This window comes from Oscillibacter acetigenes (assembly GCF_025567605.1).
Classification (GTDB): Bacteria; Bacillota; Clostridia; order Oscillospirales; family Oscillospiraceae; genus Oscillibacter; species Oscillibacter welbionis.
The window spans coordinates 1-80,767 of the sequence record NZ_JAOQKG010000002.1 but is presented as its reverse complement, the minus strand read 5'-3'; the positions used below and the strand labels follow the sequence as shown (position 1 = coordinate 80,767).

At 61.7% G+C, this 80,767-nt stretch carries 82 protein-coding genes, 5 tRNA genes and 2 riboswitches; of the genes, 23 read left to right on the top strand and 64 right to left on the bottom strand.

Going from position 1 to position 80,767, the window contains the following annotated elements:
- From OCV80_RS04230 to OCV80_RS04155, 16 genes are all read right to left on the bottom strand, one after another.
- A partial coding sequence (locus OCV80_RS04230) for a type II secretion system F family protein (protein ID WP_394802908.1) occupies positions 1-516 on the bottom strand: 516 nt, incomplete at its 3' end.
- The gene (locus OCV80_RS04225; protein WP_267288233.1) at positions 513-2,024 is read right to left on the bottom strand and encodes an ATPase, T2SS/T4P/T4SS family; all 1,512 of its coding nucleotides are present in this window, start codon (positions 2,022-2,024) and stop codon (positions 513-515) included. The genes OCV80_RS04225 and OCV80_RS04230, both read right to left, overlap by 4 nt.
- 144 nt (positions 2,025-2,168) lie before the next feature.
- The gene (locus tag OCV80_RS04220; RefSeq protein ID WP_110440140.1) at positions 2,169-2,966 is read right to left on the bottom strand and encodes a P-loop NTPase family protein; all 798 of its coding nucleotides are present in this window, start codon (positions 2,964-2,966) and stop codon (positions 2,169-2,171) included.
- Entirely contained in the window at positions 2,963-3,766 is an 804-nt protein-coding gene (cpaB, locus tag OCV80_RS04215) for a Flp pilus assembly protein CpaB (protein ID WP_110440139.1), read from the bottom strand. The genes OCV80_RS04220 and cpaB overlap by 4 nt, the downstream gene beginning before the upstream one ends.
- Positions 3,767-3,786: 20 nt before the next feature.
- The gene (locus OCV80_RS04210; protein ID WP_110440138.1) at positions 3,787-4,197 is read right to left on the bottom strand and encodes an A24 family peptidase; all 411 of its coding nucleotides are present in this window, start codon (positions 4,195-4,197) and stop codon (positions 3,787-3,789) included.
- Positions 4,198-4,200: 3 nt separating this feature from the next.
- Positions 4,201-4,437: a DUF6133 family protein gene (locus tag OCV80_RS04205; protein WP_110440137.1), complete on the bottom strand. Its 237-nt coding sequence runs from the start codon at positions 4,435-4,437 to the stop codon at positions 4,201-4,203.
- Between the two features lie 43 nt (positions 4,438-4,480).
- Positions 4,481-4,840, bottom strand: coding sequence for a SpoVG family protein (locus tag OCV80_RS04200; RefSeq protein WP_162598946.1), 360 nt, complete (start codon positions 4,838-4,840; stop codon positions 4,481-4,483).
- Positions 4,841-4,898: 58 nt separating this feature from the next.
- The gene (locus OCV80_RS04195) at positions 4,899-5,447 is read right to left on the bottom strand and encodes a YodL domain-containing protein (RefSeq protein WP_256151921.1); all 549 of its coding nucleotides are present in this window, start codon (positions 5,445-5,447) and stop codon (positions 4,899-4,901) included.
- Positions 5,448-5,462: 15 nt separating this feature from the next.
- Entirely contained in the window at positions 5,463-6,191 is a 729-nt protein-coding gene (locus tag OCV80_RS04190) for a DUF3849 domain-containing protein (protein WP_110440135.1), read from the bottom strand.
- A gap of 41 nt (positions 6,192-6,232) precedes the next feature.
- Positions 6,233-6,754 carry a hypothetical protein gene (locus tag OCV80_RS04185; protein ID WP_110440134.1) on the bottom strand — a complete coding sequence of 174 codons (522 nt, stop codon included), beginning with the start codon at positions 6,752-6,754 and terminating at the stop codon, positions 6,233-6,235.
- A gap of 20 nt (positions 6,755-6,774) precedes the next feature.
- Positions 6,775-7,734 carry a DNA adenine methylase gene (locus OCV80_RS04180; protein WP_267288232.1) on the bottom strand — a complete coding sequence of 320 codons (960 nt, stop codon included), beginning with the start codon at positions 7,732-7,734 and terminating at the stop codon, positions 6,775-6,777.
- Positions 7,731-8,069: a hypothetical protein gene (locus OCV80_RS04175; protein ID WP_178627455.1), complete on the bottom strand. Its 339-nt coding sequence runs from the start codon at positions 8,067-8,069 to the stop codon at positions 7,731-7,733. The genes OCV80_RS04180 and OCV80_RS04175 overlap by 4 nt, the downstream gene beginning before the upstream one ends.
- 142 nt (positions 8,070-8,211) lie before the next feature.
- Positions 8,212-8,607, bottom strand: a complete 396-nt coding sequence (locus OCV80_RS04170; protein WP_110440132.1) for a hypothetical protein — start codon at positions 8,605-8,607, stop codon at positions 8,212-8,214.
- Positions 8,604-9,806: an antirestriction protein ArdA gene (locus OCV80_RS04165; RefSeq protein WP_110440131.1), complete on the bottom strand. Its 1,203-nt coding sequence runs from the start codon at positions 9,804-9,806 to the stop codon at positions 8,604-8,606. Before OCV80_RS04165 ends, OCV80_RS04170 begins: the two co-directional genes overlap by 4 nt.
- Positions 9,799-11,139, bottom strand: coding sequence for a DUF4314 domain-containing protein (locus tag OCV80_RS04160; RefSeq protein ID WP_256151920.1), 1,341 nt, complete (start codon positions 11,137-11,139; stop codon positions 9,799-9,801). The genes OCV80_RS04165 and OCV80_RS04160 overlap by 8 nt, the downstream gene beginning before the upstream one ends.
- Positions 11,139-11,840, bottom strand: coding sequence for a hypothetical protein (locus OCV80_RS04155; RefSeq protein WP_110440130.1), 702 nt, complete (start codon positions 11,838-11,840; stop codon positions 11,139-11,141). The genes OCV80_RS04160 and OCV80_RS04155 overlap by 1 nt, the downstream gene beginning before the upstream one ends.
- A gap of 101 nt (positions 11,841-11,941) precedes the next feature.
- Between OCV80_RS04155 and OCV80_RS04150 the strand changes: the two genes are divergently transcribed.
- The gene (locus tag OCV80_RS04150; protein WP_267288231.1) at positions 11,942-12,139 is read left to right on the top strand and encodes a hypothetical protein; all 198 of its coding nucleotides are present in this window, start codon (positions 11,942-11,944) and stop codon (positions 12,137-12,139) included.
- 255 nt (positions 12,140-12,394) lie between these two features.
- Here the strand turns inward: OCV80_RS04150 and OCV80_RS04145 are convergent, their stop codons facing one another.
- The 13 genes from OCV80_RS04145 to OCV80_RS04085 all read right to left on the bottom strand — a co-directional run bounded on the left by OCV80_RS04145 (position 12,395) and on the right by OCV80_RS04085 (position 18,963).
- Positions 12,395-13,315 carry a DUF6329 domain-containing protein gene (locus OCV80_RS04145; RefSeq protein WP_110440128.1) on the bottom strand — a complete coding sequence of 307 codons (921 nt, stop codon included), beginning with the start codon at positions 13,313-13,315 and terminating at the stop codon, positions 12,395-12,397.
- The gene (locus tag OCV80_RS04140) at positions 13,312-14,499 is read right to left on the bottom strand and encodes an antirestriction protein ArdA (protein WP_110440127.1); all 1,188 of its coding nucleotides are present in this window, start codon (positions 14,497-14,499) and stop codon (positions 13,312-13,314) included. Before OCV80_RS04140 ends, OCV80_RS04145 begins: the two co-directional genes overlap by 4 nt.
- A complete protein-coding gene (locus OCV80_RS04135; protein WP_110440126.1) occupies positions 14,496-15,191 on the bottom strand; it encodes a hypothetical protein in 696 nt (231 codons plus the stop codon). Before OCV80_RS04135 ends, OCV80_RS04140 begins: the two co-directional genes overlap by 4 nt.
- A gap of 77 nt (positions 15,192-15,268) precedes the next feature.
- Entirely contained in the window at positions 15,269-15,961 is a 693-nt protein-coding gene (locus tag OCV80_RS04130) for a hypothetical protein (RefSeq protein WP_021932551.1), read from the bottom strand.
- Positions 15,962-16,073: 112 nt separating this feature from the next.
- On the bottom strand, positions 16,074-16,199 hold the full coding sequence (locus OCV80_RS04125; protein ID WP_256137409.1) for a hypothetical protein: 126 nt from the start codon (positions 16,197-16,199) through the stop codon (positions 16,074-16,076).
- A gap of 147 nt (positions 16,200-16,346) precedes the next feature.
- Positions 16,347-16,421: transfer RNA gene (locus OCV80_RS04120), tRNA-Cys, on the bottom strand.
- Positions 16,422-16,527: 106 nt separating this feature from the next.
- Positions 16,528-16,603: transfer RNA gene (locus tag OCV80_RS04115), tRNA-Gly, on the bottom strand.
- A 3-nt stretch (positions 16,604-16,606) separates the two neighbouring features.
- A tRNA-Phe gene (locus OCV80_RS04110) sits at positions 16,607-16,682 on the bottom strand.
- A gap of 83 nt (positions 16,683-16,765) precedes the next feature.
- Positions 16,766-16,842, bottom strand: a tRNA-Asp gene (locus OCV80_RS04105).
- An 11-nt stretch (positions 16,843-16,853) separates the two neighbouring features.
- Positions 16,854-16,930: transfer RNA gene (locus tag OCV80_RS04100), tRNA-Val, on the bottom strand.
- Between the two features lie 77 nt (positions 16,931-17,007).
- Positions 17,008-17,898 (bottom strand): Hsp33 family molecular chaperone HslO, encoded by an 891-nt coding sequence (gene hslO / locus OCV80_RS04095; RefSeq protein ID WP_025544444.1) that lies wholly within the window; start codon positions 17,896-17,898, stop codon positions 17,008-17,010.
- Between the two features lie 16 nt (positions 17,899-17,914).
- Complete coding sequence (locus OCV80_RS04090) at positions 17,915-18,670, bottom strand: class I SAM-dependent DNA methyltransferase (RefSeq protein WP_119310566.1); 756 nt, start codon at positions 18,668-18,670, stop codon at positions 17,915-17,917.
- Complete coding sequence (locus OCV80_RS04085) at positions 18,667-18,963, bottom strand: YerC/YecD family TrpR-related protein (RefSeq protein ID WP_025544442.1); 297 nt, start codon at positions 18,961-18,963, stop codon at positions 18,667-18,669. The genes OCV80_RS04090 and OCV80_RS04085 overlap by 4 nt, the downstream gene beginning before the upstream one ends.
- Positions 18,964-19,161: 198 nt before the next feature.
- Between OCV80_RS04085 and OCV80_RS04080 the strand changes: the two genes are divergently transcribed.
- Positions 19,162-19,851, top strand: coding sequence for a DUF3298 and DUF4163 domain-containing protein (locus tag OCV80_RS04080; protein ID WP_021749072.1), 690 nt, complete (start codon positions 19,162-19,164; stop codon positions 19,849-19,851).
- Positions 19,852-19,904: 53 nt separating this feature from the next.
- On the opposite strand, the gene OCV80_RS04075 is transcribed toward OCV80_RS04080, so the two are convergent.
- The 4 genes from OCV80_RS04075 to OCV80_RS04060 form a co-directional block, all read right to left on the bottom strand.
- A complete protein-coding gene (locus tag OCV80_RS04075; protein WP_036630181.1) occupies positions 19,905-21,275 on the bottom strand; it encodes an alanine/glycine:cation symporter family protein in 1,371 nt (456 codons plus the stop codon).
- Positions 21,276-21,374: 99 nt separating this feature from the next.
- A riboswitch (glycine riboswitch) is annotated at positions 21,375-21,466 on the bottom strand.
- 190 nt (positions 21,467-21,656) lie between these two features.
- A complete protein-coding gene (locus tag OCV80_RS04070; protein ID WP_256264853.1) occupies positions 21,657-22,538 on the bottom strand; it encodes a PfkB family carbohydrate kinase in 882 nt (293 codons plus the stop codon).
- 34 nt (positions 22,539-22,572) lie between these two features.
- Positions 22,573-23,265 (bottom strand): MgtC/SapB family protein, encoded by a 693-nt coding sequence (locus tag OCV80_RS04065; RefSeq protein WP_021749067.1) that lies wholly within the window; start codon positions 23,263-23,265, stop codon positions 22,573-22,575.
- Between the two features lie 14 nt (positions 23,266-23,279).
- Entirely contained in the window at positions 23,280-24,005 is a 726-nt protein-coding gene (locus OCV80_RS04060) for an MgtC/SapB family protein (protein ID WP_025544438.1), read from the bottom strand.
- Positions 24,006-24,639: 634 nt separating this feature from the next.
- On the opposite strand from OCV80_RS04060, the gene OCV80_RS04055 reads away from it, so the two are divergent.
- The 3 genes from OCV80_RS04055 (at position 24,640) to OCV80_RS04045 (ending at position 28,671) form a co-directional block, all read left to right on the top strand.
- Positions 24,640-25,716, top strand: coding sequence for an ABC transporter substrate-binding protein (locus OCV80_RS04055; protein WP_203005769.1), 1,077 nt, complete (start codon positions 24,640-24,642; stop codon positions 25,714-25,716).
- A 94-nt stretch (positions 25,717-25,810) separates the two neighbouring features.
- Positions 25,811-27,556 (top strand): ABC transporter permease, encoded by a 1,746-nt coding sequence (locus OCV80_RS04050; RefSeq protein WP_021749062.1) that lies wholly within the window; start codon positions 25,811-25,813, stop codon positions 27,554-27,556.
- On the top strand, positions 27,553-28,671 hold the full coding sequence (locus OCV80_RS04045) for an ABC transporter ATP-binding protein (RefSeq protein WP_021749061.1): 1,119 nt from the start codon (positions 27,553-27,555) through the stop codon (positions 28,669-28,671). Before OCV80_RS04050 ends, OCV80_RS04045 begins: the two co-directional genes overlap by 4 nt.
- An 87-nt stretch (positions 28,672-28,758) precedes the next feature.
- Here OCV80_RS04045 and OCV80_RS04040 read toward each other — a convergent pair whose 3' ends face one another.
- From OCV80_RS04040 to OCV80_RS04030, 3 genes are all read right to left on the bottom strand, one after another.
- Positions 28,759-29,040, bottom strand: a complete 282-nt coding sequence (locus OCV80_RS04040) for a hypothetical protein (protein ID WP_021749060.1) — start codon at positions 29,038-29,040, stop codon at positions 28,759-28,761.
- 179 nt (positions 29,041-29,219) lie between these two features.
- Positions 29,220-30,614: an asparagine--tRNA ligase gene (gene asnS / locus OCV80_RS04035; RefSeq protein ID WP_036630172.1), complete on the bottom strand. Its 1,395-nt coding sequence runs from the start codon at positions 30,612-30,614 to the stop codon at positions 29,220-29,222.
- 106 nt (positions 30,615-30,720) lie between these two features.
- Positions 30,721-31,620, bottom strand: a complete 900-nt coding sequence (locus OCV80_RS04030; protein WP_119310564.1) for a hypothetical protein — start codon at positions 31,618-31,620, stop codon at positions 30,721-30,723.
- A 261-nt stretch (positions 31,621-31,881) separates the two neighbouring features.
- Here OCV80_RS04030 and OCV80_RS04025 point away from each other — a divergent pair, with 261 nt between their 5' ends.
- From OCV80_RS04025 to OCV80_RS04015, 3 genes are all read left to right on the top strand, one after another.
- Positions 31,882-32,964, top strand: coding sequence for a PfkB family carbohydrate kinase (locus OCV80_RS04025; protein WP_021749056.1), 1,083 nt, complete (start codon positions 31,882-31,884; stop codon positions 32,962-32,964).
- A gap of 81 nt (positions 32,965-33,045) precedes the next feature.
- A complete protein-coding gene (locus OCV80_RS04020; protein ID WP_021749055.1) occupies positions 33,046-33,975 on the top strand; it encodes a pseudouridine-5'-phosphate glycosidase in 930 nt (309 codons plus the stop codon).
- A 68-nt stretch (positions 33,976-34,043) separates the two neighbouring features.
- Positions 34,044-34,397: a DUF1294 domain-containing protein gene (locus tag OCV80_RS04015; RefSeq protein ID WP_119310563.1), complete on the top strand. Its 354-nt coding sequence runs from the start codon at positions 34,044-34,046 to the stop codon at positions 34,395-34,397.
- A gap of 52 nt (positions 34,398-34,449) precedes the next feature.
- Here the strand turns inward: OCV80_RS04015 and OCV80_RS04010 are convergent, their stop codons facing one another.
- Positions 34,450-35,382: a sugar phosphate isomerase/epimerase family protein gene (locus OCV80_RS04010; protein ID WP_119310562.1), complete on the bottom strand. Its 933-nt coding sequence runs from the start codon at positions 35,380-35,382 to the stop codon at positions 34,450-34,452.
- 155 nt (positions 35,383-35,537) lie between these two features.
- Between OCV80_RS04010 and OCV80_RS04005 the strand changes: the two genes are divergently transcribed.
- Together OCV80_RS04005 and pyk are read left to right on the top strand one after the other, a co-directional pair.
- Entirely contained in the window at positions 35,538-35,960 is a 423-nt protein-coding gene (locus OCV80_RS04005; protein WP_119310561.1) for an HIT family protein, read from the top strand.
- Between the two features lie 135 nt (positions 35,961-36,095).
- Positions 36,096-37,838 carry a pyruvate kinase gene (gene pyk, locus OCV80_RS04000; protein ID WP_021749051.1) on the top strand — a complete coding sequence of 581 codons (1,743 nt, stop codon included), beginning with the start codon at positions 36,096-36,098 and terminating at the stop codon, positions 37,836-37,838.
- A gap of 137 nt (positions 37,839-37,975) precedes the next feature.
- Here pyk and OCV80_RS03995 read toward each other — a convergent pair whose 3' ends face one another.
- The 5 genes from OCV80_RS03995 to OCV80_RS03975 form a co-directional block, all read right to left on the bottom strand.
- Positions 37,976-39,049, bottom strand: coding sequence for a glycosyltransferase family 4 protein (locus OCV80_RS03995; protein WP_025544929.1), 1,074 nt, complete (start codon positions 39,047-39,049; stop codon positions 37,976-37,978).
- Positions 39,050-39,088: 39 nt separating this feature from the next.
- Positions 39,089-39,685, bottom strand: coding sequence for a TVP38/TMEM64 family protein (locus OCV80_RS03990; RefSeq protein ID WP_021749049.1), 597 nt, complete (start codon positions 39,683-39,685; stop codon positions 39,089-39,091).
- Positions 39,682-40,863 carry a glycosyltransferase family 4 protein gene (locus OCV80_RS03985; protein WP_119310559.1) on the bottom strand — a complete coding sequence of 394 codons (1,182 nt, stop codon included), beginning with the start codon at positions 40,861-40,863 and terminating at the stop codon, positions 39,682-39,684. The genes OCV80_RS03990 and OCV80_RS03985 overlap by 4 nt, the downstream gene beginning before the upstream one ends.
- Before the next feature lie 452 nt (positions 40,864-41,315).
- Entirely contained in the window at positions 41,316-41,738 is a 423-nt protein-coding gene (locus OCV80_RS03980; protein WP_021749047.1) for a signal peptidase II, read from the bottom strand.
- Positions 41,735-44,410, bottom strand: coding sequence for a translation factor GTPase family protein (locus OCV80_RS03975; protein WP_119310558.1), 2,676 nt, complete (start codon positions 44,408-44,410; stop codon positions 41,735-41,737). The genes OCV80_RS03980 and OCV80_RS03975 overlap by 4 nt, the downstream gene beginning before the upstream one ends.
- 165 nt (positions 44,411-44,575) lie before the next feature.
- Here OCV80_RS03975 and OCV80_RS03970 point away from each other — a divergent pair, with 165 nt between their 5' ends.
- The 7 genes from OCV80_RS03970 to OCV80_RS03940 all read left to right on the top strand — a co-directional run bounded on the left by OCV80_RS03970 (position 44,576) and on the right by OCV80_RS03940 (position 53,006).
- Positions 44,576-45,994, top strand: a complete 1,419-nt coding sequence (locus OCV80_RS03970; RefSeq protein WP_021749045.1) for a vWA domain-containing protein — start codon at positions 44,576-44,578, stop codon at positions 45,992-45,994.
- A 3-nt stretch (positions 45,995-45,997) separates the two neighbouring features.
- The gene (locus tag OCV80_RS03965; protein WP_021749044.1) at positions 45,998-46,924 is read left to right on the top strand and encodes a hypothetical protein; all 927 of its coding nucleotides are present in this window, start codon (positions 45,998-46,000) and stop codon (positions 46,922-46,924) included.
- Positions 46,925-46,955: 31 nt separating this feature from the next.
- The gene (locus OCV80_RS03960; protein WP_353866953.1) at positions 46,956-48,470 is read left to right on the top strand and encodes an ATP-binding protein; all 1,515 of its coding nucleotides are present in this window, start codon (positions 46,956-46,958) and stop codon (positions 48,468-48,470) included.
- Between the two features lie 23 nt (positions 48,471-48,493).
- Complete coding sequence (locus tag OCV80_RS03955; RefSeq protein ID WP_119310556.1) at positions 48,494-49,168, top strand: response regulator transcription factor; 675 nt, start codon at positions 48,494-48,496, stop codon at positions 49,166-49,168.
- A 4-nt stretch (positions 49,169-49,172) separates the two neighbouring features.
- Complete coding sequence (locus tag OCV80_RS03950) at positions 49,173-50,156, top strand: sensor histidine kinase (RefSeq protein WP_021749041.1); 984 nt, start codon at positions 49,173-49,175, stop codon at positions 50,154-50,156.
- 113 nt (positions 50,157-50,269) lie between these two features.
- The gene (locus OCV80_RS03945; protein ID WP_021749040.1) at positions 50,270-51,037 is read left to right on the top strand and encodes an ABC transporter ATP-binding protein; all 768 of its coding nucleotides are present in this window, start codon (positions 50,270-50,272) and stop codon (positions 51,035-51,037) included.
- Positions 51,030-53,006 (top strand): ABC transporter permease, encoded by a 1,977-nt coding sequence (locus OCV80_RS03940; RefSeq protein ID WP_021749039.1) that lies wholly within the window; start codon positions 51,030-51,032, stop codon positions 53,004-53,006. Before OCV80_RS03945 ends, OCV80_RS03940 begins: the two co-directional genes overlap by 8 nt.
- Before the next feature lie 101 nt (positions 53,007-53,107).
- On the opposite strand, the gene OCV80_RS03935 is transcribed toward OCV80_RS03940, so the two are convergent.
- From OCV80_RS03935 to OCV80_RS03920, 4 genes are all read right to left on the bottom strand, one after another.
- Entirely contained in the window at positions 53,108-53,875 is a 768-nt protein-coding gene (locus OCV80_RS03935; protein WP_267288230.1) for a hypothetical protein, read from the bottom strand.
- A complete protein-coding gene (locus OCV80_RS03930) occupies positions 53,872-54,726 on the bottom strand; it encodes an ABC transporter ATP-binding protein (RefSeq protein ID WP_256264857.1) in 855 nt (284 codons plus the stop codon). The genes OCV80_RS03935 and OCV80_RS03930 overlap by 4 nt, the downstream gene beginning before the upstream one ends.
- Positions 54,716-55,087 (bottom strand): GntR family transcriptional regulator, encoded by a 372-nt coding sequence (locus tag OCV80_RS03925; RefSeq protein ID WP_021749036.1) that lies wholly within the window; start codon positions 55,085-55,087, stop codon positions 54,716-54,718. The genes OCV80_RS03930 and OCV80_RS03925 overlap by 11 nt, the downstream gene beginning before the upstream one ends.
- 182 nt (positions 55,088-55,269) lie before the next feature.
- Positions 55,270-55,908: a CatA-like O-acetyltransferase gene (locus tag OCV80_RS03920; RefSeq protein WP_267288229.1), complete on the bottom strand. Its 639-nt coding sequence runs from the start codon at positions 55,906-55,908 to the stop codon at positions 55,270-55,272.
- 467 nt (positions 55,909-56,375) lie between these two features.
- On the opposite strand from OCV80_RS03920, the gene OCV80_RS03915 reads away from it, so the two are divergent.
- From OCV80_RS03915 to OCV80_RS03905, 3 genes are all read left to right on the top strand, one after another.
- Entirely contained in the window at positions 56,376-57,662 is a 1,287-nt protein-coding gene (locus OCV80_RS03915) for an O-acetylhomoserine aminocarboxypropyltransferase/cysteine synthase family protein (protein WP_267288228.1), read from the top strand.
- A gap of 1 nt (position 57,663) precedes the next feature.
- Positions 57,664-58,602 (top strand): homoserine O-acetyltransferase MetA, encoded by a 939-nt coding sequence (gene metA / locus OCV80_RS03910; protein ID WP_025545037.1) that lies wholly within the window; start codon positions 57,664-57,666, stop codon positions 58,600-58,602.
- A gap of 143 nt (positions 58,603-58,745) precedes the next feature.
- Entirely contained in the window at positions 58,746-59,564 is an 819-nt protein-coding gene (locus OCV80_RS03905) for a MerR family transcriptional regulator (protein ID WP_021749031.1), read from the top strand.
- Between the two features lie 37 nt (positions 59,565-59,601).
- Here the strand turns inward: OCV80_RS03905 and OCV80_RS03900 are convergent, their stop codons facing one another.
- The 12 genes from OCV80_RS03900 to era all read right to left on the bottom strand — a co-directional run bounded on the left by OCV80_RS03900 (position 59,602) and on the right by era (position 68,657).
- A complete protein-coding gene (locus OCV80_RS03900) occupies positions 59,602-59,910 on the bottom strand; it encodes a DUF6442 family protein (protein WP_267288227.1) in 309 nt (102 codons plus the stop codon).
- Positions 59,911-60,032: 122 nt separating this feature from the next.
- The gene (locus tag OCV80_RS03895) at positions 60,033-60,242 is read right to left on the bottom strand and encodes a helix-turn-helix transcriptional regulator (protein WP_021749029.1); all 210 of its coding nucleotides are present in this window, start codon (positions 60,240-60,242) and stop codon (positions 60,033-60,035) included.
- Between the two features lie 5 nt (positions 60,243-60,247).
- Entirely contained in the window at positions 60,248-60,556 is a 309-nt protein-coding gene (locus tag OCV80_RS03890) for a DUF6442 family protein (RefSeq protein WP_119310552.1), read from the bottom strand.
- 13 nt (positions 60,557-60,569) lie between these two features.
- A complete protein-coding gene (locus tag OCV80_RS03885) occupies positions 60,570-60,881 on the bottom strand; it encodes a DUF6442 family protein (protein ID WP_119310551.1) in 312 nt (103 codons plus the stop codon).
- 317 nt (positions 60,882-61,198) lie between these two features.
- Positions 61,199-61,972, bottom strand: coding sequence for a uridine phosphorylase (gene udp, locus OCV80_RS03880; RefSeq protein ID WP_025545035.1), 774 nt, complete (start codon positions 61,970-61,972; stop codon positions 61,199-61,201).
- A 56-nt stretch (positions 61,973-62,028) separates the two neighbouring features.
- A complete protein-coding gene (locus OCV80_RS03875; RefSeq protein ID WP_036628294.1) occupies positions 62,029-62,535 on the bottom strand; it encodes a GNAT family N-acetyltransferase in 507 nt (168 codons plus the stop codon).
- 158 nt (positions 62,536-62,693) lie between these two features.
- Entirely contained in the window at positions 62,694-65,087 is a 2,394-nt protein-coding gene (locus tag OCV80_RS03870) for an endonuclease MutS2 (protein ID WP_021749024.1), read from the bottom strand.
- Complete coding sequence (locus OCV80_RS03865) at positions 65,084-65,566, bottom strand: hypothetical protein (RefSeq protein ID WP_021749023.1); 483 nt, start codon at positions 65,564-65,566, stop codon at positions 65,084-65,086. The genes OCV80_RS03870 and OCV80_RS03865 overlap by 4 nt, the downstream gene beginning before the upstream one ends.
- A 48-nt stretch (positions 65,567-65,614) precedes the next feature.
- Positions 65,615-66,391 carry a DNA repair protein RecO gene (recO, locus tag OCV80_RS03860; RefSeq protein ID WP_021749022.1) on the bottom strand — a complete coding sequence of 259 codons (777 nt, stop codon included), beginning with the start codon at positions 66,389-66,391 and terminating at the stop codon, positions 65,615-65,617.
- A gap of 214 nt (positions 66,392-66,605) precedes the next feature.
- Complete coding sequence (locus tag OCV80_RS03855) at positions 66,606-67,202, bottom strand: hypothetical protein (RefSeq protein ID WP_021749021.1); 597 nt, start codon at positions 67,200-67,202, stop codon at positions 66,606-66,608.
- On the bottom strand, positions 67,187-67,702 hold the full coding sequence (locus OCV80_RS03850; RefSeq protein ID WP_021749020.1) for an NAD(P)H-dependent oxidoreductase: 516 nt from the start codon (positions 67,700-67,702) through the stop codon (positions 67,187-67,189). The genes OCV80_RS03855 and OCV80_RS03850 overlap by 16 nt, the downstream gene beginning before the upstream one ends.
- Positions 67,703-67,757: 55 nt before the next feature.
- A complete protein-coding gene (gene era, locus OCV80_RS03845; protein WP_021749019.1) occupies positions 67,758-68,657 on the bottom strand; it encodes a GTPase Era in 900 nt (299 codons plus the stop codon).
- A 218-nt stretch (positions 68,658-68,875) separates the two neighbouring features.
- On the opposite strand from era, the gene OCV80_RS03840 reads away from it, so the two are divergent.
- Positions 68,876-69,700, top strand: a complete 825-nt coding sequence (locus tag OCV80_RS03840; RefSeq protein WP_119310550.1) for a sulfite exporter TauE/SafE family protein — start codon at positions 68,876-68,878, stop codon at positions 69,698-69,700.
- Positions 69,701-69,959: 259 nt separating this feature from the next.
- Here OCV80_RS03840 and uvrA read toward each other — a convergent pair whose 3' ends face one another.
- Together uvrA and OCV80_RS03830 are read right to left on the bottom strand one after the other, a co-directional pair.
- Positions 69,960-72,788: an excinuclease ABC subunit UvrA gene (uvrA, locus tag OCV80_RS03835; protein ID WP_021749016.1), complete on the bottom strand. Its 2,829-nt coding sequence runs from the start codon at positions 72,786-72,788 to the stop codon at positions 69,960-69,962.
- 863 nt (positions 72,789-73,651) lie between these two features.
- Positions 73,652-73,873 carry a helix-turn-helix domain-containing protein gene (locus tag OCV80_RS03830; RefSeq protein WP_036630140.1) on the bottom strand — a complete coding sequence of 74 codons (222 nt, stop codon included), beginning with the start codon at positions 73,871-73,873 and terminating at the stop codon, positions 73,652-73,654.
- Between the two features lie 74 nt (positions 73,874-73,947).
- Between OCV80_RS03830 and OCV80_RS03825 the strand changes: the two genes are divergently transcribed.
- Positions 73,948-74,202 (top strand): hypothetical protein, encoded by a 255-nt coding sequence (locus OCV80_RS03825; RefSeq protein WP_036630139.1) that lies wholly within the window; start codon positions 73,948-73,950, stop codon positions 74,200-74,202.
- Here OCV80_RS03825 and ybaK read toward each other — a convergent pair.
- From ybaK to OCV80_RS03805, 4 genes are all read right to left on the bottom strand, one after another.
- On the bottom strand, positions 74,152-74,658 hold the full coding sequence (ybaK, locus tag OCV80_RS03820; protein ID WP_021749012.1) for a Cys-tRNA(Pro) deacylase: 507 nt from the start codon (positions 74,656-74,658) through the stop codon (positions 74,152-74,154). The two genes, OCV80_RS03825 and ybaK, sit on opposite strands and share 51 nt — an antisense overlap.
- Positions 74,659-74,668: 10 nt before the next feature.
- Positions 74,669-75,058, bottom strand: a complete 390-nt coding sequence (locus OCV80_RS03815; RefSeq protein WP_119310549.1) for an MmcQ/YjbR family DNA-binding protein — start codon at positions 75,056-75,058, stop codon at positions 74,669-74,671.
- Positions 75,059-75,474: 416 nt separating this feature from the next.
- Entirely contained in the window at positions 75,475-77,445 is a 1,971-nt protein-coding gene (gene uvrB / locus OCV80_RS03810) for an excinuclease ABC subunit UvrB (protein WP_119310548.1), read from the bottom strand.
- Positions 77,446-77,987: 542 nt separating this feature from the next.
- The gene (locus tag OCV80_RS03805) at positions 77,988-78,665 is read right to left on the bottom strand and encodes a JAB domain-containing protein (protein ID WP_021747980.1); all 678 of its coding nucleotides are present in this window, start codon (positions 78,663-78,665) and stop codon (positions 77,988-77,990) included.
- 216 nt (positions 78,666-78,881) lie between these two features.
- A riboswitch (M-box (ykoK) riboswitch) is annotated at positions 78,882-79,044 on the top strand.
- Positions 79,045-79,152: 108 nt separating this feature from the next.
- On the opposite strand from OCV80_RS03805, the gene mgtE reads away from it, so the two are divergent.
- Positions 79,153-80,535 (top strand): magnesium transporter, encoded by a 1,383-nt coding sequence (gene mgtE / locus OCV80_RS03800; protein WP_136891465.1) that lies wholly within the window; start codon positions 79,153-79,155, stop codon positions 80,533-80,535.
- Positions 80,536-80,767: the final 232 nt, after the last annotated feature.

Genomic DNA, 80,767 nt, shown 5'->3' with positions numbered 1-80,767 from the left:
GCGGAACACGCCTTGCACGGGTGGGTTCAGATAATTGATGTTCTCCTCCACGGCGGTCTGCAGATCCTCACTGCGGAGGTAGGCCGTGGTGATGATGGAGAGTGCTGTTTCCAACTCGGCGGTAATAGCTTTCCTGTAGTGTCCGGCCGTGAGCTTGATGTACCAAAAGGGCAGGAACATCATGCCGGCCGCCAGCACCGGCACCAGCAAGAGGTTATTCATGATGATGGCGATGCCCGCACCCACGGCAAAGAGCAGCAGGGATGCCGCGCAAAGCACGGGAAAGCGTTCCTCCTTGCCGGTGGCTTGCAGGACCGTCTGCGCTTCCGATATCTCACGGCGGAAGAGGCCGGGCTTTTTGCGATGGGTGGTCTCGTTGATCTCATCCCGGATGCTTTTGGGCCCGACGGTCAACCGGCGGAACACGCCCAGCGTAAAGTCCATGGGCGAGATGCGAAAGATAAGAAATGCGCCGGAGATCATGCCGACGCACGCAGTCAGCAGCAGGGCTGTCAAGTGACGTTCACCTCCTTCTCGGGGTTCAAAAGAGCCTGCAGCTCCTCATTAGGCATACCGTTTTCCAGCAGGCGTTTGCGTAGGCTGGCGGAGATCTCGTTTATCTGCGCGTGGTGGCCCTCAATGATAAATTTGTCATTCTCCATGTGATTCTCTGTGATGACATAGCGGAACAGCGTGTTGTAGCGGCGATCCCCATTGGGCAGGATCTCGCACTCCATGATCTCCATCATGCGGCGCTGCTTATTTTCCAACTGCTTGCAGAAGACCACGATGGGGTATGCCTCCGTCACATAGCTGAGAAGCGTTTCATCGGACATATCCACAGCTCGTTTGCACAGGGACACCATGCGGCGGTAGGTCGCCTCGCAGGAGTTGGAGTGGATGGTGGTCAGCACCGCCACGCCCACGCGGGCGGCCTCCTGCGCGGCATTGGCCTCGGCGCCGCGCATCTCACCCACCACAAGGATGTCCGGGTTGAAGCGCAGGCAGATATCCACCAGCGCGATCTGATCGATCCGCTGACGCTCATTTTCGCTGTCGCGGGTCAGGGTGTGGACCACCGAGTTGACCACCTTACCGTTTTCCTCCCGCACCAGCTCCAGCTCACGGGAGCCGTTCTCGATGGTGAAGATGCGTTTGCTGTCGGGTATGGTAGTCAGCAGCCAGCCTGCCGCCGTGGTCTTACCGGAGGAGGTGGCGCCAGCCACGCAGATGGAGATCCCATAGCGCAAAAATACGGAAAGCCAGTCCAGCATTTTCTCTGTGGCTGTGCCGCTGCGCAGCAGATCCTCACGGCTGAGATTGTGGCGGTTGACGATTCGGATGGAGGCGGCAACGCCCACATCCTCATCCACCACGGGGGACTTCATAGCGGCAATACGGGTGTTGCGGGTCAGATGCCCTGTGACCAGAGGACTGGCGTTGTCCAGCACCATGCCGGAGGCGTGGAGCATTCGCCGGATGACAGCAAGCGCGTGTTCCGGCGAGTCGAAGTGTTCCGTGAGCTTTTCACTTCGACCGTCCGAATACTGCACCTCGATATCCCGCCACGAGTTGATGTTGATCTCCTCAATGCCGTCGGCGTAGATATAGCGGGTCAGGAAGCCGAACTCCGCCATCTCGGAATAGATGGCGTCCACCAGCTCTGTCTGCGTCATGCCTGCTACGGCGATACGCCGGTCCTGCAGGTACTTGGTGATGTAGCGCATGAGCTGTTCCTTGGAGTCCTCGCCGCCCCCGGTGATGAGTGCGGCGTAGGCGCCGGAGATGTACTCCTGCACCTCCTGCAGCACGGAATTGAAGTCCCTGCCCTCTGCCGACGGGGTAAAGAACAGGTTGTGCGCCCGTCCGAGTGTGCCAATGTCGGTGTTCAAGGTCCGCTGCGGCGTGTCGTCCACCACTACGGGGACGACCTCCGGCTCCGAGGTGACCTGATATTCCGCCGCGTCCCGCCGCTGTGCAGCTGTGGCAAAGACCGAGCCGTTTCGCTTTTCACCAAGAGCCATATTAAAACACCTCCCCAGGCGCACACATTTTCTGCGGAAAATGCCTGCTCACTTCGTTCGCGGTGCGCCTCCAAAGGGGGACCGGTCCCCCTTTGGGGAACCCCCTGCTCTCCGAGGGGGACGATAAGTTTTCCTTTCTCATTTTCAAAACACCTCTGCAATGATACGCTCTAACTCCTTGCGGAAGGGTCGGCTGTCCTTGAGGACGAGGTCGGCAAGCAGATTGCCCGCCAGATACTGATCCTCCAGCTCCTGCGAATAGGGCAGCACGAAGGCCGTGTCGCCCAGCACCTTGCCGATGTGGTCCGCTGCCTGGTAGGGCTTCACATTGGATGCCACCTTATACTGCTTGTCCATGTCCCACTCGGGCCCGTCCAGCAGAGGGAGCTGACTTGCAAAGTAGTTGACGCTTTTGGGGTCACAGTTGGCAAGGCGCAGGATACTGTCCGCTTCCATCAGCGCTACAGCGGAGAGGATGTCGTTGGCAATGTAGCTGCCGCAGTCCACGATGACATAGGGTGCGATCTGACGCAGTCCGTCCAGCAGCTCTACCACCTGCTTCTGCGTAAAGGGCGGAGTGCTGTACTCGTTCTGCCGTTCGAGCAGCCCCAATACCGCAAGGCAGCTGTTGCGCTTAAAGGTGACAAGGTTATGCTTGATGAGGTTTTCGCTGATACGGGCGGCTGCCAGGACGCCGGCAAGAGAGCCATTGCTCTCCAGAGCGTCCGCGGGACAGATGCACGGCAGCATAGGAGCGGCCATGTCACAGAGCAAAAGGATGACATTTTTCTTTCTGGCGGAGAGCATTTTTGCGATCTTCACCGCCGTTACCGTCTTTCCGCTGCCGGGACTGCCCCAGACCGCCAGCATACCGCCGCTGTCATTCTGCTCCTCCGGCTTCTCTGTGTCGCGCTGAAAGATGCTGGCCTTTCTGAAATTCATCCTGTCACCTCACTCTCCGGCATTTCTGCGGTAGGATCGGCGGCTTCGCCCTCCTCAATGGGATCTTCCTCCGGCTCTGCGTACGACTCCTGAATGAGCGCGTCCTGCGCCTCGATGAACTGCCTTGCGCCATCTGTTGTGCCGCGGTAGACGAGCGCCAGATGGAGCTTGGCGACCTGCTCCAGCTCCGCCAGCACCTTGGCCTGCTCCGGCAGAACGAGGAAGGTCACGGTAGAGGGCAGCTCCTTCTCATCACCCTTCGCTTCACCGGTATTGGCGTCATAGCCGGTGCTGGCGGTAACGCTGATGATCTCCACGTACTGCAGCTCGGCGGGGATGGTGGTTTCGCCGTCCTCCGGGTAGTCTGCCACAATGACTGATACGATGTCGCCGCTCTGGAGCTTGCCGGACAGTCCTGTGGCGAAGCTCTTGATGGTGACGGAGATGGCCTGCTTCGTGCCATCCAGATTATAGAGATAAGCATTCTCGGCGGCAGGCGCGTCCGAGAGCTTGGCGGCGAGAATATAATCGCCAACGGCAAGATCCGCCTTGGCGTATTTGCCCACTACATTGTCTTTCGCGGTCATAAGGCCGGAGGGGAGATTATATGAGCCGACCTCGGCCGTGGTGACCATGTCCCTGGTGATGAGCTCGCCGGCGTGAATGTCCTTCGTCACACGGACGATCTCCGCCTTCTGGCTGATGCTCTGATTGAACAGCGGCGTGATGCCGAAGCAGATCACCAGCGCCAGCAGAATGCAGATGACGCCGATGACCGTGCGGTTTTTGAAAATACTCATGGAGCAAGTCCTCCTTATTCTTAGATGATATATGCGGTAAAGAAGCCCACTGCAAGAAATGGCGCGAATGGATAGCTCTCCGGTGGACGCTCTTGCCTGCGGATCTTGTGCAGGGCGGCTATTGCAAGGTAGAAAAGGCAGTACAGCACCAATGCCAGCACCAGTCCGGCGACTCCACGCAGAAAGCCCAGCAGAAAACCGGAGGCGGCGATGAGGAACGCATCTCCCATGCCGCCGCGTCCTCTCCGGCTTGCCAGCCAAAATGGGACGGCCAGCGCCAGGCCGAGAAGCCGGGCGGGGCTGAAGGAAATCAGCCCCGCCCCTGCGATGACGATACCGGAAAGGTCATAGATCTGCCTGCGCCGGAGATCCGTCCATGCCGCGCTCATAAGTCCGATGAGGAACAGCGTCCCCTGCAGGACGGATGCCACGGATCAGCCGCCCAGCGCGCCGGCGTAGTTGAACATATCCTTGATACGCTGGTTCAGGGTGGGCATGACCACATCGCCGAACAAAGCGTAGAGGCCCGCCAGCAGCAGAGCGCCCAGCACCACGGCAATTAGGATCTTGACGGCGGTGTCGATGTAGCCCTCACCGGAGCGGCGGGTGACGGCAAGGCGGATGGCCTTGGCGCGGATGGAATTGGCGGTGTTCTTGATAAACTTCTTCATGTGATAATTTCCTCCCAATTATATGTTTTATGTTGTGGGTGACTTACATGACCTGCTCCGCGGCGGGAGCATTGTCCGGCTGCTGGGCCTGCCGGAGCGACTGCTCGTAGGCGTTCAGCACCGTGTCGTTGAACTGCTGGCGGGCCTCCTTCGTGCAGGGGAAGCAGATGTCGTGGTAGTCCCCATGGCTGTCCTTGTACTGCGGCATGGCGACAAAGGGGCCTTTCTCACCGCGGATGACCTTCACGCCGCGAATGGCGAATACGCCGTTGATATCCACATTGGCGTTGGCGAGAGTGTACTTGCTGTCCTTCACGGGATAGACTCGGACATCGAAGGACACGGGGGACCGGCTTTCCTGCGCGAGGACGGGAGTGCTTGCTTTGGTCTGGTTCTTGGGCATTTTCCTTTCCTCCATTTCTGATGTTGATATGAAAAAAGCACCCGGTCAGGTGCTCATTTCACAGGCCCATATCCATTTTCTGCTGGGGTGCAAACTCGATCTGCCGGAAGCCGACACGGTCGCAGTAGTAGAACTCGCTGCCGTCGGCGTCGTACAGCTCCAGCACATCCGAGATGCCGATGGGTCTGCCGTCGTAGCCGGGAACCGGGTCGCGGAAGAGCGTGTAGATCTCCTCCGGGTCATTGGTCCCGACCAGACCGTCATAGACGGTTTCGTAGTGCTTACGGTCAGGCTGTCCGAAACGCTCCAGCAGGGCTTCATACGGGATGAAGCGCATATTGATGGGACTGTCCCGCGTGAGCTGCCACACACGGCAGCTTTTCAGAGGCGGAGCCTCCGGATCGAAGCGGCCGCCCCTCTGCCCCAGCAGGAGGCGGTCATAGACACCGTCCTCCCAGCGGATGGAGAGCGACTGCTTTTGCAGAAAACGCTCCAGCTCCTGTGTTTGGAACATGGTATCCACCACCGCCTCCTTTCCCGCGATGTATCCGGCAGGATTGCTGTAATAGAGGATGCGGTCATGGTTATCAATGAAGATGCGCTGCACTTGTTTCACCTCCGATCATTCCAGCTTCATCTCGTCTGCGGCCGGCTCCTCCTGCCGGGGTGCGGTCAGCTCCATGAGCTTCTCCCGCGCCCAGTCGGGCAGGTATTTTTCGTCCAGCACACCGATGAACTCGTGTCGGTTCCAGCGTGTCGTCTCGCCGTCACCCAGACAGGTGCAGCGCACCGAGCGGCCAATGGCATGGGGCCTGCAGCCGAAGCCGTCATGGGCATACCAGAGTTGATCCGCCTGACTCCAGCAGGATTCCTTCAGCGTGTCGGGGCTGAGTACCAGCACCTTGCCGGTGAAGTCCTGCTCGGCGCGGTCACCGACGCAATGCTCCGCGCCAAAGAGATTTAACGCCTGCACCGCCTTGCGGTAGAGACTGACGAAGCCATCCAGCACGGCGGGGTGGCTCCGAACAGTGATCGCGGCATTGTGACGCTCATCCTGCGGAATGTAGCGCCGCTCAGCCCACTGCTTATTGGCGGGGCTGAAACGCCCGTCCCACTTGAGTTCGTTTAAAGTATTGGCAAGCACCCACGCAGTACGCTTGTAGCCGTATGCCGTCAGCACCGGCGCGAGGCAGTCCTCGTTCAGATGCATTCCGTCGAAGCTCCGGCGGATGGTATCCTCGATGGCATCACGGCAGGCGATGTTGGCGCGATGGCTTTCCCTCCAGAGCGAAAGCTCATTTCGTTCTCTGGCCTCCTTCGCCGAGTAGGGATAGAGATAGGTTTCATTCATTTGGATATCTCGCCTCGTTTCTTCTTTGAATGCCTACGGTATCACTTATCGTAGATAACATCGTCGTCCATCAGCATATCCTCCAGTACGGACAGGCAGCAGCCGGACTTACGCAGGGCCTCCAGCAGCTCGGCGGGAATATCGGAGAGGTCGTGGTCGTAAAATGTCTCGCACACGGTGATCACACCGGAGCCCTCGTCCACATGGCAGTCCAGCTTGGCGTCGGGCGCGATGTCCGCTTCCGCTCTGGCCCAATCGGGAACGGTGACAGCGGGGCGGATCAGCTCATCGATGTCCGCGTCGCGGAAGGTGCAGTGCCCCTCGGTGCAGCCCTCGCAGCTGCCGCAGAGGTCCGTCAGCTCCCGCATCAGCTGCCCGGCGCGGTCCGTCAGGGCGAGGATCGTGCGCACCATCTCCATGGCGGTCATCTCGCTTTTTGATAAAATGACCGCGCCCCTGGCGCCGGCCATTTCCAGCTTCCCCTCATCGTCCAGCCCGCAGACGGTCAGAACGGCGGGCGGGATGGTGACGCTCTTGTTGTCGTTGTATTTTACAAATTTCATGCTGCTTCTCCTTTTATTGTTCAGATTTTTAAGGGATGTTCCGGCTCATGGATCAGCTCGTAGCGGGTGTCGCCATCGCCGCCCAGCAGACTATCCATAGAGAGCTGCCAGCAGGCTTTGCGGGGGTCATAATTGGTGATGACGACCTCCTCATATTCGCTGCCTGCCGTCTGGGACATGCTGTTGGGACGGGAGGTGCGGAAGATATAGCAATCCTGATAGAGCTCGCAGATGTAGTCCTGGTAGTTGTAGGAAACGATGAAGTATCCTTCACAGGTGACCAGTACATCATGGAGCCGCTGATGATCCTCCGGGGGAAACTCCACCTCGTAGCAGCTCTCCGCCTTGTAGTAGGGCGGGTCACAGTAGATCACGGCGCCTGCCCGGTCGTACTGACGGATGACCTCCTCGAAGTCCTTGTTCTCCACAATGACATTCGCCAGCCTGCGGGAGCATTCCCAGATCAGGTGAAAGAAACGGTGGATGTCGCAGGGCTTGCCGCCGAAGGACTTGGCGCCGCCGCTGAAGCTGTAGCGGATGAGCTTGAAGAAGTCCGCCGCGCGTCGGACGCTCCCGCGGGGCGTGCGCTCCAGCATAAGGGCGCGGATGGCCTCGGCGTCGGGCGGCTTGAGGTAGACCTCCGTCAGATCCATCTCCTCCTGCAGGTAGTCATCCGTGAACTCACCTCTGGAGAAGAACTTGTAAAGGATGTTGAAGTCATCCCGCGTGTTCAGCGGCAGGAAGCCAAGCTCCGCCAGCAGTGCCATGGGGCGGTTCTTCACGCAGCAGAACAGGTTGGTGAGATTGCCGTTGAAGTCGTTGTAGACTTCCATGCAGCCGCGCTGGATGGGACGGCACATGGTCACCGTGCCGCTGCCGCCAAACACATCGATGAAGCGGGTGTAGCGGTCCGGCATCAGCTTGTTGATGATCCACAGCAGCTTGCCCTTGCCGCCTACCCAGGGAATAAAGCTGTTCAAGAAGAGTCACCTCCCTCCAGCGGGAGGGAGAGCTGACCGGTGTCCTCATAGTCAGGCAAGGTGCGGGACAGACCGCGTTCCGCAAATGCGATTTTCTTGATCCGGCTGCGGAGCTGCCGGATGGTGCGCCGCAGCTCCTCCTCGGTGGCGGCATAGTAGTAGCCGCCGTCAAAGCTGCAAATGGGGATGCCGTCGCCCCGCAGGGCGTTGATCTCCCGGCGCAGCTCGGAGCCGCGCATTCGGAAGGCACACTCCAGCTCCCGGCTGGTGACGGCGTTTGCCTCGCCCTTGTGGTAGAGGTCAAGATACTCTGCAAGGGCTTTGTTGATCGGCACAGTTCCTCCTTTCCGGGCCCGTTATCCCGGAGCAGGAGGTCAAATCAGCGCAAAAAAGAAGGGGCCGCTTTTCCCCGTCCGGGAATACGGCCCCTTGGTGTAGTTCTTATCCGCGCAGCTGGCGTGGTTAAGATATGGTCAGCTACTGCATTTCCATGGTAAGATTCTGTTCCTCCGCAGGGTAGCACACATAATCACTGCCGATGAACACGCCTGGATGCTCGTCCTCATAGCGGCAGCCCAGCGCGCCCAGATCCATGTACTCGTACAGCTCCTCTGGGACGGTAGTTTCGGTGGCGAGATAATATCTGCCCAGCGCGGCGTAGCTGTTGACGCCCTTGAGGATCGTGTAATCACGCAGATGCTCCGGTGACTCCCTGAAAATCTCCCCAGCCTCCGCCTCGCCCTTTTGCAGGGCCATGGCGGAGAGGATCGTCTTTTCGTCATCGCTCAGAGCATCCGGTCTGCATCGGAATGCCTCCTGTGCTGCACAAGGCAGCGGCCGGTCGCCTTCATGTTGGATCTGTTCTCTGGTCATTGCATCGTCATCTCCTTTTCCTGTTTTTGCTGTATGGGTGAGAGCATTGGTTCATAGTCCGCGCGGTGCAGCAGGCCATAGGATGTGAGGGTGGCGTTGTCCGCATGGATGACTGTCTCGCCGTAGTTGAAGAGGTTCACATACGGGATCAGCCGAACGGCTTCTTCACGGTTCATGATGAAGCAGAGCTGATCCAGCGCCGCCTCCTGCGGTGAGCTGAGGTTCGGCATGAGGATGTAATCGGCCAGATGCTCCGTTAGGAGCATCGCCGTTTCGATGTCCTGCACCTCGAACTGCTCCAGCAGAGCCTTCAGCTTTGGCACCTCGGATCTCGAAATGTCCCGCGCGGCCTTGGTGAAGGCATTCAATTCCTCCAGCTCCATGGGCAGTTCGGTGAATTCCGCCGCATAGGGGATGATCCCGTCATAATCAATGACTGTGACGCCCTCCCAGCCCTCCACACCGAGCTGTTCCTGCGCGTCCAGCAGCTCCGCCTCTGCTGCGGGAAGATCCAGCGTCACCGTGTGTGCATCGCCAATATCGGGATGCAGTCCGAGCGTGAGCCGGAAGAGGTATCCCGGCTTTTCCGGCAGCGTCTTTTGGACGGGCGGCGCGGTTGTCAGCTCGCCATCCTGCAGCACATACAGGCTGCCCACAAAAACGCCGTTTTCGCTGCACCGCATCATTCTTCCGATGCCGGCGAAGTCCAGCATCTCGAATACCTCGTCGGATATGCCGTCCAGCTCGGGGACGAACTCGTTTTCCGCATAGAAGCGGCCAAGCTGGGTGTCATCCGCGGCATCCACCACATGGTAACAGTCGGTTTTTGCGCTGACCGCCAGATCCCGCAGATCCCGCAGCGTGATGATGCCGCCGTTGGCGTTTACTTTTCTCTGCACCGCTATGGAGAACATCCCCTCAAAGGCGATCCCTTGTACCTCGTCCAATGCCGCAAGCTGTGCGGCAAGGGCGTTGAGCTCGTTGAGGCTGATGTCTAATCCATCCAAGTGGGGCGAGAGATACTCAAAGGCAAAGTAGTCTTCGATCTCCATGTACAGGATATCGTCTGTCTGAAGCCGCACCTTTTCCATGGCGTCCCACAGCTCCCACGGGGAGGCGGGCAGATCCAGCTTGGCATAGGCTGCGCTATACGGTGCATCGTTTTTAGCGAGATACACACGCAGTATTCTTTTACCCAAGGGTCATCCCTCCCATCTCCGGCTGCTGTTCATAGTAGGCGGGGTCCGCGCCGGGTACGCCCCAGCCGAACATGGAACCCGTTTTCATGGCTTTTTCCTGCGCGGGGGTAACGCCCAGCCGCTCGTTGTTATAGTCCGCCAGTTCACGATTATGCGCGGGATCGTTGGTGTTCCAATCACTGTGGTAGTAGCCGATCTCACCGCGCTTGATACAGATGAGCTCGCCGGTGCCGGGGAGAGTGGAGAAGCACAGCTCCGGCAGACCTTCCGCCAGTTTGGGAGAGAAAAGCTCCTGCTCCGTCTGGATGCTCCACTCGTCCGAGTTCCAAAAGTGGACATACAATTCACCGCCGTCATCCACGGCAATCTCCCTCTGTTCAAACCCCTCGCCCCAGCCGTCCGAAGCCTGTCCGGTGATAAACTCTTTCAAAGTATCCATTTCTGTGTCCGACAACTCCCCGGCGACGCGGCATTCCGCCACGCCCCAAAGCTGCCGGTCACGCTTCTCCACGGTGAAGACGGCAGAGCGTACCTTGCGGTCAACGCTGTCGGCTTCGTCATACCAATGCATGAGACCTCGCTCTGTCTCCTCCGGCATCCGGCTTTTCACCAGTGCCGCCATGATCTGATCCTGATAGCCGCGCAGCTCACTGCCCTCCAGCAGTGTGCTGCTGTCATCGAGATCGCCGTACTCGTTCCGCTCGTAGAGATCGGCGGTCAGGGGCATATACAGCTTGAGGGTGGTCAGCTTGGGCGGCAGCACGGTGAAGCTGTCCTCGCCGGGGACAATCCCCAATGTCCTGCCGTTGTCCCATTTCATGTGGATAGTGCCAATGTCATCCACGAAGTCCACTTCACCCTCGGTGCCGGGAAGAATGGGCGCGTAGGGATCGTCCATCGAATTGAGCCGGATGCGGGTGCCGGGGGGATACTGTTCCCTGATAAAATTCACCATTTTTCTGTCCATCATCGTTTCCTCCATGTTTTGCTCTCTGTCGTAAAACTCCAGCTCGTAGATCACACCGCGATCTTGCTTTCGAGTATCCTTCACCTTGATCGTTGTACCATCAAAGATGTAATTGCCGGCTTTTCCAAAATCGGTGTAGAAGCCCTTGCCGTGGTTGCAGGTGGAGAAGGGATGCTCCGGCTGATCCTTGACCTTGGAATAGAAGCCCACCGTCTGCACTGTGGTCACCACACGGGTCAGCCCCACCATATCCGCGTGATTGGCGTGGCTGACGGTCTTAAGCTCCACACCGGGGCGGATGAACCGCTTCAGCTCGGCAAGGCTTTTGAAAGCGACCGGATCTCGCTGCTTTCTTGAAGCGTCCATTACATTCCTCCGAAGGTCATGCCCTGCTCGGGCCGAGGCTCGTGATCCTCCTGCCGGCAAGGAGCTTCCTCGCCGTAGAAGTCGAAGATCATGTCATCCACCTGCTTGCGGACGCTGGGATCGTCGGTCAGCACCTCGTAACGGAAGCCTGTGGTCGGGCGATACGGAAGCTCCTCCCGCACGCACTCGAGAAAGGCTTCGGCATCGGTAAACTCCTGTGTATCGCCGTTGGCATAGGTGACGCGGCCCACCAGAGGCTTGTCCTGCGTCATGTTCTGCCGCTGGACATCCAGATCATAGGCCGTGAGGTAGCAGTTATAATCTCCGGGGGACGGATTGCAGCGCAGGCAGTAGCGGTAATGCTCGGTTTCCACGATGTAACCGTAGTTTTGTGTCCAGCCGCCGCTGATTTTGCCACCGTGTTCATAGCAAAAACGCTCCATCGCGAAGCGGCTTTTCAGTACACTCTCCCGCAGCGTGTCCACGACCTCCTGCAGCTCCGCTTTGAACGCGGGGCTGTTCAGTTCCTCCGGGCCGCGGGGCCACCATGTATGCCAGAACTCGTTGCCGCTGCGTCCGAAGTCCATCCGGACATGTCCAACGGTACCCAGCCGCTTATCTTCTTCGGGGTGCGGGGTATAAAATAAGCCCGCCTCCTCCGGGCGGGCAGGTCGGATATGGAATTGTGTTGTTTTTTTCAAAGTTATGATCTCCTTTCGGTGTAGAATTTGGCTTTACACATTACTGGGGATGCGCTATGATGAGGTAAACAAATCGAAATTTGTGGAGAGGAGCAAGTGATATGATGAACGGACAAATCAATGATTTGTTGGCCAATATAATTTCCATGTATGCACCCCAATTTGGTAGAACAATCACAAAAAAAGTTGCATTAAATCTTGCTATGACAGCTATTGAGTGTCAGATTGAGAATACGTCCGGCGATACTTATGCGTTGATGAGAACAGCACTTTCAGAATGTGGAACTATCCTTGAGTAAAACATAGAAGATGGTATAATTTCTGGAGTGATTTTATCGGGTGCCGCAAATATGAATCCTGCATTTCTTCTGCTCAAGGCTGATGGAACCAGTATCCATCTTGCGGTAAACGAAAAAGATGGCCTAATCAAACAGCATACAGCGGAACGAGCAATAGATGCGTTTAAATCGGCGTTTGCCAACGCTAAAGGCTCATAAATTCCAGTTTGTCTGCCTATCGAGCGGCTCGTTCCAAATGGATCGAGCCGCTTTTGCTTACATCATCCGCTGCCCCTGCCGCTGCTCCGGGAAGGGCGGGTCCAGGCGGCGCAGAAGGCCGAACTCTGTTATTGTCACGCAGTCGTTTTCCATGCAGTCCTGACCGTATTTCTCAAAATCCATGTAGCCGTCCAGCTCATAGATGGCTTCATCATCCAGCCCCAGCGTTTCCTGTAATCGCTGCTGACCGTAACCGTAGGCATCCTCCGTGATGCGCTGGTAGTTGTCCAGATTACGCAGGAGCTCACAGGCCCGGTGCAGGGTTTCCGGTTTCTCGGCCTCCAGCACAGCGGCGCAGGTCAGAAGCATCCCGTCCTTCTGCCAGATGTCCTCCAAGGCTTCGGCAAAATCGTTGTAATCCTCCACGGCGGGGCAATCCGTATCACGGATCAGCTCCCCGATGTAAGGCGCCTTGAAGCGAATGTCACAGAGCATGGCATCCGCGAAAACATCAATATCGAGGTAATTTTTCACAGCGTCCAGGTATTCCTCGTCAGCGGGGAGGACGAGGGTGTAGTCCGGCTTTCCCTCGACACGCAGCGTCATACGGAGCATTTCATCCCTGCTCTCATCCCGCCAAGGCTCTGCCGGCGAAAGATAGCTGCGGTCGATCCCCATATCCGGTGTCAGCAAGCTGCGGGCGTTGGGAACAAAGGCACTGTACCGGGCGTAGTTGTATCCCTGCGGATCAACAAGGAAACCGTCCTTTCCCTCCGCGTGGAGGATGAGCAGGCAGTGCCTTGCAGTATCATCGTGTCGGATGGCGTTTTTATTCTCTGCGATGAAATCGTAATCAGCCAGCAGTGCGCGGCTGAACTGCTTGAACCGCGGGCTTGGCAGCTCGATGACCTTATCCACGGCGCAGGGGTCTGCCTCACACTCAGTCTGCTTACACTTCAGTTCCGCCTGAATGATCATCGCGAAAGCCCTCCCATCACCATGTGGCTGCTTTGACCACCGTTCATCACTTCCTCCATGCTGGTATAGCCCTTATAGGCGATGTAACCCCGGTCGGTGAACACCCCGTCCTCCTCATTCATGCGCTCCGTGCCGTACTTTTCATAGTCATAAAAAGCATCGAGGTTTTCGTCATACTCGAAGCGGCCGGACTGGCGGATCATATACTTGCCGTAGTCCTCCGGCGTATGTGTGCCGGGGGCGAAGTCAAACAGGTCAAGGCTTTCCGCAAGGTTTTTGATCTGTGCCGCGGACTTTGGCTCTGCCAGCGTGACCACGGCGCCCAGCTTTTCCATATCCGCTTTTGATAACCCATCCGTTGCCCCTGCCAGTTCGTTGAGGTCGGAGAGGTTTTCATACTTCATATCCAACAGGACATCCACCTCGTTGGGGAGCTGACTGTCCTCCAGCCGCAGGCGGACATCGGCGGAGTCTGTGATGCCCCCGCGAAGGAGGGCACGGTCGATTTCCTCCTGTTCCATGGGGAGGTACAGCCATGTGATGTGTTCGGTGTCCTCCGGCTCGGCTTTGGAGGTCACCGCAACGGTGATGGCGTTCGGCTCGTAGTAATAGCAGGGGAAAAACCGGCCATCATAGATCTGCTCTAACTTCATGCCGTTGTCGTAGACCACACCGTAGGGGGTGATCGTGCCGCTGCCGCTTTCAATGAGCTGCCGTGCGGTTCCCTTGCCGTCCAGTTTGTTCAGCTCATCCACACTTGCGCTGCCGCCGTGCAGGTTCATGTAATGGTCGCGGCCGATGGCGGCGAGGTCGGAAAAGTCGGTAATGACCGTGGCTTGCTGGCAGCAGAAGGTCAGGTTGATGAGATCCTTCGGCTCGAACAGCTCCAGCTTGTGGGCCATCGCCTGAAACTGCGCGGCTTCGCCGGTGTCGAAGCTTTCCAGCCGTTTGGCGAGGTAGTTCAGCTCCTCCACATTGACCGTGAGCATTTCCGTGCGTTTGAGCACAAAGAAAAAGCTATCAACCTCCTCCACCTTGCAGTCCGCCTTGACCGCGTCACCAATTTCCAACGCCTCCAACAGTTCCATGCAGTGTGCGTACTGGTCATGCGGAATGGGAAACGGGATGGTCGCCACGCCGTATTCCGGGTGGTTGGGATTACCGAGAACCGCTTGAATCATCATGTTATCTCCTCCGTCTTTCTTTCCAGATTTAAGACCACCTCGCCGTACCTGCACAGCAGGAGTGCTCCGAGGATGAGCCGAAAGGCTCTATCACTGACCAGCTCGGAAAAAGCAAGGTCTTCTATCACGATGTTATCACCGCCAACGGAAATGGTTTTCGCCGCCTGATAAATGCTGTACAGCTCCGGGTGAATACCGGAGAGGCGGATGGCGGGGAAGTCGAAGCCGCTGCTGTCGAAATGCCAGAGGACTCTTTGCCAAAGCTCCTCATCGGCGGTAAGCAGAAGCAGCGCAGCCGCATTGCGCTCGGACATACCGTAGCAGCGGTTTTTCCAATGCGTCCATCGTTCTCTGTGGGCATCACTGAGGAAGAAGCAAAAGGGCTGCCGGTTCAGCTCATCTCGCAGCCGTCTTTGCAGCGGGCGGAACAACCTTCCGCCAAAGCACTCCCGCGCCAGAGCATTCAGCTCCACCACGCCGGCCTCGATGCGCTCCTCCAGACAGACGCATTCATTCAGGTGGCAGGGGTGTCCGCTGTCATATCTCGTGCAGTCTTTGCAGCGCACATCGTCGGCACTGTAGCGAAAGCTGCTGCGGATGCGTCCGCTTCTGCGAGGCTGATGACGGGGTGGCGTCATCATCTGCACCTCTGCGGCGAACAGGGGTGTGAACTTCATAAAGTATCGCGTCAAGCAAATCCACTCCTTTTTTGAAAATAAAAAAGGGCCGGAGTCTTATTGCTAAAACTCCGGCCCATGCCATGCTGCTATTACATTGTCTGCTCCTGCGAGGCTCGTTCCAATGCTTCCTCCTGCTGACGGACGCGCTCGTCCAGATCCGGCACGCACACCCTGATCTGCTGCTGGATTCCGCGGATCATTTCTTCCTGCATATCCGTCAGCTCAAAGAAGTCCTCATCCACGGAATCGGCGCAGCAGCGGAATATCTCAGTCAGCTGCTCCGGGCTGAAAAGCTGTTCCTTTGGGATAAGCCCGGAGCGTGTGGCGAAATCCTGCTTGGCGGCATCGTAGTTCTCCATGAAATAGTGCCCGTGTACCACGCCCGTGCGGTCATAGTCCCAATCCCATGTGACGAATTGAACGCCGTATTTGCTTGGAGTACCTGCCAGCACCGTGGCGCCAAAGTCAGCGAGGATGCGGTAGTCGCCATCCAGTCCACTGGCTTTGAGCTGCGGAGCGGTTTCCATAGCGGCCATATACTCCAGCGTCTTCGCGGCGATGTCCTCGACGCGATATAGGGCATCCTCTGCCTGGGGCGTGTCCGCGTCCTCCCGACGATAGAACACACTGCCCTTGCCGGTGATGCGGCAGAGGGGTGCGCCGTTCCAAAGGACAGGCAACTGCTCTCCCTCCACCGGCAGGGTTCCAAAGCCTGCACGGTGCAGGGGAATACGGACCTCTTCAAGGTAGCGAAGCTGACGGCTTGTGTTTTGGGTGTCCATGTGAGCGATCCTCCTGTTGTAAAAAAATAAGGCCGGAGAGGTCTTCTCCAGCCTGTCGTTTCAGACGCTGCAGCCAGCGCCCTTTTAGAAATTGAAAAAGGGCGCCGCTTTTTCAGCTGTCAAAGCCGACAAAACGACGCCCAAATATTTGTGATACTTTTTCTGCGATGATGCCGCTTTTTTCGAGAGAAAAGTCCTCTCTAAAAGGGCGCTGGAGGTTGGAAACTGTCCAGGACATGAGATCCTCCAGTTCAAATCCGGTCAGTTGCTCCGAAACCTCCATAAAAATCTATGGTTCAAAAGAAGAAATCCGGGCTCGAAAAAGCCCGGAAACGGTTGATGCGCCTGGCTTTGCGCCAGACGCATCTATACCGGTAATTCTTTATGGAGGTGACACCCGGATTTGAACCGGGGAATCAGGGTTTTGCAGACCCTTGCCTTACCACTTGGCTATGTCACCGTTGCTTCTATTTTATTATATGCAGTTTGAACCGAAATGTCCACTGCTTTTTTAAATTTTCTTTTCCACTGAGAATGCCCACACGATCTTGTGTGGGCATTCTCAGTGGAGCGGGCAACGAGGCTCGAACTCGCTACCTCCACCTTGGCAAGGTGGCGCTCTACCAGATGAGCTATGCCCGCAAGTGGTGCCCAGAGCCGGAATCGAACCAGCGACACGGGGATTTTCAGTCCCCTGCTCTACCAACTGAGCTATCTGGGCAAATCTTTTCCGCGCCGCACGGCGCGGGAGGGGAATTGCAACCCCAAGGGGACCCACGAGATGGAACTCCATCTCGTGGGAGATGGCGACCCGGAACGGGCTCGAACCGTCGACCTCTAGCGTGACAGGCTAGCGTTCTAACCAACTGAACTACCGGGCCATGTATAACTTTGGTGGGAACAACTGGACTCGAACCAGTGACCCCCTGCTTGTAAGGCAGGTGCTCTAACCAGCTGAGCTATGCTCCCCGATTGCCGCTCATTTCAGACGGCAAAAGTTATTATACTCAAAGACGCCCGGTCTGTCAACTGGAAATTTAATTTTTTTACATTTTTTTCTGGAGCCCCCGGACCATGGCCTCCAGATCTGCTCTGGAGAAGTGCTGCACATTGTCACAGAAGCGGCAGGTGAGGTCCGCGCTGCCCTGCTCGTCGATCATGGCCTGAAGTTCCTCCGGCCCCAGGCTGATGAGGGCCCGCTCCATCCTGTCCCGGCTGCAGTAGCAGCGGTACTCGATGGGGCTCCTCTCCAGGATCTCCAGGTCGAAATCCGACAGAGCGTGCCGCAGCATAGCCTCCGGGTCCGGATCATTCCGCAAAAGTCCCGTCACCGGCCCTGCGGCCATCAGGCTGCCCTCCACCTTGGCGATGACATCCTCGCCGGCGCCGGGCAGCAGCTGGATCAGATACCCGCCGGCGGCCAGCACGCTCTGGTCCCGGTCTACCAGCACCCCCAGGCCGCAAGCCGTGGGGATCTGTTCGGACTCCACGAAATAGGCCGCCAGGTCCTCTGCGATTTCGCCGCCCAACAGGCTCACGCTGCCCACATAGGGCTCCTTCATGTTCAGGTCCCGGATCACCGTCAACGTACCCTCATGGCCCACAGCGGCCCCCACATCCAGCTTGCCGTCGGGCCGCAGAGGCAGGTCCACGACAGGATTGTCCACCGTTCCCCGGACGTTGCCCTGGTTATCGGACACCGCCAGCAGCGTTCCCAGCGGGCCTCCGCCCTTGATCTGCAGCGTCACGCTGGCCCCGTCCTCCTTCAGGGCGTTGCCCATCATGGAGACCGCAGCCAGCGTCCGGCCCAGCGCCGCCGTGGCCACAGGCAGAGCCTTGTGGATCTGACGGGCGCGCTCTGTGAGCGCCCGGGTGGAAACTGCCGTGGCCTTGATATGGCCATCCTTGGAGATGGCCCGGATCAACTGATCGCTCATTGTACAAACTCCTGTTTTATCTTGGTCTGACCGGCTTTTGACACCGGAAAATCCAGCGGTCCTCCTCCGCCGCCGGTGGACGGCTGGTGAGGTCGCCGGTGACGGTGACAGCGCCGAAGCCCGCCTCCGTCAGATACGTCTCCAGCTCCTCCCGCCCCCAGGCCCGCTCCCGGTGCTCCTCAAAGGCCCGGTCCCAGCTCCCGTTGGCGTTCAGCCGGAACAGGTCCACCTGATAGGTGCAGATCTTCCGGCCGGGGGCGTAGAAGGTCCGCCAGACGCAGTAGCTGTCCTCTGTCTCGTCCAGATAGACCTGCCCGTCCATCCGCCGGAGCTTGTAGGGGGTGTTCACATCGAATAGGAACAGTCCGCCGGGCCGCAGCCAGCGGTATACCCGCCGCAGCGTCTCCCGCAGGTCTGCCGTCCGGGTGAGGTAGTTCAGCGCGTCCAGGGTGGAGATCGCCGCATCCACCTCCATGCCCAGGTGCAGGCGGGGCATGGACTGGTGCAGGAACATCGGCGGCTGCTCCAACGCCGCCGCCTTCCAGGCCGCCTGGGTCAACATCTCCTCGGATCCGTCCACGGCGATCATCCGGTATCCCCGCTCCGCCAGCAGGCAGGCCATGGTGCCGGTTCCGCAGGCCAGGTCCAGCACCGTCTCCACCGGGAGGGCGCTTCTGTGGAACTGCCGCGTCAGGTAGTCTGCCCGCCGGCGGTATTCCACATCCACTGTCAGGGCATCGTAGCTGGCGGCCAGGGCGTCATAACTGCTCATTTGTCCCGCTTCTTGTACCGGGCGAAAATCTTCTCGTAGGCCCCGGTGCCGTAGCTGAGGGACCGGTTCACCCGGCTGATGGTGGCGCTGGAGGCGCCGGTGCGCTCCAGGATCTCGTTATAGATCATGCCGTCGTCCAGCAGGGAGGCTACCTCGAACCGCTGCTCCATGGCCCGCAGCTCCGACACGGTACACAGATCCTGGAAGAACTCATAGCACTCCTGCTCGTCCTTCAGCAGCAGAATTGCCTTGTACAGCTCGCCGTTCTTTTCCTTCTTGCCGATCTTTACCATATCCAGTACCCTTTCTGGGAGGCTCCAACAGATTTGCGGCGCTTCGCCGCCAAGATGTATTTTAACACTCTGCCGCGTGAAAGTAAAGGGCTCCGGACAGAAAAAATTTCTTGCACTTTAAAGCGTGTCCAGTCACCCCGCCCGGCGGCAGGGCATAGGCTGGTGCAGAACAGCATCTTTTCGGAAGGAGCGGCGCCTATGAACGAACCTCTCACCCAGCTGCACGCAGAGGCCATGACCGCGGAGCGGGAATGGACCGTAGAGGAGATCCCTGTGCTCTCCGCCTCCATCTCCCTGCCGGAACCAGTTCCAGCAGCGGACAAAGTCTCCCGCCGCATCCGGCGGTATTACCAGCTCCAGTGCCGTTCCTTCCTACGCTATTGTGAGACGTACCTCCTGCCTGCGGCGGCGGAGGAATACCGCGCTGCTCTGGCGGCCAGCCTGCCCCTGCCCCACTTCCGGGCGGAGCTGACCTATCAGGTCACCTACAACGACGGCGGCCTCTGGAGCCTGTATACCCAGTCCCGGGAGAGCGGCTTTTCAGGGCGCCCCACGCTTCTGCGCCATGGGGATACCTGGGATCTGACCTCCGGCTATCCGGTGCCTCTGTCCGCCTTCTTTCCCCGCCGCAGCGGATGGAAGCGGCGGCTGATGGAGGCAGCGGAGGCGGAGATCCAGCGGCAGGAGACGGCTGGGATCTCCCGGTACCATGAGGGCGTCCGCCGGCTGCTGCGGCGCCATTTCAACCCGCAGAACTTCTATCTTACGGCGGAGGGTCTGTCGTTTTTTTATCCCATGTACGCCATCGCCCCGGCCATGGAGGGCATCCCGGTCTTCACCCTCCCCTACGGCCAGGGCGGTCCGGCCCTCCCCGCCCGGGATGCTTGAAGAGACCCTCCGCCCGGAACTTCGGGTGGAGGGTCTCTTTCTGGGCGGGGCGCTTATTTGCGCAGGGCGTCCCCTCCCCTGGCCGCCTTGGCTACCAGCCCGCTGAGGGCCAGCAGCGCCAGCAGGTTGGGGAACACCATCAGCGCATTGAACAGGTCGGAGAGGTTCCAGACCAGGGGAGCCTCCAGCACAGCCCCCAGGGCCACGCACACCACCGCAATGCAGGCGTAGACCTTGACAGCCTTCACACCGAATAGATACTTCACGTTCTGCTCGCCGAAGAAGTACCAGCCGATGATGGTAGAGAAGGCAAAGAACAGCAGGCAGATGGCCACATAGAAATTGCCGAAGCTGCCGAACACAGTGGAAAACGCCACCTGGGCCATGTTCTCCGCCGCCGGATTGGCAGCCATGTCGCCCACGTTCAGCGCGCCGCTGGTAATCATCACCAGGGCGGTTATGGTCAGGACCACAAAGGTGTCGATAAACACACAAACCATGGCCACAACGCCCTGGTCCTGGGGCTTTTCCACCTTGGCCATGGCGTGGGCGTGGGGGGTAGAACCCATGCCTGCCTCGTTGGAGAACAGGCCCCGGGCCACGCCGTAGCGCATGGCCTCCCGCACGCCGATACCCACGGCGCCGCCCAGGATGGCCTGGGGGTTGAAGGCACCCTCAAAAATCAGGGCAAAGGCGTGAGGCAGGTTGGTAATATTGGCAATCAGCATGACGAGGCCGCCCACCAGATAGAAGCAGGCCATGACAGGCACCAGCTTCTCCGTGACGGCGGCAATGCGGGTGACGCCGCCCAGGAAGATGAAGGCGGCCACCACCGCCAGCACCACGCCCACGATCCAGGTGGGGATGCCCAGCGCCTCCTGGAAGGCGTTGCTGATGGCGTTGGACTGGACCATGTTGCCGGTGAAGCCCAGGGCGAAGATGATAGCCAGCGCGAAGAAGCCCGCTAGGATCTTGCCGAAGGTCCCCTTGAATGCCTGCCGGATGTAGTAGACGGGTCCGCCGATGACGTGCCCCGTCTCGTCCTTGGTCTTGAAGGTCTGGGCCAGCACCGCCTCGCCGTAGATGGTGGCCATGCCGAAGAAGGCCGCCAGCCACATCCAGAAGATGGCGCCGGGGCCGCCGGAGATCATGGCGGTGGCGCAGCCGGTGATGTTGCCTGTGCCCACCTGGGCGGCGATAGAGGTTGCCACCGCCTGGAAGGAGCTCATGCCCTCCTTGCCGGCCTTCTCGCCGTTGAGGTTCACGCTGCCGAACAGCCGCCGGAAGCCGGCGCCGAATTTGCGCACCTGGATGAACCGGGTGCGGATGGTGAAGATGATGCCGGTACCCACCAGCAGATACAGCAGCAGGCCGTTCCACACAAAGCCGGCCAGTTCGCTGACCTTTGCGGCCAACAGATCCATGTCCATGTTTTCTCTCTCCTTGTCCGCAAACGAAAAGGGCCGGACAGACCCTGCCCAGCCCAACAAAGCGCCGGCCCCCTCCGCTGTGCGGAAGGGCCTGCCCTTTACTCTGTCCTTTTACCTGAGAGATTCAGCGGGATTTCCCGCCTTGCACCTTCGGTACTCATCTGAGCTTCTCCAGAGCCACATCCATCCCTAGTCCTCATCCCGTGCCGGGACACCTGAGAGTTTCACTCCTTCGGCAGGCTTGCGCCGTTTCTCTAGGGACTTCGTTTGCCTTTATATAATTGACACTTGTTACCTTATCACGGACAATACCCGTTGTCAATGGAGTTTTTGTACAGGAGCCGTCCGCTGTCTGCGGACGGCTCCTGTGCCTTCTCAATAAAACTCCCGGATATAATCCAGCACATCCTGTCGGGTGCCCTGGAAGGGGCCCGGCGTCTCCATCTTCAGAGAGACCAGGGCCGTGCAGTACCGCAGGGCCTCCTCCACCCCGGCCCGCTGGCGCTCCGAGATATAGCCGGCGAAGGTGGTGTCGCCCCGCCCGGTCCGGCCGGAGAGGTTCCGTGCCTTGATGGGACAGGTGTAGGTGGTCACCCCGTCGTAGGCCAGCACCTCGGTGTTGTGGGTGATGAGGACCTCCTTGGCGCCCCAGCTGTGCAGGAGCTTGGCGGCCTCCGCCCGATCGGTGAGGCCCGTCAGGATCTCCGCCTCCGCCGCGTCGGTCTTGAGGTAGTCGATCACCGGCAGGTACTGCTTCTTTTCCGCCCAGTCGTGGAAGGCCATGGTCCTGTCCGCCTCCACATGGCGCAGCAGGCACTGGACATCCACCGCCACCTTGCCGTGCCTGGCTGCCTCGGCAAAGAGGGCACCGTCGAAGTCGCCGTACACCAGGCCGGCGAAGTGATAGATCTTGGTCTCGATATCCGGCAGCTCATCGAACCGGAAGGGATCGCACACCCCCATGGAGGTGCAGGCCCGCTTTTCTTTGTCGGCGGTGAAATACTGGTTGCGGATGGAGCAGGTGGCCTGAGACGGCTTCCAGTACACATCCGCACCGGACCCGGCGAACCGCTCCTCCACATCCGCATCCGCGGGATTCAGCTTGGTAAACACGGCGGTGCGGTTGCCGCTTTTGGCAGCCGCAAAGCCGGAGGCCACCACGGCGCCGCCCACCTCCTTGCGTTCGTTGCCCTGATAGTCGATGTTGTGATCCAGGGACACCGGGCCGATCACCAGTACGTCATACGTTTTTTTCATAGTCTCTCTCCTATTCTTCCGGCTTGCGCCGCTGTTACAACTCCTCTACCGACACCACGCCCTCCGTGGCGTTCATCTTGGGGATCAGCTGCTCCACCCGGCACCGCTTGTTCAGCCGCAGGGTAAAGAGGGCGCAGGCATTGTGCGTCTCCGTCTCCGTAGAGCGGGTAATCTCCATGTTCAGCACCTTCAGGTTCAAATCCCGGAACAGCCGCAGCACATTGTCCAGGCAGGTCTTGTTACTGTACTCCATATAGAGGTTCACCTCCGGGGCGTTGTCCAGCATCCGGTACTCCAGCTTGGACAGGAACATCTCCGCCGCCAGAATCAGCGCCGTGGCGAAGATGCCGCCCTCGTAGAACCCGCCGCCCAGGCACAGGCCCACAATGGCCGCCGCCCAGAGGCCCGCCGCCGTAGTGAGCCCCTTCACCCGGCGGCGCCGGGTGACGATGATGGCGCCTGCGCCGATGAAGCCAATGCCCGCCACCACCTGGGCTCCCAGCCGGGCCATGTCCGTGTAGTAATGGAGGTTCAAATAAAGGAACTGGCTGGTGAGGGTCGTCATGGCCGCCCCCAGGCAGATCAGGATATGGGTGCGGAACCCCGCCGGCCGGCGCTTGTACTCCCGCTCCAGCCCGATGAGACCGCCGCACACCACCGCCAGCAGCATCCGCAGCGTGGTGGACAGCACGGTCACATCCCGCACACCGTCAAAAATCGGCAGCAATCTCCGCACCTCCCTCAGATTTCATCAATGGTGTAGACGCTCTCCAACTCGGAGATCGCCGCCAGGACCCGGACGTGGTAGTGCCTGCCGGGCAGCCGAATGGAGAACACCGCGCTGGGATTCTTGGACCGCTCCTCCCGGCCCCGGTCCAGATCCACTTCGTAAATCTGTCCGCCCTGAGACTTGATGCGGGCAATGATGTCCCCCAGATTGTCCAGCGTCTGGAATTCCACATAGATGTTCATGTTCCGGGCGCTTTCGATGATGGCATCCTCCACGAAGGGCAGCAGCCGGTTGGTCAGCAGGATCAGCAGGAAGCCCAAAAGTACGCACTCGTAAAATCCCGCGCCGATGGCCAGACCCATACAGGCGGACGCCCAAAGGCCCGCCGCCGTGGTCAGTCCCTTCACCTCCTGCTTGCCGGTGACGATGATGGTGCCCGCACCCAGAAAGCCGATGCCGTTGATGACCTGGGCGCCGAAGCGGGACACATCCGTCCGCAGGCCGATCTCCATGGCGGTCTCATGCCAGGCGTGGGTCACCATATAGCTCTCATACTGACTGAGCAGCATGGTCAGCGCCGCGCCCAAGCATACCAGCATATAGGTCCGGAAGCCTGCCGGCCGGCGCTTCCGCTCCCGCTCCAGTCCGATGAAGCCCCCGAAGAGCATGGCCACAGTCAGGCGCAGCAGGACGGAGGCCACGTTCATCTCCCGCAGGTATGCCAGTCCTTCCATCATTCTGTGCACACTCCTCTCTCCGCCCCGCGCCGGGCAGTCAAACAATAAAAAGGGGAGGAATGGCTCCGCCAACTCTCCCCTCTCTTTCGGCAGGTCACCTCTGCGGCAGATGTTGCCGCATATTCCCGGAAACGGTTGCATGGTTAAATAAAGCTGTTTGAACGGCGCCATTCTCAGCATTCTTGACAAATTTCGACGAACCCAAAGCGCCCAAATTGTTTCTTTTATGTTTATCACAAGCCGGAAGAGAAGTCAATATCTTCCACACTTTGGCGGAAATCTTCGGCTGATTGCCTAAAGCCTGGAGAAAAATTTGGGCAATTTCAGTCCAGCCGGGTCCCGGGGATACGAAACGGTTTTGAAGGGCACGTGTTTGAAAGTAAGCGCTGTCATAAATTTTATAGTTTCACCAATTTCCCCTTCCGCTTTTTAACAAAACTTCCGGAAAAAGCCAGCGCCGCCGCCATTTTTGTCTCTTATACAAATACATTTTTTCTATTTTTGTCTTTGCCTTATGGGGTTTCTCCTGTGTGCAAACGTTACCAATTATTGACACTCTTTTCCGGAGATGCTACAATATCCCTAAAATCCCGGAGGATCCGGAACCTAAAATTGGTGAAAAGGAGACACTCTTATGAAACAGAGCAAACGTCTATTCGCGCTGCTCCTTACCCTGGCTATGACGCTGGGAATGCTCACCGCCTGCGGCGGCGGCAACAGTGACACCTCCTCCGAAGGGGACGGTGGGGAGTCCAGCGGCAGCAACGAGCTGACCGTCTACACGGCATTCCCCGAGGCCGAGGTGGCCTACTACTTCAACGCGTTTGAGGAGGCCACCGGCATCAAGGTCAACGCTCTGCGGCTCTCCGCCGGTGAGATGCTGACCCGCGTGGCTGCTGAGAAGGACAATCCCCAGGCCTCCCTGATGTTCGGCGGCTCCACCGACAACTACATCGCCGCCTCCAACCAGGGCCTGCTGGAGGCCTATCAGTCCCCCGAGCTGTCCAACACCCCGGAGAACTATCTGGACCCCGACGGCGTGTGGAACCCCATCTATGTGGGCGCCATCGCCTTCGCCTGCAACAAGGACTGGTTCGCGGACAAAGGGTATGATTATCCCACCAGCTGGGATGACCTGCTGGATCCCAAGTATCAGGATATGATCATTATGGCCCACCCCGCCACCTCCGGCACCGCCTACACCGTTCTGGCCACGCTGATCCAGCTGAAGGGTGAGGATGCCGTGTGGGATTACCTGAAGGAGCTGGACAAGAACATGTCCCAGTACACCAAGTCCGGTTCCGCCGCTCCCAACGGCGTGGCCCTGGGCGAGGCGGCCATTGCCCTGACCTTCTCTCACGACGGTCTGCAGCCCACCACCGAGGGCTATCCCATCGAGCTGTCCTTCCCCACCGACGGCACCGGCTATGAGGTGGGTGCCATGGCCCTGATCAAGGGCGGTCCCGCTGACGAGCAGGAAAACGCCAAGAAGTTCATCGACTTCATGTGCTCTGCAGAGGGTCAGAACCTGTATGCCGAGAACAATTCCTTCCGGGTGCCCACCAACTCCCAGGCCACTCCGGCCGAGGGTCTGGTGACGCTGGACTCCGTGGCCGTCATCGACTATGATGCCGTCTGGGCTGCCGAGCACAAGGACGAGTTCGTCGCGCAGTTCGAGGCGAACATCGCCAGCTCTGAAAATCTGGAGTAATTCCGGAAGATTCTCTCTATGCCTGCAGGACTTCCTCCCCGGCGGGGAGGAAGTCCTCTTGCCAAACGCTTGAAAATCAACAGGAGGAACCCAAATGGCAAACGCTGCTGGTTCGGGCGGCAAAAGCGCCGCCCGCCTGAAAAGGCGGAACGAATCCAAGATGATCATGCGTCAGCCCATCATGCTGATCTCGATCCTTACGGTCATCGTGCTCCTGCTTTTATTCGTCATCTATCCCCTGGTGAAGATTCTGCTCTTCAGCCTGACCGATGCGTCCGGGACTTTCTCCCTGGCTACCGCGGCGGAGATCTTTTCCACCTCCCGGTATTTAAAGACGTTCGGCCGCACCATGGTGCTGGGAGTGATCGTGGCAGTGATCGCCACCTTCATCGGCTACATCTTCGCCTATACCATCACCCGCACAAACGTCCCCTGCAAGGGCTTTCTGAAGACCATCGCCACCCTGCCCATCCTGTCCCCGCCCTTCATTCTGTGCCTGTCCATCATCTTTCTGTTCGGGCGGCAGGGGCTGATTACCAACGGGCTGCTGAAGATCACGGACAACGACGTCTACGGCATGGGCAGCCTGATCGTGGTGCAGGTGCTGAGTTTCTTCCCCATCGCCTATATGACCCTCTCCGGCATCCTCTCCTCCATCGACGCATCGGTGGAGGACGCCGCCTGCAACATGGGCGCCAGCCGGTGGCACACCTTCTGGACGGTCACCTTTCCGCTGTCCCTGCCGGGCATCATCTCCGGCTGCCTGCTGGTGTTCATCCAGTCTCTGGAGGACTTCTCCAATCCCGCCACCATCGGCGGCGATTTCACCACCTTATCTGTGGAAGTCTATCAAACCATCACCGGCAGCTATGACATGCAGAAGGGCTCCGTGCTGGCGCTTTTGATGCTGGTGCCTACCATGCTGGCCTATCTGCTGAACAAATACTGGGTCAACAAAAAGAGTTTCGTCACCGTCACGGGCAAGCCCACCCAGGCCCGCAAGCTCATCGATGAGCCCCATATCAAATGGCCCCTGTTCGCTGTCTGCCTGGTGGTGGCCGCGGTCATCATCCTGTTCTACGGCACAGTGGTCTTTGGTTCCTTCGTCAAGACCTGGGGCTACGACTACACCCTCACCCTGGACCAGTACACCCGCGCCTTGCAGCAGGGCTGGGACAGCCTGCGGAACTCCATTATCCTGGGTCTGATCGGAGCGCTGATCGGCGGCCTGCTGGGCATGGTCATCGCCTACATCACCGCCAAGCGGGACTACTACGGCAAACGGTTTATCGAGGTGTCCTCTGTTCTGATGTTCGCCGTCCCCGGCACTGTGCTGGGCATCGCCTACATCCTGGCCTTCAACACCGGCTTCCTAGTGCTCACCGGCACCGCTGCCATCCTGGTGATCGTGTTCGTGTTCCGGAATATGCCGGTGGCGATTGAGTCCGGCACCACCACGCTGCTGCAGATCGACAACTCCATTGAAGAGGCCTCCACCATTCTGGGTGCCGGCAGCGGCTACTCCTTCCGCCGGATCTCCCTGCCTATGCTGCGCAACGCCTTCTTCTCCGGCCTGGTGTACTCCTTCGTGAAGGCCATCACTGCCGTCAGCGCCATCATCTTCCTGGTCTCTCCCCGCTGGGATCTGGTCACCAGCAAGATCTACACGCTCTTTGACCAGGCAAAATACAGCCAGGCTGCGGCCTTCGTCACCATGATGGTCGTAATCCTGCTGGTGTTTATCGGCATTTTCAACGGATTGATCAACCTGCTGCTGGCCCCCCGCTCCAGGGTGCCCAAGGGCGCAGGCATTCACGAGAAAACGGAGGAAACAAAATGAGCAAGCAGATGGAAAAGTCGGCGCTGGGCAAAAAGAGCTCCGGCGTGGTTTTAAAAGAGATCACCAAGATCTTCCAGCAGCCGGATACCGGCAAGGATTTCGTGGCTGTGGACCACATCAACCTGAACATCCAGGACGGCGAGATGGTGACGCTGCTGGGCCCTTCCGGCTGCGGCAAAACCACCACGCTGCGGATGATCTCCGGCTTTGAGTACCCCACCAGCGGCAGCGTGTTTATCGGTGAGCGGGATGTTGCCAAGATCCCCCCCAACAAGCGGGGCATCTCCATGGTGTTCCAGAGCTACGCTCTGTTCCCCCATCTGAACATCTGGGAGAACGTGGCCTACGGTCTGAAAGTGGCCAAGGTCTCCCAGGATGAGGTGGTCCGCCGCACCAACGCCGTCATGGAGCTGATGCAGCTGACCGGTATGGAGCGCCGGTTCCCCAACCAGCTCTCCGGCGGACAGCAGCAGCGGGTGGCCCTGGCCCGCGCCGTGGTCATTGAGCCCAGCGTGCTGTTGTTTGACGAGCCCCTGTCCAACTTGGACGCCAAGCTGCGGGAGAGCATGCGGGACGAGCTCCGGGCCCTTCAGAAACGGCTGGGCATCACCTCCCTTTATGTCACCCATGACCAGTCCGAGGCCATGGCCATCTCCGACCGGGTGGTCATCATGAAGGACGGCGTCATCTGCCAGCAGGGCACGCCCACAGAGATCTATGAGCAGCCCAACAGCCGGTTCGTGGCCAACTTCATCGGCAAGGCCAACTTCATCGACGGCACCTTCCGCGGCATGGACGGCGAGAACGCCCTGGTGGAAGTGGGCGGCCACACCTTCCCCATCCCCGCCCCCGGCAAGATGGAGGGCGTCCAGAAGGACGGCCCCTGCTGCCTGGCGGTTCGTCCGGAGTCTATTCTCCTCTCTGAGGAAGAGGGCCCCCTGTCCGGCCGTGTCTCCCGGGCCACTTACTACGGTGCCAAAGTGGAGTACGAGGTCATGCTGGGCGACCAGCCCATCATCGTGGAGGTCTACAACCCCCAGCTGTCCAAGCGCTTCGCAGAGGGCGAAGCGGTCCACATGACCCTCATCGACCGCTGCGTGCGGGTGCTGGCCTGATCCGGCACAGTTCTTCATCTAACTGAAAGAGAGCGCCCGGGCCACGTGGTCCGGGCGCTCTCTTTCACGCGCACTCCGGGGCAGCGCCTATTCCTCCCGCAGATAGTTCAGCTTCCCCAGGTCCAGGCCCATTTGCAGCCCCAGAAAGAAGTGGGCGGCGCAGGCCCGTTCTCCCGCGCCAGCCCAGGCGTCCTCCATCTCCAGGACCTCCTCCAGCAGCGGCACGTCCCCGCCGTGGGTTTCCCGGAAGCTGGCCATCAGTTCTTGCTGCTTCCGCTCCAGCGCCTGCCACTCTTCGTCCCGTCCCTGAAGCCTGGGCCGCAGATGCGCCAGCATCAGGCGCAGAAGTTCCATTGTATCGCTTTCCATTTTTTTCCTCCTTTTGAGTTTTTCCTAACTATACACTAGGGCCCCGCCTCTCCTCAAGAAAAACTGTTGCAGCGGACCGCCGGCAATGCGCAGAAGGGTACCGCCCTCCGTCCCCACAACCGCAAAAAACGGCGCCCTGTCCAAGCAGATGGACAGGGCGCCGGAGTCGATTTTATTTTTTAAAAGTCCGCACTGCCGACCGTTCTCGGGTGGGGCAGGACGTCCCGGATGTTGCTGACGCCGGTGAGGTACATCACCAGCCGTTCAAAACCCAGGCCGAAGCCCGCGTGCTTGCAGGAGCCGTAGCGCCGCAGGTCGCAGTACCACCAGTAGTCCTTGGGGTTCATGCCCAGCTCCCGGATGCGGCTTTCCAGGATTTCCAGCCGCTCCTCGCGCTGGCTGCCGCCGATGATCTCGCCGATGCCGGGTACCAGGCAGTCCGCCGCGGCCACGGTTTTCCCATCGTCGTTGAGGCGCATGTAGAACGCCTTGATCTCCTTGGGATAATCCGTGACGAACACCGGCTTCTTGTACACCTGCTCGGTGAGATACCGCTCGTGTTCCGTCTGCAGGTCGCAGCCCCAGGAGACCTTGTAGTCAAACAGGTCGTTGTGCTGCTCCAGAATCGCCACTGCCTCGGTATAGGTCACCCGGCCGAAGTCAGAGGAGGCCACGTGCTCCAGCCGCTCCAGCAGGCCCTTGTCCACGAAGCTGTTGAAAAAGGCCAGCTCCTGAGGGCACTTTTCCATCACCTGACGGATGACGAACTTGATCATGGCCTCCGCCACATCCATATCGCCCTTCAGGTCTGTGAAGGCCATTTCCGGCTCGATCATCCAGAACTCGGCGGCGTGGCGCTGGGTGTTGGAGTTCTCCGCCCGGAAGGTGGGGCCGAAGGTATATACGTCCCCGAAGGCCATGGCGAAGTTCTCCGCGTTCAACTGGCCGGAGACGGTGAGGTTCGCAGGTTTACCGAAGAAGTCCTGGGAGAAGTCCACCTCCCCATCCTCGGTCATGGGCGGATTTTTGGGGTCCAGCGTGGTGACCCGGAACATCTCGCCGGCGCCCTCACAGTCGCTGGCAGTGATGATGGGGGTGTGGACGTAGACGAAGCCCCGCTCCTGGAAGAACTGATGAATGGCGTAGGCCGCCACGCTCCGCACCCGGAACACGGCGGAAAACAGGTTCGTCCGGGGCCGCAGGTGCTGGATGGTACGCAGAAACTCCACGCTGTGGCGCTTTTTCTGCAGGGGGTAGTCGGAGGTGGAGGTGCCCTCCACCTCGATGGAGGCGGCCTTCAGCTCCAGGGGCTGCTTGGCCTCCGGCGTCAGGACGACGGTGCCGGTGACGATCAGGGCGGCGCCCACGTTCTGGGCGGCGATATCCTTATAGTTCTCCAGCGTCCCGGCCTCCATGACCACCTGGAGATTCTTGAAGCAGGACCCGTCGTTCAGCTCGATGAAGCCGAAGGTCTTCATGTCCCGGATGGTGCGGACCCAGCCGCCCACGGTGACCGTCTGGCCGGAGAGTGCCTCGCTGTCGGCGTAGATGGCCGCGATTTTCGTATAGCTCATAAACTTCACCCGTTTTCTTGTTTTTGCTGGAAATGGCTGCATAATCATGGATATTGTACTCCATTTCAAATAGTTTTACAAGAGGGAACGGGCGTTTTCCCGGTTTTCAGGCGATCGCCTCCGCCCCCACGGTGTAATCGCCCCACTGGCCGCCGCCATTTCGGACAGCGGTGCAGTCTGTGAAGAAATAGGCCCCCAGGCCGCTGCGCCACTTCTCCGCGTCAAAGCGGACGCCACTGTAGTCCGGCATCTCGTCCCCAGGACCGAAACTGGGCAGATTAAAGGTCACCGGGTTTTCATCCTGGGTCTCTTTGACGGAGAACAGGCAGCCGTCCTTCCAGAACAGTGCTTCCCCGTCGATATACCCGCTGTCCACGAAGTCCTGATATGTGCCCTCCATAGCCATCAGCCCGTGGGCGGAGCCGAAGGCATAGGCCACCGCGGCCTGTTCGCTTTCCGGCAGGGAGGTCCCGGACAGGTCCACCCCCAGCTCCGTGATGCCATCATTCAGGCTGGGGTCCACCTCCCAGAGATCGTTCAGCACGTCCAGGTGCAGCCGGCACAGATCGTCAAAGCCGTCCTCCAGGATGCGAACGGAGGCCACCGTGCCGAACCGCATGGGGTAGGACTCCATGACGGAGCCGTCCCAGGTGACCTCCACCAGAGCGCCAGGCATGGGAGACCAGTCCAGCAGGTCCATCTCCTCCTGGGTGTATCCCTCGATAGTCAGGTCTTCCACACTGAAGAGGTCCAGGGTGTACACAGCTCCGGCCCCGCCGTCCGTCCCGGCCAGCACAGAAGCCGGATCATCGCCGTCCCCCACAGTCACCAGCCGGAAGGTCTCCGTCACCCGGCCGGGCTCCGTCGTCTCTCCTCCGGTCCGGGTCTCCTCCGCGGGTGTGCCGCCGGAATCGGCCCCCGCACCGGCGGAGACGTCCCCTCCGGCGCAGGCTGCCAGCAGACAGATACAGAAATACAGGCTCAAAAACAGGCACCATTTTTTCATGAAGCATCGCCTCCTCTGCCTGTATAGTCGGCAAAGGCGGCGGTTTGGTTCCACTTCCGGCGCGATTTTTATTCCGCTGGGAGAACATGAAGCTCCCGCCCCATCAGCACCTCTCTGTCCGGTACCTGCGGCAGGCGAAGCGGGCATCCCCGTCCCACAGACGGCTGACGGCTAAAAATTGGGTCTTGACTTTTTCAAAAAAACAGATAAACTAAGCATTAGATTATATATCTTAATTTTTGCTTACAAGGAGGCGGCGCCATGACCCAGCGGGAACGGCAGATTCTGAACTGGATCGAAGAAAACCCTCTCATCTCCCAGCAGGAACTGGCGGAGAAGGCCGGCATCACCCGGTCCTCCGTGGCGGTGCACATCTCCAACCTGATGAAGAAGGGCTACATCACCGGCAAAGGCTACATCGTCCATACAGCGCCCTATGTCACGGTGGTGGGCGGCGTCAACATGGACATCGGCGGCTGGCCGTCGGAGGTGCCGGTGGACCGGGACTCCAACCCCGGCGCGGTGCGGATGAGTCTGGGCGGCGTGGGCCGGAACATCGCCCACAACATGAGCCTTCTGGGCCTGGACGTGCGGATGGTCACCGCCTTCGGCGACGACCTGTACGCCCAGAAGATCGCCGCCAGCTGCGGGGAACTGGGCATCGACATCTCCCAATCCCCGGTGATCCCGGAGGGGCACACCTCCACTTATCTCTTCATCAATGACGAGAAGGGCGACATGCTGCTGGCGGTCAGTGACATGGACATCTACCGCCATCTGACACCCCAGCTGCTCTCTCAGCGGCAGAAGCTGCTGTCCGGCAGCCAGGTGCTGGTGATCGACACCAATATTCCCGCGGAGAGCATCGCCTATCTGGCAGAGAACTGCCCGGTGCCTATCTTTGCCGACCCGGTCTCCACCGCCAAGGCGGTGAAGTTGCAGCCGGTGCTGGGCAGGCTCCACACCCTCAAGCCCAACCGCATCGAGGCGGAGCTGCTCTCCGGCGTGGCCATCACCGATGAGGCCAGCCTGCGCGCCGCCGCGGACGCCCTGCTGGCCACCGGTCTTCACCGGGTATTCATCTCTCTAGGCGGAGACGGCGTGTTCGCCGCCGACCGTTCCGGGGAGCGGGTGCACCTGCCCGTCCTGCCGGCGGAGATGGTGAACACCACCGGCTGCGGGGATGCCTTCATGGCAGCCATCACCTGGGCCTATCTTGCGGGCACGGATCTGACGGGCACCGCCAAGGCGGGTCTGGCAGCCTCCGCCATCGCCATGGAGGGGGCGGAGACCATCAACCCCGCCATGAGCGCGGAAGCGCTGAAGCTGCGGGCTGGGCTTTAAAGTTCCCGGTCCCCCCATTTCCAATTCCTGACACCCCATTCCCCATCGAATAACCAAAATTCAAATCTGGAGGTTTTTATCATGGCTCTGAACAAGTATCTCGACATCGCCCCTGAAGTGCAGAAGGCCCTGGACGAGGGTCGTCCCGTGGTGGCACTGGAATCCACCATCATCTCCCACGGCATGCCCTATCCCCAGAATGTGGAGACGGCCCTGAACGTGGAGAAGATCATCCGGGAACACGGCGCCACCCCTGCCACCATCGCCGTCATCGGCGGGCGGCTGAAGGCCGGCCTCTCTCCCGAGGAGATCGACTACCTGGGCAAGACCGGCCCTGCCGTGGCCAAGGCCAGCCGTCGGGATCTGCCCGTGCTGGTGGCGGAGGGCAGGGACGGCGCCACCACTGTCACCACTACCATGATTATCGCCCACATGGCCGGGATCTCCGTGTTCGCCACCGGCGGCATCGGCGGCGTGCACCGGGGGGCTGAGACCACCATGGACATCTCCGCCGATCTGGAGGAGCTGGCCCACACCCCCGTGATGGTGGTCTGTGCCGGCGCCAAGTCCATTCTGGACCTGGGGCTGACCCTGGAGTACCTGGAGACCCACGGCGTGCCCGTCATCGGCTACGGCACCCGCGAGCTGCCCGCCTTCTACACCCGGAAGAGCGGCTTTGCCGTGGACTATGAGATCGACACCCCGGCGGAGCTGGCCAAAGCCTTTTATGTCAAGCAGGATATGGGCCTGGGCGGCGGCATGCTGGTGACCAACCCCATCCCGGAGGAGTACTCCATGGACGCGGACGTCATCAACAAGGCCATCGACGAGGCCGTGGAGGAGGCCAAGGCTCAGGGCATCCACGGCAAGGAGACCACGCCTTTCCTGCTGGCCAAGATCAAGGATCTGACCGGCGGCGACTCCCTGGCCTCCAATATCCAGCTGGTGTACAACAACGCCAAGCTGGCGGCAGCCACTGCTGTGGAACTCAGCAAGCTTGCCAAAAACTGAAACTTCTGCTACACTGGACTGGCTGGGAACTCCCGGCCAGTCCAGTGCTGTTTCAGGAGGCGGCCGTTATGGAAGAAAAGACACTCTATCTGCCCACAGAGCACAATGACCGTATCGTTGCCTTCATCGGCTCTCCCCTGGGGCTGCTGGCCGCCTGGCTGGTGCTCATCAACACTGTGACCTTTTTGATCTTCGGCGTAGACAAGCTCCTGGCCAAACACCCCCGGTTCCGCCAGCGGGTGCCGGAGAAAAATCTGTTGCTTCTGGCCGTGGTGGGCGGCAGCGTGGGTGCCCTGCTGGGGATGTACCTCTTCCGCCACAAGACGCTCCACCGGGTCTTTCGGGTGGGCGTGCCGGTGATCCTGGCCGTGCAGCTCCTGCTGGCGGCGGCCATTACCCTGTACTGGAATTTCCTGCGGTGATCCTGTTCTGAAAAAAGCCCCGCCTCGTTCGTGAGGCGGGGCTTTGCGTATTTCAGGCGGGCAGCGCCTGCCGCAGCAGGGACACGGCCTTCTGCAGGGCCTCCTCCAGCGGGATGGTGTAATCCTCCTGTTCGATGCTGAGGGCGCCGTCGTAGCCGCAGTCCTGCAGCGTCTCCAGAAAGCGGCGCCACCAGGCGGCGTCGTGGCCTGTGCCGGGGGTGACGAAGTTCCAGGAGCGGCTGGCGAACTCCAGCACGCCCTTGGTGTCCAGCAGGGTGTTCTGCCCGGCAGCCGGCTCCAGGCGCACGTCCTTGATGTGGACATGGTAGATGCAGTCCGCCAGGGCGCGGGCCACCTCCACGGGGTCCGCCCCCATCCAGAAGAGATGGCTGGGGTCCAGATTCACCCCCAGAATGTCGTCTCCCACCTCACTCCGCAGGCGGCGGAGCGTCTCCACATTGTACACCAGCTGCCAGCCATGGAACTCCAGGGCGATGCGCTTCACCCCGTGGTCCCGGGCCCGGGCGGCCAGCGCCTTCCACACCGGGACGGCCGCCTTCCACTGGTAGCGGAGGATTTCCTCCGTCTCCGGCGGCCAGGACGTGACGATCCAGGTGGGAGTGCGGTCCTCCGGGCAGCCGCCGGGCAGGCCGCTCATCATCACCACGGTCTCCACCCCTAGCTGCTCCGCCAGGAGGAACGTGCCCTCCGCCACCGCCCTGTCTCCGGCTCCCTTCTCCCCGGGGAACAGGGGGTTGCCGGAGCAGTTCAGGGCGGAGATCGTGAGGCCGTTTTCCCCCAGAGTATCCAGCAGCCGGTGCCGGGCACCGGCGTCCGCCGTCAGCCCTTTCAGGTCCACATGGGGCGCCGGGGACCAGTTGCCGCAGCCCAACTCCACCTGCTCCAGCCCCAGTCCCCGGCAGACGGCCGCTGCCTCTGCCAGGGAGCGGTCTACCAGGCTGTCCGTCACCAAGCCGAGTTTCATGTCGATTCCTCCTCCGTCTTCGTTCTTGATACCCTGATGATACCAGAACCTCTGCCCCGGCGCAATCCTGAACTGATGCTTGACGGCGGCGGTTTTGGGTTGTATGGTAATAAGGGGAAAATTTCCTCCGTATTCTGACAAAAGGAGATCTAGCCATGGGATGCTTTTACTGCGATGAACATCACGAGGGCCGGGAGGCCATCATGTACAAGGTCGGCGAGATGGAGGCCGGTGTGCTCTATCTCTTCAAGGATCAGGCCCACAAGGGCCGCTGCGCCCTGGCGCTGAAGAACCACCGGAAGGAGCTGTGCGAGTGCGGGCCGGAGGAGCTGGCCGCCTTCGCCCGGGATCTGGCCCGGGCCTCCGGTGCAGTGAAGGAACTGTGGGGCTGCGACAAGATCAACCTGGGCTCCTTCGGCGATACGAATCCCCACCTGCACTTCCATATCGTACCCAAATACGAGGGCGGATTCGAGTTCGGCGGTTCCTTTGCCATCACGAATCCGAAGCCGGTGCTGCTCTCCGAGGGCGAATATCAAGAGATGATCGCCGCCCTGCGGGAAAAGCTGGGGATGTGAGCCTTCCCGCGCTGACGGGCCTTTTGGCGGATCCCTCTTGTTTATTGAACACTTTTCCACTTTTTTGCGCTGCGGCTTTGTGATAAACTGTCTTACAGTTTGTATCCCTTTTGACCGAAAGGTGGATTTTTATTTATGAGAAAGACAAAGATCGTGTGCACCCTCGGTCCGGCCACGGACAGGGAGGGCGTCCTGCGGCAGATGCTGGAGGCCGGCATGAACGTGGCCCGGTTCAATTTCTCCCACGGCAGCCACGCGGAGCACAAGGGTCGTCTGGACGCCCTGAAGGCCCTGCGGGCGGAGCTGGGCCTGCCGGTGGCCGCCATGCTGGACACCAAGGGGCCGGAGGTCCGGCTGAAGTCCTTCGCCGCAGGTTCCGTCATGCTGCGGACCGGCCAGGAGTTCACCCTGACCACCCGGGACATCGTGGGGGATGAGCAAGGCTGCTCCATCACCTACGCCGACCTGCCCGGGGACGTGAAGGCCGGCGACACCATCCTGCTGGACGACGGCCTGGTGCGCCTGACGGTGCTGGAGACCACAGCGGCGGACGTCCGCTGCCGGGTGGAAAACGACGGGGCCATGAAAAACAACAAGGGCGTCAATGTGCCGGGCATCCGCCTGTCCATGCCCTACATGAGCCAGCGGGACCGGGAGGACATCCTCTTCGGCGTGGAACAGGGCTTTGACTTCATCGCCGCCAGCTTCGTCCGCACGGCGGACGACGTGCGGGAGATCCGCCGCCTGCTGGATGAGGCAGACTCCTCCATCCAGATCATCGCCAAGATTGAAAACCAGGAGGGGGTCAGCAACCTGGCGGAGATCCTGTCCGTGGCGGACGGCATCATGGTGGCCCGGGGGGATATGGGCGTGGAGATCGACTTCACAGAGATTCCCATCATCCAGAAGGACATGATCGCCCAGTGCGTGGCCGCCGGCAAGCCTGTCATCACAGCCACACAGATGCTGGACTCTATGATGGAGAATCCCCGCCCCACCCGGGCGGAGATCACCGACGTGGCCAACGCCATCTACGACGGAACCTCCGCCATCATGCTCTCCGGCGAGACAGCGGCGGGCAAATACCCCGTGGAGGCGGTGCAGACCATGGATGCCATTGCCCTGCGGACCGAGGCGGACATCAACTACGCCAAGCGGATGCGCAACCTGCCGGGTTCCAGCCGCCTGTCCATCGCCGCCGCCACGGCCCATGCCGCCTGCACCACTGCCATGGACATCGGTGCCGATGCCATCCTCACCGTCAGCCAGAGCGGTGCCACCGCCCGGCTGGTGAGCCGTTTCCGCCCCGGCACCACGGTGGTGGCCTGCCTGCTCAGTGAGCGGGTCCAGCGGCAGATGGCCCTGTACTGGGGCGTGGTGCCCCTGCTGATGCCCTATGCCCAGAACACCGACCAGCTGATCGAGTTCGCCATCCAGGCGGCAGAGAAGGCAGAACTCGTGAAGCAGGGCGATCTGGTGGTCATTACTGCCGGTGTGCCCGTGGGTGTCTCCGGCACCACCAATATGATCAAGGTCCATCTGGTGGGCGGGGCCCTGCTCAACGCCGTCGGCGTGGGGGCCAGCAACGCCTCCGGCCCCCTGTGCGTCTGCCGCTCACTGGAGGATGTGGCCGCCAAGTTCCGCCCCGGGGATGTGCTGGTGGTGCCCTACACCACCAACGACCTCCTGCCCTATATCCGGCAGGCGGCCGCTGTCATCAGCGAGGAGAGCGGCACCAACGGCCATGCGGCCACTGTGGGCCTGACGTTGGGCAAGGCGGTGATCGTGGGCGCCGCCGGCGCCGTCCAGCGCCTGAAGGACGGTGCCATGGTCTCTGTGGACTGTGCCCGCGGCGTGGTCCAGACGCTGCCCCAGTAAACGCGCCAAAAGCGCCTCCGGCTTTTGCCGGAGGCGCTTTTTCTCTTCATCGGCGGCCCGCAGAACCGGAATGGAAGCGGGCGCTATGGGGAACCATCCCTCGCCAGGGTATCCTTATCCCGTAGGAATACCGGGAATTAAGGTGTGAAGCTGTGCTGTACGGGTCTCTCCGCCTGAGGGAGGTTCGTTTTTGCCGCCGGCTGCGCTGCCGGCAGAATGTCCATCCGCCGGTAGACCTCCCGCAGGCGCTCCCCCATCACCGACAGGCTCCGCTCCTCCGCCACCCGGCGGCCGGCGGCTGTCAGATCCGGCAATGTCCCTGTCAGAAGTCCTTCCGCCTTCTGCTGGAACTCGTCTGTGCCGGAGGCCTTGTAGACATTCTGTCCCTCCCGCAGCCAGCCGTTGTAAACAGGGATGTCCCGCACCACTGTGGGAATGCCGCAGGCCAGGGCTTCCAGCACCACGATGCCCTCGGTCTCCTCATGACTCATGAAGGCGAATACATCCGCGCCGCAATATGCCTCCCGCAGCGTCTCCCGGTCTACAAAGCCGGCGAAGGTCACATTCTCCGGCGCCTGTTCCATGGCCTGCCGGATCTCCTGGGGGATCAGATGGGGATCCGTCCAGCCGAACCAGAGGAAACGGGCCTCCGGCATCCGCCGGGCCAGCTCCAGGAATTCCGGCAGTCCCTTCCGGGCAATGGTGTGACCCACGGAAATCACCGCCCGCTCCCCTTCCCGGAGGCCCCAGCGGCGGCGGAAGGACGCCCGCCGGGTGGGATCCGGCGCGAAGAACTCTGTATCCACGCCGTTGGAAATGCTGTACACCGGCGGCTTGAGGCCGTAGCTCTCCAGCAAACGGCGGGAGTATTCCGTGGGGGTCAGCACCACGTCGCCCAGGCTGTAGCAGAAGGTGATCCACTTGCGGAAGAGGGGTGCCAGCCGGTCCGAGCCTCGAAAGGATCTGCGGAAATCCTCCATAGTGGAGTGGCCGTAGTAAATGACCTTCCGCCCCATCAGCTTGGCCGCCAGAGCCGCCAGCACCGAATCCGGCAGCACCGTGTTGATATGGACGGCCCCGGCCCGCTGGCACCAATGGTCGGCAGTGTCGATCCGGGCCCGGCGCAGCATCTCCCGCTGGTGGAGGATGGCCTGTCCCACACCGCTTTTGCCGACCAGGCGCAGGCCGCCATTGTAGATAAAAACGCGCATGTGTGTCTCCTTTACCGATCCGCCCGTCCGCGGATGTCTTTACCCCAGCCAGCCTGTGATCTGCTGGAACAGCACCGTCAGCCCCAGGCTGTACAGGGCGATGGAAAGGGGCTTGCCCAGCAGGATGATGGTGGTGAACCGCCGCCAGGTCATGGAGGTGGTACCCGCCAGATAGCACAGGAAGTCGTCCGGCGCCACCGGGAAAAAGATCGCCAGGGCGAACAGCCGTGCAAACCGGTCATTCCGCTCTGTCCAATCGCTGTACTTGGCGATGAGCTTTTCCGAAAACAGCAGGCTCAACAGCGGCCGCCCGCAGTTGCGCGCCACGGCAAAGGCCAACAGCGAACCGATGCAGATGCCCACATAATTGTAGACAAACCCCATCACCGGGCCGAACAGCACCACGCCCACCAGGCAGCCCAGGCCGCCGGGCAGCACCGGCACCACTACCTGCACCATCTGGAACGCCACGAACAGCAGCCCGCCGGCGGCGCCGCAGCTGGCCACAAAGGCCTGCAGCCGCTCCTGGGAGGTTAGCAGTCCTGCCTGCCAGGCCCAGATTCCGGTCAGCACGCACAAAATCAGTCCGAAGAGGGACGCCGCCTGCAGAGCGGTCTTTTCCACGCCCCGGCTCATGCGGTCACCCCCTGGACACAGCTGGCCGCCCGCCGGGCCAGCTGCATCTGATAGATGCGCTCCACCCGCTGGGCAAACCGCTGGGCGGAGAACTGCTCCGCACTCTCTGCGGCCCGCCGCTTCAGCGCTTCGTGGGTCTCCGGGCTGGCCAGGAACTCCTCCAGCCGCTGCCGGAACTCCACAGTGCTGTGGTACTGCCAGCCGTTCTCTCCCTCCAGGATGACGCCCTCCAGGCAGAGATCCGCCCGGCACAGGGCGGGCACGCCGGCGGCCAGTGCCTCGATGTAGGTCAGACCCTGGGTCTCGCTGGAGGAGGCGCTGACGAACAGGTCCCCCAGCCGGTACCACTCCGGCACCTCCTCCGGGGGCACCATGCCGGCAAAGATCACTGCCGGGGCCTCCAGCCGCAGATCGTGGGCCACCTGCTCCAGCCGGGGCCGGTCAGGACCATCCCCCACCAGCAACAGCGTCACAGGGCGGCTGCCCAGGGAGGCCCGGAGCTTCAGCAGCTCCTGGATGTTCTTCTCCTCCGCAAGGCGCCCCACGCACACCAGCACAGTGTTTTCCGCAGGGATGCCCAGGCTGGCCCGCAGAACCGCCCGGCGCATGGGATCGCCCTCCTGCTGGAAGCGCCGCAGGTCGATGCCCGTAGGCACCACGAAGACCGGGCAGCGAACGCCATAGCCCTGCAACAGTCCCCGCACCTTGCCGGTGGGGGCGATCATGCCGTCCACCTGGGCAGCTACCCAGCGGGAGAAAGCCGCCACCGCACATCGGCCCCACCGGACGCTGGGGGAGAAGTAGTGGGTGTAGTCCTCATACACCGTGTGGTAGGTGTGGACCAGGGGGACATCCAGCTCCTCTGCGATGCGGCGGGCCAGGAAAAAGGTGCTGAACTCACATTGGGAGTGGATCACATCCGGCCGCCAGTCCATCAGCTCCCGTACCCAGCGGCCCGCCATGGCGGTGCGGAGGCGGGCGCCGGGATAGATCCGTCCGGCGTTTACGGAGCCGATGGCGGTGACGCCGTCCCGGGACCAGGAGTGGAGCGACTGGGACAGCGTCAGGATCCGGACCTCATGGCCCCGGCGCTCCAACTCCCGCTGCAGGTTTTTCACAGAGGTGACCACACCGTTTACCGCAGGCGTATACCAATCTGTGGTAATCAGGATCTTCATAACAGGTTCCCTTCTTTCGTCTTGTTCTCCTATACGACGCAGCCCCGCCGAACGCTTCAACTTCCGGAACATTTTTTCAGTTCCAGTATAACGCCACCAGATCAACATCCCACGGCGTTTGCGTCAAATGTCTGTAAAATGTCTCACATAAGACGCGGCAGAGTGCGGTCCGTTACGATGTCTCTTTTTGTATTATTCTAATAATACAGTAACACAATTTTGAAATTTGTCAATGACAAATTTTTAAGCCATTCAAAAAAACTGTACTGCCCGTACTAGTACAGTTAGTATATACACAAACACAACTAATTGTCAATTTACAAATCAGTTACAGTTCCGTGTTTTTTTCGTAAATTCAGTATAGATTCCCTTGGTTTACGAAAAAACTGTGAAATTTCTTAAATTTTTATGAAGAGAGCCGCCCTGCGTGGAATCACGCAGGGCGGCTCATATTACTGCCTTCTGCGGCGCAGCACCATCAGCACAGCGCCCAGGAAGATGGCCAGGTCCGCCAGATTGTAGGTGTATTTCTTCAGCGGCCCCGGCGCCTTTGGAAAGCGCAGATAGTCCAGGACCCGTCCATGGCGGATCCGTTCCCACAGGTTGCTGAGTCCGCCGCCTAGCAGCAGTCCGGCCCCCAGGCCCCGGCCGCCGCACACCCCCAGCAGCGCCCACAGCGCCGCCAGGGACAGGGGGGCCATCTGCCGGCCGTTCAGCGGGACAAGGCCGAAGCCGGAGCCCTGGTTGTACCGGGGTTCGATCCGCACCCGGCCGCCGTCCAGCTCCTTTTGGGGCAGCCCCTTGCGCTCCAGGGTTCCGCGGACCTGGCCGCAGAGGGCCAGCACCGCGCCTGCGGTACAGCTCAATCCGATCATGGCTTCTCCTCCTCTGTCTGTCTCTGGGCCCGCTCCAGGGCGGAGCGGACGTTTCCGGTCTTCTGCCTGCGGTTGTTGGCGGCCAGGATGTCCGCGATCTGGCCTTCCACCTGCTCCACCTCCTGCCGGAAGGCGCTGGCGGAAAGCCGCAGGGCCCCGTGGCCCAGAATGATCAGCTGCTCCGGGCCGTCGGAGGTAGCCACCCGCACCCGATGGCGGCGGCCAATCTCGTAAGTGGCCCGCTCGATATAGGCGTCCGCCGTCTCCGCCTCCTTGGTGTAGACCACGTGGATGTCGTGGTACTTCTCCACGCTGCCCTGGCCGCCCTTGACCTTATAGGCGTCAAACACGGCGATGACCTCGCACTTCCGGAAGCCCCGGTAGTTGCTGAGGAGATCGCACAGCTGCTTGCGGGCGGCGTCCAGATTGTCCCGGGCGATGGCCTTCAGCTCATCCCAGGCAAAAATGATGTTGTAGCCGTCCACCAGCAGGTACTCCGGTCCGGAGAACTGCTCCCGGATGGTCCGCTTTTCCTGCTCTGCCTCCGCTGTCGGAGCAGGGCGCCGGGGGTCTTTCGGGGGAATAAAGGCCCGCCGCTTCACGGGGCCGTAGGTCCGCTCGAAGATGGCCTGGAGCTCCTTATCCTGCTCGATGGTCCCAGCGTAGACAGAGGCGCGCCGGGTATCAGACCTCCCCGCCAGCTCCTCTTTCTCCGGTCCCAGGTCCAGGCCGCTGGACACGTGCGCCCGGGCGGGCACTTCATCCCAGGGGACGATGACGCCGGCGCCGTGGCTACAGAACACGGAGTCCGGGGAGTTGTCCAAATCCGCCGTCGGGTCGTAATCGACGGACGCCAGCACAGCGTCCTGGTCCGCGCAGGGCGCATAACCCCGGAGGGAACAGAGCAGCCGCCCCCGGCCCTGGGTGTAGGCGGCCACCTCCCGGGCGTAGTCCCCCAGAGCGGACACCGCCACAGCACCAGTGAGCACAGCCTCCTCCCCCGCTGTCTCCGGCGGAGACAGCTGCGCCCCCATCTGCTGGAGGTCCGTCATGGCCCGGCCTACCTGAGGTGCGGGCAGCTCCAGGCGGAAGTCGTACCAGGGCTCCAGCAGGATGCTCTCCGCCTCCATCAGCCCCTGGCGCACCGCCCGATAGGTGGCCTGGCGGAAGTCGCCGCCCTCCGTGTGCTTCACGTGGGCCCGGCCCGCCGCCAGGGTGATCTTCATATCCGTAATGGGGGAGCCGGTCAGCACCCCCAGGTGCTCCTTCTCCGCCAGATGGGTCAGGACCAGCCTCTGCCAACGGCCCTCCAGCTGGTCCTCCGGGCAGGCCGTCCCGAACTCCAGGCCGCTGCCCCGCTCCCCAGGCTCCAGCAGCAGATGGACCTCTGCATAGTGGCGCAGGGGCTCAAAGTGGCCGATGCCCTCTACTGGGGCGGCGATGGTCTCCCGATAACAGATGGTGCCGGGGCCGAAGGCCACCTCCAGGCCGAACCGCTCCCGGATCATGCGTTGTAAGATCTCCAGCTGGATCTCCCCCATCAGCTGCACGTGGATCTGGCGGGTCTGCTCATTCCAGGCAATGTGGAGCTGGGGATCCTCCTCCTCCAGCTGGCGCAGATTGCCCAGGGCAGTGTGGGGATCCGTCCCCTCCGGCAGCAGCACCTGATAGGTCAGCACCGGCTCCAGCGCCGGGGCAGTCCAGCCGGCCTCAAGCCCCAAGCCCTCTCCCGCCCGGCTGCGGGAGAGACCTGTCACGGCGCACACCGTCCCCGCCGGGGCCTCCTCCACCGTGCGGAACTTGGCGCCGGAGTAGATGCGGATTTGATCCGCCTTCTCCTCCCACACCTGGTCCTCTCCCAGACCGGGGCGGCGGTTGGTCAAAAGGCTCTTCACCCGCAGGGTGCCGCCTGTCACTTTTAAATAGGTGAGGCGGGTGCCCTGGCCGTCCCGGGCGATCTTGTAGATCCGGGCGCCGAAGGTCTCCGGATAGGCGGGAACCGGGGCATACTGTTCCACCCCCTCCAGGAATTCCGAGACCCCCTCCAGCTTCAGCGCAGAGCCGAACCAGCAGGGGAACAGCTTCCGCTTCCCGACCATTCGCCGCAGGTCGCCGTCTGTCAGAACTCCGGTCTCCAGATACCGCTCCAGCACTGATTCATCGCAGACGGCCGCCTCCTCCCGGAACGATTCGTCCCGTTCGCCGCTGAAATCCACACAGCCGCTGCCCAGACGCTGCTTTAAGCCTGCCAGAACTGCGGAGCGGTCTGCCCCCGCCAGGTCCATTTTATTGATAAAGAGGAAGGTGGGGACGTGATACCGCTCCAGCAGCCGCCAGAGGGTGCGGGTGTGGGCCTGGACCCCGTCGGTGCCGCTGATGACCAGAATGGCACAGTCCAGCACCTGAAGCGTCCGCTCCGCCTCAGCGGAGAAGTCCACATGGCCCGGCGTGTCCAACAGGGTAACCTCCGTGTCCTTCAGGGAAAACACCGCCTGTTTGGAGAAGATGGTGATGCCCCGTTCCCGCTCCATGGCGTCCGTGTCCAGAAAGGCGTCCTGGTGGTCCACCCGGCCCAGGCGCCGCAGGGCGCCGCTCTGATACAGCAGCGCCTCCGACAGGGTGGTCTTCCCCGCGTCCACGTGGGCCAATATTCCAACGACCAGCTTTCTCATGTCTCCACTCCATCTTTCGTGTTCATACAGGTTTATCATATCATCTCCCGGCGGCGGGCGCAAGACGCCGTCCGGGGCGTTTTTCTTGCATTGCCGGTATCCCCATGCTAAAATAAAGGGTCAGAACATCGGGCGCCCGGCGCCCTTTCGGGAAGAGTTGTGCTTATGGAAGATCATGTGGAAAAATTCCGCCAGGCGGACGCCCTGGCTCAGAATATCCTGCGCCTGACCCGGAACACCCTGCTGGTGAACCTTCGGTTTCTGGATCTGGCCCTCAGCCAGTTCCAGCTGACCTCCTATCCAGGTACCCTGGCCACGGACGGCCAGCACCTGTTTTACGACACGTACTACGTCCTGTCCATGTACAAGCGGGAGCGGGGCCGGAATGTGCGGGACTACCTGCACATCGTGCTCCACTGTGTGTTCCGGCACCTGTTCACCAGCGCCAACATCGACCGTCGGTGCTGGGACCTGGCTTGCGACATCGCGGTGGAAAGCGCCATTGAGGACCTCCACCTGGAGAGCGCCGCCTGCAACCGGGCCTATGCCCAGGAGGAGACGCTGAAGGAGCTCCGCTCCCAGGTGCGGCTCCTGACGGCGGAGAAGCTCTACCGGTACTTTCTGGACCGGCAGCTCTCCGACGATCAGATGGCCCGGCTGCGGGACCCCTTCCTGGCGGACGACCACCGGGCCTGGTATCTGCCGGTGAAGAGCGGCCAGGGCGCCGGAGGAGGCAGCCAGTCCAACGGCCGGACACCGGAGACCGGCACCCCCGGCAAGCAGAAGTCCGGCCGGGGCGGCCAGGGCAGCCGGGCCCGGACGCCCAAGTCCGGCACGGAACGGCGGGACCGTGACCTGGAGCAGACCTGGCGGGAGATCAGCGAGCGACTCCAGGTGGACCTGGAGACCATATCCCGCCGCCACGGCACCGATGCCGGCAATCTGGTCCAGGAGCTGAAGGCGGTGAACCGGGAGACGTATGACTATGCGGACTTCCTCCGCCGCTATATGAGCCTGGGCGAGGTCACCCAGGTGAATCAGGACGAGTTCGACTATATCTACTACACCTACGGTCTGTCCCTGTACGGCAATATGCCCCTGGTGGAGCCGCTGGAGTACAAGGAGGTCCGGCGGATCAAGGAATTCGTCATCGCCATCGACACCTCCGGCTCCGTCAGCGGCGACCTGGTGCAGCGGTTCGTCACCAAGACCTACAACATCCTGCGCCAGCAGGAAAACTTCTTCACCAAGATCAATCTCCACATCATCCAGTGCGACGCGGAGGTGCAGGAGGACCGGAAGATCACCAGCCAGAAGGACTTCGACAACTATCTGGACACCATGCAGCTCCACGGCTTCGGCGGCACGGACTTCCGCCCGGTGTTTCAGTACGTGGACGAGCTGGTCCGGGCCGGAGAGTTCACCAACCTCAAGGGCATGATCTACTTCACCGACGGCCGCGGCATCTTTCCGGAGAAAAAGCCGGACTACGACGCGGCCTTCGTTTTTCTGGACGACGGGTACGACCCGCCGGACGTGCCGGTGTGGGCCATCAAGCTGGTATTACAGAGCGAGGAGATCTGAACCATGGAAACACAAGTGGAATGCCTGCGGCTGGAGGGCCGCCGGGCCGTGGTGCAGCCGGAGGGGCCGGTGGCCCGGGTCAGTGCCAAGGCCGTGCCCGCCCTGCGGGGCGTGGAGATTCTGGTGATCCCCCCGGATGTGGATGCCTTTTACGGCCTGAATCGCTTTGAAAACCTGCGGATCGTGGAATACGGCGGCACGGCGGATGTGTTCGCCTTTCAGGACAGCCTGGACTGGCTGTCGGAGAAGCTGGCCGACGAGGAGGCCTTTCTCTTCCGGCTGGCCACCAACGCCATCGGCGCCCGCCCCATCTCCCCGGCGCTGACCGCTATTGCGGCCCCCCGCATGCGCCCCATTCACGCCATGGTCCACTGGGACTGCCTGATGGCCGCCTTGGACGAGCGGGCCGCCAACGGCACCGTCCGGCAGGACACCTCCCGGGAGAATATCTTCCTGTGCCAGGGCTACGCCCAGTTGAAGCGGCTGGAATACGCCTTCTATCTGGGTTTCTCTTTGGAAGAGGAAGGGTACGCCCCGGAGATCGGCGCCTGCTACCGGCAGGAGGACCGCTTCACCGGAGAGGAGCGGCTGATCTACGCGCTGGCCCTGCTGCGGGGCCACTCCTATCAGGAGTTCTACACCAACGGCGGCACCAACGACTTCCGGCACATGCGGCCCAAGGAACATTATCTGGAGCATCTGCGCCGGAACTTGGCCCTGACGGACAACGACGCCCTGCGCCGCCAGCTACTGCAGCTGGCAGACCTGGGCTTTCTGGACCAGGACAACTGCCGGGCCGCGGTGGACCTGTTGCTGCGCAGCCGTCTGACAGAGGCCACCGCCTTTCTTCTGGACTACTGCAACCGCCGCTGGCCCCGGGAGACGGCTGGGGCGGACACAGATTTTCTGGACGCGGAATTTGCGCTTTGAATCATACCGATACTGAGGAAAGTCAGGTTGAATGACCATGAACATCAAAGAGGCCAAGGAACAGATCAAAAACGCCATGACGGCATACTTCACCAAGGATGAGTTCGGCAGCTACGCAGTGCCGGTGGAAAAGCAGCGGCCTGTGTTCCTCATGGGCCCTCCGGGCATCGGCAAGACCGCCATCATGGAGCAGATCGCCCAGGAGTTGGACGTGTGCCTGGTGTCCTACTCCATGACCCACCACACCCGGCAGAGCGCCCTGGGTCTGCCCTTCATTGAGAAGAAGGTCTTTAACCGCAAGGAGTACCAGGTCTCCGAGTACACCATGAGCGAGATCATCGCCTCCGTGTACGAGACTATGGAGGCCACCGGCAAAAAGGAGGGCATCCTCTTCCTGGACGAGATCAACTGCGTCAGCGAGACGCTGGCCCCTTCCATGCTGCAATTTCTGCAATATAAAATCTTCGGCCGCCATCGGGTGCCGGAGGGCTGGATCGTGGTCACTGCCGGCAACCCGCCGGAGTACAACCGCTCCGTCCGGGAGTTCGACATCGTTACCTGGGACCGGCTCAAGCGCATCGACGTGGAGCCGGACTTCGATGCCTGGAAGGAGTTTGCCTACCAGAAGCACGTCCATCCGGCGGTGATGACGTACCTGGAGATCCGGAAGGGTGACTTCTACAAGGTGGAGTCCACGGTGAACGGCAAGCGGTTCGTCACCGCCCGGGGCTGGGACGACCTGAGCCAGATGATTCACCTGTACGAGCAGAACCACCTGCCGGTGGATGAGAAGCTCATCATCCAATATCTCCAGAATCCCAAGATCGCCAAGGAGTTCGCGGTTTACTACGACCTGTTCAACAAGTACCGCAGCGACTACCAGGTGGACAAGATCCTCGCCGGCAAGGCCACCAAGGCCATCCGCCAGCGTGCCTCTGCCGCCAAGTTCGACGAGCGGCTGTCCCTGCTGGGTCTGCTGCTGGACGCCGCCACCGGCGAGCTGCGCTCCGTGGTGGAGCGGGAGGAGATGCTGCGGGAGCTGCTTGGCATCCTGAAGGACGTGAAAGCCGCCCTGACCGCGCCGGAGGCGGATCTCGCCGCTCTGCTGGAGGAACAGCTGCGCCGTCAGAAGACCCGCATCGACACCGGCAGGCGGTCTGGCAGTCTCTCCCAGGAGGCGGAGCGCTCTCACCGCCGGATCATCGCCGCTCTGGAGCGGCAGAAAGCCCTGGCTGGACAGACCGTGGACAGTCAGACGGGCTTTGCTGCAGTGAAGGCGGACTTCGACCAGATGGTCCAGGGCCTGAAAGCCCAGGCCAAGACCGCCGGGGAGATGCTGAACAACCTCTTCGCCTTCTGCGAGGAGGTGTTCCCGGAGGGGCAGGAGCTGCTGATCCTGGTGACGGAGCTGACCATCAACTACTACGCCGCCACCTTCATCAGCCGCTACGGCTGCGACGCGTATTTCACCCACAACCAGGAGCTGCTGTTCTACGAGCGCCAGCAGGAGATCATCTCCCAGCTGGAGTCCCTGGAGCTGAACTGACCGCGGGGGGAGAGGAGGGGCTCATGTACCGCATTTTCATCGTGGAGGACGACGCGGCCATCGCCGGGGTCATCCGCCGCCATCTGGAGGGCTGGGGCTACACCGTCCGCTGCGCGGAGCGGTTCGACGACGTCTTGTCGGAGTTCGCCGCCTTCGACCCCCATCTGGTGCTGCTGGACGTCTCCCTCCCCTTCTTCAACGGCTACCACTGGTGTCAGGAGATCCGCCGGGTCTCCAAGGCGCCCATCTTATTTCTCACCTCCGCCTCGGACAATGTGAACGTGGTGATGGCCATGCAGCTGGGCGGGGATGACCTGCTGGCAAAGCCCTTTGATTTACAGGTGCTCTCCGCCAAGGTCCAGGCCCTGCTGCGGCGGGCCTACGACTTCGGCCCGTCTTCCCACCTGCTCTCCTGCGGCGCCGCGGTGCTGAACGTGTCTGATGGGACGCTGGATGCCCACGGGCAGCGGGTGGAGCTGACGAGGAACGAGTGCCGGATTCTGCAGCTCCTGCTGGAGCACAAGGGGGAGATCGTCAGCCGGGACGCATTGATGACCCGGCTGTGGGAGTCCGACAGCTTTGTGGATGAGAACACCCTGACGGTGAACATCGCCCGGCTGCGGCGGAAGCTGGAGGCGGCGGGCCTCCCGGATTTCATCCGCACCCGGAAGGGCGCCGGATATCTGGTGGAGGGGTGACGGAATGCTGACAGCCTATCTCAAGCGCCAGTGGAAGCTGCTGTTGCTGCTGGCCGGGGCGGTGGCGGTGTTCGCCGCCGTGTTCGCCCTGTACAGCCTGCCGGTGGAGGCGGTTGCCTATGCAGGCCTTCTCTGCCTAATGCTGGGGCTGGTCCTGTTTGCCCTGGGGTACTCCGCCTTTCTCCGGCGGCACCGGGAGCTGGAAGGGCTTTTACGAAAGGTCCATGAGTCGGTGCTGCCCCTGCCGCCGCCCCGGGGCGTACTGGAGGCGGACTATCAGGCCCTGCTGAGGGCGGTCTGCGCCGACCGGGTGCGTCTGGCGGCGGAGAACCGGGACCGGCTGGAGGACATGACGGATTACTACACCCTCTGGGCCCACCAGATTAAAACCCCCATCGCCGCGGCCCGGCTGCTCTTGCAGGAGGATCCCGGCGCTGTGGGCACGGAGGTGGAAGTGGAGCTCCTGAAGATCGAGCAGTATGTGGACATGGTGCTGGGCTACCTGCGGCTGGACAGCGAGAGCACGGACTATGTCCTCCGGGACACGGACCTGGACGGCCTGCTGCGGCAGGCGGTGCGGAAGTTCGCCCGGATGTTCATTCTGAAAAAGATCACCCTGGACTTTCGGGAGACCGGGCGGACGGTGCTGACGGACGGGAAGTGGCTCTCCTTCGTGGTGGAGCAGGTACTGTCCAACGCCCTGAAATACACCCCCGCCGGGGGCCGCATCCGGATCTACGGGGACGGAGAGACGCTGGTCATCGCCGACAGCGGCATCGGTATCCGGCCGGAGGACCTGCCCCGGGTGTTCGAGAAGGGCTTCACCGGCTACAACGGCCGGGAGGACAAGAAATCCACCGGCATCGGGCTGTACCTGTGCCGCCGGGTGATGGACCGGCTGAACCACGGGATCTCTATCGTCTCCCGCCCCGGGCAGGGGACGCTGGTGCGGCTGGACCTCTCCCGGGGCCGACGGGTGGTGGAGTGACCCAATGTGACGAAACTGTAAGGAATCGGGCCGGACTGTAAGCCAAATCCATGGCAGACAGTCCGGCCCTTTGGCTACAATAGAGGCATGATCCGATACGAGGAGGAATCTTGATGCCATTGTTGGAAGTACAGCATGTACAGAAAATCTACACCACCCGCTTCGGCGGCACGCAGGTCCAGGCCCTGTCCAACGTCAGCTTCTCCGTGGAGGAGGGGGAGTACGTGGCCATCATGGGTGAGTCCGGCTCCGGCAAGACCACCCTGCTGAACATCCTGGCGGCCCTGGACCGCCCCACCGCCGGGGAGGTTTTACTGGAGGGCAGGCCCCTCTCTGCCATCCGGGAGCGGGATCTGGCGGCCTTCCGCCGGTCCCACCTGGGGTTCGTGTTCCAGGACTTCAACCTGTTGGACACCTTCTCCCTTCAGGACAACATCTATCTGCCCCTGGTGCTGGCGGGCACAGACTACCGGGAGATGCAGCAAAAGCTCCGCCCCATCGCAGATCAGCTGGGCATCTCGGACATCTTGGCGAAATACCCCTATGAGGTCTCCGGCGGCCAGAAGCAGCGGGCTGCTGTGGCCCGGGCCCTCATCACGGACCCCCAGTTGATTCTGGCAGACGAACCCACCGGCGCTCTGGACTCCCGGTCCTCCGACGCCCTGCTGGAGCTGTTCGGAGAACTGAACGGCACCGGGCAGACCATTTTGATGGTCACCCACTCGGTAAAGGCGGCCAGCCACGCTGGACGGGTGTTGTTCCTCCGGGACGGACAGGTGTACCACCAGCTCTACCGGGGCGGCGAGAGCCAGGAGGCCCAGTTCCGCCGGATCTCCGACACCCTGACGGTCCTGGCGGGAGGCGGTGAGCCCCATGCGTAAGTCCGGATTCTTTCCCCGCTTGGCCCTGGTGAATCTGATGCGCAACGGCCGGTTCTATGGGCCGTATCTGCTCTCCTGCGGCATGACGGCCGCCATGTACTACATTCTCTCCTACCTGACCTTCAGCGACATTGTGGCCTCCGTCCGGGGGGCCGGATATCTCCAAAGCCTGATGTACCTGGGCCGGCTGGTGGTGACGCTGTTCTCCGCGGTTCTGCTGCTGTACGCCAACAGCTTTGTGATGAAGCGCCGCCGGCGGGAGCTGGGGCTGTACAACATCCTGGGTCTGGAGAAGCGCCACACCGCCCGCCTGATGGTGTGGGAGACGCTCTACTGCGCCGCCGCGGCCATTGTGGGCGGGCTCGCGGCAGGGGTGCTGTTGAGCAAGCTGGTGCTGCTGCTCCTATTGCAGCTGTCCCACCTGCCGGTGGAGTATGGCTTTGAGATCAGCCTCTCCGGCATGGCCGATACCGCCGCTCTCTTCGGCTTCCTCTTCCTGCTGACGCTGGTGTGGAACCTGTTCGGGCTGCTCCGGTCCCGTCCTGTGGAACTGCTCCACAGCGCCAGTGCCGGGGAGCGGGAGCCCCGGACCCGCCGCCTGCTGGTGGTGCTGGGGGCCGTCACTCTGGGGGCTGGCTATGCCACCGCTCTGACGGTAGAGGACCCCTTTACCGCCCTGGCCTATTTCTTCCTGGCGGTGGCGCTGGTGATGGTCGGCACCTACTGCCTGTTCACCGCCGGGTCCATCGCCCTGCTGAAGCACCTGCGGAACAGCCCCCGGTACTACTACCAGCCCAAGCACTTCACCGCCGTGGCGGGGCTGCTGTACCGGATGAAGCAGAACGCCGTGGGCCTGGCCAACATCTGCATCCTCTCCACCATGGTGCTGGTGACGGTATCCACCACCGTCAGCCTGTACGCCGGGCTGGAGGGAGCTTTGGAGCGGATGTATCCCTATGATGTGGACGTGGTCCAGTCCCTGGACGAAGTGCCGCCGGAACAGGAGACAACACTGAACGAGGACACCCTGGAACGGGTCCAGGCCGCAGCAGCAGACGCGGGCCGGAAGGTGGAACTGCTCCAGTGGTCCACTCCGGGGGACACCGTCGGCTATTACACAGGAAACACCTTCACCCTTGTGGCGCAGGAGGGCGTCAGCACCGAAATCCGGTTGCTCACCGCCGATGACTACGGCCGCCTCACCGGCCATACCGTGGACCTGGAGCCGGAAGAGGTGCTGGTCCAGGCAGAGAATCTGGACCTGCCGGATACCTTCTATATCGAAGACCTCCCTTTTCACATCGCTGGGACCATCATGGACTTTCCCCGATACAACAGCTCCATCCTGATCTCCGGCCAGACGGCGCAGCTTTTCCTGGTGGTGGCGGATGAGACCGTAGTCTCCGCCATCAGCGACCGGGATGCCAGCAGAGTCCACCGGGAATTTCGTGTCCAGGTGGACCTGGACGGCACGGAAGAGGAAAAGCTGGCCTTTGTGGACCCCCTGCTGGCGGCGGACGCCAATGACGTGTACTCCGTCATCAGCCATCAGGACAACGCTGTGGACCTGTACACCATGTACGGCGGCTTCCTGTTCCTGGGCGTGTTTCTGGGGCTGCTGTTCCTGCTGTCCACGGTGCTCATCATCTACTACAAGCAGATTTCCGAGGGATATGAGGACCAGCGCCGCTATCAGATCATGCAGCAGGTGGGCATGAGTCCCCGGGAGGTCCGCTCCTCCATCCGCAGTCAGGTGCTGCTGGTGTTCTTCCTGCCCCTGGTGACGGCGGGCATCCATGTGGCGGCAGCCTTCCCCATGCTGTGCAAACTGCTGGAGCTGTTCAACCTCTTTGACGTCCGTCTGTTCGCCCTCTGCGCCGCCGGGACGCTGCTGGTGTTCTGCGCCATCTACGCCTTGGTCTACGGCCTTACCACCCGCACGTACAGCCGCATCGTGGGCGGACAATAGGACACATGGAGCGCCCCCGGAGATATCAGATATAAGATAAAGGATAAGAGATGCCCTTGTTTGGGAAGATCTCTTATCCTTTATCTTTTCACTTTTATCTGTTACTTTGCAGGCCGGATCATGGCCCGGCGCAGCAGCAGCCAGCTGAGGGCGAAGAACGCCGCCCCCATGGCCAGCAGCACCGCCGCCGCGTTCCAGGGGGATGCGGCCAGGAACTGTCCGAAAGCCGCCAGGGCCTCCACCGCCGCCCGCCCGGCGGAGGTGGTGCCCAGCCAGCTAATCAGCGGCACACTGCCGAAGATCAGCACCAGCGGCACGGTCACGGAAATCAGGATGGTCCAGAACTTGTTCAGCCGCCAGTACAGGGCGGAGCAGAACTGCCCCAGGGCCGCCAGCATCCAGCCCACCGCGGCGGAGAAGATCGCGCCCCGCACCAGGCCACCGATCCCGGCACCGGCGGAGGGTCCCTCATAGATCACCTGGTACAGATCTGTAATCAGCAGCCGGCCCTGGCCGCCCAAGACTGTTTGATAGGCGCCCATAATCACCGTGACACCCGCTGCCACCAGCACCGCCGCCACCGCCAGGGCAGCCACGTCCGCCAGGAAGGCGGACCGACGGGACACGCCGTTCTGGTTCAGCACCCGCTGATTCTCCCGCAGGCCCACCATGCCCAACACAAGGCCGAACATCCCCACGGCAATGGAATAGCCGTTGAAGCTGACCTCCATGGCCGTCTCTCCGGCCAGGAAATAGGTGATTGCCAGCATCGCCGCCGGGATCAGCGCCATGACCAGCCACAGGATCGCCACTGCCCGGAAATAATTCCGGACCTCATACCGGAAGGCCCGGCCGAATCGCGTGTTCATCTCTGATCCTCCTCTTCCATCAGGCTGATAAAATACTCCTGGAGCCCCACGCGCCGCCGCTCCAGCCCGGCGGGCAGGTCCTCTGTCCCCCCGCCCCGGATGCAGACGGTCTTGAGTCCGCCCAGCACAGAGGATGTAAACACGTCCCGCCCGGCGGCCCAGCTGTCCACCACCCCGGCAGGGCCGGACACCGCCCAGCAGGCGGCGGTCAGCTCTTCCGTGGGCGCGTCCTGCAGGATGCGTCCCTTCCGGATGATGACCGTGTGCTCGATGAGGTCCGCCACCTCCGCGATCAGGTGGGTGGAGACCACCATGGTGCAGGGGTGCTCCGCGTATTTCTGCACCAGCAGCTTGTAGAACAGGTCCCGGTGCTGGGCGTCCAGACCCAGAACAGGCTCGTCAAACAGCACATAGGGGGTGTTGACGCTGAGACCCAAAATCAGACGGAAGATGGACCCGTAGCCGGTGGAGAGGCCGTTGATCTTCTTGTTCAACGGCAGTTCGAACTGCTTTGCCAGGCTCTCCGCATAGCTCCGGTCGAAGTCCGGGTAAAACACGGCCGCCGTGTCCAGGGCCCGCTTCACCTTCATGTCGTCGGGATACAGGTTCTTCTCCCCCACCAGGAACAGCTTGCCCAGCGCCGCGTCGCTGCCCGCGGGAGCGCCGTCCACGGTGACGGTGCCGCTATCTGGGCACAGCCGACCGGAGAGGATGTTCAGCAGCGTGGACTTGCCAGCGCCGTTGTTGCCCAGCAGCCCGTAGATCTTCCCCTCCTCAAAGGTCAAAGACACATCCTCCAGGGCGCGGGTGTCCGCAAACCGCTTGGAGATGTGCTGAAACTCAATGGCCATCTTCTTTCATTCCCCTTTCCAGAAGTTCCAGCAACTCCTGATCCGTCAGGCCCAGATTCCGGGCCTCCCGCACCATCCGCTGGACGTAGTCCTGATAAAACCGCTCCCGCCGGCTCTGGCGGAGCTTCTCCCGGGCGCCGGAGGCCACAAACATCCCCACGCCCCGTTTCTTGTACAGCAGCCCCGCGTCCACCAGCAGGTTGATCCCCTTCAGGGCGGTGGCGGGATTGATCCGGTACTGCACCGAATACTCCGTGATGGACGGCACCTGGCTCTCCTCCGGGTAGGCCCCGGAGAGGATCGCCTCCTCCAGCTGCTCCGCGATCTGCTGGAAGATGGGCCGGTCTTCCGTCAACGTCAAGGCGGTTCCCCCTTTCCTGCCGATTTGTTATCTGGTTAATTAGTCTAGTAACTAACCGTGTGGCTAATATAGCATGAGCCGCACCTCTTGTCAATAGGGCTGGCAGAATTTTTGGGCCCGCGGCTTTCAAATAGAAGACCGCCCGCAGGGACAAGCATCCCCGCGGGCGGTCTCTTTCTCCTTCAATCCGGAAACAGTTTGGCGGCGGTTTCCTCCAGCTCTTTGAAAAAACCGCTGATGTGGCCGCCGTCGTTGACGGCGTGGGCAAACTCTCCGCCTACCGACAGCACCGTCCGGTCCCCTGCCGGGTGGACCTTCCCCAGCAGGACGAAGGGCGTGAAGTCCGGCTTGGGGTCCCCGCCGAAGCTGAAGGCGGAGAAGGCCAGCCCCGGCATGGCGGAGATACCGCAGACATTTGGGGGCAGGGTCTCGTCGCAGAGCAGGCGGCCGCAGGTCTCCGCCCGGGCATAGTCCGCCTGAAAGTCCTGGCGGAACACATCATAGTCCGGCATAAAGCGGGTGACCTTCATGGCGAATAGGTCCGGGGCGTCCCGCCGGGGCACGGTGTAATAGGGGTGCAGCACATCCCAGATCCCGATCCGCCCTGCCTCGTCCCGGCCGTAGCGGAAATGCACATGCCGGTTCAGCACGGCGGCCGCGCACCAGATCAGGGCCGGATACAGCTTTTCGCCCCGGGCCTTCGTGTGCCGATACAGCGGTGTGATATCCACCTCCGCCGTCAGATAGATGGCGGTCTGGCGGAAAACCTCCAGATACTCCCGGCGCTCCCAGGTCTGCTCGTCGATGGGCGTAAAGGCCATGGCGCTCCTCCCTCTCCGGCGTCCTCCGCCGGCCGTTTGGGCCATCGTACCACAGGCCGGGCCAAAAGTCCACTGCCGCCGCGGTCCATGCGAGGCGAAAATCCGCAGTTGACAAACTTGCCGCGGCGTGGCTATAATATGTTCCAAAGCAATGATGGAGAGGGACGGAGACCGGCGCCCTCAGAGAGCCGGCGGGCGGTGGAAGCCGGCGGCAAGGGTCTCCAGGTCCTATGGCTCCTGAGCCGAGGGTTCGAGGGCGGCGCGCCGCCGGTAGGGCCTCTCCGAGGACTGCCGCGTCAGGGCAGAGGGGTTGCTGGACCCCAAAAGGGGCGTCGGGCCGTGAGGACGGCGCAATTTGAGTGGTACCGCGGAAGCCTGACGGCTTTCGTCTCAAAGTTTTTCTTTGGGACGAAAGCCGTTTTTTCGTCTCCAAAGTCATCTTCATCCAGTCGAAAGGAGCACACACCATGAGCGATTACCGCATCGAAACGAAATGTGTCCAGGGGGGCTACACCCCCGGCAACGGAGAGCCCCGGCAGATCCCCATCGTCCAGTCCACCACGTTCAAATACGCCACCAGCGAGGACATGGGTAAGCTCTTTGACCTGGAGGCCAACGGCTACTTCTACACCCGCCTCCAGAACCCCACCAACGACTATGTGGCCGCCAAGATCTGCGAGCTGGAGGGCGGCACCGCCGCTATGCTCACCTCTTCCGGCCAAGCGGCCAACTTCTTCGCGTTGTTCAACATCTGCTCCTGCGGGGACCACATCGTCTCCTCGTCCTCCATCTACGGCGGTACCTTCAATCTGATCTCCGTCACCATGGCGAAAATGGGTATCGAGGTCACCTTCGTCTCCCCGGACTGCACCGACGAGGAGCTGGAAGCCGCCTTCCGGCCCAACACCAAGGCGGTGTTCGGCGAGACCATCGCCAACCCGGCCCTGACGGTGCTGGACATCGAGAAGTTCGCCAAGGCCGCCCACACCCACGGCGTGCCGCTGATCGTGGACAACACCTTCGCCACTCCGGTGAACTGCCGGCCCTTTGAATGGGGCGCCGACATCGTCACCCACTCCACCACCAAGTACATGGACGGCCACGGCGCGGCGGTAGGCGGCGCCATCGTGGACTCCGGCAAGTTCGACTGGATGGCCCATGCGGACAAGTTCCCCGGCCTCTGCACCCCGGACAACAGCTACCACGGCATCACCTACGCGGAGAAGTTCGGCAGGGAGGGCGCCTTCATCACCAAGTGCACCGCCCAGCTGATGCGGGACTTCGGCGCCATCCAGTCCCCCCAGAACGCCTTCTATCTGAACCTGGGGCTGGAGAGCCTCCATGTGCGCATGGCCCGCCACTGTGAGAACGGCCAGGCGGTGGCGGAGTTCCTGGCGGCACATCCCAAGGTGGCCTCCGTCAGCTACTGCGGCCTGCCAGGGGACAAGTACCATGCCTTGGCAGAGAAGTACCTGCCCCACGGCTCCTGCGGTGTGGTGTCCTTTGAGCTGAAGGGCGGCCGGGAGGCAGCGGGCACCTTTATGAAGCATCTGAAGCTGGCCGCCATCGAGACCCATGTGGCGGACGCCCGGACCTGCTGTCTGAACCCCGCCAGCTCCACCCACCGGCAGATGACTGACGAGCAGCTTGCCGCCGCCGGCATTCCCGCGGGCCTGGTGCGGATGAGCTGCGGCCTGGAGAGCAAGCAGGATCTGATCGGCGACATCGCCCAGGCGCTGGACCAGGTGAAGTGAGATGCCCATCAAAATCCCCAACCAGCTGCCCGCCACCTCCGTTCTGACGTCGGAGAACATCTTTGTCATGACGGAGACCCGGGCCATCACCCAGGATATCCGCCCCCTGCAGATCCTGCTGCTGAACCTGATGCCCACCAAGATCGAGACCGAGACCCAGCTGGCCCGGGTGTTGGGCAACACCCCCATCCAGATCGAGCTGGAGTTGATCGCCCCCAGCGGCCACGTGTCCAAGAACACCTCCCAGGCCCACATGCTGGCCTTCTACAAATCCTTTGACGAGGTGCGGGACCGGACCTTTGACGGCCTGGTCATCACCGGCGCGCCGGTGGAGAACCTTCCCTTTGAGGAGGTGGACTACTGGCCGGAGCTGTGCGAGATCATGGAGTGGTCCAAGACGCACGTCCACTCCACCCTTCACATCTGCTGGGGCGCTCAGGCGGGGCTGTACTACCACTACGGCATCCCCAAGCGGCAGCTGCCGGAGAAACTCTTCGGCGTGTTCCGCCACACGGTGGAGGATCCCAACTTCATCCTCTTCCGGGGCTTTGACGACGAGTTCTGGGTGCCCCACTCCCGGCACACCACAGTGCTGCGGGAGGACATCGAGGCAATCCCGGAGCTGAAGATACTTGCCTCCTCCCCGGAGGCCGGGGTCTACGCCGTCAAGACCGACCAGGGCCGGCAGATCTTCCTCATGGGCCACGCGGAGTATGACCGGGACACCCTGCGGAATGAGTACATACGGGACCTGACCGCCGGAGCGGACATCCGGGTCCCCAAGAACTACTTCCCCGGCGATGACCCCAGCCGCAAGCCTGCGGTGACCTGGCGCTCCTGCGCCCACCTGCTGTACTCCAACTGGCTGAATTACTTCGTCTACCAAACCTCCCCCTACAATATCCGGGATATTGAACGGGGCATCCGCACCGACGACTGAGCCCACCGCCGTTCCGGCCGCTTCTGCGGCCGGAACGTTTTTTCTCTCATCGCGACTTTGAAAAAATTCTCTTGACTCTCACACAGTGGCAGGGCATACCATAGCAGTGAGCTCAAGAAAACGCATATATGCGGAGGGATCCTATGTTCAAAATCGGAGAATTTTCAAAGCTGTCCAGAATCAGCATCCGGATGCTGCGCCACTACGACGAGATCGGCCTGCTGGTGCCGGAGGAGACCGATCCCTGGACCGGCTACCGCCGGTACGCGGCGGCCCAGCTGATGACCGCCAACCGGATCACCGCCCTGCGGGGCCTGGGGTTCTCCCTGGCAGAGACGGCCGCGCTGCTGGCCTGCTGGGAGGACCGGACCGCCATGGAGACGCGCCTGCTGGCCCAGCGGGCAGCGGTGGAGGCCTCCATTCAGGAGGCATTGGACCGGCTGCGGCTTCTGGACACAACCATCGAACGGCTGAGAAAGGATGAAAAACAGATGAACTACGATGTCACCATCAAGACCCTGCCGGAGCGGCAGGTAGCCAGCGTCCGCCAGATCCTTCCCTGCTACGACCGGGAGGGAGACCTGTGGCACATCTTTGTGAGGGAGACCGCCCTTCTCCACATCCAGGACGGCGACCCGGCCCTGTGCATCAGCGTCTACCACGACGGGGAGTACAAAGAGGCAGATGTGGATGTGGAGATCCAAAAGACGGTGAAGGGCACATACCCTGACACCGAGCACGTCAAATTCAAAACCATCCCGCCGGTGACAGTGGCCTCCGCCACCTTCCAGGGCCCCTACCGCCAGATCGGCGAGGTGAATCAGGCGGTGGCATCCTGGGTAGAGGACAACGGCTATGCCTTTGACGGACTGTTCTTCAACATCTACCACGTCAGTCCCCACGAGACCCGGAACCCAGAAGAATTTGTCACCGAGGTCTGCTACCCGGTGCGGAAGCGGTAAGCAAGCAGGCGGCGCTTTCCAGCGCCGCCTGTCTTTTTTACAGCGTGTGCCACAGATACCATCCCAGGCATCCCAGGCACAGAGCGCCGGTAAAAATGCCCATGCCCAGAGCGGACCGGTCCCGGTCAGTCCGGTACCGGGCAAAGGCCCCCACGGAGCAAAACACGAACAGCATCGCCGCCACGTCTCCAAATACCTGTCCGGTAAACGCCTGGTAGATCATCAACAGCAGCGCCAGGACACACATGGCGTAAAAGCCCGCGTTGTCTCCCCGGCGGTTGACCTCCTCCCGGCCCTCGTCCACGCCCTCTTGGCGGTATCTTTGCAGAATTTTCTCCTTCTCCACAGAGATCTCTCCTCTCTCCGGAACGACCGGCCGTCAGTTAGGGATGCGGAAGGATTGTGCTCCGCCGCAGGCAGGATGATTTGCCCCGGTCAGCGCCGCTGGACACCCAAACTCCTAATTTCTCACTCAAAATAGAACAGTTCCTCGAACTTCTTGTCCAAGGCGATGCAGAGAATCAGCGCCAGCTTGGCGGTGGGATTGAACTGCCCCGTCTCAATGGAGCTGATGGTGTTGCGGGACACGCCCACCAGCTCCGCCAGCTGGGTCTGGGACAGCCCCTTCTCCGCCCGGGCCACCTTCAGCCGGTTTTTCAGGATCAGCTGATCGTCCATGGCGCTCACCCCAGCAGGAACATGGCCAGGTTGCCCGCGAACACCAGGCCGCAGGCCGCCGCCAGCAACGCCAAGCCCCGCCGCCGGGTCCTCCAATACAAATGCAGCTCTACGCCCGCCAGATACAGAAACACGATGGCCGTGTAGTCATAGGCATCCTGCCCGTTCACCAGCCGTATAATGGCGAGAATGACACACAGCAGTACCATCAGGATCCCGCCGATACCAAAGGACAGCCCCAGTACCTGCTGCTCCCGCTCGTCCATTCCAATCGCCCCCGCCTGAGCCTTTTTCAAAATCTCATCCCGGTCCATGCGCTACCTCCTCTCAGGCCATTTGAAAGAATTTTACCAGATTCCAGATCAAAAACGCAAGAGAGATCAGCAGCGTCACGATGTCGGAGGTATTCCGCCGCCGGGCCAGCCGGTAGACCCGGTTGGCCACGCAGGCCGTCCAGAACATGGTCAGCACATCCTCATGCGGCAGCCCATGGACCCGCTTCCAGGTCAGCAGAATCAGGCCCATCAAAAACACGAAGAGCAGGCTGAAGGACTCCCCCTCCATGCGGATGGTCCGCTCCCGTTCGTCACCCTTCTGGTTCTCCCGCCGGCTCTTCTCCAGAATTTCCTGTTTTTCCATAGCGTTCTCCCTTTTCTTTCTTTGCCAAGCCATAGGGCCTGCCTCTCATCCCAGTACGCCCCGTACATAAACGGCCAGATTCAACAACGCGGCTCCCGCCAGCAGCAGACTCAGGATCAGAACCAGTCGCCAGCCGCCCGGCTGTGCCGCAGGATCTCCTCCCGATCCATGCCGAAGCCATTTTGCATAGTTTGCTTTTTATTTTACCAAGTTTTCTTTACAAGCAGAGCATACCATATACCAAGTAAACTTGTCAATGGGGAATCAAAAAAGATGCCCGGAAATTTCCGGGCATCTTTTTTGAAAAACGCAGCCAATTACCGGCCCGCCTTGCGGTCTGCCTCAATCAGCAGCTTCAGGGCCTCCACAGACACCTTCACGGAGGAGGATGTGTCCTCACTCATCTTCTGGTCCAGGCCGGCGGCCTCCCGTTCCTGGTTCCACACCACATGGAAGCAGGAGCCGCACCGGCAGCCCAGAGCCGCCGCCACCACGAACAGGGCGGCGGACTCCATCTCACTGGCCTTGACGCCCAGCCGCTTCCAGGATTCCCACTTCTGCTGCAGCTCGTAGTACACGGGCGAGGCAGCGGGGTCGTGCTGGCCGTAAAAGCTGTCCTTGCACTGGACGATGCCGGTGTGCAGGGGGAAGCCCAGCTTCTTGGTGGCCTCCACCAGGGCGTTTGTCACCTGGAAGTCCGCCACCGCCGGGAACTCAATGGGGGCGTACTCCCGGCTGGTGTGCTCATACCGGATGGCGCCGGTGGCTACCACCACGTCGCCGGACTGGACGTTCAGATCGATACCGCCGCAGGTGCCGGTGCGGATGAACGTGTCGGCACCGCATTTGTGGAGCTCCTCCATAGCGATGGAAGCGGAGGGACCGCCGATGCCGGTGGAGCAGGCGGTGACCTTCTCCCCCAGCAGGGTGCCGGTCCAGACGTTGAACTCCCGGTTATACGCGATCTGCTTGGCGTCGTCAAACAGGGCGGCGATGGCCGGGACCCGGCCCGGGTCACCGGGCAGGATGCAGTAGCGGCCGATATCCCCCTGAGCACAGGCAATGTGGAACTGCTTTGCAAGCTCTTGCATAAAATCACCTCATTGTGCAATTTCCAGAATGTGTGTTTTAGTGTGACTCCAGTATATCAAATCTCATCGGTTTCCGCAACCGGAGATTCCGGTTCTGCCAGCCTCTGCAATGCCGGTCCGGTAAGGCGGTAAACGGTCCAGTCCTCCATGGTCTCCGCCCCCAGGGACTTGTAGAAGCCGATGCTGGGGGTGTTCCAGTCCAGGCACCACCACTCCAGGCGGCCGCAGTCCCGCTCCGCGGCGATGGCCGCCAGCCGCCGGAAGAAAGCCTTGCCATATCCCTTTCCCCGGTGCTCCGGCCGGACATACAGGTCCTCCAGATACAGGCCCGCCCGGCCCAGGAAGGTGGAGAAGTTTTGAAAAAACAGGGCGAAGCCCACCTCTGCCCCGTCCTCCAGGGCAAAGAGGACCTCGGCTCGGCGCTTTTCAAACAGCTGGTCCCGGAGGGTGGCCTCATCGGCCACCACCTGGTCCAGCAGGTGCTCGTAGTCGGCCAGCTCCCGGATGAATTGCAGGATCAGGAGCGTGTCGGTCTCCTGTGCAAATCGAAAGGTCAGTGCCATGTCAACCCCCTCATTTCAGTGTTGCCGGGCTCGCCGCCCCCATGGGGAGCACCCCACAGGAATCCCGCATTTAATTGGGGCGGTCAGGCAGAGCCCTCACACTCCAAGGTCCCGCCGCGCAGGACGCCTGATGCCGCACCGCGGCGACAGGCTCCGGCTCACTTCAGCGTCACCACGGTGACGCCGCTCTCGCCCTCGCCGTAGACGCCCAGGCGGAAGCTCTTCACAGCCTTATTCCGGCGGAGGATGTCGTGGACGGCCTTCCGCAAGGCCCCGGTGCCCTTGCCGTGGATGATGGTTACGGTCTCCAGTTTGCCCATGACGGCGGCGGAAATGAAGTTTTCCACCACGCTCTCCGCCTCCAGTGTCTCCATCCCTCGGATGTCCAGTTCCCGGGCGGCAGAAGCCCGCAGGGCGCGGTCGGCGTTCTGGCGAATGGTGACAGAGGGCGTCTTCTTCCTGGCGGCCCGCTCGTCATCCTCGATGAGACGCACTTCGTCTACTTTGGCTTTCATCTTCAAAATACCGGCTTTCAGCTGCAAGGTGCCGTCCTTGCCCACGGACACTACCTCCGCCGGCGTTTTGACACCGGGGATCTCCACCAGATCCCCCGCCCGGATGGGGCGGCTGGGCTTGGGGATGGGCTCCTGCCGGGCGTCGCGGCGGGACACGGCCTCCTCCGCCTCGTTCAGCGTGCGGCGGAGGGCCGCACGGGCCTCATTTTCGTTCAGCATCCGTTCGGCCTTGGCCTGGGCCTTCCGCATCTCGCTGAGCTCCTGGAACACCTGGTCCGCCGCCGTCCGGGCGTCCCGGAGGATGCGCTTGGCCTCCGCCTCGCCCCGGCTCCGGGCGTTGTCCTTGGCCCGCTCCATCTGCTCCCGGAACTCCCGGGCGCGCCTGGCGTCCTCTTCCCGCTGGCGCAGCAGGCGGTCCGCCTCCTGCTCCCGCTTCTCCAGGGCCTGGCGCTTCTCCTCCAGCTGGGTCAGGATGTCCTCGAACCGGACGCTCTCGCCGCTCATCTGCCCCTGGGCGGCGGCAATGACGTCCTCCGGCAGCCCCAGCCGCCGGGAGATGGCAAAGGCGTTGGATTTGCCGGGAATGCCGATCAGCAGCCGGTAGGTGGGCGCCAGCGTCTCCACGTCGAACTCGCAGGAGGCGTTCTCCACCCCTGCCGTAGTCATGGCGAAGGTCTTCAGCTCCGCATAGTGGGTGGTGGCGGCCACCTTGGCCCCCAGCCGCCGCACGTGCTGGATGACGGCGATGGCCAGGGCCGCGCCCTCCACCGGGTCCGTGCCGGCCCCCAGCTCGTCAAACAGCACCAGGCTGTGCCGATCCGCCTCTTTTAAAATCTCCACGATGTTCACCATGTGGGCAGAGAAGGTAGACAGGCTCTGCTCGATGCTCTGCTCGTCGCCGATGTCCGCCAGCACCCGCTCATAGACGGACACGGCGCTCCGGTCCGCCGCCGGGATGTGGAGGCCGCACTGGGTCATCAGCGTCAGCAGGCCCAGGGTCTTGAGGGTCACGGTCTTGCCGCCGGTGTTGGGACCGGTGATGACCAAGGTGTCAAAGGTGTCCCCCAGCTCGATGTCGATGGGCACCGCCGTCTTGGGGTCCAGCAGGGGGTGGCGGGCCTTGCGCAGATGGATAGCGCCGTCCCGGCGGACCTCCGGCCGCACGGCGTTCATCTTGTAGCTCAGCTGGCCCCGGGCGAAGATCAGGTCCAGGTGGACCAGGGTGTCGTAGTCCCACTGGATGTCCTCCCGGTGGGCGGCAGCCTCGGCGGAGAACTCCGCCAGGATGCGGTCGATCTCCTTCTGCTCCTTGGCCTGCAGCTCAATATACTCGTTGTTGGCCTGGACCACCCCCATAGGCTCCACGAACAGCGTGGCTCCGGTGGAGGAGATGTCGTGGACCAGTCCCGGCAGGTCGCCCTTGTGCTCCGCCTTCACCGGCACCACGAAGCGGCCGTCCCGCTGGGTGATGATGGTCTCCTGCAAAATTTTCCCATAGCTGGGGGAGGAGATGATCTTTTGAAGGATCTGGCGGCTCTTGGCCTGGGCCGCCCGCATGTGGCGGCGGATGTCCGCCAGCTCCGTGCTGGCGGCGTCGGCGATGGTGTCCTCGTCCGGGATGGCCCGCTTGATCTTCTCCTCCAGAAAGCGGTTGCCGTGGAGGGAGAGGAACAGGTGGTCGATGGCGGTTTTCTCCGCCGCCTCGTCGTTGAAGTACTCCTTGGCCCGGCGGGCGGCGGTCAGCAGATCCGCGATGGTCAGCAGCTCCCGAGTGTTCAGGGCGCCGCCCCGGTCCGCCCGGTCCAGGGCCTCCGCCACCGGCTTCACGCCGGAAAACGACGGACTGCCCCGCAGGCCGATGAGATTTCGGGCCGCGTCCGTCTGGTCCAGCAGGCGCAGCACCTCCTCCGGCTCCGTCTCCGGCCGGAGGCGCAGGGCCCGCTGCTTGGCCTCGGCGCTGACAGCCTGCTCGCTCAGCAGCTCCAGCACCCGGGGCAGCTCCAGGGTGCGGATGGATTTGTCAAATAGGTCACTCATGGTTCGGTTCTCCTGTCAAGGGTTTTCACTTCATCGTCCCTGTCGTCAGCTGCTTCATCTGCCGGTTCCTCCAGCACCCAGGGCAGGGTCATGGAAAGCCAGCACTGGAAGCAGGGCTCCGGGAAGTTCCGGAGGAACGGTCCCATATCTGTGGCGAACCCGGCGGTGACGCCGGGGGCAACGGGCAGCTCTCCCTCCCCCGCTTCCAGCAGGCGGCCTGCAATGTGCCACATGGGCATATACCACCGCCCGCCCTGGCGGGGACCATACTCGCCAATATCTCCGGGCCTGCGGAGGTTAAGCCCCAGGGGTTCCAGAAACGCTGCTGCTTCTGGCGGCAGGACCCCAACTGCGGCAGCATAGTTTCGGCAGTAGGCGCAGCCGCAGCCCCCGGTAGCGTTACCGTAACGGCCATACCAGGCCCGGGTGGCCTCCACGTCCACCTCCAGCCGGTAGGAGCCGAGGACAAATTCTGTCATATTCCGCTCCGTTTCGTATAAATCAGCAAAAGAAATACAAAATGTATCTTATTTCGACAACTCTTCCGGCGGCTGGAGGCTCTTGTAAAATTCCAGCGTCCGGAATCCCCGCTCCAGCTGGGCGGCCACGAAAGCCTCCGCCGCCGCGGAGAGTCGCTCCAGCGCCGGGCCTGTCAGCCGGAACGAGTAGAGCCGCTTGGGGTCCCCGTACACGATATGCCGCAGGGCCGCCAGGGAATCCGGGCACAGGGGCATGGAGAGGGCACTCTCCTTCGCGCCGCAGCTCCGGCACCGCAGGATGCCCTGTACCACGTCCAGCAGGGGCTGCTCCGGGTCCGGCCGGCCGCAGTAGGCGCAGCTGTCCGCCAAAGGTTCATATCCCGCCAAGCACAGCAGTTTGATCTCAAAGGCGGGCTTCACCAGCGCCGGCGGCTTCTGTAAAGCGGAGAGGGCGTACAGCCCGTTCAGCAGATGGGGCAGCAGTGCCCCGGCAGGGACCTCCGGCGCCGTGACGGTCTCTGTCAGCTCCGCGAAGTAGCAGCCCAGGGCCAGCGCCTCCAGATTCGTCCGCAGGCCGTTGAACAGCTCCGCCGTGGCTCCTTCATTGGCGTAGTACCACTCGCCCTTCTGATAGAGGGTCCACTCCGAATAGACCATCTGCTGGGCGCAGGCGGCGTACTTGCAGCTCTTCCGCCGGACGCCCCGGGCGATGACGGAGATCTTGCCCCGGTCCGCTGTCAGCAGCGTCAGGATCTTATCCGCCTCTTTCGTCTCCGTCTCCCGCAGGACCACGCCCTTTGTCACGATGTAGGCCCGCTCGGCCAACGCGCTCCCTCCTTATGTACGGAGAGCGTCCGCCCTCCGTTCTATGCGCTGATCCCGCCGCCGGACTCCTGGTCCAGAGCGGCCTGATACAGCAGGTACACCAGCGGTTCGCCGGTGAGGCAGAAGCACTCCCAAAGCCTTTGTGTGTCCATTCCGCAGACCTCCTCCCAGGAGTAGTCTGCGAATGTTGTCGGATTTTTATGGCTGGAAATCTCTAGCCTCCCTCGATCTCCATGGTCCGCATCTCTCCGGCGGTGATGTTGTTTTTCGCGCCGTAATCAGTCCAGTACCGGCCGGAGGCCCAGACGAACATCCGCCTGTTCAGCGGCATCCGCACCGACAGCACCTCGCTCCGTCCCGCCCGCATACCAGCGGCCAGGCGGCGCAGGCCCCGCCGCACCAGAAAGGAAAAAGGCGTATTCAAGATCGCCTCTCCCGAGCCGATCTGCAGCGCCATCCCCCAGGGAAATCCATATCGTTTGCAGAAAAAGCGCACCATTTCTACCGCAGGCCGGGTCTGCTCCGGCTCCAGAAAGCCGCAGTTCACCAGTACGTGGATCCTGGGGCGGGCCGTTCCCCTCCATACTGCGAGTTCCTTCAGGGTCCTCATCAGCACCGCCGGTATGCCGTCTGCGTACAGGGGGAACACCAGCAGCAGATCCGTACAGTCCTCTGGGGAGAGCGGTCCACCCCTCAGCGCGGTATACTGGTCCGCCGTCTCTCCCCAACACGGAAGAAACTGTTCGATATACCTCCGGGAGTTGGAACGGGGCGCCCGGGGACTCCCATTGACGATCAGGAGCTTTCCCATGCGCGTACCTCCTCCCTAATGGCCCCGGCCAGCTCCTCTTCCCGAAGGAAGCGGACACTCCAGCTCCGAAACAGCATATTATGGGCGTTGCGGGCCGCCAGCAGACGGAAGAGCGCCTGCTCCTCGTCTCCGGTATCTCCATAGGCCAGAATCACCGCGTCTTTCTCCGCCACCGCCCGCTGTATATGGTGCGTCTCTCCGTGGTGTATCCGAATAAACGCCTGCTGGATGGGAATGGCCCGCTCCAGCATGGTCTTCATCGGTACGTCATAGGACCCGCAGAAGAGACGGCTGACATAGATCACATGGTCGCTGTGGGCAATCAGGGGATATACGCCTACAGCGTCGTCCCGGATCACGCACCGCCCCGGCGTTCTGACCCAGCAGCTGAAGCAGCCCATACAGTCCGCGATTTTCAGCTGGCTCAGGTCCACATAGTGCCAGTCCTCCCGGACCGGCAGTCCGGTTGGCAGTGCCGTGTCGCTCAATACCAGTCTCATATTCTCACTCCCCGCACGGCAGCCTGCGGAATACCGGAGACCGCACGCTTCCTCCTTATTCGTCCCGGTACCCGAAGCTCCGCACGTAGTTCACGTTGTCCCGCCAGTTCTCCTTGACCTTCACCCAGGTCTCCAGATACACCTTGGTGCCCATGAACTTCTCCATATCCTGCCGGGCCAGGGAACTGATCTTTTTCAGCATGGCCCCCTGCTTGCCGATAATGATCCCCTTGTGGCTGGCCTTCTCACAGTAGATGGTGGCGTCCACGTCGATGACGCCGCTGTCCCGCTCAGAGAACTTCGTGATCTCCACCGCCGTGCCGTGGGGGATCTCCTTGTCCAGGCACAGCAGCAGCTTCTCCCGCAGGATTTCCCCCATCACCTGCCGCTCCGGCTGGTCCGTCGTCATCCCGTCCGGGAACAGCTGAGGGCCTTCCTGGGCATACTTCCGCAGTTCCTTCATCAGATCCTTCAGGCCGCTGCCGGTGTGGGCGGAGATGGGGATGATCGCGTCAAAGCCGTCCCATGCCTGGTTGTAAGCGGCGATCACCGGCAGCAGCTCCGCCGGTTCCACAGTGTCAATCTTGTTGACGCAGAGGATGCAGGGGATCTCCTCCTCCCGGATCCGGTCGATGAGTGCCTGCTCCGGGCCGCCCACATGGGGGATGGGCTCCACTAGCAGCAGGGCGCAGTCCACGTCGGAGAGGCTGGAGGTGACGACCTTCACCATGTAGTCCCCCAGGGCGGACTTGGGCTTGTGGAGGCCGGGCGTGTCCAGCAGGATATACTGGGTGTCCTCCCGGTTCACCACGCCGTAGATGCGGTTCCGGGTGGTCTGTGCCTTGTTGGAGACGATGGCCACCTTTTCCCCCACCAGGGCGTTGGTCAGGCTGGACTTGCCCACGTTGGGCCGTCCGCACACGGTAATCATGGCGACGTTTTTGATGTTTGACATAGGTGATCCTCAACTTTCTTTGAGCATTTTCGCGGGCGATCCCGCCCCGCCTGTTTCACAGTATCACACGCCCGCCGGAAAAACAACCGTTCCGGCGGCATTTCTTCGGGGAGATGCGGGAATTTCAGCAAAATTGCGGCGCTTCTGCTCTTGCCAGGGGCCTATGGAGCTGGTATACTGATAGAGATTTTGTCGAATTTACTCCGGGAGGTGCATATATGTCAGCCTCGGTCCCCACTCTCTTCACGGAAACCACGCTGGACGGCTTCCCCCTGTGGGTGGTCCTTCTGATCTGCGGCGGCGTCTTTCTGGCCGGCTTTATGGACGCCATCGCCGGGGGCGGCGGCATTATCTCCGTCCCTGTATACCTGATGGCCTTCTCCGGCCTGCCCACCCACTTTGTTTTGGGCACCAATAAGCTCTCCTCCTGCATCGGCACCGCGTTTTCCACCGCCCGCTTCATCCACCAGGGGTACGTTCACTGGCGGCTGTTCCTGCCTGCCGCCGGGCTGGCGGTGGCAGGCTCCGTCTGCGGGACCCAGCTGCAGCTTCACACGCCGGATGTGGTGCTGAAGTATCTGCTGCTGGCGGTGCTGCCGGTGGTGGCCTTCTTCACCCTGCGGACCAAAATGTGGCCGGAGGAGCCGGCCCCCATCCCGCCCCGGCGGCAGGCGGCCATCGTCTGGGCCGCCGCGCTGCTCATCGGGACGTATGACGGCTACTACGGCCCCGGCACCGGCACCTTTCTGATGCTGGTGTTCATCCACTTGGGCAAGATGGACACCCGCCACGCGGCCGGCGGGGTAAAGGTCATCAACCTGGCCTCCAACATCGGCGGTGTGTGCTCCGCCCTGATGGCGGGGACCGTCGTTCTGGGTGTGGGGCTGGCGGCCGCTCTGGCCTCCATCCTGGGACACTATCTGGGCGCCGGCCTGGCCATCAGGAACGGCAGCAAAATCGTCCGGCCTGCGGTGGTGGTCGTGCTGCTCCTGCTGCTGGTGAAGGTGATCTCGGAGCTGCTGTTTCCGAACTTCTGGAATTGACGCCCCATAGACAAGGGCCTCCGCATACAGCGGAGGCCCTTTTTGCGCGGTCTTACCGCTCCAGCAGCTTTTTCAGGTACCAGCCCGTGAAGCTCGACCGGCAGGCGGCCACCTCCTCCGGCGTGCCTGTGCGCGTCCTCGCCTGCTCCGGATCCCGCGCCCCGGCCTTCGGCTTGCTGCCTCCGCGGCCCGTCCTTTCCCCACCGGACCCGCTTCGCTGGGCTCCGGCGGGGGCTCCAAGGGGATCGTCTGCCCCGGCTTACTTTTCCAGCACCTTTTTCAGATACTGACCTGTGAAGCTCGACCGGCAGGCAGCCACTTCCTCCGGCGTGCCCGTGCAGACGATGGTGCCGCCGCCGTCTCCCCCCTCGGGACCCAGGTCGATCAGGTGGTCGGCACATTTGATAACGTCCAGATTGTGCTCGATGACCACCACGGTGTTGCCGCTGTCCACCAGCCGCTGGAGCACCTCCAGGAGCTTGCGCACATCGTCGGTGTGGAGGCCGGTGGTGGGCTCGTCCAGGATATAGATGGTCTTGCCGGTGGCGATTTTGCTGAGCTCCGTAGCCAGCTTCACCCGCTGGGCCTCACCGCCGGAGAGCTCCGTGGAGGGCTGGCCCAGCTTCACATACCCCAGGCCCACGTCGCACAGGGTCTGGAGCTTGTTGCGGATTCTGGGCAGAGGTGCGAAGAACTCCACCGCCTCATCCACGGTCATCTCCAGCACATCGGCAATGTTCTTGCCCTTGTAGCGGACCTCCAGGGTCTCCCGGTTGTACCGCCTGCCCTTGCACACCTCGCAGGGCACAAAGATGTCCGGCAGGAAGTGCATCTCGATCTTCAGCACACCGTCGCCGGAGCAGGCCTCGCACCGGCCGCCCCGGACGTTGAAGCTGAACCGCCCCGGGCCGTAGCCCCGGCTCTTGGCCTCCTGAGTGGAGGCGAACAGGTCCCGGATGTCATTGAAGAGGCCGGTGTAGGTGGCGGGGTTGGACCGGGGTGTCCGGCCGATGGGGCTCTGGTCGATGTCCACCACCTTGTCCAGATACTCGATTCCCTCGATCCGGTCGCACCTGCCGGGGTGGACCTTCATCCGGTTCAGCTCCACGCCCAGCTTCTTGAACAGGATCTCATTCACCAAGGAGCTCTTGCCGCTGCCGGACACGCCGGTAACCACGGTAAAGGTCCCCAGGGGGAACTCCACGTCGATGTGCCGCAGGTTGTTCTCCGCCGCGCCGATGACCTTCAGGCTCTTGCCGTTGCCCGGCCGCCGGGTCTCCGGCACGGGGATCCTCTTCTTGCCGGAGAGATACTGACCCGTCAGGCTGTTGGGGTTGGCCATGACCTCCTCCGGTGTACCGGCGGCCACCACCTCGCCGCCGTGGATGCCGGCGCCGGGACCGATGTCGATCAGGTAGTCCGCCGCCCGCATGGTGTCCTCGTCGTGCTCCACCACCAGCAGGGTGTTGCCCAGGTCCCGCAGGTTCTGCAGCGTCGCCAGCAACTTGTCGTTGTCCCGCTGGTGCAGACCGATGGAGGGCTCGTCCAGGATATACAGCACCCCCATCAGGCTGGAGCCGATCTGGGTGGCCAGGCGGATCCGCTGGCTCTCGCCGCCGGAGAGGGTCCCCGCGCTGCGGCTGAGGGTCAGATAGCCCAGGCCCACGGACTGGAGGAACCCCAGCCGGGACTTGATCTCCTTCAGGATCCGGTCTGCGATCAGGTGCTGCTGGTGCGTCAGCTCCAGCCGGTCCACCCATTGGAGCTCGTCCACCACGGACATCCGGGTCAGGGCGTCGATGTCCTTGTCCCCCACGGTCACCGCCAGGGACTCCTTCTTCAGCCGCTTTCCCTTACAGGTGGGACAGGGGCACTCGGCCATCAGCTCCTCCAGCTCCCGCTTGCTGGCATCGGACTGGGTCTCCTTGTAGCGGCGCTCCACGTTGTTGCAGATGCCCTCAAAGGGCTGATACAGCACGCCCTTGCCCCGGGGCTGGTCGTAGTGGAGCTCCAGCTTCTCCCCGCCGGTGCCGTAGAGGATGATGCTCCGCACGTCCTCCGGCAGGGTCTCCCAGGGGTCGGTGAGGGAGAAGTGGTATTTCTTCGCCAGGGCGTCGAAGTACATCCGGGAGATGCCGTCCCCCCGGATGTTGTTCCAGCCGCTGGCCTGGATGGCCCCCTCCAGGATGGAGAGGGACTTGTCCGGCACGATCAGTTCCGGATCCACCTTCAGCTGGCTGCCCAGACCCGTACAGGTGGGACAGGCACCGAAGGGGTTGTTGAAGGAGAACATCCGGGGCGTCAGCTCCTCGATGGAGATGCCGCAGTCCTCGCAGGCATAATTCTGGGAGAATGTCAGATCCCGCTCCTCCCGCAGGAGGTTGACGACCACCAGCCCGCCGGTGAGGCCGGAGGCGGTCTCCACGCTGTCCGTCAGCCGCTGCTGGATATCCGGACGGATGATGAGCCGGTCCACCACAATCTCGATGGTGTGCTTCTTGTTCTTCTCCAGCTTGATCTCCTCGTCCAGCTCGTACAGATTCCCGTCCACCCGGGCCCGGACGTAGCCGGACCGCTTGGCGTCCTCAAAGATCTTGGCGTGCTCACCCTTCTTGCCCCGGATGACGGGGGCCATCACCTGGATGCGGGTGCCCTCCGGCAGAGAGAGGACCTGATCGATGATCTGGTCAATGGTCTGCTGGCGAATCTCCTTGCCGCACTTGGGGCAGTGGGGGGTGCCCACCCGGGCCCACAGCAGGCGGAGGTAGTCGTAGATCTCCGTCACAGTGCCCACGGTGGACCGGGGGTTCTTGCTGGTGGTCTTCTGGTCAATGGAGATGGCGGGGCTGAGACCCTCGATATAGTCCACATCGGGCTTGTCCATCTGGCCCAGGAACATCCGGGCATAGGAGCTGAGGGACTCCACATACCTTCTCTGGCCCTCGGCGTAGATGGTGTCGAAGGCCAGGGAGGACTTGCCGGAGCCGGAGAGGCCCGTCATGACCACCAGCTTGTCCCGGGGGATGGTGACGTCGATATTCTTCAGATTGTTGGCGCGGGCGCCTTTGACGATGATCTTGTCCTGCATAATGTGTATGATTGACTCCTTTCAGGAGAGGTTTCTCTTTTCAGTGCCGGAAATGCCTCCGGCGGAGGTGTAGAGGCGCTTTTCAACCGCCCGGGGAGACTGGCTCCCGCCAGGGGGCCGTTTCCACGGGGGATGCGCCCCCCATTCTCTTTTTGTCAGCGCCAAAAAGAGAACGCGCCGCGCCCGGTGTAAGAGAAAAAACGCTTTTGGTCGCAACTTTGCACGTCCGTGCAAAGTTGCTGTACGGGAGTTGACGAGAGATGGTGCCTGCGGGTTTGCGATGACCTCCCGACGGGCGCGGCGGGGTGCGGTACAGGCTTGAACGCGGATTCCCGCGGCGCGGGTGCAAAGGTCAACGGGGTGCAAGGACGCATTTGGTCTGCTTCTCTTTCCGCGCGTTCCGCTGCGCTACGCGCTGCCGGATTCTTCGCGGGAGCGTGAGCGGTAGCGAAAAGAGAAGCAGCTCCATGCGACAACCACCCCGACGAGGTCGGCGCCATCCGCCACGGGACGGCAGCAACAGGAATCGCAGAAGAGCATAGCGTGCCCGAAGGCCAGTCCAAATCGGAGCAGGCACCGATACGCCGACCCCCGTTGCGCGCGGAGGGCCACTGCACCGGAGCGCGTCCAAGCGGCCTTTTCTTTTGGACCGTGCACGGCCCGTTTTCTTTTCCGCAAGTCGGAAAAGAAAACGGGGGGTGCATCCCGGCTGGACAAGCCCCCTGCGGGAGCAGAATCCCCGTGGCCGCCGGACGGCGGCCCAAATTTCCACGGGCGGTTTGTAACCTCCCTTACACGCTCCAGGGGCGGCCATACCATCGGGCCGCCGAGGGCGGTGGCCCCTACGGGTGCACGGAACGGATTTACCCCCGCGCGTCGCTGCGCCCCAGCAGATAATCCGTGGTGACGCTGAAGTAATCCGCAAGAAAGCAAAGCGTCAGCGATGGGACATTGACCTTTCCATATTCCATTCTCTGATAATGGACAAGGGTAATTTGAAGCACTTCTGCCATATCCGCCTGCCGCAGATGCCGTTCATCCCGCAGGGCACGCAGTCTTTCTCCAAATATTTTTAGTGTTTCCATGGAGTTCTCCTTGACATATATCATTTAATGATGTATCATCAATACATCATTAAATGTTGTTTGAAGGTGATCCAATGAATCCCATCTATCTCCGCCTCTTCGACGGCTACGCCGCCGACATTCTGCAGAAAGCAGACCCCTTCGATTCCAAATCCGTGGATCAGCTGGCGGACAGCCTCTCCCTCTCCGGGGACGCCCGCCTGTGCCTTCAGGACGCCTTTCTGGCCCGCTACCTCCAGTGGTCCACCGACGCCTTCACCCTGGGACTCCACCTGGGCCTATCCCTGGTCCACGACAATGTCCGCCGTGGAGGCCCCCAGCAGGTCTAGCAGCGCCCGGGGCGCCAGCTCCACCTGGGCGCCGATCTTCCCGGCGGAGATATAGACGGTTTCGTAGTCCAGCGCCGTCCGGTGGAACACGGTGGGATACTGCTTCTTCATCCCCACCGGGGAACAGCCGCCCCGGATGTAGCCGGTAACGGCGTTGATCTCCGCCACGTGCAGCAGCTCGATGGACTTCTCCCCCACCGCCCTGGCGGCCTTCTTCAGATCCAGGTTCTCCGGCGCCGGCACCTCGAACACGTAGATGCCCTTGGACGCCCCCCGGGCTACCAGGGTCTTGAAGCCTCTGGCTGGGTCCTGCCCCAGAGCCTCCGCCACGTGGACGCCGTACTCCCGGGTGCCCTCCGGCCCCTGGCTGTCCTCATAAAACCGGGCGGTATAGGGGATCTTTCTCTGGTCCAGGATCCGCATCACATTGGTCTTTTCCTCTTTTTTCTTCGCCATTGCAAACACCTCAGCTCTCCGCGGGCTGCTCCGCCAGCTCCCGCCGGACGTATTTGGGCAGCTTCTCCACCGCCAGGGCGTATGACCGGCCGCACAGGTCCCGCAGGACCTCCTCCGGCAGTTCTCCGTCCAGCAGGCAGGAAATCCAGGTCCGCTTATCCGAATAAAATCCCGGCAGGATGTCCGGATACCGGGCCCGCAGCAGCTCGCCCTCCGCCGCCCCGCATTTCAGATTCACCAGATCGTGGCCGCCGTAAATTTTGTACTCCGGCCCCGGCGAACAGACAGCGGCAAACAGCCTGCCCCGGACCTTATAGCGGAACCACTGCCACACCGGCTGATAGTCCTTCTCCACGCCGGGAAACGACAGCAGGTATGCGTCCAGCCATTCGTAGTGCATTTACTTCTCCCCCCGCAGCTCGATGATCCGGTCACGCAGCACCGCGGCGTACATTCCCACACGGCTCCGCCGTGCGGGAGCCCTTTTCATTTTACCAACCGACCAGAAGTGAATTCTGCCCGCTTCAAGGTTTTGCCTCCGTCAAAACGCTTGTACGCCGGACTCCCGGCGATTCGAGTACGCCATACACCCCTGCTCTTTGCGGAGGTCACTTCTCCCCCCGCAGCTCGATAATCCGGTCACGCAGCACTGCGGCGTACATTCCCACACGGCTCCGCCGTGCGGGAGCCCTTTTCATTTTACCAACCGGTCAGAAGTGAATTCTGCCCGGTTCAAGGTTTTGCCTCCGCCAAAACGCTTGTACGCCGGACTCCCGGCGATTCGAGTACGCCATACACCCCTGCTCTTTGCGGAGGTCACTTCTCCCCCCGCAGCTCGATGATCCGGTCACGCAGCACCGCGGCGTACTCGAATTCCAGCATCTTGCTGGCCTCGCGCATCTCCTTCTCCAGCTTGGCGATCTCCGCCGCCCGCTCCTGCTCCGTCAGCTTGCGCTTCTTGTGGGCCCGGAGGGTGTCCTCCTCCGCGGTCTTGGAGATCTCCAAAATCTCCCGGACGCCCTTGATGATGGTCTTGGGCACAATGCCGTGCTCCTGATTATAGGCGTCCTGGATGGAGCGGCGGCGTTCCGTCTCGTCGATGGCCGCCCGCATGGAGGGCGTGATCTCGTCGGCGTACATGATAACGAGGCCGTCTGCGTTTCGGGCCGCCCGGCCGATGGTCTGGATCAGGCTGGTCTCGGACCGGAGGAAGCCCTCCTTGTCCGCGTCCAGGATCGCCACCAGGCTGACCTCCGGCAGGTCCAGCCCCTCCCGCAGGAGGTTGATGCCCACCAGCACGTCGAACTCTCCCAGCCGCAGGCTGCGGATGATCTCCATGCGCTCGATGGTCTGGACATCGGAGTGCATGTACCGTACCCGGATGCCGGCGTTTTTCAGGTACTCCGTCAGGTCCTCCGCCATCTTCTTGGTGAGGGTGGTCACCAGTACCCGCTCGTCCCGGGCGGCTCTTGCACGGATCTCGTCCATCAGGTCGTCGATCTGGCCGGTGACAGGCCGGACCTCCACCCTGGGGTCCAGCAGGCCCGTGGGGCGGATCACCTGCTCCACCACCTGGTCCGCCCGCTCCCGCTCATAGGGGCCGGGCGTTGCCGAGACAAACACCGCCTGGCCGATCCGCTCCTCGAACTCCTCGAACTTCAACGGTCGGTTGTCGTACGCACAGGGCAGGCGGAAGCCGTACTTCACCAGGGAGTCCTTCCGGGCATGATCGCCGTTGTACATGGCCCGGACCTGGGGCAGGGTCACGTGGCTCTCGTCCACGAACAGCAGGAAGTCGTCCGGGAAGAAGTCCAGCAGGGTCATGGGGGCGGAGCCGGCGGGCCGGTCGGAGATGATGCGGGAGTAGTTCTCGATGCCGGAGCAGTAGCCCAGCTCCGCCATCATCTCCATGTCGTACTCCGTCCGCTGACGGAGCCGCTGGGCCTCCACCAGCTGGTTGTTGTCGGTGAAGTATTTCACCTGATCCTCCAGCTCCTGGCGGATCTCCAGAATGGCTTTGTCCATCTTGTCCTTGGTGGTGACATAGTGGCTGGCTGGGTAGATGGCCACGTGGTTCAGCACCCGGTTCACGCTGCCGGTGACCGGGTTGAAGTCGCTGATCCGGTCGATCTCGTCCCCGAAGAACTCCACCCGGATGGCGTGGTCCCGGTAGTAGGCGGGGTAGATCTCCACCGTGTCCCCCCGGACCCGGAACATGTTCCGCTCAAAGGCGATGTCGTTGCGCTCGTAGCGGATCTCCACCAGGCGGCGCAGCAGCTCATCCCGGTCCCACTCGGCCCCCACCCGGAGGGACACCACCAGGTTGGCAAAATCGTCCGGCTCGCCCAAGCCGTAGATGCAGGACACGGAGGATACTACGATCACGTCCCGCCGCTCCAGCAGGGCACAGGTGGCACTGAGCCGCAGCCGGTCGATCTCGTCGTTGGTGGAGGCATCCTTGGCGATATAGGTGTCCGTATGGGGGATATACGCCTCTGGCTGGTAGTAGTCGTAGTAGGAGACGAAGTACTCCACCGCGTTGTTGGGGAAGAACTCCTTGAACTCCGCGCACAGCTGGGCGGCCAGGGTCTTGTTGTGGGCCAGCACCAGCGTGGGCCGCTGCACCTGCTCGATGACCTTGGCCATGGTAAAGGTCTTGCCGGATCCGGTAACGCCCAGCAGCACCTGCTCCTTCAGCCCGTTCTCGATGCCCTCCGCCAGCGCGGCAATGGCCTGCGGCTGGTCCCCGGAGGGTTGATATTCAGATACGACTTCAAATTTCGGCATAGCTCTTCTCCGCAATTTTTTCTTGCTATGGTCTCCGGGGACCAGCCCCGGCCCAAAGGGCCGGCGCCGCGGCCGCGGCGCACAAGCGTTTTGGCGCAGTCAAAACCTTGGACTGGGCGGGCTTTGCCTGCCCGGTCCATCCGAATCACGGGGTCCCCGCAAAAGTGCCGCTTTTGCGGGGTTCCCCGGAGGGCTTGTATTCAGATACGACTTCAAATTTCGGCATAGCGGCATTCCCTCCACCCATCAAACAGATTTTCAGCCACGGCCATCCTATCACACCCGTCATCTTTTTGCAACATTTGTTCGACTTTTATCAAAGGAACCATGCCTTGAAAAAAGCGAAGGGACAAAAAAGGAAGGGGGGACTAGGGGAACCCCTCCGGTTTTCCCCAGTTCGTTCGCCAGCGGCGAAGGAAGAACTTGAAGTCATTTTCGCCGCGGCGTGTACGTGGCAAAATACCCCGACCCAAGCGCCTTGGGCGCGTTCGCCAGTCCACAGACTGGTGGTGGGGGTTCTAAAGGGGGCGCCTGCTCCCTCTTTACCCCAGCAGGTCGCCGCTGTCCGCCATGGAGACGAAGTCCCGGTCCGCCACCACGATATGGTCCACCAGGCGGACGCCGATGGTCCGCAGGGCCTCCGCCACCTGGCGGGTGGCGGCCTCGTCGCTGGAGGAGGGCACCGCCACGCCGCTGGGGTGGTTGTGGGCCAGGATCACCGCGCTGGCGGAGGTCAGCAGCGCCATCTCCACCACCTTGCGGATGTTCAGGTCCGCGCTGGCCACGTCCCCCTCCGCCAGCCGCTTGCAGGCCAGGAGCCTGCCCTTGCGGTCCAGGCACAGCAGGAAGACCAGTTCCCGCCGCTCGCCGGCAAATCGCTCCAGCAGATAGGCCCCCGCCCGCTCGGAGGAGTTGAGGATGGTCTCCTGGGACGCGTCCGCTATGCGGGCCTTCCGGCTGAGCCGGGAGACCAGGGACAGCAGGATGGCCGCGCTCTCCCCGATGCCCTCCACCTTCTCCAGATCCTCCACCGGGGCGTTCAGCACGCCGGAGAGGGAGTCGTACCGCTCCATCAGGGCGTGGGCGATGGGGTTGGTGTCCCGCCGGGGGATGGCGTAGTACAGCAGCAGCTCCAGGGCCTCGTGGTCCGCAAAGCCCTCCAGCCCCGTCTCCAGAAACCGCCGGCGCATCTTCTCCCGGTGTCCGTCGTGTATGCCCATGGAGGGCCTCCTCTCGCTGAAACGCCCCGTTTCGGGCACAGATTTGGAACATCTTATTATACCACAGGCCGTCCTCTATCACAAGCGGGATTCCCATTTGTAAAATGGAGTGCAGCGGTATTTGAGGGGCCTGTAAAATTGTGGGGAGTTTTTTTCTGCCGCCTTGACAGGGGGCAGAAATTGGCATAATATGAAGAAAGAGTTTCGGCAAAACTGCATACCGTCCGGTAGGTAAGGCTACCACAGGGATACGGATCGCTGCCGCGGAGTGATGGAGACATCATGAGAGGGTTTGAACAGGTGCTATCGAACACGAAGGTATCATCTAACGTGATTTCACCGCCTTGTGAGGCTAAAGCTTGAACGGCCGCAGGGTCCGCTGATGCGGCGTCCCTGTTTTGACACGGAAATTTCCGACTGCACCGGACAGGAGCGGCCGGGTTTTTTTGTTTTCTCAACCACCAGTCCCACAGAGAGGAGGACGCGCATGTTAGAGCAGGAAGAGCAGCGGGACGAGCTGCTGGAAAAGATCGAGGATCTGATCTCCCGAAAACGCTACGCCGAGCTGCGCGACCTTCTGCTGCCTCTGGAGGCCCAGGACATCGCGGGCCTGTTCATGGAACTGGACGACAAGGTGCCCATGGTGTTCCGCCTGCTGCCCAAGGAGCAGGCGGCCGAGGTGTTCGTGGAGCTGGATTCTGAGGAGCAGGAGGTGCTCATCCAGAGCTTTTCCAACACGGAGCTGAAGGAAGTGCTGGACGAGCTGTACCTGGACGACGCGGTAGACATCGTGGAGGAGATGCCCGCCAACGTGGTCAAGCGCATCCTGCGCCACGCGGACCCGGACGTCCGCAAGAGCATCAACGAAATCCTGAAATACCCCGACGACTGCGCCGGCAGCATCATGACCACGGAGTACGTGGACCTGAAGGCCACCATGACCGTGGAGGACGCCCTGAAGCGCATTCGCCGCACCGGCCCGGACAAGGAGACCATCAACATCTGCTACGTCATCGACGAGGGCCGCCACCTGCTGGGGTATCTCTCCATCCGGACCATCCTGCTGTCGGAGGAGGACGACGTGGTGGGGGACATCATGGATACCCATGTGATCTCCGCCAACACCCTGGACGACCAGGAGGATGTGGCCCAAACCCTGAACAAATACGACTTCCTGGCCCTGCCCATTGTGGACACGGAGAACCGCCTTGTGGGCATCGTCACCGTGGACGACGCCATGGACGTCCTGCAGGAAGAGGTCACCGAGGACATCGAGAAGATGGCCGCCATCCTGCCGGGCGACAAGCCGTATCTCAAGACCGGCGTGTTTGAGACCTGGCGGGCCCGGACCCCCTGGCTGATGATGCTGATGCTGTCCGCCACTTTCACTGGGATGATCCTGACCCACTTTGAGAATTCCCTGGCGGCGGTGCCCATTCTGACCTCCTACATCCCCATGCTCTCCGGCACCGGCGGCAACAGCGGCACCCAGGCCTCCACGGCGGTGATCCGTGCCCTGTCGCTGGGGGAGGTTCGATTCAGCGACCTGCTGCGCGTGGTGTGGAAGGAGTGCCGCGTGGCGCTGATCTGCGGCGTGTGCCTGGCGGCGGCCAACTTTGTGAAGATGATGGTGGTGGACTGCTGGCTGCTGGCCAATCCCACCGTGACGCCTGCCGTGGCGGCGGTGGTGTGCTGCACCCTGGTGGGCACGGTGGCCTGCGCCAAGCTGGTGGGCGCCTCCCTGCCCATTTTGGCGGAGAAGATCGGGTTCGACCCGGCGGTGATGGCCTCGCCCTTCATCAGCACCATCGTGGACGCGCTGTCTCTGCTGATCTACTTCCGATTCGCAACTTGGATCTTAGGCGTATAAATCACCTGAAAAGGCTGCGCCTTTTCAGGTGAAGGGAGATTCGCTCCGCTCTGCGCCTCGGTTGCCCGCCTGCGGCGGGCAATTCGACGCTCGCTCCGCGCGGAGTGTTTTTCCGACGTACACGCCGCCGGAAAAACGATTTCATTTGATTTCGCGCCGTGCGCGGCGCGAAACTCTGCGAGGCATCCAAATCGAAAAAGGTGGGCCGCTCAGATAGAGCGGCCCACCTTTT

What these genes read in the sequence shown, in the direction of transcription:
- OCV80_RS04015 (WP_119310563.1), top strand. Translation starts at nt 34,044, where the DNA reads ATGGAAGAAAAGACACTCTATCTGCCCACAGAGCACAATGACCGTATC.
- OCV80_RS04030 (WP_119310564.1), bottom strand. Translation starts at nt 31,620, where the DNA reads ATGAAAAAATGGTGCCTGTTTTTGAGCCTGTATTTCTGTATCTGTCTG.
- OCV80_RS03965 (WP_021749044.1), top strand. Translation starts at nt 45,998, where the DNA reads ATGGAAACACAAGTGGAATGCCTGCGGCTGGAGGGCCGCCGGGCCGTG.
- OCV80_RS03920 (WP_267288229.1), bottom strand. Translation starts at nt 55,908, where the DNA reads ATGGCCTTTACGCCCATCGACGAGCAGACCTGGGAGCGCCGGGAGTAT.
- OCV80_RS04045 (WP_021749061.1), top strand. Translation starts at nt 27,553, where the DNA reads ATGAGCAAGCAGATGGAAAAGTCGGCGCTGGGCAAAAAGAGCTCCGGC.
- OCV80_RS04150 (WP_267288231.1), top strand. Translation starts at nt 11,942, where the DNA reads ATGATGAACGGACAAATCAATGATTTGTTGGCCAATATAATTTCCATG.
- OCV80_RS03975 (WP_119310558.1), bottom strand. Translation starts at nt 44,410, where the DNA reads ATGAGAAAGCTGGTCGTTGGAATATTGGCCCACGTGGACGCGGGGAAG.
- OCV80_RS04125 (WP_256137409.1), bottom strand. Translation starts at nt 16,199, where the DNA reads ATGTCCTGGACAGTTTCCAACCTCCAGCGCCCTTTTAGAGAGGACTTT.
- OCV80_RS03855 (WP_021749021.1), bottom strand. Translation starts at nt 67,202, where the DNA reads ATGGGAAAGCTCCTGATCGTCAATGGGAGTCCCCGGGCGCCCCGTTCC.
- OCV80_RS04200 (WP_162598946.1), bottom strand. Translation starts at nt 4,840, where the DNA reads ATGCCCAAGAACCAGACCAAAGCAAGCACTCCCGTCCTCGCGCAGGAA.
- era (WP_021749019.1), bottom strand. Translation starts at nt 68,657, where the DNA reads ATGTCAAACATCAAAAACGTCGCCATGATTACCGTGTGCGGACGGCCC.
- OCV80_RS04190 (WP_110440135.1), bottom strand. Translation starts at nt 6,191, where the DNA reads ATGAATGAAACCTATCTCTATCCCTACTCGGCGAAGGAGGCCAGAGAA.
- OCV80_RS04160 (WP_256151920.1), bottom strand. Translation starts at nt 11,139, where the DNA reads ATGGACGCTTCAAGAAAGCAGCGAGATCCGGTCGCTTTCAAAAGCCTT.
- OCV80_RS03850 (WP_021749020.1), bottom strand. Translation starts at nt 67,702, where the DNA reads ATGAGACTGGTATTGAGCGACACGGCACTGCCAACCGGACTGCCGGTC.
- OCV80_RS04185 (WP_110440134.1), bottom strand. Translation starts at nt 6,754, where the DNA reads ATGAAATTTGTAAAATACAACGACAACAAGAGCGTCACCATCCCGCCC.
- OCV80_RS03895 (WP_021749029.1), bottom strand. Translation starts at nt 60,242, where the DNA reads ATGGACGATCAGCTGATCCTGAAAAACCGGCTGAAGGTGGCCCGGGCG.
- OCV80_RS03995 (WP_025544929.1), bottom strand. Translation starts at nt 39,049, where the DNA reads ATGCGCGTTTTTATCTACAATGGCGGCCTGCGCCTGGTCGGCAAAAGC.
- uvrA (WP_021749016.1), bottom strand. Translation starts at nt 72,788, where the DNA reads ATGCAGGACAAGATCATCGTCAAAGGCGCCCGCGCCAACAATCTGAAG.
- OCV80_RS04010 (WP_119310562.1), bottom strand. Translation starts at nt 35,382, where the DNA reads ATGAAACTCGGCTTGGTGACGGACAGCCTGGTAGACCGCTCCCTGGCA.
- OCV80_RS04170 (WP_110440132.1), bottom strand. Translation starts at nt 8,607, where the DNA reads ATGACCAGAGAACAGATCCAACATGAAGGCGACCGGCCGCTGCCTTGT.
- OCV80_RS04130 (WP_021932551.1), bottom strand. Translation starts at nt 15,961, where the DNA reads ATGGACACCCAAAACACAAGCCGTCAGCTTCGCTACCTTGAAGAGGTC.
- OCV80_RS03980 (WP_021749047.1), bottom strand. Translation starts at nt 41,738, where the DNA reads ATGATCGGATTGAGCTGTACCGCAGGCGCGGTGCTGGCCCTCTGCGGC.
- OCV80_RS04205 (WP_110440137.1), bottom strand. Translation starts at nt 4,437, where the DNA reads ATGAAGAAGTTTATCAAGAACACCGCCAATTCCATCCGCGCCAAGGCC.
- OCV80_RS03830 (WP_036630140.1), bottom strand. Translation starts at nt 73,873, where the DNA reads ATGGAAACACTAAAAATATTTGGAGAAAGACTGCGTGCCCTGCGGGAT.
- pyk (WP_021749051.1), top strand. Translation starts at nt 36,096, where the DNA reads ATGAGAAAGACAAAGATCGTGTGCACCCTCGGTCCGGCCACGGACAGG.
- OCV80_RS03905 (WP_021749031.1), top strand. Translation starts at nt 58,746, where the DNA reads ATGTTCAAAATCGGAGAATTTTCAAAGCTGTCCAGAATCAGCATCCGG.
- OCV80_RS04220 (WP_110440140.1), bottom strand. Translation starts at nt 2,966, where the DNA reads ATGAATTTCAGAAAGGCCAGCATCTTTCAGCGCGACACAGAGAAGCCG.
- OCV80_RS04140 (WP_110440127.1), bottom strand. Translation starts at nt 14,499, where the DNA reads ATGATGATTCAAGCGGTTCTCGGTAATCCCAACCACCCGGAATACGGC.
- OCV80_RS03825 (WP_036630139.1), top strand. Translation starts at nt 73,948, where the DNA reads ATGAATCCCATCTATCTCCGCCTCTTCGACGGCTACGCCGCCGACATT.
- mgtE (WP_136891465.1), top strand. Translation starts at nt 79,153, where the DNA reads ATGTTAGAGCAGGAAGAGCAGCGGGACGAGCTGCTGGAAAAGATCGAG.
- OCV80_RS04040 (WP_021749060.1), bottom strand. Translation starts at nt 29,040, where the DNA reads ATGGAAAGCGATACAATGGAACTTCTGCGCCTGATGCTGGCGCATCTG.
- udp (WP_025545035.1), bottom strand. Translation starts at nt 61,972, where the DNA reads ATGCAAGAGCTTGCAAAGCAGTTCCACATTGCCTGTGCTCAGGGGGAT.
- OCV80_RS03985 (WP_119310559.1), bottom strand. Translation starts at nt 40,863, where the DNA reads ATGAAGATCCTGATTACCACAGATTGGTATACGCCTGCGGTAAACGGT.
- OCV80_RS03970 (WP_021749045.1), top strand. Translation starts at nt 44,576, where the DNA reads ATGGAAGATCATGTGGAAAAATTCCGCCAGGCGGACGCCCTGGCTCAG.
- OCV80_RS04060 (WP_025544438.1), bottom strand. Translation starts at nt 24,005, where the DNA reads ATGATGGAAGGACTGGCATACCTGCGGGAGATGAACGTGGCCTCCGTC.
- OCV80_RS04085 (WP_025544442.1), bottom strand. Translation starts at nt 18,963, where the DNA reads ATGGTAAAGATCGGCAAGAAGGAAAAGAACGGCGAGCTGTACAAGGCA.
- OCV80_RS03865 (WP_021749023.1), bottom strand. Translation starts at nt 65,566, where the DNA reads ATGACAGAATTTGTCCTCGGCTCCTACCGGCTGGAGGTGGACGTGGAG.
- OCV80_RS03805 (WP_021747980.1), bottom strand. Translation starts at nt 78,665, where the DNA reads ATGGGCATACACGACGGACACCGGGAGAAGATGCGCCGGCGGTTTCTG.
- uvrB (WP_119310548.1), bottom strand. Translation starts at nt 77,445, where the DNA reads ATGCCGAAATTTGAAGTCGTATCTGAATATCAACCCTCCGGGGACCAG.
- ybaK (WP_021749012.1), bottom strand. Translation starts at nt 74,658, where the DNA reads ATGGCGAAGAAAAAAGAGGAAAAGACCAATGTGATGCGGATCCTGGAC.
- OCV80_RS04005 (WP_119310561.1), top strand. Translation starts at nt 35,538, where the DNA reads ATGGGATGCTTTTACTGCGATGAACATCACGAGGGCCGGGAGGCCATC.
- OCV80_RS04225 (WP_267288233.1), bottom strand. Translation starts at nt 2,024, where the DNA reads ATGGCTCTTGGTGAAAAGCGAAACGGCTCGGTCTTTGCCACAGCTGCA.
- OCV80_RS04020 (WP_021749055.1), top strand. Translation starts at nt 33,046, where the DNA reads ATGGCTCTGAACAAGTATCTCGACATCGCCCCTGAAGTGCAGAAGGCC.
- OCV80_RS03870 (WP_021749024.1), bottom strand. Translation starts at nt 65,087, where the DNA reads ATGAGTGACCTATTTGACAAATCCATCCGCACCCTGGAGCTGCCCCGG.
- OCV80_RS04055 (WP_203005769.1), top strand. Translation starts at nt 24,640, where the DNA reads ATGAAACAGAGCAAACGTCTATTCGCGCTGCTCCTTACCCTGGCTATG.
- OCV80_RS04070 (WP_256264853.1), bottom strand. Translation starts at nt 22,538, where the DNA reads ATGAAAAAAACGTATGACGTACTGGTGATCGGCCCGGTGTCCCTGGAT.
- OCV80_RS03885 (WP_119310551.1), bottom strand. Translation starts at nt 60,881, where the DNA reads ATGGAAAAACAGGAAATTCTGGAGAAGAGCCGGCGGGAGAACCAGAAG.
- OCV80_RS04075 (WP_036630181.1), bottom strand. Translation starts at nt 21,275, where the DNA reads ATGGATCTGTTGGCCGCAAAGGTCAGCGAACTGGCCGGCTTTGTGTGG.
- hslO (WP_025544444.1), bottom strand. Translation starts at nt 17,898, where the DNA reads ATGAGCGATCAGTTGATCCGGGCCATCTCCAAGGATGGCCATATCAAG.
- OCV80_RS03955 (WP_119310556.1), top strand. Translation starts at nt 48,494, where the DNA reads ATGTACCGCATTTTCATCGTGGAGGACGACGCGGCCATCGCCGGGGTC.
- asnS (WP_036630172.1), bottom strand. Translation starts at nt 30,614, where the DNA reads ATGAGCTATACGAAAATCGCGGCCATCTACGCCGACAGCGAGGCACTC.
- OCV80_RS03840 (WP_119310550.1), top strand. Translation starts at nt 68,876, where the DNA reads ATGTCAGCCTCGGTCCCCACTCTCTTCACGGAAACCACGCTGGACGGC.
- cpaB (WP_110440139.1), bottom strand. Translation starts at nt 3,766, where the DNA reads ATGAGTATTTTCAAAAACCGCACGGTCATCGGCGTCATCTGCATTCTG.
- OCV80_RS03915 (WP_267288228.1), top strand. Translation starts at nt 56,376, where the DNA reads ATGAGCGATTACCGCATCGAAACGAAATGTGTCCAGGGGGGCTACACC.
- OCV80_RS03940 (WP_021749039.1), top strand. Translation starts at nt 51,030, where the DNA reads ATGCGTAAGTCCGGATTCTTTCCCCGCTTGGCCCTGGTGAATCTGATG.
- OCV80_RS04145 (WP_110440128.1), bottom strand. Translation starts at nt 13,315, where the DNA reads ATGATCATTCAGGCGGAACTGAAGTGTAAGCAGACTGAGTGTGAGGCA.
- OCV80_RS03990 (WP_021749049.1), bottom strand. Translation starts at nt 39,685, where the DNA reads ATGAGCCGGGGCGTGGAAAAGACCGCTCTGCAGGCGGCGTCCCTCTTC.
- OCV80_RS03950 (WP_021749041.1), top strand. Translation starts at nt 49,173, where the DNA reads ATGCTGACAGCCTATCTCAAGCGCCAGTGGAAGCTGCTGTTGCTGCTG.
- OCV80_RS03930 (WP_256264857.1), bottom strand. Translation starts at nt 54,726, where the DNA reads ATGGCCATTGAGTTTCAGCACATCTCCAAGCGGTTTGCGGACACCCGC.
- OCV80_RS03890 (WP_119310552.1), bottom strand. Translation starts at nt 60,556, where the DNA reads ATGGACCGGGATGAGATTTTGAAAAAGGCTCAGGCGGGGGCGATTGGA.
- OCV80_RS04025 (WP_021749056.1), top strand. Translation starts at nt 31,882, where the DNA reads ATGACCCAGCGGGAACGGCAGATTCTGAACTGGATCGAAGAAAACCCT.
- OCV80_RS03945 (WP_021749040.1), top strand. Translation starts at nt 50,270, where the DNA reads ATGCCATTGTTGGAAGTACAGCATGTACAGAAAATCTACACCACCCGC.
- OCV80_RS03935 (WP_267288230.1), bottom strand. Translation starts at nt 53,875, where the DNA reads ATGAACACGCGATTCGGCCGGGCCTTCCGGTATGAGGTCCGGAATTAT.
- OCV80_RS04050 (WP_021749062.1), top strand. Translation starts at nt 25,811, where the DNA reads ATGGCAAACGCTGCTGGTTCGGGCGGCAAAAGCGCCGCCCGCCTGAAA.
- OCV80_RS03815 (WP_119310549.1), bottom strand. Translation starts at nt 75,058, where the DNA reads ATGCACTACGAATGGCTGGACGCATACCTGCTGTCGTTTCCCGGCGTG.
- metA (WP_025545037.1), top strand. Translation starts at nt 57,664, where the DNA reads ATGCCCATCAAAATCCCCAACCAGCTGCCCGCCACCTCCGTTCTGACG.
- OCV80_RS04090 (WP_119310566.1), bottom strand. Translation starts at nt 18,670, where the DNA reads ATGAGCAGTTATGACGCCCTGGCCGCCAGCTACGATGCCCTGACAGTG.
- OCV80_RS04080 (WP_021749072.1), top strand. Translation starts at nt 19,162, where the DNA reads ATGAACGAACCTCTCACCCAGCTGCACGCAGAGGCCATGACCGCGGAG.
- OCV80_RS03875 (WP_036628294.1), bottom strand. Translation starts at nt 62,535, where the DNA reads ATGGCACTGACCTTTCGATTTGCACAGGAGACCGACACGCTCCTGATC.
- OCV80_RS03960 (WP_353866953.1), top strand. Translation starts at nt 46,956, where the DNA reads ATGACCATGAACATCAAAGAGGCCAAGGAACAGATCAAAAACGCCATG.